This window comes from Ilumatobacter sp. (genome assembly GCF_039969435.1).
Taxonomy (GTDB): Bacteria; Actinomycetota; Acidimicrobiia; order Acidimicrobiales; family Ilumatobacteraceae; genus Ilumatobacter_A.
On record NZ_JBDVNU010000036.1, the window covers coordinates 112,594 to 227,936 of the forward strand.

At 67.5% G+C, this 115,343-nt stretch carries 98 protein-coding genes and 1 tRNA gene (2 of these 99 only partly in view); 62 read left to right on the top strand and 37 right to left on the bottom strand.

What is annotated here, in order from left to right; translation table 11 throughout:
* Positions 1-1,848 carry the 3' portion of a chromosome segregation protein SMC gene (gene smc, locus ABJK40_RS17800; RefSeq protein ID WP_348478849.1) on the top strand. The gene continues 1,638 nt to the left of window position 1, outside the view, so only the last 1,848 of its 3,486 coding nucleotides appear in the window; the start codon falls outside the window, past its left edge; its stop codon occupies positions 1,846-1,848.
* Between the two features lie 96 nt (positions 1,849-1,944).
* Positions 1,945-3,096, top strand: coding sequence for a signal recognition particle-docking protein FtsY (gene ftsY, locus ABJK40_RS17805; protein ID WP_348478848.1), 1,152 nt, complete (start codon positions 1,945-1,947; stop codon positions 3,094-3,096).
* 30 nt (positions 3,097-3,126) lie between these two features.
* Here ftsY and ABJK40_RS17810 read toward each other — a convergent pair whose 3' ends face one another.
* Positions 3,127-3,606, bottom strand: a complete 480-nt coding sequence (locus ABJK40_RS17810) for a pyridoxamine 5'-phosphate oxidase family protein (protein ID WP_348478847.1) — start codon at positions 3,604-3,606, stop codon at positions 3,127-3,129.
* Between the two features lie 117 nt (positions 3,607-3,723).
* On the opposite strand from ABJK40_RS17810, the gene ffh reads away from it, so the two are divergent.
* From ffh to ABJK40_RS17860, 10 genes are all read left to right on the top strand, one after another.
* Positions 3,724-5,178, top strand: a complete 1,455-nt coding sequence (gene ffh, locus ABJK40_RS17815; protein ID WP_348478846.1) for a signal recognition particle protein — start codon at positions 3,724-3,726, stop codon at positions 5,176-5,178.
* A 174-nt stretch (positions 5,179-5,352) separates the two neighbouring features.
* A complete protein-coding gene (locus ABJK40_RS17820; protein WP_348510357.1) occupies positions 5,353-8,607 on the top strand; it encodes a PD-(D/E)XK nuclease family protein in 3,255 nt (1,084 codons plus the stop codon).
* On the top strand, positions 8,604-12,038 hold the full coding sequence (locus tag ABJK40_RS17825) for a UvrD-helicase domain-containing protein (RefSeq protein WP_348480107.1): 3,435 nt from the start codon (positions 8,604-8,606) through the stop codon (positions 12,036-12,038). The genes ABJK40_RS17820 and ABJK40_RS17825 overlap by 4 nt, the downstream gene beginning before the upstream one ends.
* Positions 12,039-12,110: 72 nt before the next feature.
* A complete protein-coding gene (gene rpsP, locus ABJK40_RS17830) occupies positions 12,111-12,386 on the top strand; it encodes a 30S ribosomal protein S16 (protein ID WP_348480108.1) in 276 nt (91 codons plus the stop codon).
* Positions 12,383-12,634 carry a KH domain-containing protein gene (locus ABJK40_RS17835; protein ID WP_348480109.1) on the top strand — a complete coding sequence of 84 codons (252 nt, stop codon included), beginning with the start codon at positions 12,383-12,385 and terminating at the stop codon, positions 12,632-12,634. The genes rpsP and ABJK40_RS17835 overlap by 4 nt, the downstream gene beginning before the upstream one ends.
* A gap of 62 nt (positions 12,635-12,696) precedes the next feature.
* Positions 12,697-13,161, top strand: a complete 465-nt coding sequence (locus ABJK40_RS17840) for a hypothetical protein (RefSeq protein WP_348480110.1) — start codon at positions 12,697-12,699, stop codon at positions 13,159-13,161.
* A gap of 11 nt (positions 13,162-13,172) precedes the next feature.
* Positions 13,173-13,979 carry a tRNA (guanine(37)-N(1))-methyltransferase gene (locus tag ABJK40_RS17845; RefSeq protein ID WP_348480112.1) on the top strand — a complete coding sequence of 269 codons (807 nt, stop codon included), beginning with the start codon at positions 13,173-13,175 and terminating at the stop codon, positions 13,977-13,979.
* A gap of 79 nt (positions 13,980-14,058) precedes the next feature.
* Positions 14,059-14,406, top strand: a complete 348-nt coding sequence (rplS, locus tag ABJK40_RS17850; RefSeq protein ID WP_348480113.1) for a 50S ribosomal protein L19 — start codon at positions 14,059-14,061, stop codon at positions 14,404-14,406.
* Between the two features lie 86 nt (positions 14,407-14,492).
* Complete coding sequence (locus ABJK40_RS17855) at positions 14,493-14,903, top strand: YraN family protein (RefSeq protein WP_348480114.1); 411 nt, start codon at positions 14,493-14,495, stop codon at positions 14,901-14,903.
* Positions 14,904-15,205: 302 nt separating this feature from the next.
* Complete coding sequence (locus tag ABJK40_RS17860; RefSeq protein WP_348480116.1) at positions 15,206-16,051, top strand: hypothetical protein; 846 nt, start codon at positions 15,206-15,208, stop codon at positions 16,049-16,051.
* A gap of 6 nt (positions 16,052-16,057) precedes the next feature.
* On the opposite strand, the gene ABJK40_RS17865 is transcribed toward ABJK40_RS17860, so the two are convergent.
* Entirely contained in the window at positions 16,058-17,047 is a 990-nt protein-coding gene (locus ABJK40_RS17865; protein ID WP_348480117.1) for a hypothetical protein, read from the bottom strand.
* A gap of 41 nt (positions 17,048-17,088) precedes the next feature.
* Here ABJK40_RS17865 and ABJK40_RS17870 point away from each other — a divergent pair, with 41 nt between their 5' ends.
* Complete coding sequence (locus tag ABJK40_RS17870) at positions 17,089-17,715, top strand: GNAT family N-acetyltransferase (protein WP_348480118.1); 627 nt, start codon at positions 17,089-17,091, stop codon at positions 17,713-17,715.
* 34 nt (positions 17,716-17,749) lie between these two features.
* Here ABJK40_RS17870 and rpe read toward each other — a convergent pair whose 3' ends face one another.
* Both rpe and ABJK40_RS17880 read right to left on the bottom strand, forming a co-directional pair.
* Positions 17,750-18,448 (bottom strand): ribulose-phosphate 3-epimerase, encoded by a 699-nt coding sequence (gene rpe, locus ABJK40_RS17875; RefSeq protein WP_348480120.1) that lies wholly within the window; start codon positions 18,446-18,448, stop codon positions 17,750-17,752.
* Between the two features lie 61 nt (positions 18,449-18,509).
* The gene (locus tag ABJK40_RS17880; RefSeq protein WP_348480121.1) at positions 18,510-18,719 is read right to left on the bottom strand and encodes a hypothetical protein; all 210 of its coding nucleotides are present in this window, start codon (positions 18,717-18,719) and stop codon (positions 18,510-18,512) included.
* A gap of 34 nt (positions 18,720-18,753) precedes the next feature.
* Here ABJK40_RS17880 and ABJK40_RS17885 point away from each other — a divergent pair, with 34 nt between their 5' ends.
* The 4 genes from ABJK40_RS17885 to ABJK40_RS17900 all read left to right on the top strand — a co-directional run bounded on the left by ABJK40_RS17885 (position 18,754) and on the right by ABJK40_RS17900 (position 22,571).
* Positions 18,754-20,025 (top strand): TRAM domain-containing protein, encoded by a 1,272-nt coding sequence (locus ABJK40_RS17885; protein WP_348480122.1) that lies wholly within the window; start codon positions 18,754-18,756, stop codon positions 20,023-20,025.
* A 65-nt stretch (positions 20,026-20,090) separates the two neighbouring features.
* The gene (locus tag ABJK40_RS17890; RefSeq protein ID WP_348480123.1) at positions 20,091-20,672 is read left to right on the top strand and encodes a sigma-70 family RNA polymerase sigma factor; all 582 of its coding nucleotides are present in this window, start codon (positions 20,091-20,093) and stop codon (positions 20,670-20,672) included.
* Positions 20,673-20,692: 20 nt separating this feature from the next.
* The gene (locus ABJK40_RS17895) at positions 20,693-21,574 is read left to right on the top strand and encodes an anti-sigma factor (protein ID WP_348480124.1); all 882 of its coding nucleotides are present in this window, start codon (positions 20,693-20,695) and stop codon (positions 21,572-21,574) included.
* 94 nt (positions 21,575-21,668) lie between these two features.
* Positions 21,669-22,571 (top strand): pseudouridine-5'-phosphate glycosidase, encoded by a 903-nt coding sequence (locus ABJK40_RS17900; protein WP_348480125.1) that lies wholly within the window; start codon positions 21,669-21,671, stop codon positions 22,569-22,571.
* 35 nt (positions 22,572-22,606) lie between these two features.
* Here ABJK40_RS17900 and ABJK40_RS17905 read toward each other — a convergent pair whose 3' ends face one another.
* From ABJK40_RS17905 to ABJK40_RS17930, 6 genes are all read right to left on the bottom strand, one after another.
* The gene (locus ABJK40_RS17905; protein ID WP_348480126.1) at positions 22,607-23,224 is read right to left on the bottom strand and encodes an NAD(P)H-dependent oxidoreductase; all 618 of its coding nucleotides are present in this window, start codon (positions 23,222-23,224) and stop codon (positions 22,607-22,609) included.
* On the bottom strand, positions 23,221-23,811 hold the full coding sequence (locus tag ABJK40_RS17910; RefSeq protein ID WP_348480128.1) for an NAD(P)H-dependent oxidoreductase: 591 nt from the start codon (positions 23,809-23,811) through the stop codon (positions 23,221-23,223). Before ABJK40_RS17910 ends, ABJK40_RS17905 begins: the two co-directional genes overlap by 4 nt.
* 9 nt (positions 23,812-23,820) lie before the next feature.
* Positions 23,821-24,660, bottom strand: a complete 840-nt coding sequence (locus ABJK40_RS17915) for a sulfite exporter TauE/SafE family protein (RefSeq protein WP_348480129.1) — start codon at positions 24,658-24,660, stop codon at positions 23,821-23,823.
* 38 nt (positions 24,661-24,698) lie between these two features.
* Positions 24,699-26,480 carry an AAA family ATPase gene (locus ABJK40_RS17920; protein ID WP_348480130.1) on the bottom strand — a complete coding sequence of 594 codons (1,782 nt, stop codon included), beginning with the start codon at positions 26,478-26,480 and terminating at the stop codon, positions 24,699-24,701.
* A 299-nt stretch (positions 26,481-26,779) separates the two neighbouring features.
* The gene (locus tag ABJK40_RS17925; protein WP_348480131.1) at positions 26,780-27,628 is read right to left on the bottom strand and encodes a transposase; all 849 of its coding nucleotides are present in this window, start codon (positions 27,626-27,628) and stop codon (positions 26,780-26,782) included.
* A gap of 123 nt (positions 27,629-27,751) precedes the next feature.
* A complete protein-coding gene (locus ABJK40_RS17930; RefSeq protein WP_348480132.1) occupies positions 27,752-28,591 on the bottom strand; it encodes an SDR family oxidoreductase in 840 nt (279 codons plus the stop codon).
* A 135-nt stretch (positions 28,592-28,726) separates the two neighbouring features.
* Here ABJK40_RS17930 and ABJK40_RS17935 point away from each other — a divergent pair, with 135 nt between their 5' ends.
* From ABJK40_RS17935 to ABJK40_RS17950, 4 genes are all read left to right on the top strand, one after another.
* Positions 28,727-29,878, top strand: coding sequence for a DUF2855 family protein (locus tag ABJK40_RS17935; RefSeq protein WP_348480133.1), 1,152 nt, complete (start codon positions 28,727-28,729; stop codon positions 29,876-29,878).
* The gene (locus tag ABJK40_RS17940) at positions 29,875-31,170 is read left to right on the top strand and encodes a class I SAM-dependent rRNA methyltransferase (RefSeq protein WP_348480134.1); all 1,296 of its coding nucleotides are present in this window, start codon (positions 29,875-29,877) and stop codon (positions 31,168-31,170) included. Before ABJK40_RS17935 ends, ABJK40_RS17940 begins: the two co-directional genes overlap by 4 nt.
* A gap of 104 nt (positions 31,171-31,274) precedes the next feature.
* Entirely contained in the window at positions 31,275-33,434 is a 2,160-nt protein-coding gene (gene uvrB, locus ABJK40_RS17945; protein WP_348480136.1) for an excinuclease ABC subunit UvrB, read from the top strand.
* Between the two features lie 41 nt (positions 33,435-33,475).
* The gene (locus ABJK40_RS17950; RefSeq protein ID WP_348480137.1) at positions 33,476-34,591 is read left to right on the top strand and encodes a Rossmann fold nucleotide-binding protein; all 1,116 of its coding nucleotides are present in this window, start codon (positions 33,476-33,478) and stop codon (positions 34,589-34,591) included.
* 37 nt (positions 34,592-34,628) lie between these two features.
* Here ABJK40_RS17950 and ABJK40_RS17955 read toward each other — a convergent pair whose 3' ends face one another.
* The 4 genes from ABJK40_RS17955 to ABJK40_RS17970 are packed head-to-tail and all read right to left on the bottom strand — an operon-like array spanning position 34,629 to position 38,317.
* On the bottom strand, positions 34,629-35,273 hold the full coding sequence (locus ABJK40_RS17955; protein ID WP_348480138.1) for a response regulator transcription factor: 645 nt from the start codon (positions 35,271-35,273) through the stop codon (positions 34,629-34,631).
* Complete coding sequence (locus ABJK40_RS17960; protein ID WP_348480139.1) at positions 35,270-36,463, bottom strand: ATP-binding protein; 1,194 nt, start codon at positions 36,461-36,463, stop codon at positions 35,270-35,272. Before ABJK40_RS17960 ends, ABJK40_RS17955 begins: the two co-directional genes overlap by 4 nt.
* Positions 36,464-36,467: 4 nt before the next feature.
* Positions 36,468-37,187, bottom strand: coding sequence for an FHA domain-containing protein (locus tag ABJK40_RS17965; RefSeq protein WP_348480140.1), 720 nt, complete (start codon positions 37,185-37,187; stop codon positions 36,468-36,470).
* Positions 37,184-38,317, bottom strand: a complete 1,134-nt coding sequence (locus ABJK40_RS17970) for an FHA domain-containing protein (protein WP_348480141.1) — start codon at positions 38,315-38,317, stop codon at positions 37,184-37,186. Before ABJK40_RS17970 ends, ABJK40_RS17965 begins: the two co-directional genes overlap by 4 nt.
* 100 nt (positions 38,318-38,417) lie before the next feature.
* Between ABJK40_RS17970 and uvrA the strand changes: the two genes are divergently transcribed.
* Positions 38,418-41,366: an excinuclease ABC subunit UvrA gene (uvrA, locus tag ABJK40_RS17975; protein WP_348480142.1), complete on the top strand. Its 2,949-nt coding sequence runs from the start codon at positions 38,418-38,420 to the stop codon at positions 41,364-41,366.
* A gap of 189 nt (positions 41,367-41,555) precedes the next feature.
* Positions 41,556-42,830, top strand: a complete 1,275-nt coding sequence (locus ABJK40_RS17980) for an MFS transporter (RefSeq protein ID WP_348480143.1) — start codon at positions 41,556-41,558, stop codon at positions 42,828-42,830.
* Between the two features lie 111 nt (positions 42,831-42,941).
* Here ABJK40_RS17980 and ABJK40_RS17985 read toward each other — a convergent pair whose 3' ends face one another.
* From ABJK40_RS17985 to ABJK40_RS17995, 3 genes are all read right to left on the bottom strand, one after another.
* Positions 42,942-43,613 (bottom strand): hypothetical protein, encoded by a 672-nt coding sequence (locus ABJK40_RS17985; protein WP_348510358.1) that lies wholly within the window; start codon positions 43,611-43,613, stop codon positions 42,942-42,944.
* Between the two features lie 21 nt (positions 43,614-43,634).
* The gene (locus ABJK40_RS17990; RefSeq protein ID WP_348480145.1) at positions 43,635-43,880 is read right to left on the bottom strand and encodes a type IV toxin-antitoxin system AbiEi family antitoxin domain-containing protein; all 246 of its coding nucleotides are present in this window, start codon (positions 43,878-43,880) and stop codon (positions 43,635-43,637) included.
* A gap of 229 nt (positions 43,881-44,109) precedes the next feature.
* The gene (locus tag ABJK40_RS17995; RefSeq protein ID WP_348510359.1) at positions 44,110-45,210 is read right to left on the bottom strand and encodes a DUF6576 domain-containing protein; all 1,101 of its coding nucleotides are present in this window, start codon (positions 45,208-45,210) and stop codon (positions 44,110-44,112) included.
* Positions 45,211-45,248: 38 nt separating this feature from the next.
* Between ABJK40_RS17995 and uvrC the strand changes: the two genes are divergently transcribed.
* Both uvrC and ABJK40_RS18005 read left to right on the top strand, forming a co-directional pair.
* A complete protein-coding gene (gene uvrC, locus ABJK40_RS18000; protein ID WP_348481890.1) occupies positions 45,249-47,189 on the top strand; it encodes an excinuclease ABC subunit UvrC in 1,941 nt (646 codons plus the stop codon).
* 45 nt (positions 47,190-47,234) lie between these two features.
* Positions 47,235-47,693, top strand: coding sequence for a hypothetical protein (locus tag ABJK40_RS18005; RefSeq protein WP_348481892.1), 459 nt, complete (start codon positions 47,235-47,237; stop codon positions 47,691-47,693).
* Here ABJK40_RS18005 and ABJK40_RS18010 read toward each other — a convergent pair.
* Entirely contained in the window at positions 47,631-48,539 is a 909-nt protein-coding gene (locus ABJK40_RS18010; protein ID WP_348481894.1) for an LLM class flavin-dependent oxidoreductase, read from the bottom strand. The genes ABJK40_RS18005 and ABJK40_RS18010 overlap by 63 nt on opposite strands.
* A 144-nt stretch (positions 48,540-48,683) precedes the next feature.
* On the opposite strand from ABJK40_RS18010, the gene ABJK40_RS18015 reads away from it, so the two are divergent.
* The 11 genes from ABJK40_RS18015 to ABJK40_RS18065 all read left to right on the top strand — a co-directional run bounded on the left by ABJK40_RS18015 (position 48,684) and on the right by ABJK40_RS18065 (position 60,240).
* Positions 48,684-49,409, top strand: coding sequence for a methyltransferase domain-containing protein (locus ABJK40_RS18015; RefSeq protein WP_348481896.1), 726 nt, complete (start codon positions 48,684-48,686; stop codon positions 49,407-49,409).
* 17 nt (positions 49,410-49,426) lie between these two features.
* Positions 49,427-50,272, top strand: coding sequence for an RNase adapter RapZ (gene rapZ / locus ABJK40_RS18020; RefSeq protein WP_348481898.1), 846 nt, complete (start codon positions 49,427-49,429; stop codon positions 50,270-50,272).
* A gap of 200 nt (positions 50,273-50,472) precedes the next feature.
* The gene (gene gap, locus ABJK40_RS18025; RefSeq protein ID WP_348481900.1) at positions 50,473-51,498 is read left to right on the top strand and encodes a type I glyceraldehyde-3-phosphate dehydrogenase; all 1,026 of its coding nucleotides are present in this window, start codon (positions 50,473-50,475) and stop codon (positions 51,496-51,498) included.
* A gap of 55 nt (positions 51,499-51,553) precedes the next feature.
* A complete protein-coding gene (locus ABJK40_RS18030; RefSeq protein WP_348481902.1) occupies positions 51,554-52,672 on the top strand; it encodes a phosphoglycerate kinase in 1,119 nt (372 codons plus the stop codon).
* A 153-nt stretch (positions 52,673-52,825) separates the two neighbouring features.
* Positions 52,826-53,596, top strand: a complete 771-nt coding sequence (tpiA, locus tag ABJK40_RS18035; RefSeq protein WP_348481904.1) for a triose-phosphate isomerase — start codon at positions 52,826-52,828, stop codon at positions 53,594-53,596.
* A 28-nt stretch (positions 53,597-53,624) separates the two neighbouring features.
* Positions 53,625-54,152 carry a hypothetical protein gene (locus tag ABJK40_RS18040; protein WP_348481906.1) on the top strand — a complete coding sequence of 176 codons (528 nt, stop codon included), beginning with the start codon at positions 53,625-53,627 and terminating at the stop codon, positions 54,150-54,152.
* Positions 54,153-54,369: 217 nt separating this feature from the next.
* Positions 54,370-56,157 (top strand): ABC transporter substrate-binding protein, encoded by a 1,788-nt coding sequence (locus ABJK40_RS18045; protein WP_348481908.1) that lies wholly within the window; start codon positions 54,370-54,372, stop codon positions 56,155-56,157.
* Positions 56,158-56,298: 141 nt separating this feature from the next.
* A complete protein-coding gene (locus ABJK40_RS18050) occupies positions 56,299-57,321 on the top strand; it encodes an ABC transporter permease (protein WP_348481910.1) in 1,023 nt (340 codons plus the stop codon).
* On the top strand, positions 57,318-58,214 hold the full coding sequence (locus ABJK40_RS18055; protein WP_348481912.1) for an ABC transporter permease: 897 nt from the start codon (positions 57,318-57,320) through the stop codon (positions 58,212-58,214). The genes ABJK40_RS18050 and ABJK40_RS18055 overlap by 4 nt, the downstream gene beginning before the upstream one ends.
* Positions 58,214-59,269: an ABC transporter ATP-binding protein gene (locus ABJK40_RS18060; protein ID WP_348481913.1), complete on the top strand. Its 1,056-nt coding sequence runs from the start codon at positions 58,214-58,216 to the stop codon at positions 59,267-59,269. The genes ABJK40_RS18055 and ABJK40_RS18060 overlap by 1 nt, the downstream gene beginning before the upstream one ends.
* Complete coding sequence (locus ABJK40_RS18065; protein ID WP_348481915.1) at positions 59,266-60,240, top strand: dipeptide ABC transporter ATP-binding protein; 975 nt, start codon at positions 59,266-59,268, stop codon at positions 60,238-60,240. Before ABJK40_RS18060 ends, ABJK40_RS18065 begins: the two co-directional genes overlap by 4 nt.
* 24 nt (positions 60,241-60,264) lie before the next feature.
* Here ABJK40_RS18065 and ABJK40_RS18070 read toward each other — a convergent pair whose 3' ends face one another.
* On the bottom strand, positions 60,265-62,286 hold the full coding sequence (locus tag ABJK40_RS18070) for a S9 family peptidase (RefSeq protein ID WP_348481917.1): 2,022 nt from the start codon (positions 62,284-62,286) through the stop codon (positions 60,265-60,267).
* Between the two features lie 118 nt (positions 62,287-62,404).
* On the opposite strand from ABJK40_RS18070, the gene secG reads away from it, so the two are divergent.
* From secG to ABJK40_RS18090, 4 genes are all read left to right on the top strand, one after another.
* The gene (gene secG / locus ABJK40_RS18075) at positions 62,405-62,635 is read left to right on the top strand and encodes a preprotein translocase subunit SecG (protein ID WP_348481919.1); all 231 of its coding nucleotides are present in this window, start codon (positions 62,405-62,407) and stop codon (positions 62,633-62,635) included.
* Positions 62,636-62,920: 285 nt separating this feature from the next.
* Complete coding sequence (locus ABJK40_RS18080; protein ID WP_348510360.1) at positions 62,921-65,092, top strand: ABC transporter substrate-binding protein; 2,172 nt, start codon at positions 62,921-62,923, stop codon at positions 65,090-65,092.
* Positions 65,093-65,226: 134 nt separating this feature from the next.
* Positions 65,227-66,759, top strand: a complete 1,533-nt coding sequence (locus tag ABJK40_RS18085; protein ID WP_348478778.1) for an ABC transporter permease subunit — start codon at positions 65,227-65,229, stop codon at positions 66,757-66,759.
* A gap of 7 nt (positions 66,760-66,766) precedes the next feature.
* Positions 66,767-67,873 carry an ABC transporter permease gene (locus tag ABJK40_RS18090; protein ID WP_348478777.1) on the top strand — a complete coding sequence of 369 codons (1,107 nt, stop codon included), beginning with the start codon at positions 66,767-66,769 and terminating at the stop codon, positions 67,871-67,873.
* 17 nt (positions 67,874-67,890) lie between these two features.
* On the opposite strand, the gene ABJK40_RS18095 is transcribed toward ABJK40_RS18090, so the two are convergent.
* Positions 67,891-68,499 carry a PH domain-containing protein gene (locus tag ABJK40_RS18095; RefSeq protein ID WP_348478776.1) on the bottom strand — a complete coding sequence of 203 codons (609 nt, stop codon included), beginning with the start codon at positions 68,497-68,499 and terminating at the stop codon, positions 67,891-67,893.
* Positions 68,500-68,576: 77 nt separating this feature from the next.
* Between ABJK40_RS18095 and ABJK40_RS18100 the strand changes: the two genes are divergently transcribed.
* Positions 68,577-70,337 carry an ABC transporter ATP-binding protein gene (locus tag ABJK40_RS18100; protein WP_348478775.1) on the top strand — a complete coding sequence of 587 codons (1,761 nt, stop codon included), beginning with the start codon at positions 68,577-68,579 and terminating at the stop codon, positions 70,335-70,337.
* Positions 70,338-70,396: 59 nt separating this feature from the next.
* Positions 70,397-70,483 (top strand) — tRNA-Leu (locus ABJK40_RS18105).
* A gap of 300 nt (positions 70,484-70,783) precedes the next feature.
* Here the strand turns inward: ABJK40_RS18105 and ABJK40_RS18110 are convergent.
* Together ABJK40_RS18110 and ABJK40_RS18115 are read right to left on the bottom strand one after the other, a co-directional pair.
* On the bottom strand, positions 70,784-71,524 hold the full coding sequence (locus ABJK40_RS18110; RefSeq protein WP_348478774.1) for a hypothetical protein: 741 nt from the start codon (positions 71,522-71,524) through the stop codon (positions 70,784-70,786).
* The gene (locus ABJK40_RS18115; protein ID WP_348478773.1) at positions 71,521-72,129 is read right to left on the bottom strand and encodes a helix-turn-helix domain-containing protein; all 609 of its coding nucleotides are present in this window, start codon (positions 72,127-72,129) and stop codon (positions 71,521-71,523) included. Before ABJK40_RS18115 ends, ABJK40_RS18110 begins: the two co-directional genes overlap by 4 nt.
* Before the next feature lie 466 nt (positions 72,130-72,595).
* Here ABJK40_RS18115 and ABJK40_RS18120 point away from each other — a divergent pair, with 466 nt between their 5' ends.
* The 3 genes from ABJK40_RS18120 to ABJK40_RS18130 all read left to right on the top strand — a co-directional run bounded on the left by ABJK40_RS18120 (position 72,596) and on the right by ABJK40_RS18130 (position 76,146).
* The gene (locus tag ABJK40_RS18120) at positions 72,596-72,901 is read left to right on the top strand and encodes an antibiotic biosynthesis monooxygenase (protein ID WP_348478771.1); all 306 of its coding nucleotides are present in this window, start codon (positions 72,596-72,598) and stop codon (positions 72,899-72,901) included.
* Between the two features lie 1,102 nt (positions 72,902-74,003).
* Positions 74,004-75,341 (top strand): chloride channel protein, encoded by a 1,338-nt coding sequence (locus tag ABJK40_RS18125; protein ID WP_348478769.1) that lies wholly within the window; start codon positions 74,004-74,006, stop codon positions 75,339-75,341.
* Positions 75,342-75,495: 154 nt separating this feature from the next.
* The gene (locus ABJK40_RS18130) at positions 75,496-76,146 is read left to right on the top strand and encodes a hypothetical protein (protein ID WP_348478768.1); all 651 of its coding nucleotides are present in this window, start codon (positions 75,496-75,498) and stop codon (positions 76,144-76,146) included.
* Between the two features lie 926 nt (positions 76,147-77,072).
* Here ABJK40_RS18130 and ABJK40_RS18135 read toward each other — a convergent pair.
* Complete coding sequence (locus ABJK40_RS18135; protein WP_348478766.1) at positions 77,073-77,498, bottom strand: HIT domain-containing protein; 426 nt, start codon at positions 77,496-77,498, stop codon at positions 77,073-77,075.
* Between the two features lie 145 nt (positions 77,499-77,643).
* Between ABJK40_RS18135 and ABJK40_RS18140 the strand changes: the two genes are divergently transcribed.
* The 3 genes from ABJK40_RS18140 to ABJK40_RS18150 all read left to right on the top strand — a co-directional run bounded on the left by ABJK40_RS18140 (position 77,644) and on the right by ABJK40_RS18150 (position 79,621).
* Positions 77,644-78,123, top strand: coding sequence for a GNAT family N-acetyltransferase (locus tag ABJK40_RS18140; RefSeq protein WP_348478765.1), 480 nt, complete (start codon positions 77,644-77,646; stop codon positions 78,121-78,123).
* A gap of 120 nt (positions 78,124-78,243) precedes the next feature.
* Positions 78,244-78,642, top strand: coding sequence for an SRPBCC family protein (locus ABJK40_RS18145; RefSeq protein WP_348478764.1), 399 nt, complete (start codon positions 78,244-78,246; stop codon positions 78,640-78,642).
* A 625-nt stretch (positions 78,643-79,267) separates the two neighbouring features.
* The gene (locus tag ABJK40_RS18150) at positions 79,268-79,621 is read left to right on the top strand and encodes a hypothetical protein (RefSeq protein WP_348510361.1); all 354 of its coding nucleotides are present in this window, start codon (positions 79,268-79,270) and stop codon (positions 79,619-79,621) included.
* Between the two features lie 134 nt (positions 79,622-79,755).
* Here ABJK40_RS18150 and ABJK40_RS18155 read toward each other — a convergent pair whose 3' ends face one another.
* Entirely contained in the window at positions 79,756-80,628 is an 873-nt protein-coding gene (locus ABJK40_RS18155) for a helix-turn-helix transcriptional regulator (protein WP_348481523.1), read from the bottom strand.
* 102 nt (positions 80,629-80,730) lie between these two features.
* On the opposite strand from ABJK40_RS18155, the gene ABJK40_RS18160 reads away from it, so the two are divergent.
* Positions 80,731-81,297, top strand: coding sequence for a YceI family protein (locus ABJK40_RS18160; RefSeq protein WP_348481525.1), 567 nt, complete (start codon positions 80,731-80,733; stop codon positions 81,295-81,297).
* Positions 81,298-81,358: 61 nt separating this feature from the next.
* On the opposite strand, the gene ABJK40_RS18165 is transcribed toward ABJK40_RS18160, so the two are convergent.
* The 3 genes from ABJK40_RS18165 to ABJK40_RS18175 form a co-directional block, all read right to left on the bottom strand.
* Complete coding sequence (locus ABJK40_RS18165; RefSeq protein ID WP_348481527.1) at positions 81,359-81,757, bottom strand: hypothetical protein; 399 nt, start codon at positions 81,755-81,757, stop codon at positions 81,359-81,361.
* Positions 81,758-81,856: 99 nt separating this feature from the next.
* Positions 81,857-82,261: an MmcQ/YjbR family DNA-binding protein gene (locus ABJK40_RS18170; protein ID WP_348481529.1), complete on the bottom strand. Its 405-nt coding sequence runs from the start codon at positions 82,259-82,261 to the stop codon at positions 81,857-81,859.
* A gap of 123 nt (positions 82,262-82,384) precedes the next feature.
* Entirely contained in the window at positions 82,385-84,250 is a 1,866-nt protein-coding gene (locus ABJK40_RS18175) for an ABC transporter ATP-binding protein (RefSeq protein WP_348481531.1), read from the bottom strand.
* Positions 84,251-84,331: 81 nt separating this feature from the next.
* Between ABJK40_RS18175 and ABJK40_RS18180 the strand changes: the two genes are divergently transcribed.
* Positions 84,332-84,784 carry a MarR family winged helix-turn-helix transcriptional regulator gene (locus ABJK40_RS18180; RefSeq protein WP_348481533.1) on the top strand — a complete coding sequence of 151 codons (453 nt, stop codon included), beginning with the start codon at positions 84,332-84,334 and terminating at the stop codon, positions 84,782-84,784.
* Between the two features lie 75 nt (positions 84,785-84,859).
* On the opposite strand, the gene ABJK40_RS18185 is transcribed toward ABJK40_RS18180, so the two are convergent.
* A complete protein-coding gene (locus ABJK40_RS18185) occupies positions 84,860-85,756 on the bottom strand; it encodes a hypothetical protein (RefSeq protein WP_348481535.1) in 897 nt (298 codons plus the stop codon).
* 106 nt (positions 85,757-85,862) lie between these two features.
* On the opposite strand from ABJK40_RS18185, the gene ABJK40_RS18190 reads away from it, so the two are divergent.
* The 4 genes from ABJK40_RS18190 (at position 85,863) to ABJK40_RS18205 (ending at position 91,187) form a co-directional block, all read left to right on the top strand.
* The gene (locus ABJK40_RS18190) at positions 85,863-86,882 is read left to right on the top strand and encodes a GGDEF domain-containing protein (protein WP_348510362.1); all 1,020 of its coding nucleotides are present in this window, start codon (positions 85,863-85,865) and stop codon (positions 86,880-86,882) included.
* Positions 86,883-86,971: 89 nt separating this feature from the next.
* Positions 86,972-88,273 (top strand): GGDEF domain-containing protein, encoded by a 1,302-nt coding sequence (locus ABJK40_RS18195; protein WP_348510363.1) that lies wholly within the window; start codon positions 86,972-86,974, stop codon positions 88,271-88,273.
* Between the two features lie 72 nt (positions 88,274-88,345).
* Positions 88,346-89,290 carry a nitronate monooxygenase gene (locus ABJK40_RS18200; protein WP_348479340.1) on the top strand — a complete coding sequence of 315 codons (945 nt, stop codon included), beginning with the start codon at positions 88,346-88,348 and terminating at the stop codon, positions 89,288-89,290.
* Between the two features lie 103 nt (positions 89,291-89,393).
* The gene (locus ABJK40_RS18205) at positions 89,394-91,187 is read left to right on the top strand and encodes an NAD(P)/FAD-dependent oxidoreductase (RefSeq protein ID WP_348510364.1); all 1,794 of its coding nucleotides are present in this window, start codon (positions 89,394-89,396) and stop codon (positions 91,185-91,187) included.
* A gap of 75 nt (positions 91,188-91,262) precedes the next feature.
* Here ABJK40_RS18205 and ABJK40_RS18210 read toward each other — a convergent pair whose 3' ends face one another.
* From ABJK40_RS18210 to ABJK40_RS18220, 3 genes are all read right to left on the bottom strand, one after another.
* Positions 91,263-92,348: a putative sulfate exporter family transporter gene (locus tag ABJK40_RS18210; protein ID WP_348510365.1), complete on the bottom strand. Its 1,086-nt coding sequence runs from the start codon at positions 92,346-92,348 to the stop codon at positions 91,263-91,265.
* An 8-nt stretch (positions 92,349-92,356) separates the two neighbouring features.
* On the bottom strand, positions 92,357-93,424 hold the full coding sequence (locus ABJK40_RS18215; RefSeq protein ID WP_348479342.1) for an LLM class flavin-dependent oxidoreductase: 1,068 nt from the start codon (positions 93,422-93,424) through the stop codon (positions 92,357-92,359).
* 68 nt (positions 93,425-93,492) lie between these two features.
* A complete protein-coding gene (locus tag ABJK40_RS18220) occupies positions 93,493-94,650 on the bottom strand; it encodes a Gfo/Idh/MocA family oxidoreductase (RefSeq protein WP_348479339.1) in 1,158 nt (385 codons plus the stop codon).
* 70 nt (positions 94,651-94,720) lie between these two features.
* Here ABJK40_RS18220 and ABJK40_RS18225 point away from each other — a divergent pair, with 70 nt between their 5' ends.
* Both ABJK40_RS18225 and ABJK40_RS18230 read left to right on the top strand, forming a co-directional pair.
* On the top strand, positions 94,721-95,629 hold the full coding sequence (locus ABJK40_RS18225) for a LysR family transcriptional regulator (protein WP_348479338.1): 909 nt from the start codon (positions 94,721-94,723) through the stop codon (positions 95,627-95,629).
* Positions 95,630-95,690: 61 nt separating this feature from the next.
* A complete protein-coding gene (locus tag ABJK40_RS18230; protein ID WP_348479337.1) occupies positions 95,691-96,431 on the top strand; it encodes an acyl-ACP thioesterase domain-containing protein in 741 nt (246 codons plus the stop codon).
* 6 nt (positions 96,432-96,437) lie between these two features.
* Here ABJK40_RS18230 and selD read toward each other — a convergent pair whose 3' ends face one another.
* A complete protein-coding gene (selD, locus tag ABJK40_RS18235) occupies positions 96,438-97,484 on the bottom strand; it encodes a selenide, water dikinase SelD (protein ID WP_348479336.1) in 1,047 nt (348 codons plus the stop codon).
* Between the two features lie 177 nt (positions 97,485-97,661).
* On the opposite strand from selD, the gene ABJK40_RS18240 reads away from it, so the two are divergent.
* Entirely contained in the window at positions 97,662-101,372 is a 3,711-nt protein-coding gene (locus tag ABJK40_RS18240) for a multifunctional oxoglutarate decarboxylase/oxoglutarate dehydrogenase thiamine pyrophosphate-binding subunit/dihydrolipoyllysine-residue succinyltransferase subunit (RefSeq protein WP_348479335.1), read from the top strand.
* Positions 101,373-101,455: 83 nt separating this feature from the next.
* Here the strand turns inward: ABJK40_RS18240 and ABJK40_RS18245 are convergent, their stop codons facing one another.
* The gene (locus ABJK40_RS18245; RefSeq protein ID WP_348479334.1) at positions 101,456-102,097 is read right to left on the bottom strand and encodes an HAD-IA family hydrolase; all 642 of its coding nucleotides are present in this window, start codon (positions 102,095-102,097) and stop codon (positions 101,456-101,458) included.
* A gap of 168 nt (positions 102,098-102,265) precedes the next feature.
* On the opposite strand from ABJK40_RS18245, the gene ABJK40_RS18250 reads away from it, so the two are divergent.
* Genes ABJK40_RS18250 through ABJK40_RS18260 form a run of 3 tightly spaced genes read left to right on the top strand, consistent with a single transcriptional unit; the run spans position 102,266 to position 105,202 of the window.
* Positions 102,266-103,783 (top strand): histone H1-like repetitive region-containing protein, encoded by a 1,518-nt coding sequence (locus ABJK40_RS18250; RefSeq protein ID WP_348510366.1) that lies wholly within the window; start codon positions 102,266-102,268, stop codon positions 103,781-103,783.
* A complete protein-coding gene (locus ABJK40_RS18255) occupies positions 103,783-104,559 on the top strand; it encodes an exodeoxyribonuclease III (RefSeq protein ID WP_348479332.1) in 777 nt (258 codons plus the stop codon). The genes ABJK40_RS18250 and ABJK40_RS18255 overlap by 1 nt, the downstream gene beginning before the upstream one ends.
* A 37-nt stretch (positions 104,560-104,596) precedes the next feature.
* Positions 104,597-105,202, top strand: a complete 606-nt coding sequence (locus tag ABJK40_RS18260; protein ID WP_348479331.1) for a 1-acyl-sn-glycerol-3-phosphate acyltransferase — start codon at positions 104,597-104,599, stop codon at positions 105,200-105,202.
* A gap of 36 nt (positions 105,203-105,238) precedes the next feature.
* Here the strand turns inward: ABJK40_RS18260 and ABJK40_RS18265 are convergent, their stop codons facing one another.
* From ABJK40_RS18265 to ABJK40_RS18280, 4 genes are all read right to left on the bottom strand, one after another.
* The gene (locus tag ABJK40_RS18265; protein ID WP_348479330.1) at positions 105,239-107,785 is read right to left on the bottom strand and encodes a hypothetical protein; all 2,547 of its coding nucleotides are present in this window, start codon (positions 107,783-107,785) and stop codon (positions 105,239-105,241) included.
* An 81-nt stretch (positions 107,786-107,866) separates the two neighbouring features.
* The gene (locus tag ABJK40_RS18270) at positions 107,867-108,964 is read right to left on the bottom strand and encodes a TauD/TfdA family dioxygenase (RefSeq protein ID WP_348479329.1); all 1,098 of its coding nucleotides are present in this window, start codon (positions 108,962-108,964) and stop codon (positions 107,867-107,869) included.
* 100 nt (positions 108,965-109,064) lie between these two features.
* A complete protein-coding gene (ppc, locus tag ABJK40_RS18275) occupies positions 109,065-111,920 on the bottom strand; it encodes a phosphoenolpyruvate carboxylase (protein WP_348479328.1) in 2,856 nt (951 codons plus the stop codon).
* Positions 111,921-112,031: 111 nt separating this feature from the next.
* The gene (locus tag ABJK40_RS18280; RefSeq protein WP_348479327.1) at positions 112,032-112,529 is read right to left on the bottom strand and encodes a hypothetical protein; all 498 of its coding nucleotides are present in this window, start codon (positions 112,527-112,529) and stop codon (positions 112,032-112,034) included.
* A gap of 201 nt (positions 112,530-112,730) precedes the next feature.
* Between ABJK40_RS18280 and ABJK40_RS18285 the strand changes: the two genes are divergently transcribed.
* Positions 112,731-114,131 (top strand): glycogen synthase, encoded by a 1,401-nt coding sequence (locus ABJK40_RS18285; protein WP_348479326.1) that lies wholly within the window; start codon positions 112,731-112,733, stop codon positions 114,129-114,131.
* Between the two features lie 81 nt (positions 114,132-114,212).
* Positions 114,213-115,343: the 5' portion of a glucose-1-phosphate adenylyltransferase gene (gene glgC, locus ABJK40_RS18290; protein ID WP_348479325.1), read on the top strand. Its footprint extends 93 nt past the window's final position; 1,131 of the gene's 1,224 nt are visible here — the first part of the coding sequence; it begins with the start codon at positions 114,213-114,215; its stop codon lies off the right edge, out of view.

Sequence of the window (115,343 nt, forward strand, 5' to 3'; positions counted from 1 at the left end):
GGCCGCTCGGCGCTCGACGCGCTGCGCAGCTCCGACACCAGCGGCGCGGTGATCGCTCTGGGCTCGCAGTTCTCCGACCGGCACGCTCCATCCGTCGGCGACCGCGTCCGACCCCACGCGCGCTCGGCGAACGCCGACGTCAGCGCCCTGCTCGACGGGCTGCTCGGGGCCGCAGTCCGGATCGACGACCTCGAAGGGGCGCTCGACGCCGCCATCGCCCACCCCGACGCCGTCGTCGTGACCGAATCGGGCGACCGGTTCGGACTCAGCGGATGGCGCATCGGTGCCGCCGGTTCCGGAGCCACCGCTGCAGCACTCGAGGATGCGACGTCGCAGGCGGAATCGGCCGGACGACGGCTGGCAACGGCCACGGACGCCCTGGCGGCGGCCGAGGCGACGGAGAAACAGGCGCGGAGCGCGGAGAACGAGATCAGCCGTCGCCTCGATGCGAACGACAACAAGCTGACGGCCGGGTCGGAGGGTCTCGCTCGGTCCCAGAGCGAACGCCGCGAGATCCAGAGCGAACTCGAGACCCTCGAGCGGACCGTCGCCGAGGGTGAGGAGAACAGCGCTCGCGAGCAGCAGCGGGTGTCCGAACTCGAAGCGCTGCTCCCTGCGCTCGAGTCCGACGAACGGGCCGAGGCCGACGCCGCTCGTGCACGCGGCGAGATGCGCGCCGAGTTCGAGAAGCGGGCGGCGCAGCTCGCATCGAAGCGAAAGGACCTCGAGGTCCGCAACGCAGGCCTGATCGAGCACCGTCAGATCCTCGAACGACGCATCGCCGAGACCGAACGTCGCCTCGAAGCCGACAAGGAGGCGCGCGCTGCCGCCGAGGACCGACGCGTCGTGATCGAGCGGGCGATGCGGGCGATCGACCGTCTCGCGTCGATCGTGAGTGAGCACCAGGTGGTCGTCGAAGCGCACCACGCCGACCTCGTCGACACCCGTCGCAAGCAGAGCGACGAGGTCCGTGGCCTCACGACCGAACTCGACGCACTCCGCAAGGACCGCGCCGGCAGGGAACAGACCCTCGACGTCACGCGTGAGCGTGCCCGCAAGGCCGAGATCGAAGAGGCCGAGGCCAAGCTGCGCTTGGAGACGTCGATCGAGACGCTGCGACGCGACCTCGACATCGAACCCGCGGTTGCCGAGGCCGCCACGATGCCCGCGATCCCCGACGGTGCGTCCCCGGCCGGACGGGTCCGCGAACTGGAGCGTGAGCTGCGGTTGCTCGGGCCGATCAACCCGCTGGCCCTCGAGGAGTTCAACGAACTGCAGACCCGCCACTCGTTCCTCGAGGAGCAGTTGGAGGACGTCCGTTCCACACGGCGTGAGCTGTCCCGGGTGATCGCAGCGGTCGACGCCGAGATCCAGAACGTGTTCGCCTCGGCATTCGCCGACGTGGCCACGAACTTCACCGAACTGTTCGGCCTGCTCTTCCCGGGCGGCAAGGGTGCACTGAAGCTGACGCACCCCGACGACCTGTTGAACACCGGCATCGAGGTCGAGGCCAAACCGTCGGGGAAGAACGTCAAGAAGCTGTCGTTGCTGTCGGGCGGCGAACGCTCGCTCACCGCGCTGGCCTACCTGTTCGCCGTGTTCCGCTCGCGTCCGTCGCCGTTCTACGTGATGGACGAGGTCGAGGCCGCACTCGACGACGTCAACCTGCACCGCTTCCTCGGGCTGATCCAGGAGTTCCGCAAGGACGCACAGCTGATCGTCGTGTCGCACCAGAAGCGCACCATGGAAGCGGGCGACTGTCTGCTCGGCGTGTCGATGCAACCCGGCGGCTCGTCCAAGGTCGTCACCGAGCGAACCGACACCTCCAAGCTCCCGCTCGACGCCTGATCATCGGCAGGCGTCGTGCGAGATCGGCACGGGCGCCGGGGATCGATCGATTCGGTTCTGGTTGGTGTTCGCCCTCGCCGGTAGCGTTCGGCGGTCATGGGTGTCGTCGAAATCGGTCTGCTCGTCCTGCTCGCTCTCGTCTTCGTGTTCGGCGTCGGCGTGGTCGTCGCGAATCGTCGGAGGGGAACGGCTCTGCCACCGTCGGCGACGCCGACCGAGCGGGTGCCCCGACCGGCCACCACGAAGAGTGGCACGATCCTCGAGGAACGGGAGTCCACCGACGACGCCGTCACCGCTCCGACGACCGTCGAACCCGCACCCGTCGACGTCGAACCCGCACCGGGCACGCTGCGCGACCGACTCGCCAAGGCGCGTTCGACGTTCGCCGGAGCGATCTCCGGCGTCCTCGGCCGCAGCGGCATCACCGACGAGAGCTTCGAGGACCTGGAGGAAGCGCTGCTGCGCGCCGATGTGGGTGTGGGAATCACCGACGAACTGCTCGACGGGCTCCGCGCCCGGGTCAAGGCCAAGGAGATCACCGAACCGGCAGCGCTGCTCGACGCCCTCCAGGAGGAGATGGCGAGCCGCTTACGAGGCAGTGACCGCAGCCTCACCTTCGAGAAGCGTGGTGACAACGAACCGAACGTCTGGATGTTCGTCGGCGTCAACGGCGTGGGCAAGACCACCACGATCGGCAAACTCGCCAACCAGCAGACCATCGCGGGTCGCAGCGTGCTGCTCGCTGCGGGCGACACCTTCCGTGCCGCAGCGGCCGAACAACTCGGCACGTGGGCCGAGCGATCGGGCGCAGAGTTCGTCCGGGGTGCCGAGGGCGGCGACCCGAGCTCGGTGATCTTCGACGGCGTCGAGCGTGCGGCGGCCAAGAACCTGCAGCTGGTCATGGCCGACACGGCGGGGCGTCTGCACAACAAGTCGAACCTGATGGAGGAGTTGAAGAAGGTGCGCCGCGTCGCGGAGAAGGGCGCAGGTCAGGTGACCGAAACGCTCCTCGTGATCGACGCCACCACGGGTCAGAACGGCCTGATCCAGGCCCGCGAGTTCAACGAGGTCACCGACGTCACGGGCGTGGTGCTGACCAAGCTCGACGGCTCGGCCAAGGGCGGCATCGTGTTCGCGATCGAGACCGACCTGGGGATCCCCGTGAAGTTGGTCGGCATCGGCGAGACCATCGGCGACCTGATCCCGTTCGATCCCGACGACTTCGTCAACGCCCTCTTCGAACGCTGACGATCGGACCGCAGTCCGTCGCAGGGAGAGTCAGACGGACACGTCGCCGTGTTCGCCCGAGTCCTCGCCGTCGCCGAGCTTGGCCTTCACGAGCGAGATCAGCGATCCGATCCGACCCGACGGTGAATCCCAGTACTCACCTCGTTCGGGGGCGATGTCCATCACGGCGATCCCGACGGATTCTCGGCCGTCGTCGAAGTACGCCCCGGCGAAGGGATTCCACAGTTCGTCGATCTCGGCGGGGTCGGTGGTCGTGGTGAACGTGCCCGTCAACGAGGCGAAATCGTTCGAGCGGGTGTCACACAGCGTCACGTGCGTCCAGTCGCCGTCCGTCAACTGCCGGGCCCAGTCGGCGGTCGTGTCGATCAGGATGCGGATGGTCGACCCGCTGACATCGGCCACGGTCAACGGCCGTGAATCGACCTCTCCGTCTGCGCTCCTCGTGGCGACCATGAGGGTCGTGCCTCCCTTCATCAGCTCGGGGAGCGGGCGGGACGGATCGGTTGTCATCCAGCACGGGTTCCCGGGTGACACCACGCGCAAACGAACCGATCCGGTGACGGTGGGCTCGATCGTGACGAGGTGATCCCGGAGCGTCAACCGGAGGGCCGGTAGCCTCGGAGCCGTATGTTCGACAATCTCTCCGGCCGGCTCGAAGGCATCGTCAAGAAGATCAAGGGCAAGGGTCGCCTCACCGAGTCCGACGTCGACGAGGTGATGAAGGAGATCCGCTCGGCGCTGCTCGAAGCCGACGTCGAGGTCACCGTCGTCCGCTCGCTGTGCAACCGCATCCGCGAACACGCGATCGGTGCCACCCGGTCCCAGGCGCTCGACCCCGGCCAACAGGTGGTCAAGGCCGTCAACGACGAGCTGACCCGTGCGCTCGGCGGCGAGACGCTCAAGATCCAGTTCGCCGCGAAGCCACCCACCGTCATCCTCATGGCCGGCCTGCAGGGATCCGGCAAGACCACCAACTCGGCCAAGCTCGCTGCATGGTTCAAGGCGCAGGGTCGCCAGCCGCTCCTGGTCGGCGCCGACCTCCAGCGCCCTGCCGCCGTCGAGCAGTTGCGCACCCTCGGCGCCCAGATCGACGTGCCCGTGTACTCCGATCCGGAGGACCCGATCCTCACTGCGCACCAGGGTCTCCAGGAGGCCAAGCGGCTCGGGCGTGACGTGTTGATCGTCGACACCGCCGGTCGACTGTCGATCGACTCCGAGATGATGGAGCAGGTCCGCCTGATCTCGGGAGCCGTCGACCCCGACTACACGTTTCTCGTGATCGATGCCATGACCGGTCAGGACGCCGTCCAGACCGCGCAGGCGTTCCACGAGACGCTGAAGATCGACGGCGTGATCATGTCGAAGATGGACGGCGACGCACGCGGCGGCGCAGCGCTGTCGGTGAAGGAGGTGATCGGGCGACCGATCGCGTTCGCGTCGACGGGCGAGAAGATCAACGAGTTCGAGCAGTTCCACCCCGATCGCATGGCGAGCCGCATCCTGGGCATGGGCGACATGCTCACGCTGATCGAAACGGCCGAGCGGGCCTTCGAGCAGCACGAGGCCGAGCAGGCCGCACAGAAGATGATGGACGGCCAGTTCACGCTGGACGACTTCCTCGAACAGATGCAGCAGATCAAGAAGATGGGCTCGCTCGGGTCCCTGATGTCGATGATGCCGGGCATCCCGAAGGAACTCAAGAACGCCAACATCGACGACGACGACCTCAAGCCGATCGAGGCGATCATCCGGTCGATGACCATGGAGGAGCGCACGTTCCCGAAGGTCATCAACGGTCAGCGTCGGGCCCGGATCGCCGCGGGCTCGGGGACGCAGGTGGGCGACGTGAACCGTCTCGTCAAGCAGTTCGACGAGATGCAGAAGATGATGAAGAAGATGGGCGTCCTCGGTGGAGCGATGGGCGGCGGCAAGAAGAAGAAGGGGAAGAAGGGCAAGGGCGGCAACGGGCCGAAGCGGCCCAAGGGCCTTCCGCCCGGGTTCGACTTCGCCGATGGTGGGATGGAGATCCCCGGCCTTCCGGGGACGCCGGGCATGCCGGGCCTCCCCGGCCTGTCCCGCTGACCGCGGCCGCGATCCGTCGGCTTCGCGTGTCTGACGCCTGGGTCTCGGCGTCCAGGTCTTCGGGTGGCTCGGCGTTCTGGTGGTCGGGTCTCGGTGTCTGGTGGCCCGGTGTTCCGGGTGCTGACCCCCGAGGTCGATCGAAGTGTGTGACACCCCTTCTGTAGGGTCGCCACGGTGATCGATTCGACTCAGTACGTGCCGTACGGGCGTCCCGCGACGACGGCGTTGGTGCAGATCATCGGCCAGGTCCAGAGCGATGATCCGCTGGCGCCGGTCACCGTCATCGTGCCGAGCAACTTCGTGGGGCTGTCGGTGCGCCGCATCGTCGGCTCCGGCGCGATGACCGTCGGCGATCGGGCCGGTCTCGCCAACGTCGGCTTCGTCACCCCGTTCCAGCTGGCCGAACACGTTGCAGCCGATCTGCTCCTCGACACGCGACCGATCACCAACCCGGTCCTCGGAGCGGCGGTGCGCCGAGCCCTTGCCGTCGCCCCGGGCCAGTACGCCCCGGTGGCGCACCACGAGGCGACCGAGCAGGCGCTGGCCGGGCTGTTCTCCGATCTGGCGAACGTCGACGAGGCGGCCATCGAGTCGATGCTCGACTCGGGATCCGAACACGCCGTGCGGGCGGTCGACTTCTACCGTTCCATTGCGTCTCGCCTCACCGGGTTCCACACGGAGCGCGAGCTCGCAGTCGCAGCCGCGGGGCGCAGCGACCTCGCCGAGCGTCTCGTTCCGTTCGGTCACGTGATCTGGCATCTGCCCACGCCCAGCACGGTCGCCGTGGCCGATTTCGTCGGGAGGGTGCTCGTCGAGGCCCGATCGAGTTCGGTGCTCGTCGGCGTCTGCGGGATCGAGGCTGCCGACTCGGCGGTCGTGCGCACGTGCGGCGATGCGGGCGTCGCCGCACCACCGCGACGCGAGGTCGCATCGGAGCCCCCGACCGGCGACCGGATCATCTCGACCACCGACGCCGCCGACGAGGTGCGTGCCACCTGCTCGCGGATCCTCGAACTGCTCGCTGCGGGCACACCGCCCGACCGGATCGGGATCTTCTTCCCGACGCCGGATCCGTACGTGCGCATCATCGAGCAACAGTTCGACGCCGCCGGCATCGCGATCAACGGGCCCGATCCGCGTCGCCTCGCCGATTCGGTGGCGGGCCGTGTGCTCCTCGGCGCCCTCGATCTGCCCGAGGAACGCTGGCGTCGCGACCGTGTGATCGCACTGGTCAGCGCCGGACCGCTGATGTCGAACGACGAACGGGTCCGACCGACGGCGTGGGACGAACTGAGCCGTGACGCAGGTGTGGTCGCCGACCTCGGCGACTGGAGGACGAAGCTCGATCGTCACCTCCAGGCCACGAAGAAGCAACTCGACGAGCTCGGTCCGGATGCAGCGGTCGGCGACGATGCCGTCGGTGAGTCCGCCTCGTCGTGGAGGCATCGCCGACTCACCGATCGTGTCCACGACGTCACACGACTCCGCCGTTTCGTCGACCAGACCGCTTCGGCGATCGGTGAGGTCACCTCCGCGCGGAGCTGGTCCGATCGATGCGCAGCGGCGACGACGCTGCTCAGGTCCCTGCTGGGCGCCGAGCACCGGCACGCGGTGTGGCCCGAGTCGGAGCAGGACGCGTTCGGCCGGGTCGAGGCGGCGCTCTCGCGCCTCGCGACCCTCGACGACATCGAGCCGTCCCCGTCGACGGCGGTGTTCGTGCGCGCATTGCGGTCGGAGCTCGAGGTCGCCCGTGGGCGCCGGGGCAGGTTCGGTCACGGGGTGATGTACGGCCCGCTCGCCTCCGCCGTCGGACACGACCTCGACGCGGTCTTCGTTCTCGGCGCCGCCGAAGGCGTCCTGCCCGTGCCCCGCCGTGACGACGCGATCCTGCCCGAACAGATGCGGCTCGACTCGCTCGATCAGCTGGAATCGAAGTCGGCTCGGCTCCACCATCAGCACCGGGCGTTCCTGGCGGCGCTGGCGTCGGCACCGCTCGGTCGACGCACGATCACCTTTCCCCGCGGCTCGCTGCGGTCCAGTCGGCACTCGCTTCCGTCGCGCTGGCTCCTCGATTCGGTCTCGGCCCTCGCGGGTCGCACCGTCCACTCGACCGACTTCGCAACGGTCGCCGCCGGTCTCGACCCCGAGGTGTTCCAGACCGTCGCGTCGTATGGCACAGGAATCATCACGAGCGACACGAGCACGTCGATCGAGGAACGCGACATCGTCGATGTCGCTCGCACGTCCACGGCTCCGGTCGCAGGCGCCGCCGCCCACCCGGCCGTCCACCCGATCGGACGTCTCGCAGGGCGGGGCATCCAGATGCAACTGGCCCGTCGCAGTTCGTCGTTCACGGAGTTCGATGGAAATCTGGCGCAGGTCGACGCCGCGTCGATCCATTCGGCGTCGGGTGATCGGCCGGTGTCTCCGTCGAGACTCGAGACCTGGTCGTCGTGCGGCCTGCGGTACTTCTTCCGCTACGTCCTCGACGTGACGGATCGTGACGACCCGGAACGTACCGACGAGTTGTCCGCGCTCGACCGCGGGTCGCTGGTGCATGCGGTCCTCGAACGCTTCGTCGCCGACTCGATCGACACGGGTCCGCCCGACCCGTCGGTCCCGTGGAGCGACGAGGACCGGGCCCGCCTCCACTCGACCGCCGTCGCACTCGCCGACGACTACGAAGCGCGAGGCATCACTGGTCGTCCGATCAACTGGCGGGTACAGCGCGACGACCTGCACGACGTTCTCGACCGGTTCCTCGACGCCGACGACGAGTTCCGTCGGTCGCACCTGGCAACGCCGGCGTACGTCGAGCTCGACCTGGGTGTCCGCTCGGGTGAACCCGTCGAGTTCCTCCTGCCCGACGGGCGCCGGGTGGCGATGCGTGGTCTCGTGGATCGGGTCGACACGACCGCCGACGGCCGGGTGATCGTGAGCGACTACAAGACGGGGAAGGGCTCGAAGTTCGCAGGCATCGACGACGACCCCTTCGTCGGGGGACGAACGCTGCAGTTGGCGATGTACTCCGAGGGCGCGATGCGCGCCACGGGGCGAACGTCGGCAGCTGCCGACTACTGGCTCGTGGAGACGAGAGGTCAGGAGCGACTCGGATACTCGTGGAACGATGCGCTGCATACACGGTTCGTCGAACTGCTCGGGGCGATCACCGAGGGCATCGACCACGGCGTGTTCGTGGCGTCGCCGGGCGAGTGGAACACCTTCCGCCAGACGCACGAGGAGTGCACCTACTGCGACTACGACGACGTGTGCGTGCGTGATCGCGGTGACCAGGCCGCTGCGAAGTCTGCGGCGCCCGAGGTCCGGGTCCGCCTCGTGCTCGAACCCGGAACCGAAGCGAGCGAGGAACGTGGCAGCGCTCCCGGCGACCCGCTCGTCGCAGCACGATCGAACGGTGGGCGAACGTGAGCCGGGCGGCTCAGCCGGTCGACCAGGAGGTCCGGACGCTCATCTCGGAGTCCGGACTGGACGACACCCTGTTCGTCGAGGCGGGCGCCGGCACGGGCAAGACCACCCAACTCGTCGACAGGATCGTCAACACCGTGCTCACCTGTGATGTCGCACTCGCCGACATCGCCGCGATCACCTTCACCGAAGCGGCCGCCAGCGAACTCCAGTCGCGGATTCGTGTCGCGTTCGAGCGACGACTCGAAGAACCCGACACGACGCCCCAGGAACGTGAACGATGTCGCCAGGCGGTCGGCGACGCCGACATGGCGGCGATCTCGACCGTGCACGGGTTCGCGGGCCGGATCCTCACCGAGTTCTCGGTGTCGGCAGGGCTCCCGCCGCGGGTCTCGGTGCTCGACGAGGTGTCGTCGCAGTTGGCCAACGAGCGGCGGTGGGAGCGCTTCGTCGACCGACTGCACGACGATCCGGCACGTGAGGAACTGCTGTACCGAGCGGCGTTGATGGAGATCCCGCTCCAACCGCGGTGGAACGGGCAGTCGTCGTTCAAGGACGTGGCTGCGAACTTCGGACAGAACTGGGATCGGCTCGACGGGCTCGACGCCGACTCGATGCCCGACCTCGCGCCGATCGACTTCGGCGACTACGACGCAGCCGTCGAGGCACTCGCGGCGTCGATCGGGTCCTGTACCGACCCGTCCGACAAGCTGTCGATCCACCTCACCGACACCTGCCTGCCGGACATGCGCTCGATCGCGTCGATCGTCGACCCGCACCAGAAGCTGCGCACCATCGGCCAACGCCTCCAGGCCGCGAACCAGCGCAAGATCTGGGGCCGATCCAACTTCGGCAGCAAGAAGTCGTGGTCGTGCGACCCCGGTGAGATCAAGGACCTGATCGAAGCCGTGAGCGCCGCCGCGGCCGACACCTTCGACCTCGCCGGTGAAGCCGTGGTCGGACAGTTGATGCGACTCACCGCCACCGAAGTGCTCGAGGCTGCCGACGAACGGCGTCGGAACGGCGGCCTCGAGTTCCACGACCTGCTCGTGCTGGCGCGACAGGCGCTGCGGCACAGCCCGACGGTTCGACGAGCGCTGCACGACCGGTACCGGCACATCCTCCTCGACGAGTTCCAGGACACCGATCCGATCCAGATCGAGGTCGCGTCGTTGATCGCAGCCGACCCGGCGGAGTCGCAGCCCCGACGATGGCAGGATCATCCGGTTCCGAACGGTCGACTGTTCTTCGTCGGCGACCCGAAGCAGTCCATCTACCGCTTCCGGCGCGCGGACATCAGGCTGTTCCTCGCCGCACGTGACGCGTTCGGCCACGCTGCCGGCCCCGTGGTCCTCCGTACGAACTTCCGAACCGTGCGTCCGATCATCGACTGGATCAACGCCGTCTTCACCGAGGTGATGCCCGAGGAGGTACCCGAGGCGCAGCCGAAGTACGAACCGCTCGAAGCGTGGCGCGAGGCCGACTCCGGAACCGACCACCGTCCTGTCGTGTTCGGGGGCGCACATCCCGATCCGAAGGTGAAGGCGGGCGCCCTGCGCGACGCAGAGGCGTCCGACGTCGGCGACATCGTGGCCGACATCGCCGGCCACCCCGAGAACTGGCCGGTGCTCGACGACGACACGAAGCAGTGGCGGCCGGCCAGGCTCAGCGACGTCACGATCCTGGTCCCCACCCGTACGTCGCTGCCGTACCTCCGTGACGCTCTCGAGCGCCGCGACCTGCCGTATCGGCTGGCCACCGGAACGCTCGTCTACGACACCCAGGAGGTTCGCGACGTCCTGGCCGCGCTGCGCGCCGTCGACGACCCGAACGACACGCTGAGCCTGGTGGCCGCGTTGCGGTCGCCGCTCTACGGATGTTCCGACGTGGATCTGTTCACGTACCACTCGGCGAACCGCCGGTGGGACCTCCGGTCGCAGACGCCGGACGGCCTCGACGACGACCACCCGGTCGTCGTGGCGCTCGACCATCTGCGAAGTCTGTGGAGTCGACGATGGTGGACGAGCCCCGCCACGATGATGGACCGGCTGCTCCGGGAACGGCGAGCCTTCCTCCTCGCGTTCGGTGATCCCCGGCCGACCGAGGTGTGGCGTCGGCTTCGCTTCCTCCTCGACCAGGCGCGCTCGTTCGAGGAGTCGAACGGTGGCGATCTGCGGGCATTCCTCGAATGGGCGTCGATGCAGAGCGCCGATGGCGCTCGAGTCCACGAGCCGATGCTCCCGGAGACCGACGACGAGGCGTTGCAGATCCTCACCGTGCACGGATCGAAGGGCCTCGAGTTCCCGATCACCATCCTGTCGGGCATGACCACGCAGGCCGGCGGCAACCGGGGTGGGGTGAGCGTGCTCTGGGGCGACTCGGGTCCACCCGAGATCAAGTTGCGCGGCGGCGTGGCCACGTCGGCGCACCAGCCTCGCGCCGACCTGGAAGAGGAGATGGGCCGCCACGAGAAGCTCCGGTTGCTGTACGTGGCGGCCACCCGTGCTCGCGACCACCTCGTCGTCTCCGGCCATCACAAGGCGTCCCCGAGGGACCCCGACGCGACGTTCGCCACGCGTCTCGCCACCTTCGCCGACGCACGTCCCGATCTCTGTCGCGACCTGCGGGTCGACGCTCCCGGCGCCGGTCTCGGTCCGGAGGTGACTCGCGTCGGACGCGCTGCCGACGACCTCACCGACGAGGAGGCGATGATCCTCGATCGACGCGCAGCGTGGCTCGAGGAGCGTCGCGCGCTCCTCGACAGGTACTCCTCGCCGACGGCACTGTCCGCCACTGCGATCGCCGCAACCGTCGATGCCGACATCGTCGACGTCGACGACGACAGCACGGGTTCGATCGACCGTCATGACGCCGGTCCGTCGTCACCCATCGTGCGCCGCAAGGGTCGTGCGGGGTCGTCGATCGGGCGCGCCGTCCATGCGACCCTGGAGTACGTCGACTTCGCCGACACGTCGAACGTGCGCGAGTTGGTCGGGCGCCAGTGCGATCTCGAAGCGATCCCCGAACACGTCGCCACGGTCGAGAGCCTGGTGCGCTCGGCTCTCGCCTCCGACGCCGTCCGGCTCGCAGCGGGTCACCAGGCCCATCGCGAGCTCTACGTGGGCGCTCCACTCGGCGACGTGATGGTCGAGGGCTACGTCGACCTGCTCGTCAGGACGGCCGACGGCCTGGTCGTCGTCGACTACAAGACCGACACGGTGTCCACCCCGGCCCAGATCGACGCGAAGGTCGCCACATATGAACTCCAGGCCGCCACCTATGCCGTCGCGCTCGAGATCACCACGGGTCTGGACGTGGTGGACTGTCGATTCGTCTTCTGCCAGGCGGGCGATGCCATCGAGCGGTCGGTCCCCGACCTGGCGGCGGCCAAGCAGCGGGTGCGTGACGCGGTGATGCGTGCCGTCGACCTGTGAGCAGGAGGGGAACGCAACCGCTGGCGCTAACCTTCCCACGTTCTCAAATCGATCCAGGAGTGACGATCAACGATGGCAGTCAAGCTGCGCCTCACCCGAGTGGGCAAGACCAAACAACCTCAGTACCGCATCGTGGCGGCCGACGCACGTTCGCCTCGCGACGGTCGTTTCATCGAGATCCTCGGGCAGTACAACCCGCGCGAGGAGCCCTCGCTGATCAACGTCGACAACGACAAGATCGTGAAGTGGCTGTCCGAAGGGGCACAGCCGACCGAGCGGGTCGCCAAGATCATCAAGATCTCCGGCGCACAGGAGCAGTTCGAAGCTGCCAAGGCCGCGTCCAAGTGAGCGACGTCGCACCCACGGCCGTTGCGGTCCTGGAGCACATCGTCAAGTCGATCGTCGACGATCCCGACCAGGTCACGGTCGAAGTCGACGAGTCCGGCCAGCGCACGGCGCTGAACGTGCGTGTCGGTGAGGGCGATCTCGGTCGCGTGATCGGACGTCGCGGGCGCACCGCTGCGAGCATCCGCACCGTCACGCGTGCTGCGGCCAGCAAAGACGATGTCGAGATCGACATCGAATTCCTCGACTGAGGCCGCCCATTTCTTCGCAGGCCGCTGCTTCGAGAGGCCCGAAGCCGCCACCCGACGGGTGGTTGTCCGTCGGTCACCTGCGCCGGCCGCACGGTCTGCAGGGTGACATCTTCGTCCAGTTGACCACCGACCGACGCGAGCGAGTGGTGGCCGGTGCGCAGTTCCACGCGCGGGACCGTCTGATCACGGTCACGTCGAGTCGCGTGCTCGGCAACGGTCGGATCATCGCTCGTTTCGACGTGTTCGACGACCGCACGCAGGCTGAACGCTGGACCAACGTCGAGTTGTTCGCCGAACCGATCGACGACCCCGATGCGCTGTGGGTCCACGAGATGATCGGCAAGCAGGTCGTCGACCAGCACGGCGTCGCACGCGGGACCTGCGTCGTGATCCTCGCGAATCCGGCGGCCGAGATCCTCGAACTCGAATCCGGGGCGCTCGTCCCGACGAACTTCGTCACGTCGATCGACGGTGACAGCATCCTCGTCGAGGTCCCGGACGGACTGTTCGAACTGATCGAGGACTGAGACGGGGCGACGTGCGCATCGACGTCTTCTCCATCTTCCCGTCGCTCGTCGACGGATTCTGCTCCGAGAGCCTGCTCGGCAAGGCACGGTCGAACGGCCTGCTCGACCTGCGGTGCCACGACATCCGGGAGCACACGACCGACGTGCACCGCACGGTCGACGACGCACCGTTCGGTGGGGGCGCCGGCATGGTGATGAAGCCGGGCCCGATCTTCGAGGCGGTGGAGGCTGCGGATCCTCCACGTCCGCTGATCCTGTTGAGCCCGGGCGGGCGTCGCTTCGACCAGCGCGCCGCCGAGCGGCTCGCGGCGCTGGCAGACCCACCCGGTGTCGACGATGGGAGCACAGGGCCCCGTCCGGGTGGTTCCGACGACGTCGTGCGTCAGGGCGGCTTCAGCTTGCTGTGCGGCCGCTACGAGGGCGTCGACCATCGGGTGGTGCGCCACCTGGTCGACGAGGAGATCAGTGTGGGCGACGTCGTGCTCAGCGGGGGAGAGGTCGCCGCGTGCCTGGTCATCGAAGCCGTGACCCGCCTGCGAGACGGAGCGATGGGCAACGCGGTGAGTCCGATCACCGAGAGTTTCGGCTCGACCGGGTTGCTCGAGGAACCGCAGTACACGCGTCCGGCCGACTTCCGCGAGTGGTCGATCCCCGACGTCCTGCTCAGCGGAGACCATGGCCGGATCGAGCGCTACCGCATGGCTCAGCGCCTCCACCGAACGGTCCGGGAACGTCCCGATCTGATCGAGGCGCGCGGTGGTGTGACGGCCGAAGAGGCCCGGCTGTTGGAAGAGTTCCCCGCGGACCCGTATCATTGACCGGCCTCTCCCGAGAGGGAGTGCCACGCCAGCGACCCGACGGTTGCGGGCCCATTTCGATCCCCAGCAGGTAGCCGCCATGCAATCCACCGACTTCATCGACAACGATTCGCTCCGCGACGACATCCCCGACTTCCAGGCCGGCGACGAACTCAAGGTCCACGTGCGCGTCATCGAGGGCGGCAAGGAGCGCATCCAGGTCTTCCAGGGTGACGTCATCGGACGCCAGGGTGGGGGCCTGCAGGAGACCTACACGGTCCGCAAGCTCAGCTACGGCGTCGGAGTCGAGCGTACGTTCCCCTTGCACGCACCCACCGTGCAGAAGATCGAACTCGTCAAGCGCGGCGACGTGCGCCGGGCCAAGCTCTACTACCTGCGCGATCGCAAGGGCAAGGCTGCCAAGATCCGCGAGAAGCGCGACTTCTGATCATCCGCTGATCGGATCGGTGCGCTCAGCCGCACCCTCTCGGCCCGCCACGGGCCCTCGTCATCACCTCACGACGAAGGGTCATCATGCGCGCCACTCCCCAGCAATCACCCGAACCGGCTTCCGGCGTCTCGCCGCGAGAAGGACCGGGCGTCGACCGGTCGAACATCGCCCGTGGCAGATGGGGTGAGAATCTCGCGGCGGCGTACTATCGGCGACTCGGGTACACCGTGCTCGACCGCAACTGGCGATCCGCGACCGGCGAACTCGACCTGATCGTCGAGCTCGACGGCGTCGTCGTGTTCAGCGAGGTCAAGGCCCGACGCACCGATCGCCACGGGCCCGCAGCGGCGGCGGTCGGGCCGACGAAGCAGCGCCGCATCCGATTGCTTGCGCTCGAGTGGTTGGAGCACAACCGTCCGACCCGCACCGGCATCCGCTTCGACGTGGTGGCGATCACCGGGACCGAGGTGGTGTTGATCGAATCGGCGTTCTGACCGACGACGATGCGTCGGGTCGGGCGCTCCGTCGTCGCCCGGACGTCCGTCAGCCGAGGAACGCCCAGGCCACCAGAGCCACTGCGACCAGCACCCCGGCCACCACGAAGACGTAGTCGCTCGGCTTGGCACGGAACTTGCGGTACGGATTGAAGCCCACCCGCGCAGTATCGCAGTGCCCCGACGCCGCCACACGGTTCCACCGACGGTCCGACGAGCCGGATCACGTGTGACCGGCGCCGTTCGCCGGTCGGCGAGGCATGCCCGCAGCTGTGTCGCCGGGTTCGTTAGCCTCGGGTGCGATGAATCGTGCTCGATGGTCGACGTGGTGGAGGGGTGTCCTCGTGGCGACGGCCGTCGTCGTGATCCCCTCTGCGCCGGCGTTCGCCACACCGGGCGTCCCCGATCCGCCCCCTCCCGTCGTGCCCGACCCGCCCGACCCGAGCGTCCCTGCGCCCGAACCCGAGGTGGTCAGCGACCCGGGGTCACTGATCCAGGCACCCGCCGGATGCCGAGTTCCGGCGCCCGCCGACGTGGCGTTCGTCGGTACCGTGCTCGCCAAGGACGAGTTCGTCCAGAAGGGCACCGTCCGGTACCGGATCGACCAGTTGCGGGCTGGAGATGCATCCCCGTTCTCCGTGGACGGCGTGATCGACGTCCGCTACGGACCCGACTCGCAGTACCTCGACGTCGACTCGCAGTACCTCGTGTCGGCGGCGGTCGACCCTCGCATCGCAGTCCTGGGGTCCAAGGTGTCGCCCGAGACGTTGTTGTTCGGTGGTGACGCGGTGGTCGGCCTCGACGACACGGAGATCGATTGCCCCGTCATCGACGATCCGGTCATGACGCTGAACCTCGACGGAACGCCGATCGATTCGGGGCTGTTCACCCCGCTGTTCGAGGACCGCAAGCTCCTCCTCGCCACGATCGGCGTCCCGGCCGCGATCGTCGCACTCGCGCTCGTCGGGCTCGTGCTGCTGCGTCGGGCGATGGACGTCGGCTTCCGCGGGATCTTCACCCTCGCACGCGCCGCCGTGACGCCGAGCCGCGACCACCGTGCGGCACGGGTCCGGCACCATCGGTCCGAGATGGACGCCGGTGACGAGGACGTCGACGACCTCACCGACGACGAACTCGTCGATGCCTGAGTCCGGTCACAGGGCGACGATCGTGCAACCGAGATCAGCGAGCGCGGAGGCGGCCCGGTCGTCGGGTGCCAGGACGACGACCGAACCGCCCGACCCCGTGTAGTTGACCGATGCGCCGTTGCCCCGGGCCACGTGGACCATCTCCACGTGCCGGGGGTCGAGGCGGTACACCTCGGCGCGCTGATCGAAGGTGGCGTCCATCGCGGCGCCGAGTGCCTCTGCGTCGTGGCGGGCGATCGCATCCGCTGCCGATCGAGCTGCATCGGCCGCAGCCGTCATCGCCCGGTCGAAGCTCGCGGCGGTGACGTCGACCCCCTCGTGCACGGATCCGCTGTCTCCGGCGGTGCCGTCCCGACACGCGATGAACAGGCCGTCGGGGATCGGGCCGAGCCGACGGTACGACCCGACGTCGAGGCCGTGTTCGGTGTGCGTGTGTTCCACCCCGAACTCCATCGCGACGGTCCCGCCGAGTGTCTGGACGACCCGGTCCTGCAGCCCGGCGGAGATGCCGAGCAGGTCTCGTTCGGCGACGAGCGCCAAGGATGCGACCAGCTCGGGCCGGTGGAGCAGTTCTCGAGCCCACGGATCGTCACGGTGAGCGGCGATCATCGTCCGGATGGTCGCGATCACGATGGCGCTCGAACCGGCCAGTCCCAGCGAACGGGGGATCGTGGTCGAGAACCGGAACTCGTGGGGTGACACGTCTGCACCGACGTACCGGTGCAGTGCAGTCAGTGCTGCGTGCGCCAGTGGAGCCGCTCGATCGTCGTGGTGCGGTTCCATGCTGCGCCGCTCGATCCAGTCGGAGACTTCGCCGACGGATCCGAACCGCTCGGAAAATCCCTCGAAGTCGAAGGCCGGGCCTGCCGTGGCCGACACCGTGGCGGCGAGCGAGGGGACCACGGTCGCCACGACGGCGCCGCCGTGGGCGTCGGACGGGTTCCCGGCGAGAGCAGCTCGGGCCGAGACCGAGGCGGAGACGGAGGCGGACGGCATCGGTGTGGAATCCTGGCATCCCGTCGCCCTACGTTGCACACATGCAGGTCCGTCGAGCCACCCGATCCGATCTCACCCAACTGTGTGTCACGGCCGTGCGGGCATTCGGGGAGGATCCGGTGATGCGGTGGTTGTACCCCGACGACGACGACTACTTCCGCCCGAGCGGCGAGGTCATGCGCGGCGCGATGGTGGGGTGGATCGAACATCGTGAGGTCTGGTGCACCGACGACTGCGCTGCGCTCGCCGTGTGGATCCAGCCGGGTCGACCCGAGATGCCCGACGACGGCCGGGCGGCCGATCCGCCACCCCCGGCCGACCTGCTCGACCGCTTCGGGATCATCGGACCGCTGATGGCCGAGCACTCACCGCACGAGGACCACTGGTACCTGCAGTTGCTGGCCACCCATCCGGACTGGCAGCGCCAGGGGATGGGCGCAGCGTTGATGGCGCAGAAGTTCGCAGAGGCCGACGCCGAGGGAGTCGTGTGCCACCTCGAGACCGAGACGCTCGTCAACGTGGCCTACTACCGACGCCACGGCTTCGAGGTGCACGCCGAGTTCGACATCCCCACCGGTCGACACCAGCACCGGTTCTCGTCGTTCGGTGGCGACCCGGCCACCGAGATCGGCCCGCACATGTGGGGCATGTCGCGTCCGCCCCGCTGAGGTCGGTGTCGGGGTCAGGCGCGCCGGCGCAAGGTCAGGCGCGAGCGGCTTCGGCCCGGGCCCGGAGGTCGCTCACGGCGTGTTCCAGGCCCTCCGGGTCGCGGTAGAGGGCGCTGCCGGCGATCAGCACGTTGGCCCCGGCTGCAGCTGCGCCGGCGATCGTGTCGGGGCCGATACCGCCGTCGACCTCGATGTGGACGTCGTCGGCACGACCGACGGCCTCGAGCATCGCCTGGACCTCACGGATCTTCGGTTCCATGGTGGGGATGTACGCCTGGCCGCCGAAACCCGGGTTGACGGTCATCACCAGCACCATGTCGACGAGGTCGAGGACGTGCTGCACGGCCGAGGCCGGCGTGGCCGGGCTGAGGGCGACGGCTGCGGTCGCGCCCAGATCGTTGATGTTGCCGCACGTGCGGTGGAGGTGGGTACAGGCCTCGGCATGGACGATCAGGCGGGAGCATCCCGCTTCGATGTAGTCCTTGGCCATCACATCGGGCGTGTAGACCATCAGGTGGGCCTCGAACGGCACCGAACAGTGCCGGCGTGCCGACCGGATGACGTCGGGTCCGAACGTGAGGTTGGGGACGAACTGTCCGTCCATGACGTCCCACTGGATCAGGTCCACTCCGGCCGCTTCGAGCGCCGCGACCTCCTCACCGAGCTTGGAGAAGTCGGCGGGCAACACCGACGGCACGATCATGACGGGGCGCTTGCTCGCGGGGTCGCTCATCGCCGAGCACGCTAACCGCGGGCGCACCCTGCGACGAAGGTCCAACGTGTCGGCCGGACGGTCAGTGCGGGTCGGCGTCGGACGACGGGGTGTTCCAGTCGTCGTCGGCGTCGTCCCAACGGTCGTTGCGCGACTCGACCTTCGCCCGCCAGTTCTCGGCTTCGGCCCGCGAGTCGTAGGGCCCCAGCGTGTCGTCACCCTTGCCGCGCTCCGACGCCGGCACCGCCCGTTGCGCGGTGAGGTCCCAGTACCACTGTTCCGACTCGGTCATGGTCAGAGTCTGGCACGATCCGTACGCTGCAGGGATGTCCCTGATCGAACCGTTGACCGTTCGCGCCGAACGGATGGTGGCCGGCGGCGACGCCATGGCCCGACTCGAAGACGGACGCGTGGCGTTCGTGACGGGTGCTCTGCCCGGTGAAGAGGTCGAGGTGGAAGTCCGCAACGATCGCAAGGACTTCGTGAAGGCCACCGTCACCGAGGTGCTCGAACCGTCGCCGGATCGGGTCGTGCCCACGTGCCCGCATCGCCGTGAAGGATGCGGCGGCTGTGGCTGGATGCACTTCGACACCGATGCGCAGATCGCCGCCAAGGTCGGCATCGTGTCCGAGTCGTTGCGTCGCGTCGGTCGCTTCGACGCCGACGAGGTCGAGCGCGTCGTCGCCGTCGGCGGCGCGGTCGATCCGTACGGGTACCGGACGACGATCCGACTCGTCGGGATGCCCGGCGGGGGCGTGGGCTTTCGCGAGGAACGCAGCGACGAGGTCGTGCCGATCGACCACTGCCAGGTCGCCCACGAGAACCTGTCGCAGGTGTTGCGCAGCGTGTCGGTGGCGCCGGGGGTCGAACTGACCCTGCGGACGTCGGCCGCCACGAACGGTGTGACGGCCCGATGGACACGCCCGGAGGACCGCAAGCGTCGCAACGAGAAGCGTCGTTCGAACGCACCCGCCGGCGAATCGGTGAGCGGACTGCCGGCCGACGTGCACATCGGCGATCGTGCCTTCCTCGTGGAACAGGTCGACGGCGTGAACCTCCAGGTGTCGGCACCGTCGTTCTTCCAGGCCGGCCCGGCGGGGGCCGAGTTGCTGGTCGACGCCGTTCGACGTGCGGCGCCCGAACTCGCCGACGCCGACCACGCCGTCGATGCGTACGGCGGTGTCGGGTTGTTCGCTGCGACGGTGATGCGGTCGGCGCGCCGGGTCACGCTGATCGAGTCAGCGAGGTCGTCGTGCTTCGACGCGAAGGAGAACCTGAAGCACCGCGCCGGACAGGGGGACAAGAGCGTCGAGATCGTCCGGTCCGACATGGGCGACTGGAAGCCCGGGGACGACATCGACCCGATCGACGTCGTCGTGGCCGACCCTGCACGGCCGGGGCTCGCGAAGCCCGGCGTGGCAGCCGTGATGCGGATGGATGCCCCCGTGGTCGTCCTCGTCAGCTGCGACCCGGTGTCGTTGGCCCGTGACGCCCGACTGCTCGTGGACGAGGGGTACCGGATGGAGTCGGTCGAGGTGTTCGACCTGTTCCCACAGACCCCGCACGTCGAGTGCGTGACGCGCTTCGTGCGGAACTGACCGCCGTGGAGACGGTTCGCGACCAGGAGTCATCCGACCCCCCGGGCCGTTCCGTAGAAGAGCTGATGCATCGTGAACTGGAGAGCGCTTCGGACTTCGCGCTGATCGTGTCGATCGGTCGGTTCAGTCAGGACGCCCTGGCCGAGGCGTACCGTCGTCACGCAGGAGCGGTGTTCGGTCTGGCGAAGCGTCTCCTCACCGACCATGCGCGCGCCGAGGAGATCGTGCAGGAGGTGTTCGTCCGCCTCTGGAACGAGCCGGACCGCTTCGACCCCGAACGCGGCACGCTGCGCAGTTTCCTGCTCGCGAACGCCCACGGACGTGCCGTCGACGTGATCCGCTCCGATGCGTCGCGCCGACGGCGTGAGGAACGCGAGGCGTCTCAGACCGCAGCGGCCGGCTACGACGTCGCTCGCGAAGTGTGGGACCTCGCCCTGGCGAGCCACGTGCGAGAGGCGATGCACGTGCTCCACGAGGGTGAGCGTGCAGCGATCGAACTCGCCTACTTCGGCGGGTTGACCTACCGGGAGGTCGCAGACCGCCTGGACGAGGCGGAGGGAACGGTGAAGAGTCGGATCCGGTCCGGGTTGAAGAAGCTGCGAAACGAACTGATCAGCAACGGCGTCTCGATGGGATCGGGCGCCTGATGAACGAGAATGGGAAGTCCATGGGTGACCAAGGCGAGACGGGCGACACCTACGAACTGGACGAACTGCTCGGCGTGTATGCGCTCGACGCGGTCGATGCCGAGGAACGCCGCAGGGTGGCGGACTACCTGAGCGTCAACCCGAAGGCCGCAGCCGAGGTGCGGGACCATCGCGAGGTCGCCACGATGCTGGCCTTCACCGGCATGGACGCGCCCGCCGAGCTGTGGTCGAGGATCGCCGCCGAGATCGACGCCGAGGCTCCCGCACCCGGCCCGGAACTCGCGAAGGTCTTCGCTCTCGAGGCACCGCAGATGCCGACACCGGATCGGCTCGCGCCCGAGCGGCTCGCGCCGGACTCGGCGACCTGGGCGGGTCCGGATCGTGCACCCGTCGACGGATCGTCCGCGTCGCGCACGCCGGGCGTCCGGTCGGGACCCGACCGACGGCGTCGCTCGTCGAGCGTGTGGATCCTCGGTGCCGCCGCGGCCGTCGTCCTCGCCGTCGCCGGGGCGGTCGTCGTGATCGGATCGCGTGGCCCGGCCGCGCAGGATCCGATCACCGAGGCCTACGTCGCGGCACTCGCGGCCCCGGGGTCGGTGCAGGCAGAGTTGGTCGCCGACGGCTCTCCGATGCGCGCCGTCGGCGTGATCGACGCGTCGGGCCACGGGTACGTCGACGCAGCTGCGTTGCCCCGCCTGTCCGCCGACCAGACCTACCAACTGTGGGGCGTGCTCTCGGCGAGCGGCGACGTCGTGTCGCTCGGCATCCTCGGGGGCGATCCCGGGATGGAGAGCTTCACGGTGCACACCGATCTGTCGGCCCTGGCGATCACGATCGAGCAGTCACCCGGCGTGATCACCGACGGCAACGCCGACGGTGCATTCGTCGGCGCCATCACCTGATCCGGCCGTTCCACGTCGGCACCCGGGCCCCCGAGCGGGTTCGATCTCGTCGGATCCGGTCCGGCATCCACCGGCTTGCTCGTACGATCGCCCCGTGATCGACGTGACGTGTTCGCCCGAAGTGAGTGAAGCGCTGCGGGAGCGTCGCCCGGTCGTGGCGATGGAGTCGACGATCTACTCCAACCTCGGTCTTCCCGCTCCCGCCAACAGTGAAGCGCTCGACCGTTGTGTCGCTGCCGTACGAGCGCACGGTGCGGTCCCGGCGGTGACGGCGGTGCTCGACGGCGTGGTTCGAGTCGGGCTCGAGGAGTCCGAGCATCCGCGCATCCTGGGTGCCGCCCGCAAGGCTGCCGAGCGCGACGTGCCCGTCGCCGTCGCCCAGGGTTGGGAGTTCGGGGCCACGACCGTGTCGGCGTCGGTCGCGATCGCAGCAGCAGCGGGCGTCGCCGTCTTCGCCACGGGCGGACTCGGTGGCGTCCACCGCGGCGCAGAGCGCACCGGTGATGTGTCGGCCGACCTCGATGCGCTCGCCCACCATCGAGTCGTCACCGTGTCGGCCGGCGCCAAGGCGTTCCTCGATCTGCCCCGCACGCTCGAATACCTCGAGACCGTCGGCGTCCCCGTCCTCGGCTGGCAGCACGACTGGTTCCCGGCGTTCTACACGCGCTCGTCGGGGTTGCCGGTGGCGCACCGGGTCGAGTCCGCCGCCGAGGTGGCAGCGATCTTCTCGAACCTGACGCGAGCTGCGTCGGGGCTGCTCGTCACCGTGCCGATCCCCGAGGACGACGAGCTCGACGCCGAGCACCTCGGAGCGGTCCTCGACCGTGCGCTCGCCGAGTGCGACGACGCAGCGATCACCGGTGCTGCGATCACCCCGTTCGTGCTGGGCCGGATCAGCGAAGCGACCGCAGGTGGCAGCATCCCTGCGAACCTCGCGCTGGCTGAGAACAACGCCGGCGTCGCCGCACAGATCGCCGTCGCCCTGTCCGCCACCTGAGTCGGTCCTTCTGGTTCAGAACCAGGAGGACCGACTCAGGTGGTCAGGCGGGCGATCTTCGACGGGAGCGCCGCGAGGAACGCGTCCTGGCGGGACACGTCGTGGGCGTCGATGCCGTAGTAGGCGAGCCAGCTGGTGCGTGTGAGCGGGTGGCACATGGTGCGCAGGCTGCGGAACAGCACACGCTTGCCGCCTTCGCCCTGGAGCGCATTGATCCGCTTCGGTGATCCGTGCGACGTGACCGCGATGATCCGACGAACGTTGCGCAGCGCTGGTCTCAGCCGATCGGCACCCTCGGGGAGTTCCCAGGCGACACCTGATGCCCAGACCCGGTCGACCCACCCCTTCAGCATCGCGGGCTGACCCGACCACCACGTCGGATAGACGAGGAGGAGTGTGTCGCACCACTGGAGGTCGTCGGCATGCTCGCGGAGTTCGTCGGGAACACCGGGCTGCACGTGTGTGCGGTGTTCGTCGGCGGACAGTTCGGGAACGAACTCCTCGGTGTACAGGTCGTGGAATCGGACCTCCGCACCCGACTCGGCGAGCCCCGCCTGCACCCGGGTGAGCGCAGCGGGGATGAACCCGTCGGCGAGCGGATGGCAGTGGATCAGGAGCACCCGACGGCGTCGGGCGGAACGACGGCGGCTCACAGCTCGCTCATCTCCCGCTCGACTCGCGCAGCGAACTCGGTACGGGCCTCGTGGCTCGCGCTGTCGATCGCGTAGAAGCCGAGCCACCGTCGCTCCACGCGCCACCCGCACGACAAGCGCAGCGCTCGCATCAGCGTACGGCGGCCGTTGTCGTTGACCGCCCGCACGTACCATTTCGGCGACCCGTAGGTCGAGATGCCGACGAGGTGACGGACGTCGGTCAGATTCGGTCTGACCTTGCCGGTTCGTTCGTCGAACCGGAATCCGACGCCGGGCACCATCACCCGCTCCAGCCACCCCTTCAGCACCGCCGGCAGCGCACTCCACCAGGTCGGATACACGAACACGAGGGCCTCGACGGAGCGGACCAGGTCGATCTGGGTGCGGACCTGTGGGTCGAGCACGGGCTCGTCACCGTGGTAGGCGGCTCGCTCCTCGCGTGACATCGCTGCACGGAAGCCGATGGCGTACAGATCGACCACCTCGACCTCGTGGCCCGCCGACGCGAGTCCGCTCGCAGCGCGCCGGGCGAGTTCGTGCGAGAAGCTGTCGGGATTCGGGTGGGCGAGGACGACGGCGACACGCACGGCGATGCCTCAGACGACCGGCGGCACGTCGCCGACCGGTTCGAGATCGGGGGAACGAAGCGTCCGGATCTGCATGATCGCGACGATCACGAGCAGGATCGCGAACAGGACGTTCGAGACGACGTCGCTGATCGACCGGGCGATGAGTCCGCCGAGGACGGCGCACGGGATCCCGGTCGCCCCGATCGCCACGGCCGCTCGCAGGTCGGCGTTGCGATTCGTGCGATTGCGGATCGTGCCGACGAGCGAGGACGGCACGATCACCGCGACCGAGGTGCCCTTCGCCACCACTGGCGGGACACCGAACAGAACGACCATCGCCGGGATCATCACCACGCCGCCACCGATCCCGACCAGACCCGAGAGCGTGCCGGTGACGAATCCGATCGCGACGAGAGCGAACGCACCGACGACCGAGAGGGTCTCGCGACCCATCGCGTCCTCGGCGACGAGGAGTCTGATCGCCGTGAGCAGGATGACGGCGACGAAGATCATGGTGAGCGGCCGCTTCGGGACGATCTGCAGCAGATGCGTTCCGGCCAACGCTCCGAAGATCGCGCCCGCCGCGAGACACCCGGCGACCGGCCAGTCGACGTGGCCGCCGAACCAGTACGTGACGAGGCTCGCCGATGCCACCGGGAGCGTGGCCGCGAGCGACGTGCCGTGCGCCAACTTCTGCTCCATGGCGAGCATCGCGATCAACGCGGGGACGATCACCACCCCTCCGCCGATCCCCAGCAGTCCGCTCAGCAGACCCGTCAGGACACCGATCACGAGGCCCTGCCACGGGAAAGAGGTCCATGTGATGGCCGACCGACGATCCATCGGTTGCGTCCTCGTGCCGTTCACGCGGTCACCTTATGGGTGACCGCGGAACGACACGCGATTCAGGCGTCGACCTTGATCCGCACCGGCCCACGTCGTTCCGACACATCGGCGTGCTCGGCGACGATCGCGACGATCTGGTCACCCGCGACCTCGTCGTGGGCACACAGCAGATCGGCGATCTCGTGCAGGGCGGTCCGGTACTTCAGGACGAGCAGGTCGGCGCGTGCGGCACCTTCGACCATGTATGCCTCGGCAGCCTCGCGACTCGCTTCGTCACCGAACACCTTCGCGACGAGGTTTCCCGCGCCGGGCACCATCGCCGCTTCGAGGCTGAGGAGCCCCGGACCGTTGCCGAGTTGGCCCACGAGTTGGCATGCGAGGTTGGTCGCCATGGCGAGGTCGGAGCTGATGCCGCTGCTCGCCTCGCCGTACTCGAGTTGTTCGGCGGCGCGACCGGCGAGAGCGACGCAGATGAGGTCCTTCGCATCGGTCGGCGTGCGCAGGAAGCGCTCCTCGCTGTCGCCGTGCGCCACGAGCCCGAGTGCGGAGGAACGACGCAGGATCGACGCGACCTTGACGTCGCGCCGGGTCAGAACCGCCGTGAGAGCATGGCCGGCCTCGTGGAGCGCGATCCTCCGCCGCTCGTCGGGGTGGTAGCCCATCTCGTGGGCCACTCCGACCTCGGTGACGAGTTGTGCCGACAGGACGTCGGACCGGTCCATCTCGGTCCGGCCATTGCGGAGTGCGATGATCAACGCCTCGTCGAGGAGCTTCTCGATCCGCACCGGCGTGTACCCGGCGCTGAGGTCGGCGATCAGTTCCCCGGTCACCTCGACGGTGTGGGTCTTGCGATCGAGGTAGTAGTTCGCGATGGCGAGCCGATCGGCGCGCGGTGGGAGGTTGAAGCCGATGGTCCGGTCGAAACGGCCGGGGCGCAGCAGCGCCTTGTCGAGGTCGGCGGCACGGTTGGTGGCCGCGACGATCAGGATGTTCGCGAACGGAGACCTCGGGTGCTTGAGACGACGGTGTGGCGGCAGGTGCTTGTTGATCCAGTCCACGCCCTTGGCCTTGATCTTGTCCCGAGGTGCGGGGAGGGCGAAGCTCTGCATCTGCACGAGCAACTCGTTGACGATGCCGGCGGAACCCTCGCTCATCGACGTCCCGTTGCCCATTCCCGAACGTGCCTGTCCGATGGCGTCGAACTCCTCGATGTACCCGATGGCACCGCCTTCCTCGCGGGCGGCCTTGCGCAGTTGCTTGAAGAAGGTGCGGATCTTCTTGTTCGTCGCGCCGTAGTACATCGACTGGAACTCGGAGGCGGAGACGAAGTGGAACGGCACCCCGGCCTCGGCGGCCATCGCCTTCGCGAGGTGCGTCTTGCCGGTGCCGGGAGGACCTTCGAACAGGACGCCGCGACGGGCCTTGCCGCCCATCACGCGTTCGAAGGTGTCCGACGCGAGGAACAGGTTCATCGAGTCGATCGCTTCGCGCTTGGTCTGATCGGCGCCGACGACGTCGTCGAGTCGGACGTCGGAGTCCTCGGCCCGGAGCACCGTGTGCGGCGACCGGCCGTGACTCAGCATCGGGATCAGGATGGCGCAGCCGAGCACGGTGATCAGGCCGACGGCGATGATGATCTCGGGGTTGCCCTTGAGCCACCCGGGGATGCCGGGTCGGACCGGATCGTCCATGGCGACTCGGTAGGCGAAGTAGACGAAGATCGGGGCGAGCACGTAGAGCTTGCGACGGAGTCGGCGCTGGCGGACCTTCTCGCGATTCGCATTGGCGTCGATGTCGTCTCCCGACAGCATGACGCCGGTACTGAGCTTCGTGATGTCCATGAGGACTCTCCTTCGAGGTCGTGTTCGAGGTGCTCGTCGCCCCCACGGCGACACCACCGAAGGTAGTGCGACAACACCCAGCGTGAGGGGTGCGGGTGAGTCAAGGCTTGGTCAAGAAACCGACCGGGACGCCGAGGCGGCGACTCGACGTCGGACGGTCACGACCCTGCGTGACGGGGTTGACGAAGCCTCGCGTCCAGCTTGAGAACGCCGCGTACCGACCGCATCCGAACGGTGTCCACACCGGATGACAGACGGCAACCACCGACCGCGCGCACTCGGACGTCACATGGGGGCTGTCAAACGGTGTCAGACACCATTTGACAGACGGCGAGCACCGACCGGGTGCGTTGGACGAGTGCGGCCACGACGGGGTCGAGATCGTGATGGATGCGAGCTCGTTCGAGGTACTGCAGACGGCTGGGTCGTGGAAGGTGGGCGATCGTGGAGATCTCGTCCAGGGTGAGTCCGGCGGCGGTGGCCACGAGCGTGTGTGCGGTACGGGCTTGCGCCGTCGACGCCACCTCGGGACCCGGGCGTCGAGCCAGGTCGACCGCTGCAGCGACCTCGACATCGGATGCGACGACGACGTCGGGGCATCCCGAGTCGATCTCGCGAGCCGACTCCACGAATCGTTCGAGTCGACGCCGGTCGGATCCGAAGCGGGCGAGCACGTGGTCGGCCCGCAGCCACGGCTGGTCGTGCCGTTCACCGAGTGATGTCGCGAGTCCGGACCACGGATACTCGGCGAGACGCCGTTGCCAACCGAGGTCGACCGGATTCGCATTGATGTAGCGGAAAAACCACGTCAAGTGGGCCTCGGCACGGATCAGCACGGAGTGGAATCGGCCGCGGAAGATCGCTCCGTCGACGCCTCGGCGGGAGTTCACGCCGAGCGTGAACGCCGCACCGAGCCACTTCATCGCAGCGGAGACGTCACCATCCCGCGAGCGCACGAGCAGGTGGTAGTGGTTGCCCATCAGGCAGTAGGCATGGACCTCGACGCCGAATCGGGCGTCGAGTTCGGCGAGCAGATCGACGAACACCGCTCGCTCGTCGTCGTCTCGGAACACGATCCGACGGCCGGCGCCGCGGTTCATCACGTGGTGCCAGCATCCTGGAGCGTCGAGTCGCAGAGGTCGTCCCATCACCTGATCATGACGACGGGGTACTCCACAGTTCTGCGACGCCACACGGTGGCGGACACCGGATGGTTCGGACGAAACCTGTCAAACGGTGTCTGACACCGGATGACAGACGCCGGTTGGTTGTCAGCCGAGGCGGATGGTGGAGATGCCGCCGTCGACGGGGACGATGGCGCCGGTGGTGAACGCTCCGGCGCGGCTCGCGAGGAAGATCACGGTGCCGGCGATGTCGGCGGCGCTGCCGATGCGCCCTCGAGGCACGTTGCCCTCCACCATGTGGCGGCTGTCCTCGTCGGCGAGCATGTACGCCATCATCTTCGACTCGAAGGGGCCTGGTGCGATGGAGTTGACGGTGAGGTTGCGACGCACCAGGTGCCCTGCGAGATGCCGCGCGAGCATCTGGATCCCCGCCTTGGACGCCGAGTAGCTGTAGTTGTCGCCCGCGGGAACTCGGATGCCGTCGATCGATCCGATCATGATGACTCGGCCCGGATCCTCGGGGGTGGCGTTGCGTTCGAGCTCCGGCAACAGCTCCTGGGTGAGCATGAACGGGGCCTTGACGTTGATGTCCATCACCTTGTCGAAGCCCGCTTCAGGGAACTCGCCGAGTGGCGCTCCCCACGCCGCCCCGGCGTTGTTGACGAGGATGTCGACCGAATCGGTGTGCTCGCGCAGCGTCGACACGAACGACGCCAACCCCGCTTCGTCGGCCAGGTCGGCGGGGATCGACCTGCAGGTGGCCGAGTCGGACATCGCATCGAGTTCGGCCGCGGCTGCGTCGCAGTCAGCGGCCTTGCGTGCGGTGATGAACACGTTCACACCGTTGGTGACGAGGCCGGCGGCGATCATGTAGCCGATGCCACGCGAGCCACCCGTGACCACGGCCGTCTTGCCGACGAGCCCGAACAGGCTGGCGAGGTCGAGGTCGTTGGACCCGGCGGATCGGTAGTTGGTGTCACTGCTCATGGTGCGTGTGTACCCCGCCGGACCCGACCGTTCCGAATCGGCTCGGTCGGTGACCGACCGCGCCCGACCGGCTCCTGCTCTCGAGCGGACGTGGTGCTGCGACGGGATCGGCCACGGGTGAGGCATGCTGGAGAGATGAGTGACGAGAACACGACCACCCTGGAGGTGCATCGCACCGACATCGGCCGGACTCGGCTGGTCGAGGAGGGCGGCGACGTCGGTGAAGGCCAGGTGCGTCTGAGCATCGACCGGTTCGCCGTCACGGCCAACAACATCACGTACGCCGTGTTCGGCGAGATGCTCGGCTACTGGGACTTCTTCCCGACCGCCGATGCCGAGGGTGGTGCGGACTGGGGCCGCGTGCCCGCGATGGGTTGGGCAACGGTCGTGGAGAGCCGCAGCGAGGAGATCCCCCTCGGTGGCCGCTACTACGGCTGGTATCCGATGGCATCGCACGCGGTGTTCACGCCGATGGCGACCAACGACGGATTCCGCGACGACGGCGCGCACCGCGCGGCGCACGCACCCGTCTACCGCGCCTACGTCTCCGCCGGGTCCGATCCGATGTACCCGTCGCCGACCGAGGGTGTCGACGGTTCGCTCGACGATGCAGAGGATCGTCACGTGCTCTTGCGTGGCCTCGGGCTGACGGGATTCCTCGCCGAGGAGTTCTTCGCCGACGGTGGCGGATCAGGCGAGTCGTACTTCGCCACGAACCGCGTCGTGGTGTTGTCGGCGTCGTCCAAGACCGCACTGGGCTTCGCCGACCGGGCGGCGCGGCGTGACGGCATCGAGGTCGTCGGCGTCACGTCGGCGGCCAACCGGGACATGGTCGTGGCCACCGGTCTGTACGACGTCGTGGTCGGCTACGACGAGATCGACACGCTGGCGACCGACGGAGGAGCGGTGTCGATCGACATGGCGGGCAACCCGACTGCGCTCGCTGCCGTGCACCACCACTTCGGTGACGGACTGGCGTACTCGATGACGGTCGGCCGGAGTCACCACGACGCCGAGGCATCGCCCGACGGGGAGATGACGGGACCGACGCCGCAGATGTTCTTCGCTCCCAGTGAGGTGGGCCGGAGGATCGAACAGTGGGGGCGCAATGAATACGGTCGCCGGTGCGCCGACGCGATCGCCGGGTTCGTCACCGGCAGCCATGCATGGCTCGAGGTCGAGCACCGGTCGGGTCCCGACGGTGCCAAACAGGCGTGGGCCGACGTCCACGCCGGGTCGGTCGCTCCGAGTATCGGGCTCGTCGCACGAATCGGAGGTGCCCGATGAACGCCGACACGCGCCTGCTCGACGCCCTTCCGACGCCGCCCGAACGACGTCTGGCCGTACGCGTCACCCCGGATGCGCTGCGTCGCATCCGTGCGCGACACCCGTGGGTGTACGACCGCTCGATCGAATCGGTCAATCACGACGACGGCGCACCCGGCGACGTCGGCATCGTGTTCGACAAGAACCGCAAGTTCGCCGCCATCGGCCTGTGGGACCCGAACTCACCCATTCGACTCCGGATGCTGCACGTCGGCGACCCGGTCACGATCGATGCAGCATGGTTCGGCGCGCGGATCGCCGAGTCGGTGGCTCGACGTCAGGTGATCTTCGACCGTCACGTCGGCAGTGGCCGAGCGGTGCACGGGCCCGGTTACCGCGCCGTCAACGGAGAGAACGACGGGCTCCCCGGCCTTGTGGTCGACGTGTACGACCACGTCGCCGTCGTCAAGCTCTACAGCGAAGTCTGGTTCCCGCATCTCCGTGGGGTCGTCGACGGCGTGTCGGCTGCCTCGAAGGCCGACACGGTGGTCCTGCGTCTCGCGCGCAACCTCGCCGAGCGCGCGACGTTCGGGCTCGACGACGGTGACGTGATCGTCGGTGAGTTGCTCGACGGGCCGGTTCTGTTCAGCGAGGGAGACCTGACCTTCGAGGCCGATGTGCAGCACGGACAGAAGACCGGGCACTTCCTCGACCAGCGGGCCAACCGGATGCACGTCGGGCGCCTCGCGGGCGGCAAGCGAGTGCTCGACGTGTTCGCCTCGACGGGCGGCTTCACCGTCCACGCAGCCGCCGGCGGTGCGGTGTCGGTCCACGCCGTCGATGCATCCGGGCCGACCCTCGAGGTGCTGCAGCGCAACCTCGACCACAACGCCGACGTCCCTGCGATCCGCGAGTGCAAGATCACCACCAATGTCACCGACGCCTTCGACGCGCTCGGCCAGTTGAGTCGGGCGGGGCGCAAGTTCGATCTCGTGGTCGTCGACCCGCCGTCCTTCGCCCAGACCGCTGCGACCGTCGGCCGAGCGCGCGCCGCCTACGCCAAGCTCACCAAGCTCGCGATCGGTCTCGTCGAGGACGGCGGGATCCTGATGCAGGCGTCGTGTTCGAGTCGGGTGACGACCACCGACTTCTACGACACCGTCACCGAAGCCGCCGAGGAGCACGGAGCGACGTTCACGGAGTTGCGTCGCACCGGCCACGACGTCGACCACCCCGTCACGTTCGACGAGGGCGAGTATCTCAAGGCCGGCTACTGGCGGGTCGAACCCGGGTACCGCGGTCGGCGATCCTGAGCCGACCCCGCCGACGGGTTCGACGTCGGCGACCGGCGGGTGGTGACCTCGCAGCAGGTGACTCCGGCGTTCGAACGCCTGTTCTGTCGGGGTAGAATCCCGGGATGACCGACGTCGCTGATCCCGCTGTCGAACCGTCCGACAAGCCGTCGAGACAGGCCGTCACGAAGCCCGCCTCCGTCGCACAGGACCTGTCCCTGCTGCAGGGCGACATCCAGGCGTCGAACTACGGGGTCGGTGAGGACCGCCGGTTCGAGGTCGTGTCGGACTGGCAACCCGCCGGAGCCCAACCGGCAGCGATCGAAGCACTGTCGAAGGGTGTCGACGAGGGCCAGCGATTCCAGACGCTGCTCGGCATCACCGGCTCGGGCAAGTCCGCGACCATCGCGTGGACCATCGAGAGGACCCAGCGGCCGACGCTGATCCTCGCCCCGAACAAGTCGCTGGCGGCACAGTTGGCGCAGGAGATGAGGGAGTTCTTCCCGAACAACCGCGTCGAGTACTTCGTCTCCTACTACGACTACTACCAACCCGAGGCGTACATCCCGTCGAGTGACACGTTCATCGAGAAGGACTCCTCGGTCAACGACGAGATCGACCGCCTCCGTCACTCCGCCACGGCGGCGCTCCTGACCAGGCGTGACACCATCGTGGTGGCCTCGGTGTCGTGCATCTACGGCATGGGGAACCCGGAGGAGTACCGGGGCCATCTGCTCGACCTCAACGTCGGCGTCGACTACGACATGCGCTCGATCCTGCGTCGCCTCGTCGACATGCAGTACGACCGCAACGACATGACCCTCGGCCGTGGCAACTTCCGGGTCCGTGGCGACACGATCGAGGTGCACCCGGCGTACGAGGAGAACGTGCTGCGCATCGAGATGTTCGGTGACACGATCGAACGGATCACCACGATCGACACCGTCACCGGCGAGAACCTCCGCACCCTCGAACGCGCCTACGTCTTCCCCGCCACCCACTACGCCACGTCCGCCGAACGGCTGCAGACGGCGATGGCCAAGATCGAGCAGGAGTTGCAGGTCCGGCTCAAGGAGTTCGAGGAGCAGGACAAACTGCTCGAGGCCCAGCGCCTGCGGATGCGCACGTCGTACGACCTGGAGATGATGGGCGAGGTCGGCTACTGCAACGGCATCGAGAACTACTCGATGCACATGGACGGACGCGAGTACGGCGAACCTCCGTTCACCCTGCTCGACTACTTCCCCGACGACTATCTGCTCGTGATCGACGAGAGCCACGTGGCCGTGCCGCAGTTGCACGGCCAGTACGCAGGTGACCGCAGCCGCAAGGACATGCTGGTCGAGCACGGCTTCCGTCTGCCGTCGGCCCGCGACAACCGCCCGCTCACCTTCGAGGAGGTGCTGGGTCGGGTGAACCAGGGCATCTTCGTGTCGGCCACCCCGTCGGAGTACGAGACCCGGGTGTCGACCAACCTCGTCGAGCAGGTGATCCGCCCGACCGGCCTGGTCGATCCCGAGGTGATCGTCAAGCCGACCAAGGGCCAGATCGACGACCTCATGGAGCTGGTCAACGGACGCATCGCGATGGGGGACCGGGCGCTCGTCACGACCCTCACCAAGAAGATGGCCGAGGACCTGACCGACTATCTGCTGGAGCAGGGCCTCCGGGTTCGGTACCTGCACTCGAACATCGACACGATCCAACGCATCGAGATCCTCCGTGCGCTGCGCCTCGGTGAGTTCGACGTGCTCGTCGGCATCAACCTGCTGCGAGAGGGCCTCGACCTGCCCGAGGTGTCGCTGGTCTGCATCCTCGACGCCGACAAGGAGGGGTTCCTCCGCTCCGAGACGTCGCTGATCCAGATGATCGGGCGCGCCGCGCGCAACGTCGACGGTCAGGTCGTGATGTACGCCGACAAGATCACGCCGTCCATGACCGCCGCGATCGAGACCACCCAGGAGCGCCGCAAGTTGCAGGTGGCGTACAACGAGGAGCACGGCATCAACCCCGAGACGATCCGCAAGGCGGTGGGGGACATCCTGTCGATGCTGCGTGGCACCGACGATCGTGCGCCGGTGCCGGGCAAGGACCGTCGTCGCCAGCGCGAACGCGACAAGGTGCAGAACGAACTCAAGAACCTGCCCCAGCAGGAACTCACCCGCCTCATCCAGACCCTGGAGGAGGAGATGCACGCCGCCTCGGCCGACCTGAAGTTCGAGTACGCGGCCAAGCTGCGTGACGAGATCAACGACCTGCGTCGCCAGGTCGTCGACGCCGGCTGACGGCGCCGGGCCGACAGGGGCTGCGCCTACGCTGCTCGGCCATGGTCGAGATCCACACCCTGGCCGAGTTCGACGGCCATGTCGATCGAGTGCGGTCGCTGGACGCGACGGTGGTCCAGGGCGTCGACCTGTCCGACCGCACCCACGAGATCCTCCGCCTCTCGTGTGTGGGCGGGACCTTCCTCGGTTGCCGACTCGTCGGCGAAGCGCTGGAACACGTCGTCGGCGGCGGTGCCGTCGTGTTCCCTCGGCTGCCCGACGTCCCGTTCGACCCGTATCGGCCGCACCTGTACCGGCAGGGCGAGCTCCTGGACGGATGGGTGCCCGGCGACTCGGCATCGTTCGACGACGACGCCCTGGACTCGCGCATCTACGCGTGGTCGGCGCGTCACCCGAAGGGCCGACCGGCGCCCGTGCTCGACGCCCTCGCCCAGCGTCTCCACGATCACGCGATCGACGATGCGCTGGGTGCCCATCTGGACGGCCACTCCGATGTGGTCGCCGTGATGGGCGGGCACGCAATCACCCGACGCGACCCGGCGTTCCGTCTCGTCGCCGATCTCGGTCGGGCGATGACCCGCGAGGGGTGGCTCGTGGCGACAGGCGGTGGGCCCGGAGCGATGGAGGCCGCGAATCTGGGGGCGTGTCTCGCTCCGTACCCCGATGCGGCACTCGACGATGCGCTGCGCCTCCTCCGTGACGAGACCGACTACCGCAACACCGACCCGTATCTACGCGCGGGGGCGTCGGTGCTCGATCGCTTCCCCGACGGAGCCGAGAGTCTGGCCGTGCCGACCTGGTTCTACGGACACGAACCGACCAATCAGTTCGCCACACACGTGGCGAAGTACTTCGCGAACTCGATCCGCGAGGACGGGCTCCTCGCGATCGCGACCCGTGGCGTCGTCTTCTCATCCGGGTCGGCCGGGACCACGCAGGAGGTGTTCCAGGACGCCACGCAGAACCACTACGGCGTGTTCGGCACCGTCAGCCCGATGGTGTTCCTCGATCGGACATTCTGGAACGACACGCTGCCCGCCGAACCGCTGTTGCGCACCCTCGCAGGTGAGCGGCCGTACGCGGCGATGATCGGCTCGGCCGACACCGCCGAGGAGGCGATGGCGTTCCTGCGCGCACACCCGCCCGTCGAGATCTGAACGACGGGTCCGTCGACGGCGTCCGACACCGGAGGGTTCAGTCGAGGCCGTGCTCGACGGCGTAGCGCACGAGGTCGCTGCGTCGACTGAGGTGCAGCTTGCCGAGGATGTTGCGTACGTGATTCTCGGCCGTCTTCGGCGAGATGGTCAGCTCGGCCCCGAGTTCCTTGTACGTGTGGCCCCGTGCGACGAGTTGGAGCACTTGGCGTTCGCGTTCGGTGAGCGGGTTCGTGTCGGCCGACCTGGACATCCGTCGGAACTCGCCGAGGACCAGCGCGGCGAGCGACGGGGAGAACACCGGCTCGCCCGCAGCCGCGGCGATCAGCGACGTGCGCACGTCGGCGATCGGCGAGTTCTTCAGCAGGTAGCCGGCCGCACCTGCGGCCACGGCGTCGAGCAGGTCGCGTTCGGCTTCGCTCACGGTGAGGATGACGATCGGGCAGACCGTGGCGCACGCCTGCACGACGGCGAGGCCACCGCCACGGGGCATGTGGAGGTCGCTCACGACGAGGTCGGGCAGACGAGCGTTGATGACGTCGATCGCGCCGTCGGCGTCGTCGGCCTCACCCACGACCTCGAAGCGGTCACCGAGTTCGTTGCGCATTCCCGACCGGACGATCTCGTGGTCGTCGGCCAACACGGTCCGGATGGGTGGCAGGGGGGTGCCGGTCGACGCGTTCACCGGCTCCACACTCTCACCTCGGCGCCGGCACCCGGCGCACTCACGATCTCGGTGCGTCCTCCGACGGCGCGGACGCGTCCGACGATCGAGCCGTCGAGACCCTGGCCACGGTGGACCGTCACCGGGTCGAAACCGGCACCGTCGTCGCGCACACTCGCGAAGATCTCCCCGTCGTCGTCGGTTTCCACGTACACGACGATCGACCCGGCTGAGGCGTGCTTGATCGCGTTGGTCACCGCTTCGCCCACGGCCCCGGCCACGGCCTCCTGTCCGGCACGACCGACGCTGCAACCGACGTCGACCACGTTGACCGTGACCGACACGTCGTGGTGTCGACTCGCTCGCTCGACGGCGTGCCTCACCCGACCTTCGAGGTCGTCGGCGGGCAGCGCCGAGGCGCCGAACAGAAAACGGCGCAGGTCGCGGTCGGCGTGTCGAGCGGCGAGCGCGAGTTCGGGGTCGTCGGCTCCGGTCCGTCGCTCCACGAGCGCGAGGGTCTGCAGCACGGTGTCGTGCAGAACGAGCGCCACGTCGTCGCGTGCCCGCTGGTCGGCGATCTGCCGTTCGACCCGTCGCAGCAACCGTGCGAACCATCCGAACAGGGCGCCGGCGGTGGCGAAGAAGATCGAACTGGCGACGATCGAGAACACGTGGCGGAGCGACCACGGCCCGAATGCGTTCAGTTCCGCAGCCCACAGTTCGGCGAGCCCGATCAGCGCACCGAGCGCGGCTGCGATCCACGGCCCGAACGCGATTCCGGCGGTCGCCAGCGCGATCAGCGGATACTGCGTGGCCAGGCTCTGTGACGTCTGGAAGACGTGCCCCGGGTCGAACACCCACCCGTCGACGGCGCTGAGAGCGAAGGCGAGGCCGACCTCGACGGCCGCGAAGGGTCTGGACATCACACGCGACGGGGCGTTGCGCACGGCCACGGTCGCGACGATGCACATGATCAGGACGGCGAGCACGCACGACCACGCGACCACGGGCTGGCGCAGTGCGGTGCCGGGTCCACTCGGGTCGTTCGCGAGCGGGTCGTCGACGTCGCGATTCCCGGCCACCACGACCACCCCGAGCATCCACAACCACGTCAACCACCGCGCTGCGGCGAGTGCACGCACGAGGGTGACGCCGGTGGGGAAGACGCGCGCTGCGTCGGGCGTCGGCCCGGCCGCGTCGACCGACGTCATCGGATCATGTGGCGGTCGCCGCCTCGATGTCGGCTTGCGTGACGATGCCCGCTTCCAGCACGTGCTCGGCGAGCCGCGTGCGACGGTCCTTGGCCAACCGGTCGCTGGACCCGTGCAGGCCGGACACGCCGGCCTTCGCGTACTTCGCACACAGACCGTCCAGCTTGCGGTTGAACTTGGTCACGGTCCAGTCGAGCGATGACGCGATGAGCCGGTTGGTCGGCATCGCTCCATCGTTCACGAGCGGACGGGCGAGCGCGACGAGCAGGGCGAACTGGTCGTCGCTCAACGGGATGTGCGAGGTGGTGGCGGTTCGTTCGTCGGGGTTGCCGGTCGGTTCGGGGAGCGACACGTCGGCATCGTCGTCGTCGGCAACGGCCGGTCCGATCACGTCAAGCGCGAGTTCGTACGACGTCCCCCCGGCGTCGAAGCGCAGAGTGGCCGAGTCGTACGCGATCGGTGACGACGTGCCGGGGGCGATGCGCGCCGACGAGGTGCTCGTGTCGTCGTTGAGGGCGAGACCGATCGAGGAGCCGACGTTGTCGATCCACCAGAGGCCGTTGGCGTGGCGGAACTCCGCGAGCACCCGGTGGAGGAACTTGTTGTCGTCGATGACGATGTCGGCCGATCGGCCGATCGTGAGGGTCTGGTCGTGGGTGGCCGAGTACTCCTCACCGCAGAACTCCACGCGGAGTTCGTGGCGGGAATCGGGATCGGTGTTCATGTGTTCTCGTCTCGTTCGGGAGGTCGTGCCGTGGGCGCCAGGGCGGGGGGCACCCGGAGTTCTGCGGGGTCGGCGATCCTCAGTGTGGTCGGTCCACCGAGATGGATGGTGTCACCGATGGACACGGGGTGCGGCTGCCACGGCGTCAGCGCGACCGGGGCGTCGTCGTCGAGGGACACGACCGCCGTGCGGCCACGTGCGTCGCAGTCGGTCACGGTGATGCGACGTTGGTCGACCCGCACGACGACGTGCGTCCGCGACACGGTGACGGCGGCGTCGATCCGGACGAGGCGTGGTGACCCCACGACGCGTGCCGCCGCCGCATCCGGGGATCGTCCGACGACGATGGTGCGATTGATCGGGATGACGGAACCGTCGGGAAGGGCGAGCCCGGCGACCGCCGTCGAGGCTCTCGGGCCCGATCTCGAGGCCGTGGAATCGAGTGGGTCGCCGCACAGTCGGCACACGACGTTGGTGTTGGGATTCGCGTGCCCACGCGGGCAGCGGATGTCGCCGGGACGACGGAACGTCCGATCCGTGTCGTCGTCGGGGTAGGTGATCGGGCCGAACGGCGTCAGGGTCACGTCGAGGTCGGCGACTCCGTGGAACTGGGGCGCGTCGGCGGTCGTGTCGAACGACGGCGTTGCGATCGGCGTGCTCGACTCCGCGGCGCGTCCGGCCATCACGAGGACGAAGCCTCCGCCGGGACCATCACCGTCGCGAAGGTCTCCCGGGGCGTCCGGACCGCCCGCGTCGATGTCGGAGAGGATGGCGTGACGGCGATCGGCACGGACGCGCACCGAGGTGCGACCGGCGGGAATCGTCGTGAGGGTGAACCGCGGCGTGTCGCGGTCGAGTGACAGTTCCTCCGTCAGTTCGAACGTCGAGTCGACGTCCACGACGCCGTCGGCCGAAGTCCAGTCCAGGATGCAGCGTTGCAGCGGCGTGGCGCGCACGGCGTCGCTCGGACCCTCCGCGAGGAAACGCGCGGCGAGCGTCGCCACCTCGTGGCGAGCCGATGCGTGCTGTTCGGGCGGGACGAAGATCAAGGAGTCGTCGCGGCGTGCGATCCAGCCGAGACCGGGCGTCACCGCGAGGCGCACACGTCGGGCCTGGTCGAGTCCGTCCATCGGGACATGTTGCCAAATCCGAACGGCACTTCGAGCCACGACGTGACTCGCGGCGGGAGTTGTGAGAACACACGTTCGGGAGCGGTATCGTGAGGTGCTCATGGCCTCACGCACGACCGCCACCGCCACGCCCGTCTCCACGGTCGCCACGCCCCCGAAGAAGCCCGTCGCGAAGCGCAACGCCGTTCGCAAGGTGAACGGGCACGATTCGTCCAGGATCATCGTTCGCGGTGCTCGCGAACACAACCTGAAGAACGTCGACGTGGAGATGCCGCGCGACAAGCTCGTGGTGTTCACCGGGCTGTCCGGTTCGGGCAAGTCGAGCCTTGCGTTCGACACCATCTACGCCGAGGGCCAGCGCCGCTACGTGGAGTCCCTGAGCGCCTACGCACGCCAGTTCCTCGGACAGATGGACAAGCCCGACGTCGACGTGATCGAGGGTCTGTCGCCGGCCATCTCGATCGACCAGAAGTCGGCGTCGCGCAACCCCCGGTCCACGGTCGGCACGATCACCGAGGTCTACGACTACCTCCGACTCCTCTACGCCCGCATCGGCGTGCAGCACTGCCCGAACGACGGCACGCCGCTCCAGCGTCAGACCCCGCAGCAGATCGTCGATCGAATCCTCGAGATGGAGGAAGGGCTGCGCTTCCAGGTGCTCGCACCCGTCGTGCGCGGTCGCAAGGGTGAGTACGACACGCTGCTCCAGGATCTGTCGGCCCAGGGGTACGTGCGGGCGGTGGTCGACGGCGAGATGGTCGACATCGACGAGTTCCTCGACCGCGACGAACGCCTCGCCAAGTACGAGAACCACAAGATCGCAGTCGTCGTCGACCGTCTCGTGCTCAAGGAGGGCATCGAACGCCGCCTCACCGACTCGCTCGAAGGGGCCCTCAAGCTCGCCGACGGTGTCGCCGAGATCGAGATCGTCAACAAGGACGCCGACAACGAGTCGATCACGTTCAGCCAGCACCTGTCGTGTCCGGTCTGCGACTCCAGCTACGACGAGCCGGCGCCTCGCAACTTCTCCTTCAACTCGCCGTACGGCGCGTGCGCGACGTGCGACGGGCTCGGCACCACGTTCGAGGTCGACCCCGAACTGATCATCCCGGACGGCGAGCTGTCCCTGGGTGAGGGAGCGATCGCGCCGTGGCGCAGCGCGAACACGCAGTACTTCACGCGGATGCTCGAGTCGGTCGCCAACGTCAACGACATCGACCTCGCCACGCCGTGGGAGGACCTCACCGCCAGGCAGCAGAAGGTCGTGCTGCACGGCGTCAAGGGCAAGATGACCGTCAAGTACAAGAACCGGTACGGACGCCAGCGTTCGTACGCGACGGAGTACGAAGGCGTCATCCCGTGGCTCAAGCGGCGCCACGAGGGCTCCGATTCGGAGTGGGCGCGCGAGCAGTACGAGGGATACATGCGCCTGGTCGCCTGCTCGGCATGCAACGGCTACCGGCTCAAGCCGGCCACGCTCGCCGTCACGGTCGACGGCAAGCACATCGCCGAGGTGTGCGACATGTCGATCGCCGACGCCGCCGAGTTCCTCGGCGCGCTGCAACTCTCCGAGCGTGACCGGATCATCGCGGCGCAGGTCACCAAGGAGATCAACGCCCGCCTCGGGTTCCTGCTGGCGGTCGGCCTCGACTACCTCACCATGTCGCGCTCCGCCGGAACCCTCGCCGGGGGTGAGGCGCAGCGAATCCGCCTCGCCTCGCAGATCGGCTCCGGTCTCGTCGGCACGCTGTACGTCCTCGACGAACCGTCGATCGGGTTGCACCAGCGTGACAACGCACGCCTGATCGAGACTCTCACGGCGCTGCGCGATCTCGGCAACTCGGTGATCGTCGTCGAACACGACGAGGACACGATCCGTACCTGCGACTGGATCATCGACATCGGTCCCGGCGCCGGCGAGCACGGTGGCGAAGTCGTCTACGCCGGGCCGGTGAAGGGCATCGAGAAGGTCAAGAACTCGGTCACGGGGCAGTACCTGTCGGGCAAGAAGTCGATCCCGCTCCCAGCCCAGCGTCGTCCGCAGAGTCTCGACAAGTTGCAGATCGTCGGTGCCCGCGAGCACAACCTGCAGGACATCACGGTCGACATCCCGCTCGGCAACTTCGTGTGCATCACGGGCGTGTCGGGCTCGGGCAAGTCGAGCCTGATCCGGGACATCCTGCTGCCGGTCCTGATGCAGAAGATCTACAAGTCGAAGACCGCCGCAGGGAAGCACAAGCGGATCCTCGGCACCGAGCACCTCGACAAGGTGATCGACATGGACCAGTCGCCGATCGGTCGCACGCCCAGGTCCAACCCCGCCACCTACACGGGGGTGTTCGACAAGATCCGCAAGCTCTTCGCGTCCACCAACGAGGCCAAGATCCGCGGCTATCTCCCCGGCCGCTTCTCGTTCAACGTGAAGGGCGGTCGGTGCGAGGCGTGCGCCGGCGACGGCACGATCAAGATCGAGATGCACTTCCTCCCCGACGTGTACGTGCCGTGTGAGGTCTGCAAGGGCGACCGTTTCAACCGTGACACGCTCGACATCGAGTTCAAGGGCAAGAACATCGCGCAGATCCTCGACATGCCCGTGTCGGAGGCGGTCGACTTCTTCGCCAACCAACCCGGCATCTCGCGATACATGGAGACGCTGATGGACGTGGGTCTGGGCTACGTGCGCCTCGGGCAATCGGCGCCGACCCTGTCGGGCGGCGAGGCCCAGCGGGTCAAGTTGGCGACCGAGTTGGCCAAGCGGTCGACGGGCAAGACGATCTACCTGCTCGACGAGCCGACGACCGGCCTGCACTTCGACGACGTCCGTCGCCTGCTCACCGTGCTGCAGCGTCTGGTCGACAAGGGCAACACCGTGCTGGTCATCGAACACAGTCTCGATGTGATCAAGACCGCCGACTGGATCATCGACCTCGGCCCGAACGGCGGAAACGGCGGCGGACAGATCGTGGCCGAAGGCCCGCCCGAACACGTCGCCACGGTGAAGGAATCGTTCACCGGCCACTACCTCCAACCGCTCCTCGCCCGCGGCTGACCCGACTCGGCGTCCCCACCCAACGGTCCGCGTGAGCAAGACCCCGTCCCAGGACGGGGTGATCCTCACGCCGGGGTGCAGTCCGGTGGGGTCGGTGACGGGCGGCTGAGTCGGCGTGAGCGTGACCCCGTCCCAGGGCGGGGTGATCCTCACGCTGGGCGGCGGTGCCGAGGTGACAGACTCAGCGGGGTGACGATCGAGCAGGCCGAGGTGGAGAGCACCGCGGACCGACGGGAGTTGCAGCGCCGGACACTGAACTCGCTGAGGCTCGTCACCGTTCCGGGCCAGGCAGCGGTCGCCGGCATGGTCGCTGTCGTGACGCTGTTGGCGAGCGACCTGCTCGGGTCGGACCGCCTCGCCGGTCTCGGAAGCGCGTCGTTCACGGTCGGTGCAGCGTTGACGTCGATTCCACTCGCTGCGTTCATGCGGCGGCGTGGGCGTCGACTCGGCCTCGCCCGGGCTCTTGCGATCGGCGCGGTCGGATCGGCGATCGCCGCATTCGGGGGAGAAGTCCGTCTGTTCCCGATCTTCGTGATCGGCATGGTCCTCTTCGGAGCGGGCCAGGCGGCCACGCTGCAGGGCCGCTACGTCGCCGCCGATCTCGCCGAACCGTCGAAGGCAGGAACGGCGATCGCCGCGATCGTGTGGGTCGGAACCCTCGGAGCCGTGTTCGGCCCGTTGATGACGCCGATCGAGAAGACGATGGCGGAATCGGTCGGACTGGACGAATTGGTCGGACCGTTCGTCGTCGCGTCGATGCTGTTCGGGGTGGCTTCGATGATCGTGATGGTCCGTCTCCGGCCCGACCCGTTGGCGGTTCTCGGCACGCTCGACCCCGACGCCGAGCGGATCCGCCCGCTGCGACAGGTCCGTCTGTCGGCCGGGGTCATCGCCGCATCGGCTCCGGCACGTCTGGGACTCGCTGCCATGGCGATCTCGCAGGCGGCGATGGTGGGCGTGATGACGATGACCCCACCGCACATGAAGGACCACGACCATGCCGACCTGTCGGCCGTCGTGATCGCTGTCCACATCGTCGGGATGTACGGGTTGGCCCCGGTGATCGGCCGCCAGGTGGATCGGGTCGGAGCGAACCGAGCGATCCGGGTCGGCGCCGTCGTGCTGGGGCTGGGCACGGTGTCGACCGTCGCGGCCGGATACGTCCCCGCCTTGATGTTCGTCGGCCTGTTCCTCCTCGGACTCGGCTGGAACGTCGGCCTGATCGCCGGGTCCACGCTGCTCACCGAGGCGGTACCGGTCGACGCTCGCGTGGAGGTCCAGGGGACCGCCGACCTGACCATGAGCCTCTGCGGAGCGACCGCGGCGTTCGGTTCGGGGTTCGTGAAGGAGTCGTTCGGATTCCACCTCCTCGCGAACGTCGCCGCTGGCCTCGCCGCCGCTCTGCTCGTCCTCGCCTGGTTCACCTCCACCCGTCCCGTCCGGCCGACCCCGAGCTCGACGTGAGGATCGCCCCGCCCCAGCGCGAGGCGATCCTCACGTCGAGAAGGTCGATCACGTCGTCGGGCACCTCGGGACGAGGAACTGACGGACGCCCGGTCCCGCCGCGGATGTTCCTCACGTCCTGGTGAACTCGGCTCGACGTCGCCGGTACCGCTCGACCACCTGCGTGACCGACACGACGAGATCGTTCTCGTAGTCGCCCCGTCCGATGCGGTCGACGAGCCAGTCGACCCGCCGGGCGGCCTCGTCCCGACGGAGGTCGGACGCGATGCCGAGCGTCTCGTCGTGGCTGGGGAAGACGTCGACCTCCAGCGCCCATCGGATCTCGGGAACGGCGAGATCGAATCGTGCCGGGCCGTAGCCGGGGAGATCGATAGCGAACTGGCGGACGAGTCCGACGACCGATCGCGCGTCGAGCATCTGTCCGACCACCACCTCGGGATCGGACTCCGCCGCCGGTCCGGCGATTCGCCGATCCACGGCCTCGAGGTATCTGCGGACCCAACGCCGGCGTGGAAGCCAGGGGGCCGCCATCGCTCGAAGATCGTCGTCCGACTTCCCGGTCATCTGCAGCACCTGTTCGATGACGGAGAGCAGCGGGTCGGGTCGCAGGTGCCTGGCGAGGTCGAGCGACGTGCGTTCCATCGTCGTGACGCGGAGTCCGTCGTCTCGTCGTTCGATGTCGCTCTCGCCGAAGGCGCGGGTGTGGAAGGTGACGACGTGACGACCCACGGCCGGGTTGGCTCCGGGGGGAGCGAGGAGGTGGGTCCGCTTGTCGCCACCCACCTTGCGGAGCCCGTGGACTCGTCAGGCCGTGGGGCCGGCGATCACGACCGCCGGACGAGCGAGGCAGATCGCCGCCAACCGACCGTTGTCGCCAAGTGCGACACTCGGGGAGGAGTACGCGCCCCTCACGACGCTGACGAGGCAGTTCCGATCGACGAGGTATTCGATCTGCCGGCGGGTGAGGCCGGTGTCGATCAACTGCTCGATCGACGCGACGCCGTGTTGTGCGGCGAACCGGGCGTGAGCCTCGGCGGGAAGGTACGTCATCGTGTGCTCCTGTCTCACGTGAGATGCAGGAGGGAGTCGGTGACGTCGATTCTACGGCGAAGCTGGCGGTGCGAGCCCCGATGGGCTCGGCGTGAGCGAGGCCCCGTGCTGGGGCGGGGTGATCCTCACGTCGGGGTGTCCGACGGGTTCGGCGTGAGCGAGGCCCCGTGCTGGGGCGGGGTGATCCTCACGTCGGGGTGGGGGTCGGGCGTGGGCCGCCGGGTCCGGATCAGCGGTTGCGGAGGCGTTTGCTGAGTTCGTTGAGGCGTTGCTTCTCGGCGGTCGACATGGAGTCCATGCCGACGGCGCTGATCTTGTCGAGCAGATCGTCCATCTCGGCCTGATCCTCCGGGGTCGGCCCGCTCGGAGGAACGGCTCGCGGGGCCGAGGTCTCGGGGTCACGCCGCCACGGCCCTTCGACGACTCGCTGGCCGGCACCGCCACGCTTCGGACGGCTCGGCGGTGTCGGCTTGGAGCGCTTGCGTCGACGTATGCCGCCCGAACCGCTTCCGGACCCGATCGGGACGTGTGGGATCGGCCAGGCCGTGGCGAATCCGAGGGAACGGCCGACGGACAGCGCCGTCGCGACCGTCAGGAGGATGAAGAGGATCCCACCGGTCGCCCGGTTGCCGCCGAGTTGGAGGAGTTGGAGGAGCGTGAACACGGCGGCCACCGCCCACAGCGGGATGACGTCGAACCAACGCACGTTCGGATACGTCGCTGCGTAGACCCAGATCCCGGCGAGGAAGATCGGACTCAGGCCGAACTCGCCGATGTCGAGTCCCGGGTCGAGCGCTCCGAGCCCGGTGATGACGACTGCGGGGACGACGGCGATCGCCAGGACCCACCCCAGGAACTTGGTCCGGCCGAACAGGCCTTCGATCTGCTGACCGAACGACCAGAAGAACGCGATGCTGATCAGTTGGAAGAAGCCGGGTTGCTCGGCGATCGGCCAGGTGACGAGGCGCCAGATCTCGCCCGTGCGGACCTCGCTGGAGATGAGAGCGAACAACGGCCAGATGTCGTTCGGGCTGGCCGCCCAGAGGAACATGGTGAAGATCGCGAGGGCCGTCATGATGTCGACGGTGGTGATGTCGAAACGGCTGACTCGGAACCAGCCGTCGTTGGGACGGCGGCTGAACAGGGCGGCGAAGTACTGCGACATCAGTGTCGTACGGTACCTGCCCGACGCCGACGCCAGCAGGTCACTGCGCCAGTCGTGAGTCGGTACGTCGCACGCCACGCGCAGGTGCGTCGCCTGCGCGTAGCCCGGACCCGGTTGGCACGTCGCCCTGATCCCGTTGGCACGTCGCCCCGATCCCGTTGGCACGTCGCCCTGATCCCGTTGGCACGTAGCCTGGGACAGCGATGGTCACGCGTCCTCCAGCTGGAACGATTCCCGATGCACCCGGGTCGTACCAGTTCAAGGATCGTCACGGCCGGGTGATCTACGTCGGCAAGGCGTCGAGCCTGCGCCAGCGCCTGTCGAACTACTTCCAGAGCCCGCGCAACCTGCACCCGCGCACGGCTCAGATGGTGCAGACCGCCGAGTCCGTCGAGTGGACGATCGTCGACAACGAGGTCGAGGCGTTGATGCTCGAGTACTCGTTGATCAAGGAACACGACCCGCGCTTCAACGTCCGGCTCCGGGACGACAAGAGCTATCCGTTTCTCGCCGTCACGCGCGAGGACATCTGGCCGCGGGCGATGGTGATGCGTGGCACGAAGAAGAAGGGCACCCGCTACTTCGGCCCCTACGCCCATGCGTACGCGATCCGTGACACGCTCGACCTGTTGCTGCGGAGCTTCCCGATCCGCACGTGCAGCGAGAACAAGTTCAACGAGCACGAGCGCATCGGGCGACCGTGTCTGCTGTTCCACATCGAGAAGTGCTCGGGCCCGTGCGTGGGCGAGATCGAGGAGATGGAGTACCGCCAACTCGTCACCGAACTGTGTGACTTCCTCGACGGCGACACCGACGAGATCGTCAACCGACTCGATGCCGACATGCGCAACGCCGCCGGCGACCTCGACTTCGAGAAGGCGGCGCGCCTGAGGGACCGGCTCGACGCCGTGCGCAAGGCCATCTCCAAGCAACAGATGGTTGCGGACAAGAACGAGGACGTCGACGTGATCGGCATCGCCGAGGACGAACTCGAAGCGTCGGTCCAGGTGTTCTACGTCCGCAAGGGCCGGGTGATGGGGCGCAAGGGCTTCATCCTCGACAAGGTCGAGGAACTCACGCCGGGTCTGCTGATCGATCGCATCCTCGAAGCGATGTACGGCGAGGAACCCGTCGTCGGCGTCCCCAAGCAGGTGCTGGTGCCGTACGAGGCCGACGACGTCGAGACCTACGAGCAGTGGCTGGAGCTGATCCGCGGCTCGAAGGTGCAGGTCCGGGTCCCGCAGCGCGGTCCGAAGAGGTCGTTGCTGGACATGGTGACCCGCAACGCCCAGGAGGAGTTCACCCGCCACCGGATGAAGCGTGCCAGCGACCAGAACACCCGGAGCCGGGCGCTCATCGAACTGCAGAAGCACCTGAACCTGCCCGAGGCGCCGCTGCGGATCGAGTGCTACGACATGGCGCACCTCCAGGGAACGGACTACGTGGGATCGATGGTCGTGCTCGAGGACGGTCTGCCTGCGAAGCGCGAGTACCGACGATTCAAGGTGAACAGCGTCGGCGGTGACGAGGTCGGCGCGGGCAGTGACGACTACGCGGCGATGGCCGAGGTGGTCCGTCGACGACTGACCGCGTACCTGATCGAGCGGGACAAGCCGGTCGACGAACGCACGGGGCCCCCGAATGAACTCACGAACGACGGCAAGATCGACGGTTCCAGCACGAAGGAACGCAAACCCGGCAAGTTCGCGTATCCGCCGCAGCTCCTCTTGGTGGACGGTGGCAAGGGGCAGGTCAGTGCCGCTCAGGCCGTGGTCGTCGAACTGGGGCTGGCCGACGAGATCCCGGTGGCCGGGCTCGCCAAACGTTTCGAGGAGATCTACGTGCCGGGTCGATCGGCACCGGTCGAGATCCCCCGCGGCTCCGAAGCGCTGTTCATGCTGCAACGGATCCGAGACGAGGCCCACCGCTTCGCCAACACGTTCCACCGTGAGCGTCGCAGCAAGGGGATGACCGTCAGCGCACTCGACGACATCGCCGGCCTCGGGGAAGTGCGCAAGAAGAAGCTGACCAAGGCGATGGGGGGAGTGAACGCCGTGAAGAAGGCGAGTCTCGACGAACTCAAGGCGCTCAGTTTCCTCCCCGACGCGGTTGCGGAGACGATCCACGCGAAGTTCCACGGCTGACGTCGGCCCGTTCTCCGATCGGTCGTCGGTCCTACGATCTCCTCGATGCGACCGACGACCCTCGCCGAGATCGAAGCTGCGATCCGTGCCGCGTGTGGCACCGACACCTGTTCACCCGACGACCTCGACGCCTGGTCCCTCGACAACCCGACCCGCGGGCACTGCGCCGTCGCTGCGCTCGTCGTTCACGACCTGTTCGGCGGCGACCTCCTGGGCGCGGAGGTCCATCGAGGCGGTGTCCACATCGGTCACCACTGGTGGAACCGGGTCCACGGGATCGACATCGACCTCACGCTCGAGCAGTTCGACCACGACGAGATCGTGCTCGACCCGACCGTGCACGAGCGGCCCGCCGGCGGGGGACCTCGCTACGAGGACCAGTACCAGGTCTTCCGGCGACGTGTCGAGGGGTTGCTCCACTCCGGTCCGGGATCGACCGGGTCAGAGCTGGGAAGCGATGTCGGCCTGGAAGCGTCGGTAGGCGTCGATCCGGGCCTGGTGTGACGCACCGAGCGTGAAGTCGGGGACGATCACCTCGTCGAATCCCTGGTCTGCGTACCGGCCGAGTTGCTCGAGGATGTGGTCGTCGGACCCGGCGATCGTGCGATCACCCATCGGACCTCCTCGGGCCGTGTCGATGGTCGCGTCGTCGTCGCTCATCACGATCAGTGCCTGCACGGAGGTGTGCATCGAGGCGGGGTCGGTTCCGACCTCGTCGCAGGCGGCGAGGAACTTGGTGCGCACCGTGCCGGCGAGGTCGGGTGCGCCCCAGGTGTTCCACTGCTGGGCATGGCGTGCGGTGATCTTCAACATGCGCGGGCTTCCCGTGCCGACGACGATCGGGAGCACGTCCTGGTGCGGCTTGGGATCGCACGGTGCATCGGTGACGTCGTAGAACTCGCCGTGGAAGGTCGTGCGGTCGTCGTCGAGGAGCGACCGGACGATCTGGATCGATTCCTCGAACCGGCCGACCCGCGTGCCGGCGGCCTCGAGGTCGATGCCGTAGGCGGCGTGTTCGTTGATCTGCCACCCGGCACCGAGGCCGAGCGTGAAGCGACCGCCCGACACGCGATCGATCGTGGCCGCCCGGTTGGCGAGCAGCGCGGGATGGTGCACCGACGTCGGCGCCACGAGCGGACCGAGGCGGATCCTCGACGTGACGGCGGCGACAGCGGGCAGGACCGACCACGCCTCGTGGACGTCGCCCGGCACGAACGTCTCGTCCCCGGTGTTGGGCATGTAGTGGTCGGCGTACCAGAGGCAGTACCAGCCGTCGTCGTCTGCCGTCCTCGCGAGGTCGAGCACCTCGGAGGGAGGTCGCGATGGATTCGGCCACACGGAGAACTTCATCCGGCAGACGGTAGCGACGTGTCGCTGGAGAGACCGTGACGACGGCGACCGGTGGGCGAGGGATTCGCTCGTGCAACCGAGACTCGGCGACTCACCGGGTGGAAGAGTCTCCGACGGTCCGGGAGCGGACGTACGCTCGCACCGGTGACGGACGCACTGTGGGAGACGCACGCCGACTGGTGGATCGACGGGTTCACCGACGGGGCCGATCCCGAGTACGTCGAGCAGATCATGCCCCTCGTCGCGGCCGAGTTGGCCGGTGCCGGACGGGTGCTCGACGTGGGGTGTGGCGACGGGCAGATCTCGCGCCTCGCCGCCTCCCAGGGGTCGACGGTGATCGGGATCGATCCGACGTGGAACTGCGTGCGCGTCGCTCACGAGCGCGGCGGGGGAGCGGTGTTCGCCCGGTCGGGAGCTGCCGCGCTCCCGTTCGCCGACGCGTCGTTCGACACGGTGGTGGCCTGCCTCGTGTTCGAGCACATTGACGAGGTCGACGAGGCGATCGCCGAGGTCGGCCGTGTCCTGCGTCCGGGCGGGCGGTTCTGCTTCTTCCTCAACCACCCGATCCTGCAGGCTCCCGGGAGCGTGTGGGTCGACGACCACATGGTCGACCCGCCGGAGCAGTACTGGCGACTCGGCCCCTACCTCGACGAGACCGAGACCATCGAGGAGGTCGAACTCGGCGTGTGGATCCGTTTCGTCCATCGCCCGATGTCGCGCTACGTCAACGCGCTCGCAGCGAATGGCCTCGCGGTCGAGCAGATGGTCGAGCCGGCACCGCCACCTGGCTTCCTCGCGCAGGCGCCGGGGTACGCGGCGAGCGCTGCGTTTCCGCGGCTGATGTACATGCGACTCGTCAAATCGCCCTGACGACTACCATGGCCGACATGGCCGAGATCGTCCTCATCACCGGCCTGTCCGGCGCCGGACGATCCGGCACCGCCGACGTGCTCGAGGACCTCGGCTGGTACGTCGTCGACAACCTCCCCACGACGTTGATCAGCACGATCGTCGACCTCGCCGCCAAACCCGGGAGCGACATCCCGCGACTCGCACTGGTCGGTGGTCGCCAGCACGGTTCGTTGCTCGAGAAGATCGGTGAGATCCGAGCGAGCGGGCACCGGGTACGCGTCCTGTTCCTCGACGCATCCACACCCGAACTCGTCCGTCGCTACAACGCGACGCGTCGGCGCCACCCGCTCGCCGACCAGGTCGAAGGCCTGGTGGAGTCGATCGAACTCGAACGAGAGAGGCTCGATCCCGCGCGCGCCGCCGCCGACCTGGTGATCGACACCACCGATCTGAACGTGCACCAGCTGAAGGACCGCATCGTCGACGCGTTCTCGGCGTCGACCGAGTCGCGCCTGCAGGTGTCGGTCGAGAGCTTCGGCTTCAAACACGGGCTGCCGCTCGACGCCGACATGGTGCTCGACGTCCGGTTCATGCCGAACCCGCACTGGGTTCCCGAACTCCGACCGCTCACCGGTCACGACCCCAAGGTCCGTGACCACGTGCTCGAAACGGCTGCGGGCTCGGACTTCGTCGACCGGCTCGACGGCTTGTTGGCCTCGCTGCTTCCCCAGTACGAGAAGGAAGGCCGCGCCTACCTGACCGTGGCGATCGGGTGCACCGGCGGCCGACACCGTTCCGTGGCCACCGCCGAGGAGATCGCCAAGCGTCTGCGCTCGCGCGGTGTGGCGGTCCGCGTGGCCCATCGAGACGTCGCTCGCTGATCTCCTCGCCGCCGAGCAACCGTCGGCTTCCCGCCGGCGAGCGCGGACGCTACAGTCGGCGCGGTCCGCCCCTGCCCCGGCACGGTGTCAGACACCGCAACACCTCCGCAACACCCCCGCCCATCCGCTGGGCAGGGTCCCGACTCCTTGGGGCCATCGACAACACCCAGCGCATCGACCACACCCAGAAGGAATCCCACATGACAGTTCGCGTCGGCATCAACGGCTTCGGCCGCATCGGTCGGAACTTCTTCCGCGCTGCCAAGGCCCAAGGGGCCGACATCGACTTCGTGGCGGTGAACGACCTCGGGTCGCTCGACCAGATGGCGCACCTGCTGCAGTACGACTCCGTGCTCGGCCGCTTTCCCGAGACCGTCAAGGTGGTCAAGGGCGGCATCCAGGTGGGAGGCGACATGCTCCAGGTGCTCAGCGAGCGCAACCCGGCCGACCTGCCGTGGGGCGAGCTCGACGTCGACGTGGTGATCGAGTCGACCGGGTTCTTCAACTCGCGTGACGGTGCCGGTGCGCACCTCGACGCCGGCGCGCCGCTCGTCATCGTCTCGGCCCCGTGCTCCGAAGCCGACGCCACGTTCGTGTTTGGCGTGAACCACAAGGACTTCAAGCTCGCCGAGCACAAGGTGATCTCGAACGCCAGCTGCACCACGAACTGCATCGTGCCGATGGTCAAGGTGCTCGACGACGCGTTCGGTGTGGTCGAAGGCCTGATGACCACGATCCACGCCTACACCGGTGACCAGTCGCTCGTCGACGGCCCGCACAGCGACCTACGACGCGCCCGCGCCGCCGCCATCAACATCATCCCCACGTCCACCGGCGCCGCTCGTGCGACCGCGCTGGTGATGGAGTCGATGAAGGGCAAGCTCGACGGCGGTGCACTGCGAGTGCCGGTGCCGACCGGATCGCTCACCGACTTCACGGCCAACCTGAAGACCGCGGCCACGGTCGAGCAGATCAACGCCGCCTTCGCGAAGGCGGCCAAGACCGGGCCGCTCAAGGGCGTGTTGAGCTACACCGAGGCGCCGATCGTGTCGAGTGACATCGTGACCGATCCGTCGAGCTGCACGTTCGACGCCGGCATGACGATGGTGCAGGGCAAGATGGCCAAGATCAACGGCTGGTACGACAACGAGTGGGGTTACTCGAACCGCCTCGTCGACATGACCGTGTTCGCCGGCTCGAAGGTCGCCAAGAAGGCCAAGCGCTGACCGAAGGCCGTTCGGGGCGATCGGTGTCCGACACCGATCGCCCCTGGTTCGCACCATGAGTGACATCCCCACCCTCGAAGACCTCGAACGTGAACTCGGCGACCTGTCGGGCACGCGCATCCTGGTCCGCACCGACTTCAACGTCCCGTTGGGAGACGACGGCCAGATCGTCGACGACTTCCGGATCCGAGCCGCGCTTCCCACCATCGAGTGGCTGACGGAACGCGGAGCGACCGTGGTGACGGCGAGCCACCTCGGCCGACCGAAGGGTGAACCCGACCCGAAGTACTCGATGGACGCGGTGCGCGAACGATTGGGCGAGCTGGTGCCGGGCGTCGAACTGTTGGAGAACCTCCGCTTCGATCCCGGCGAGACGGGCAATTCGCCCGAGTTCGTCGCGACGCTGATCGAGGGCATCGACGGCTACGTGAACGACGCATTCGGTGCCTCGCACCGAGCCCACGCGTCGATCGTCGGGCCGCCCCAGCACGTCCCGTCGGCGATGGGACGCCTCCTCGAGAAGGAGGTCGATGTCCTCCTCGGTCTGCGGAACAAGCCGAAGCGTCCGTTCGTGGCCGTCCTCGGCGGCGCCAAGGTGTCCGACAAACTCGGGGTGATCGACGCCCTGCTCGACGTGGTCGACGAGATCATCATCGGTGGCGCGATGTGCTTCACCTTCTTCCTGGCCCAGGGCAAGCCGGTCGGATCGTCCCTCCACGAACCGGACCAGGTCGACGTGTGCACGGCGCTGCTCGCCAAGGCGACCGAGCTCGGCAAGACCATCCACCTCCCCGTCGACATCACGGGCACCGACGCCGACGGGAACTTCGCTCAGTTCGGATCGCGCCTGGCCGAGGGGTCGATCGGCTACGACATCGGCCCCGGAAGCGCCGCGGCGTTCACCGACGTGATCATGGAGGCCCGCATGGTCTTCTGGAACGGGCCGATGGGCATGTTCGAGGACGAGCGGTTCGAGTCGGGGACGCGCACGATCGCCCAGGCGATGGCCGACACCAAGGCGTTCACCGTCGTCGGCGGTGGCGACTCGGCGGCTGCACTCGCGCAGTTCGGTCTCGACGACGAGGTCGACCACGTCTCCACCGGAGGCGGGGCCAGCCTCGAGCTCCTCGAGAACGGCGACCTCCCCGGCCTCCGAGCCCTCCGCAAGGACTGACATCCATTCGGGTCTCGTTCGTTCGGTGTCCGACACCGATCGGTGAGCGAGGCGACGGGTTCACAGCTCCGCTGTCTGTCGATCGGTGTCGGACACCGAACGAACGAACCGAACGAAACCGACTCCGGACGAAACCAACCAGAAGGACAACACATGGCACGCACTCCGCTCATCTCCGGGAACTGGAAGATGAACCTCAACCACTTCGAGGCGATCCAGACCGTGCAGAAGCTGCACTATCTCGTTCCGAAGGACGTGTTCGACGGAGTCGAGGTGTCGATCCACCCGCCGTTCACCGACATCCGCTCCATCCAGACGCTGATCGAGAGCGAGGACCTCGACTTCGAACTGGGTGCTCAGCACTGCCACTTCGAGGACACCGGAGCGTTCACCGGTGAGGTGTCGCCGGCGTTCCTCGCGAAGCTCAACACGAAGTACGTCATCTGCGGGCACAGCGAGCGTCGTGAGATCTTCGGCGAGACCGACGAGACGGTGAACAAGAAGGTGCTCGCCATCCTCAAGTACGACATGACCCCGATCCTCTGCTGCGGCGAGACGCTCGAGGAACGCAACGCCGGACGGATGGAGGACAAGGTGCTCGGCCAGATCGAGGGAGGCCTCGCCGGCGTGTCCGCCGAACTGATCGCGTCGATGGTCATCGCCTACGAACCGATCTGGGCGATCGGCACCGGCGTGACCGCGACCGCCGACGATGCTCAGGCGGCCTGTGCCGCGGTTCGTGGCAAGGTCCGCGAGATGACCGACGACGCGACGGCCGACTCGGTGCGGATCCAGTACGGAGGGTCGGTCAAGGGCGGCAACGCACCCGAACTGATGGGTCAACCCGACATCGACGGCGCGCTCGTCGGTGGTGCGAGCCTCGACCCCGACGAGTTCGCCCGAGTCATCCAGTTCCAGCGCTGACGCGGTCGAGACGGACCGGGCTGCCGCGATGATCGACCCCCTCATGCCTGAGGAGTCGGGTTCCGATGCGATCACGTTGCGGTCCGCTCCGGTCGGCCTGGCCATCACGATCGTCGGACTGATCGGATTCGTCGTCCTGGCCACGGCGGCCCTCGCGCTGAACGGACTCAACGTGGTGACGGGCGTGATCGCGGCGGCTGCGGTCCTCTGCTCGGTCGTCATCCTGGTCGATCTCCCTCTCGCCGTGGCCTTCGACGACCTGGGGATCCATCGTTCGACCCCGCTGCGCCGACACGTCATCGCATGGGCCGATGTCGATCGACTCGTGCGCATGCGACGAGGCGGAATCCGACGCCCCGGCTCGGACAGGTTCCGTGGAATGGTCGCCGTGCGCGGTCGCAAGCGCACCGTTCTCGTCGACCGGACCGAGTCCCGCGACGAGTTCCTCCGCCTGCAGGCACTGCTGCGGCGAGTGCTCGACGACGACCGCTTCTCCTCCCTGCAGCCACCGTTCGATCCCGGTGCCGACGGGCCCGAGGCGGGCCTGTCCGGCTGACTCGTGGCGGCACATCGGTCGCACCCGAGGCCAGTTCACGAAGCCGAAACGGACGATGGCTGTCAAATTCGTTACGAGACTGGTACGTTCGCAAATGTCTGAAGCGAAGGGGAGCGTTTCGGGCCTCGTCAGAGGGTGCGGTCGAACGCCGGTCAAGCCGGGCGGTTCCCGCACCACCACCCACTCCTATCCGTAGTCCAACTCAGGAGAACAACACGTGAACACGAAACGACGGAGCATCAAGCTGCTCTCGGTCGTCGCCGTCTCGTCCATCGCCATCGCCGCATGCGGCAGTGACGATGACGGTGGCACCGACACCGACACCGACACCGGGACCGAAGTCACCGACACGGCGGGCGAGGACACTGCGCCCGCCACCGACGGCGAAGACGCGGCACCCGCCACCGACGGCGAGGACGCAGCGCCCGCCACCGACGGCGAAGACACCGAACCTGTCGAAGGAGCTGCCGGCGGCGACTTCATCGATCTCGGTACCTTCGCAGGCGGACCGCCCGAGCACATCGACCCGGCGCTGAACTCGACGCTCGACGCCTACCAGGTGATCAACGCGCTGTACGACGGCCTCACCGAGGTCGACTCGAGCGACCCCGACAGCAATGTGATCGTCCCGCTCCTCGCAGAGACGGTGGAAGCGAACGAGGACGCCAGCGTGTGGACCTTCACGATCAAGGAAGGTGCCCAGTTCAGCGACGGCGAGGAGATCAACGCCTCGACCTTCCAGAACTCCTGGGAGCGCGCTGCCGACCTCGCCGGTGACTACAGCTACCTGCTGACCTTCATCGAGGGTGGCGCCGAGCGCCTCGCCGGTGAGGCCGACACGCTGACCGGCGTCGTCGCCGACGACGCGACCCGCACGCTGACCGTCACGCTCTCGGCTCCGTACTCCAACTTCGACGCCGTCGCCGGCTTCCAGTTGCTGTTCCCGGTGCCGGCCGCCGCCATCGAGGCCGGCGCGGAGTGGGAGAACGGCGTGATGATCGGCAACGGTCCGTACGTCATGGAGTCCGCACGCACCGACGAGGAGATCCAGCTCAGCCGGAACGAGAACTGGCAGGGCGACTTCAACGGCGAAACGTGGCCCGACCGTCTCGACACGATCACGTTCGTGTCCGGCTCCGACGTCGACACGGCCTACACCGCGTTCGAAGCGGGCGAAGGCGACAACGCCAACATCCCGCCGGGACGCGTCACCGACGCCGAAGCCAACTACGGCACCACCACCGGGCAGAACGTGCTCGGTTCGTACCACTTCGTGATCAACGATCGTGACCCCCGGATCGGCGGCGAGGAGAACCTCAAGCTCCGTCAGGCGATCTCGGCAGCGATCGACCGCGAGGACATCAACGAGTCGGTGTACAACGGCAGCCGCACGACGTCGACGGGCATCGTCCCGCCCGGCATCCCCGGCTGGGTCGAAGGCATCTGTGAGTTCTGCGCCTACGACCCCGACCAGGCGCAGACCCTGTTCGACGAGTGGGTCGCCGAAGGCGGCGTGCAGAGCGAGCCGATCCCGATCCAGTTCAACGCCGACAGCGGTCACGAGCCGGTCGTCGCGATCATGGTCGACAACCTCGCAGCCATCGGCATCGAAGCCGTCGCCACGCCGCTCCCGGCCGAGACGTACTTCTCCGAGCTCGCAGGTGGTGCGTGCACGATCTGTCGTGCAGGTTGGTTCGCCGACTACCCGACGTACGACAACTTCATGTTCGACCTGTTCCACAGCTCGGCGCTCGACGGCAACAACTACGGGTTCACGAACGAAGAGTTCGACGCACTTGTGGACGAGGGCAAGCAGACCACCGATGCCGACGCACAGGCCGCACTGTTCCAGGACGCCGAGCGCGTCCTGCTGAACGATGCGACCATGGCGATCCCGATCAACTGGTACAAGGGCGACTACGCCTACGACCAGGAGCGGGTCACCAACTTCCCGGTGACGAGCTTCGGCCTGATCAACTGGGAGCAGGTCACCCTCGCCTCCTGAGGCGATCGATGAACTGACACCGAAGACCGGACCGCCGGACCTGCCCCGTTTCGACGGGGCGGGTCCGGCGGTCGACGTCCTTCACCGTGGCGTCTGGACTCGCCCCGTGAACCCGCCGCTCGACCCTGGAACGCAACGCCCATGACCGCCTACATCATCCGCCGCGTGCTGATCATCATCCCGACGATCTTCTGTGCGATCTCGTTCCTCTTCTTCATCTTCTACGTGCTTCCCGGCGACCCCGCGACGCTGATCGCCGGAGGCGCCGACCGGAACCCCAACCCGATCCAGATCCAGCAGATCAACGATCGGTACGGCTTGGACGACCCGATCCTCACCCAGTTCGCCAACTACTGGAAGGCAGTGCTGCAGTTCGATCTCGGCACGTCCTTCCAGCGAAATCAGAGTGTCAACGACATCTTGAAGGACCGGGCTCCGAACAGCATCCGTCTCGGCGTGTGGGCATTCACGATCGAAGTGATCGTCGGCATCTCGATCGGTCTGTTCTCCGCCATCCGCCGGTACTCCCTGGCCGACAAGCTCACCACGATCTTCACCGCAGTCGCGTCGGCCATCCCGGTCTTCGTGTCCGGCTACATCCTGCAGTACTTCTTCGCCGTCGTCCCCGAGAAGTACGGCTGGCCCGAGTGGATGCAACTGCGCACCTCGGGCATCTCGGCACCGCGTACCGACGAGTCCTGGTTCCTGTTCTTCATCCCGTCCGGACCTGCACAGTGGCGCTACCTCGTCCTGCCGGCGATCGCTCTCGCCGGAGTGTCCACGGCGCTCGCCGCACGCATGATGCGCGGGTCCATGCTCGAGGTCCTCGGCGCCGACTACATGCGCACCGCCAAGGCCAAGGGCCTCAACGAACGCCAGGTGATCAGCCGACACGGCCTGCGCAACGCGATGCTCCCGGTCGTCACGTTGCTCGGCCTCGACCTGGGCACCGTGGTCGGTGCGGCCGTCCTGACCGAGACGGTGTTCAACTGGCCCGGTCTGGGCTCCGCCATCGCAGAGGCGGTGGGGGATCGCGACCTGCCCGTGGTGCTCGGACTCACGCTCGCCGTGGTGGTCGTGTACGCCGTCGTGAACCTCGCGGTCGACGTCTCCTACGCGTGGTTCGATCCGAGAGTCCGTCTCGGAGGAGGGGAGGACGCATGAGCAACCTCGACACCGAAGTGGTCGTGAACTCGCCCGAATCCACCGTTGCCACGTCGCTGTGGGCCGACGCGTGGAAGCAGTTCAAGCGCAACAAGCTCGCTCTGGTGGGTCTCGGTTTCATCGTCTTCGTCCTCCTGACCGCCGTGTTCGCCGATCTGATCGCTCCGTACTCGATCACCGACCGTGACGTCGGCCGGTCGCGTGAAGGTCCTTCGGGCGACCACTGGTTCGGTACCGACATCATCGGACGCGACCTGTTCAGCCGAGTGGTGTACGGCGCCCGGGTCTCGATGAAGATCGGGCTCGCGGCCACGAGCATCGCTCTCGTGGTCGGAGTGATCTTCGGCGCGCTCGCCGGGTACATCGGGAAATTCGTCGAGTCGGCGATCATGCGGTTCATCGACGTGTTCCTCGCGATCCCGTACATCATCCTGGCCATCGCCATCGCCACCGTGTTCGGCAAGAGCGAGAACTCCGTCATCATCGTGCTGGGCTTCACCGGGTGGTTGGGCGTGGCGCGCATCGTGCGAGCGTCGTTCCTGCAACTCAAGAAGCAGGAGTTCGTGGAGGCGGCGCAAGCGCTCGGATTCGGACGGGTCAGGATCATGTTCCGCCACATCCTGCCCAACGCGCTGCAGCCGATCATCGTGTACGGAACGATCGCCATCGGCTCCACCATCCTGTCCGAGGCGGCGTTGTCCTTCCTCGGGGTCGGCCCGCAGGATCCGACGCCGGCGTGGGGGCTGATGGTCTCCCAGGGCCGGAGCGACCTGGCCAACGCCCCGCACCTGCTGTTCTTCCCCGGCCTCGCCATCGCGCTCACCGTGACGGCATTCGTGTTCGTCGGCGACGGCCTGCGAGACGCCCTCGACCCGAAGCTGAAGGATCGTTGATGACCGACCAGGTATCACCGGGCGCCCCCGTCGCGCCCAAGTTGGCCAGCCGACACGGTTCCGGGAGCGGCGAGGTGCTCCTGTCGGTGAGGAACCTCGAAGCCGTCTTCGAGACGGGCGACGGGATCGTCCACGCGGTCGACGGAATCACCTTCGACGTCCACCGTGGAGAGATCTTCGCGATCGTGGGCGAGTCCGGTTCGGGCAAGTCGGTGTCGGCGATGACGGTGATGGGGCTTCTCCCAACGATCAAGGTGCGGTCCGGCGAGATCCTGTGGAAGGGGGAGAACCTCCTGGACTTCGACGAGAACCGGATGCGTCGGATCCGCGGCGGCGAGATCGCGATGATCTTCCAGGACCCGTTGACGGCGCTCAACCCGGTCCACACGGTGGGTCGACAGGTCGCCGAGATGGCGCGCATCCACGACGGGCTCTCCAAGAAGGACGCGATGAAGCGGGCGATCGAGACGCTCGACCTCGTCGGCATCCCGGAGCCGGCCAAACGGGCCGCCATGCATCCTCACGAGTTCTCGGGCGGCATGCGTCAGCGGGCGATGATCGCGATGGCGATCATGTGCAAACCCGACCTGTTGATCGCCGACGAGCCGACCACCGCACTCGACGTCACCGTGCAGGCCCAGGTGCTCGAGGTGCTCGTCGACATCAAGGACGAGATCGATTCGGGCATCGTGTTGATCACCCACGACCTCGGCGTCGTCGCCGGTCTCGCCGATCAGATGATGGTGATGTACGCCGGCAACCAGGTCGAGTTCGGCACCGTCGACGAGATCTTCTACGAAACAGCGCATCCCTACACCGAAGGTCTGCTGAACAGCATCCCCGATCTGGTCGGAGATCACAGCAAGCCCTTGATCCCGATCAAGGGTTCGCCTCCCTCGCTGATCAACCGTCCGTCGGGATGCGCGTTCCATCCCCGCTGTTCCTACGCACGCGTCCCGGGCGTGTGCAGCGAGCAGGAACCGAAGTTGCGCGACGAAGGACAAGGACACATGTCGGCCTGCCACTTCACGAGCGTCGATTGGAAGCCGCAATGAGCACCGAAGTCCTGCGAGCGAACGACCTGGTCAAGCACTTCCCGATCAAGGGGGGTGTCTTCGGCCGCACGGTTGCGGAGGTGTCGGCCGTGGCAGGGGTCAACCTGCACGTCGACGAGGGCGAGACGCTCGGTCTCGTCGGCGAGTCCGGCTGCGGCAAGTCCACGACCGGTCGTCTGCTGCTGCACCTCCTCAAGCCCACGTCCGGCACGGTCGACTTCGAGGGCACCGATCTCGATGCGGCGAGCAAGTCCGAGATGCTCGAGATCCGTCAGCGCCTGCAGATCGTGTTCCAGGACCCGTACGCGTCGCTCAACCCTCGCCGCACCGTCGGCGAGACCCTGAGCGAGCCGCTCAAGCTCCACCTGGGGTTGGGGAAGGCCGAGATCAAGACGCGTATCCGCGATCTGTTGCAGACCGTCGGTCTCTCGCCGGAGCACACGAATCGCTACCCGCACGAGTTCTCCGGAGGCCAACGTCAACGTGTCGGCATCGCCCGAGCACTGGTGCTCGACCCCCGTGTGATCATCCTCGACGAGCCGGTGTCGGCGCTCGACGTGTCGATCCAGGCGGGTGTGGTGAACCTGCTCAAGAAGCTGCAGGACGAGATGGGCATCGCCTACGTGTTCATCGCTCACGACCTCTCGGTGGTCCGCCACATCTCCGACCGGGTGGCCGTGATGTACCTCGGGCGGATCGTGGAGGAAGGCGACCGTGAGGCGATCTACGACAAGCCGTCGCACCCGTACACCCAGGCGCTGATCTCGGCCGTTCCCGTCGCCGACCCCCGGCGCGAGCGCACGCGCCAGCGGATCGTGCTCGAAGGCGACGTGGCGAGTCCGGTCGACCCGCCCTCGGGGTGCCGGTTCCGCACGCGTTGCTGGAAGGCCACCGAGCTGTGCGCCGACGAGACGCCGGAGTTGATCGACCGCGGTCGCGGCCACCCCGTCGCCTGCCACTTCCCCGACTGACCCGTTCTCGGGTCGCGGACGGTGTCAGTCGTCGGGTGACGACGGATCGTCGGCCGTGCGAGCAGCGAGTTTGTCGGTGAACCAGTCGAGGATGATCTCGGCGCGCTGGACCCGGTGGACGGGCGATCCGGAACGAGACAGTTCGTGGTTCTCGCCGGGGAACCGGTAGAAGTCGACCTCCTTGCCGAGCAGGCGCAGGCCCATCCACAGTTCCTCGGCCTGGCCGATGGGGCAGCGCCAGTCCTCCTCGGAGTGGATCAGCAGCATCGGCGTGTCGATGTCGCGGATCCTCTCGATCGGGCTCGACGCCCGATACACCTCGGGATCGTCGATGTAGAGCGGACCGTGTTCGGTGCGGAATGCGGTGCCGATGTCGCTGTTCCACTCCTCGGACACGAGGTTGTTGACCGACCGCTCCGAGCAGATGGCACGGAACCGCTCCCCGTGGTGTGCGGCCAGCCAGGTGGCCATGAAGCCACCGTACGAACCGCCGAGCATCCCGACGCGATCACGGTCACAGAAGGGGTATCGATCGAGGGCTGCGTCGATCGTGGCGAGCACGTCGTCGACGTCGACGCCGCCCCATCCCGAACCGGGAGCCACCGGGTGCTTCGGGCCCAGGATGGCCCGTCCCCAGCCGAGGTGACGACCACTCGAACCGCGGGGGTTGCCGAGCACGACGACGAATCCGGCCGCCGCCTGCATCTGGGCTTCGTCGAAGAAGTACTCGCCGTACTGCGTGTACGGCCCACCGTGGACGTCGAGGAGGACGGGATAACTCCGGGACTCGTCGAAGTCGGCCGGACGCATGATCCAGCAGTCGATCTCGTCACTGCCGTCGGTGGTCGGTACCGAGAACTTCTCCCAACCGAGCAGTGTCGACGACAGCGCATTCCCGACGAACGTGCGTCGATCTTCGTCGATGAACAGTTCGGCGGTCAGGTCGGCAGCGGAGTGGATCGTGGCGACGGTGCCGGCCGATGCGTCGAAGTCCATGACCGAGATCGCTCCGGTGGTGAGCCGTTGCGGCGCCGCCGACGCGTCGATCGTGACCCGGAAGAGATGGGTTTCACCGCGATCTTCGGCCGTCGCAAGAACGGACTCGTCGTTCTCCCACACCGGAGCCCGCCCGCCCACCGTGCAGATGAAGGTGCGATCGAGCGCCTCGGACGCCCAGGTGATGTCCGGTTCGACGGTTCCGTCCTCGTCGAACGGCACGGAGCCGACGGCGTGGTTGTGGACCATCGTCTCGGTGTCGCCGCGTCCGACGAACGCCACGCGCGATCCGTCGGGGGACACCGACGGCATCGAGTAGGTGCCGTCGTGTGCGGTGAGGCAGCGAATCCCATCGGGTCGCTCGTCGGCGTCGAGGGGCACGACGTAGATGTCCTCGGCGAGATCGCGATCCCACGTGTCGTGACGTGCCGCCGACGTGACGACCGCGGACGAGTCGGGCGTCCACGAGACACTGCTGTGCTGGAACGCTCCCGGCGTCAGGTTGCGCGGCTTGCCGGTGCCGTCGGCCGCGACGACGTGGACGTGCTTCGGGCGGTCGAACACCCAGTTCTCCCCGTTCAGACGGGAGAAGAACCTCTCGATCTTGCGCGGTGACTGCCACGACGAGTCCGGCGTCGAATAGCGCTCGTTGCGGGTGCGACTGGTGAAGCCCAACCACGTGCCGTCCGGCGACCATGCGAGGTCGCCGAGCCCGTCGGGCATGGTGGCCAGTGTGCGGACCTCGCCGGGGCCGACGACCGGGAGGATCCGCAGGGTCGTCTCGTGGTCGTCGTCACCGGTGGAGGCGAAGGCGACGAAGCGTCCGTCGGGCGACCAGGTCGGCGAGTGGTCCTTGGGTCCGGCGGTGACCGGCGCGTCGTCGATCCACACGCATCTCAGGGTCGTGTTGGTCTCCAGGTCGATGGTCGACACGACGAACGCGGTGTGCGAACCGTCGGGAGACAGGGCAGGGGAGCCGACCGTGCTCCGTCGGTCCAGGAGACGCTGTGCGATCTCGGTGTGCTGCTGGGCGACGGCGGCTGCTGGCATCGGTCGAAGATACCCGTGGCGTGCGGTCCGACACTTTCGCCTCGACACCGGGCCTCGATACGGGGCCTCGACACTTCGCGACGTCGGTGGCGGTATCGTTAGTCGGGTGCGTGACGTGATGCTCTATGTGACCCTCGTGCTCAATGTGGGCTCCCTGTTCGGCGTGATCGGTGGCATCCTGCTGCACAGCGGGCGCGGCGGCGGGCTGTCCGACATGTTCGGCGGCGGCGGTGGCGCAGCGCTCGGATCGACGGCTGCCGAGCGGAACCTGAACCGCATCACGTTCGTCCTGGCGCTCGTGTGGATCTTCACGCTCGTGGCGTTCTCGTTCTTCCTCGAACGCACCTGACGTCCGTCGGCGCCCGGCGCCGAAGTCGGCTCGTCTCGGACGAAGCCGTCCCGATCCCGGAGTGCGAGACGATGCCGCGCCGAGTTCCCACCGGTAGGAACGCGACACGCGTTCGTCATGGTGACGACATGCGTTGTCCTGTGAACGTCGTCCCGAGTTTGCTACGGTCCCGACCCAACGTTTCAGCCTGATCGGTGAGGTGCTGCGCACTCGATTCGTCGAGAGCCGTGGCGGGCGCTCCCACGTGCACCTCGTCGGTCGACAACAATCCAGGAGGATTCCCACGTGAACACCACCCGCCGGAGCCGGACGCTCCTCGCAGCCCTCGCTGCGTCATCGCTGGTCGTCGCGGCCTGTGCCAGCGACGACAGCGCAACCGTCGACGAACCGGACACGTCCGACGCCGTCGACACGACCGACGCAGAGCCCGACACGTCGGATGCGCCAGATTCGACCGACGCCCCGGACTCGACCGACGCACCCGACGGCACCGATGTGCCCGACACGAGCGAGCCCGACGGCCCCGCCACGACCGACGGTGGCGAGGCTCCCGCGGGCAACGACGGCGAAGTCGGCGGCAGCGCCTGCGGCACGCCGCACGGCCCGTACGAGGAGAAGGACGCCCCGTCCGGTGAAGTGCGCGTTGCCTGGAACCAGGCTGCGTACTCCTTCAACTCCGCCACGAACCGCGGCAACGCCACGGCGAACAACAACCCGCTCTACATCATGAACGCCGGCGGGTTCTCGTACTACGACGCCGACCTGAACTACATCAACAACGACCAGTTCGGCACCTGCACGATCGACTCGCTCGATCCGTTGACCATCACCTACACGATCAACGAAGGGGTCACCTGGAACGACGGCGTCCAGGTCGACGCCGCCGACATGCTCCTCACGTGGGCCGCACAGGGTGGCAGCTACAACGACGCCGAGACGGTCGTCACCGACACCGGTGTCACCGCTCAGGCCGACGCCGACGGTGCCGCCGTCGTCGTGGGACCCGACGGTGACCTCACCTCGGCCGACGAGGGCTACGACGCCGCGTTCGACCCCGAAGAGGGCACGCTGCTCGACGGCTTCACGTACAAGGAGTCCACGGGCGTCTCGTTCGACTCGTCGAGCGAATCGCTCGAACTGGTCACCGAGTTCCCGACCATCTCCGATGACGGGCTCTCCATCACCGCCACGTGGGACAGCTTCTACGTCGACTACGCCAGCGCCGGCCTCTTCCCGGGCGTCCCTGCACATGTCGTCGCTCAGAACGCACTCGGCATCGAGGACCCCGCCGAGGCCAAGACCGCGTTGATCGAAGCGCTCGAGACGAACACCGAGGACGTCAAGGCGATCTCGGAGTCGTGGAACCGTGACTTCGACGCCACGTCGCTGCCGGACAACCCGTCGGTGTACGCGAGCTTCGGTCCGTACAACCTGACCGACTTCAGCGAGGACGGCACGATGGTGTTCGAGGCTCGCGAGGACTACACGTGGGGCCCCCAGCCCGGCGTTCAGACCCTCGTGTACTCGATCATCGGCGACCCGACCGCCGCCGTGCAGGCCATGGCCAACGAAGAGGTCGACGTCATCCAGCCGCAGGTCACCGCGGACATCCTCACGCAGCTCGAAGGCATCGCCGATCGCGGTGTCGAGGTGCGTCAGGGTGACGGCGCCACCTACGAGCACATCGACCTCGCCGTCGCCAACGGCGGCCCGTTCGACCCCGCCACCTACGGCGGCGACGAGGAGACAGCGCGCATCGTGCGTCAGGCCTTCCTGCTGTCGGTGCCCCGTCAGGAGATCGTCGACCGTCTGATCCTGCCGCTCAACGAGAACGCCGTGGTGCGCAACTCGCTGACCCAGGTGCCCGGCTCGCCGGCGTACGACGACATCGTCGCATCGAACGGTTCGGACTTCTACGCCGAGGCGGATCCGGAAGCTGCAGCGCAGCTGCTGGCCGACGCCGGAGTGGAGACGCCCATCGACGTGCGCAACATGTTCGCCGACGACAACCCCCGCCGTGCCTCCGAGTACGAGCTGATCCGTGACTCCGTGGCACAGGCCGGCTTCAATCTCATCGACGGGCGCGACATCAACTGGGGCTCGAACCTGGCGAACCCGTCGCTGTACGACGCCGTTCACTTCGGTTGGCAGACCACGGCCATCGCCGTCGCCGACACCGGTCCGAACTTCGTGACCGACGGCCAGAACAACTTCTACGGCTACAGCAACGAAACGGTCGACGCTCTCTACGACGAGCTCAACGCGACCACCGACCCGGCCCGTCAGGACGAGATCCTGGCCGAGGTCGAGGCCGTGCTGTTCGAAGATGCGTTCGGCCTGCCCATCTTCCAGTTCCCGGAAGTCACGGCATACAACAGCACCTACGTCGACGGAGTGAGCAGCATCGCCATCGCTCCGACGGTGTTCTTCAACGTGTGGGACTGGACCGCAGTCTGACCGAGTGACGTGATCGGTGGGGCGCCGGGCACTTCGCCCGGCGCCCCACCGAACTGTTCTGAACTCCCGGCCGCCCAGCGGCATGTGGCGCGTGCGACCGTGTGGTCCGCGCCACAACACTCGTTTGGAGACCCATGTTCGTCTACATCTGCCGGCGCATCGTCGCCGGCGCCTTCGTGATGGTCGGCGCCTCGTTCATCCTCTACCTGATGATGACCAGAGCGGGCGATCCGCTCGCCTTCACCCTCACGATCTCGAATCCGACCCAGCGCGCTGCCGTGATCGGCACGGTCACCGAGACCCTGAGCCTCGACGTGCCGCCGGTCGAGCGCTACCTGCAGTGGTTGGGCCGCCTGGTCTTCGAACAGGACTTCGGTCTGGTGTCGACCACGCAGCAACCCGTGTCCGACGAACTGGCTCGTCGGATCCCACTGACGCTCAAGCTCGTCAGTGCCGCCACCGTGCTGTCGATCGTGTTCGGCGTCCTCACCGGAATGCTCTCGGCACTGCGCCAGTACTCCGGGTTCGACTACCTCGTCACCTTCGTCACCTTCCTCTTCTTCTCGCTTCCGGTCTTCTGGGTCGCCGTGATCCTCAAGGCCTGGGGCGGTATCAACCTCAACGACTGGCTCCGCGACGGCGCGCACTTCTCGGTGTCGTTCATCATCGCGACGGCGATCCTCGCCGCAGTGGTCGGAGCGTCGTTCGCAGGCGGCACCAGGCGTCGCAAGGCCACGATCGGCGCGATCAGCGCCGTGGTCTCTGCGCTCCTGCTCTCGTGGATGTCGTCGAACCAGTGGTTGCTCGATCCCGGCTTCGGACCGATCGCGTATGGCGTCATCAGCCTGGGCATCGCCGCCGGTGTCGTGGCGGTGATGTCGGGATGGCGCAACGCACGGGCCCGCAACGCAGCGCTCATCACGGCCGCCATCGGAATCATCTCGTACGTCCCGATGCAGTCGGTGTTCGACGATGCGATCAACATCTGGATGCTGCTGGGCTGGCTCGCCGTCGCGATCGGCATCGCCACGGCCGTCGGCTACGCCGTGGGTGGCTACGACAGGGGGCAGTCGGCTCGCACCGCCTCGCTCGTCGCCGTTCTCATGGGTGTGCTGATGTTCGTCGACCGCATGATGCAGTCGTGGGCGAGTTACTCGGCCTCGTCGGTGATCCGCAACCGACCCATCAAGACGATCGGTGACAAGGAGGACCGCCTCGAGGGGTCGTTCTGGCTGATCGCCAACGACACCTTCAGTCACCTGTTCCTCCCGACGATGGCGCTGATGCTCATCTCCGTTGCGTCGTACACGCGCTTCTCACGCGGCAGCATGCTCGAGGTTCTCGACCAGGACTACATCCGCACCGCCCAGGCGAAGGGACTCACCCAGCGCACGGTCGTGGTGCGACACGCGCTGCGCAACGCACTCATCCCGCTGGCCACGATCGTCGCATTCGACATCAGTGGCATCATCGGCGGTGCCGTCATCACCGAATCGGTGTTCCAGTGGGACGGAATGGGTCGACTGTTCATCGACGGTCTTCGTGAGATCGATCCGAACCGGGTGATGGCGTTCTTCGTCGTCACCGGCACCTTCGCCGTCGTGTTCAACCTGCTGGCCGACATCGGCTACGCATTCCTGGATCCACGGATCCGAGTCGGAGAGTGATCCGGTCGTGACCGACAACCCTCAACCACCTGACGACCTCGCAATGGGGACCTCGCTCGACGACGCACTCAACGCGGAGATGACCGAGACCGCCGGGCTCAGCCAGGCGCAGATCGTCCGCAAACGGTTCCTTCGACACAAGGGGGCGATGTTCTCGCTCTTCGTTCTCGTCCTCATCGTGCTGCTCGCGACGACGAGCGTGGGCTGGGGGCCGATCCCCGGCTGGTGGAAGTACAGCTACGACGATCTGGTTCCGCGAACGGGTGACGACGGCGGGCCGACGATGTCGCTGCGTCCCACCTGGCTCGGCGGGTCGGGCTTCGGCCTCGGTGAACACCCGCTGGGCGTCGACAACGAACTCGGCAAGGACATGTTCGCCCTGAACATGCGCGGCGTCCAGACGAGTCTGACGATCATCGTGGTCCTGGGTCTGCTGTCGACATCGATCGGTGTCGTCGTGGGGGCACTGTCTGGGTACTACGGCAAGTGGGTCGACTCGGTGTTGATGCGCTTCACCGACGTGGTCATCGTGCTGCCCCTCCTCGTCATCACGGCGGTCGCCGGCTACGCACTCGGGTTGAGCGGGAAGTGGTCGGTCGCCGTGGCGCTCGGCATCTTCACGTGGACCGGATTGGCGCGGCTGGTGCGGGCGGAGTTCCTGGCGTTGCGCGAGCGCGAATTCGTCGACGCCGCCCGCGTGGCGAACGCGTCGAATCTGCGGATCATCTTCAAGCACATCCTCCCGAACACGGTCGGCACGATCGTCGTGAGCACGACACTGCTCATGGGTGCCGGGCTGCTGACCGAGGCAGCGCTCGGCTTCCTCGGCTTCGGTGTGCGATCACCCGAGGTGTCGCTCGGGACGCTCGTCAACCAGTACCAGGGTGCCTACGAGACGCGTCCGTGGCTGTTCATCTGGCCCGGCGCGTTCATCGTGGCGATCGTGTTGTGCCTGCAATTCATCGGCGACGGCCTGCGCGACGCCTTCGACCCACGCCAGAAGAGGATCCCGAACCGCAAGGATCTCGATCGGAGCGGACCCGATCCGGTGGACGAGGCGATGGCGACGACCGCGGCGGCGAACGTCGCTCGGCAGCCGGGTGACGGAGCATGATGTCGATCCGACCGGATTCAACCAACCGCCAGAGTCGCCATCGAGAGTGCGGCGAACACGAAGATGCACGCCGCGATGTGCCAGTGCCACGTGGTGGGTGCTCGATCGAACTCGAGTTGCGGGTCGTCGAGGAACCCGTCGTCACGGAGGCGTTCCCACCGGCGTCGCACGATGGTCGCGGCTTCTCCGGACGCGGAGCCGGCGATGTCGCCCATCCTCGATGTCCCGACCACGCCGTCGGTGTCTCGAGCGCTCGTGCGGCGCGCACGCAACGAACTGCGCAGTGCCGTCCCGGCACCGGGCGCGGGCGCAGCCCAGGCGCTGAAGCGTCCGTACGCGGTGTGCAACGTCAGAGCGAACCGCGTGTCGACGTCGTGAACCGCCGGCCACGGAATGTCGATGGTGCGGGTCACGTTGACGAGTCGAACCCCCGCGTCGGACACGACCACACTCGGGCGCCAGAAGAACGCCCAGCAGGTGGCGACGACCAGCACCAGCCACGGCAGGGTCACGACCACCGCGCCGAGATCCGCAGTGATCGCCACGACCACGATGCTCACCACGGCGATCACGGTGACGAACACCGTGAGACCTCGACCGAAACCGGGACGGAACTCCTCACGCACTCGACCATCTTGCCAAAGCAGCGTCGTCACGTGGGGTTGCGTGGGTCGATTGCCGTTCACCCACGAAAGGCCGACTCATGACCGACGCCGAGATGCCCGAACCGGAACTCGTACGCGGGGTGACGAACACGGCCGAGATCCGAGGCCTCGGCGTCGAGTTCTGGGTCGATGGATCGTGGTTCCCGGCCGTCGTCGACGCCTCGTTCGACGTGAAGGCCGGCAAGACCGTCGCGATCGTGGGGGAGTCCGGATCCGGAAAGTCGACGATCGCCCTGTCGATGATGGGACTGCTGCCGCAGAACGCCCACGTCCAGGGGTCGATCCGGGTCGGTGAAACCGAGATCGTCGGGCTCGACAAGCGTGCGCTCCGCGCACTTCGCGGCCGCAGTGTGTCGATGATCTTCCAGGAACCGATGACCGCGTTGAACCCGGTGTACACCATCGGGTTCCAGATCTCCGAGATGTTGCGGAGCCATCAGTCGATGTCGCCACGTCGCGCCCGTGACCGCGCCATCGAGTTGCTCGAACTCGTCGAGATCGCCGATCCGAAGCGCCGGATCGAGAGCTACCCGCACGAGCTGTCGGGTGGTCAGCGTCAGCGGGCGATGATCGCCCAGGCGCTGGCATGCGACCCGTACCTGATCGTTGCCGACGAGCCGACGACGGCGCTCGACGTCACGGTTCAGGCCGAGATCCTGAAGCTGTTGAGAGACCTCCGCGACCGGATCGACGCCGGGATCGTGCTGATCACGCACGACATGGGCGTGGTGGCCGACCTCGCCGACGACGTCATCGTGATGCAGCGCGGTCGGATCGTCGAGACCGGGTCGACGCAGCAGGTGTACGAGCGTCCGGTCGACCCGTACACGAAGTCCCTGCTGGCCGCGGTGCCGCACCTCGGAGCCGCATCCGCTCCCTCGAGTGCAACGAACGGGTCGGAGGAGTCGCCGGCCACGTCCTCGACGGTGTCGGAGGCCGATGTCGTCGAGACCGCGTCGACCGGCGGCGAGATCGTCGTCGAGCTGACCAAGGTCGCGATCGAGTATCCGAAACGGGGGCGGACGCCTGCTTTCCGCGCCATCGACGGCGTGTCGCTGTCGATCCGCCAGGGCGAGGTCCTGGGCCTGGTGGGAGAGTCCGGCTCGGGCAAGACCACGATCGGTCGGGCGCTGGTGGGGCTGCTGCCGTTCGTCGAGGGTGAGGCGGACGTGCTCGGTCACGACATGGTCGGGATCAGTCGTCGTGATCTCGGTCTGCTCCGCAGCGATGTGAGCTTCGTGTTCCAGGACCCGGGATCGTCGCTCAACCCGCGCCTGCCGATCGGTGAGTCCATCGGCGAGCCGCTGAAGTTGGCCAAGGTCGCCAAGGGTGACGCACTCGATCGGCGCGTCGAGGAACTGCTCGATCAGGTGGAACTGTCCCGTCATCTCCGAAATCGGTATCCGCACGAGCTCAGCGGTGGCCAACGCCAGCGAGTGGGCCTGGCACGAGCGTTGGCGCTGGGGCCCAAGTTGCTGATCGCCGACGAGCCGACGTCCGCCCTCGACGTGTCCGTCCAGGCTCGGGTGCTGGAACTTTTCCAGGAGCTGCAGCGGGAGATCGGCTTCGCCTGCCTGTTCATCTCGCACGACCTCGCCGTCGTCGAGATCCTCGCCGAGCGGATCGTGGTGCTCAGCAAGGGTGTCGTCGTCGAGGACGGGCCGCGTGACCAGATCCTCCACCGACCCCGAGAGCTGTACACGCAGCGGCTGATCGCAGCGGTTCCGGTGCCCGATCCGCAGGAGCAACGTCGTCGGCGCGAGCTGCGCGATGCCTTGATCGTTCCGGAGGACGTCTGAGTCCATCGGTTGCGGTGGGACCGGCCGAGAGGGCGGCTATCATTTGTTGCCCACACCACGTCGAAGTGGCGGAATTGGCAGACGCGCTAGCTTGAGGGGCTAGTGCCCTTTAGGGCGTGGGGGTTCAAGTCCCCCCTTCGACACCACGCTGACCAGGGCTCCGGCCCTGGTCAGCGTCTTTTTCGGCTCGGTTGGAATCTCCGAGATCGGACGCTTGTCCGCGATTTGTCAGCACGGCGAATTTTTCGGCCCCGGTATGCGGGGCCGCGTCGTAGGGCGGCCGGTCAGTTCATGGATCTTCCTGCGGCGTCCAGGTTGTCGATCGTTCGGATGGCCAGAGCGGGCTACGATCTCGCACGAGGAGCGCCGCTCGGCCCTCAGAGCCGAGCATTGGCGGTTGTCACGTTCCGACTGTGTCGCCGTCCGGGCCCTGTGCCCCGATCGTGCTAGCCGAGAAGGATTGCGAGCACCGTTTCGAGGTCACTCCGGTCGGCGCCGTCGGACCAGCACGGGTGAGCATCATCGAGGAACGCTCGGCGTGCGGCGGCCAGCCGCTTCCGATCCTTCTTCGTGGTCATCTTCGCCCACTGGTCCAACTTCGGATCCTGTGCTGCGCACATCAAGAGAGTGGCGAGGTCGCGCTCGTGCTTCTGCTTGTCGAACCGTGAAGCGGAGGCGACCTCTGTTGCTGCAGCGGACTTCGCGACGATCGCGCCGAGCAGGTTCGGGGTGCGGACCTCGAACTGCTCGTTTGGGAGTTCCACGATGACGGGCCCCGCACGCTTGACCGCCTGCGTGGCGCCAGGCGCTTGGACGACCCGCCCTTTCCCGGTCTCGACCGGCCCGGCTCCGAGTCCGTCGGGTGCGAGCAGGTCGATCTTGGCGTCGCCTTTGGTGAATCGGACGATTCCCTCCGGCGACTGCTCCGAGCCGAACCCGTCGGCGACAAGCGCATCGGCGACGTCTCGCATGGCGTTGCGTGTGAACGTACGGACGTCGACCACGATGTCTCCGTCGTCGGTCGCCCGTGGCACTTCGACGCCCCAGATGGTCGCGTGAATGGCGACCATCTGCCCGCCGACGACCGCCCATGTCCGGATGTTCGTGGAGGCGACCAGTCGGGCAATCGCCGTCCACGTGGCGGAGGCGGCGGGATGCAGTTGACTGAAGTCGACGGTGCTCGTCATCGGATGACCCGGAGCGCCTCGGCGGCGGCGCGTGTGTCGGCGGCATCGAGGAGATCGAGCACCGCAACGATCGGGGGCATGAACTGGTCGTCGCCGTCGATGAGATCGTCGACGACGCGCACAACGACGTTCGGGTCGTCCGCATTCGGGTCGGCGCGATAGTCGGAGTGGAACGAATCGGCGTCCCCTGCGCAGATGTAGACGTCTCGTTGATCTGGGCGTCCGATGCCGGCGCCGTGATGGATGGCGGCGTGGGCGCCGCCGTGGCGGACACGCGGATCGTCGACGATGCGGGCGCCGAGGGCTGGAAGAATGCGGACCCGTCCGTTGCGGCTTCGTCGCCGCGCGAGGCGTGCGAGGTCGATGGCCTGATCGATGTCGGCTGGCGGTTCGGCCTCGAGCACCCGCTGCCACGCGGCTCGCTCCGAGAGCGGTCGACCTCGTCGAGGCCTCAAGATGCGGTAGCGGTGGAGCGAGTCGGGGTCGATGGCCCAGCTCCGCCCGAAGCGCTTTGCATCCAGTTCGCCAGCGTCGATGAGTCGGCCCACCTGCACGTGGGAGACGCCGAGCGCGTCGGCAGCCTGGTCGACACTGAGTTGGGCCATACGCACACGGTAGACCTAATACGTTAGATATGCAACGTATTATGGAGAGAGACGCGAAACGGCGCGACGAGCAAGGTGTCGCTTGTCAGCAATTTGTCCGCAAAATGTCTGCGAACGGGACGAAAACAGCGGGAATCAGACGCGATCGGATGAAACGACCAGTCGTCGAAAACAACCTCTGAGCAGGATAAACGCCACCAGACGAGACTCGACGTGATCTCCTCATACCGGAGTTCAAGTCCCCCCTTCGACACCACACTGACCAGGGCTTCGGCCCTGGTCAGCGTCATTTTCGGGTGGGGTCGCATTCCTGAACGGATGCGCCCCATCGGATGCCGGTCAGGACGAGGTCGACGTGGTTGTTCGTGCTGCAATCGTCGAGGGATCCCACCGACTGCTGCCGTGGCTTGCCGACGTAGGAGGCGATGTCGGACCCGTCGAGGTTCGCGCCGGGTAGACCTTCTCCATGACCGCTCACGCCGTGTTCATCACCCACCGAACCAAAGCGGGCCAGCGATCCAGCGCTGAAGCAGTGTGGAACCGGATCATGAAGCCGGCGATCACCGCCAACCCGAATCACCTCGTGTACGTCTACACGCTTCCCGTCGACGAGCCGGACGTGATCCGGGCATTTCAGCTGTACCGGACTGCCGACGACGCAGCAGCATTCCTGCGGACACCCGAGTACCTCGAGTACGCAGACGCCGTGGACGAGCATCTCGATGGGCCGCCACACGTCTCCTCGGCTCCAGTGGCGTGGGTCAAGCCATGATCGGCGGAGACGATCGACGAACACCCTGAACACAGGACTTCCCGTCGAGCGACATCGGGCAGTGGAGCCGCACGCCGACGAGCCGATCTGATCGGTCGACGGGTCTCTGCGGCGCGTGTTCGGGAGCGTCATGACGGATCGGGGGACCGTTTGCGTCGGCGGGGTTGCCAACGCAGCGGTCGCAGCATCGACGTGACGCACACGGTTCACCTTCGTTCAGGATCCTGTGAGCGGGTCGCAGAAGGCGCGGGTCGGTTGACCGAGATGACGCCGGTCGCGACACCCGATTCGTCCCGAATCAGGCTCTCCGACGTGCGGACCATCACCGTCACGCCGTCGCGGGTGAGCTGCTGGGTGTCTCTGACCGAGTGCCCGGTGAGTTCGAGTTCGCTCTGCGTCTCGAGTCGGTCAGAGCGGTCGTGAGGACGGACGACATCATCGAGGCCATGACCGAGCACGTCTCGCTCGGCCCACCCATAGAGACGTTGGGCTGCCTGGTTCCAACTGAGCACCCGCAGGTCGGTGTCGGTGACGATCACCGCGTCGGAGACCTCGTCGCGCTTCGCCGCTCAACTCGCAGCACGAAGCGACCCGACTCTTCGGATCAGGAGCGTCGAGATCGCCGACGAATTCCACGCAACGGTTCCGGGGGTCGTACTGAGCCGAGCACTCCGCACCTTCCACTCGACCACCAAGGACGACGGAGAAGTCTGTTGACGGCGCCGAACATCGCCGAGCGCCGGACCGCTCGCGGAGGTGAGGATCTGATCGGCTGTCGCGTGTCGGTGTCGTCACCGATGTGCGGAGCTCACGTTCGTCGTCGCACAAGACGTGCGAGGTCGATGGCCTCTTCGATGTCGGCCGGTGGTTCGGCCTCGAGCACCCGCTGCCACGCGGCTCGTTCCGATGTGCTGATCGCTTGGCACCGGCCTGTCGATCGTTGCTGTCTCTAGCCTCGGGGTGGTGTGTGAGACGACGCGAGCTGTGCTGCCGGTTGCAGGTGGCGGCGGTTGTGTCGGCGGCGTCGGACCGACCCAGCGACGGGAGACGAGCACGTCGAAGAACCAGGTGAGCCCGGTGACGCCGGCAGAGGTGTGAAGTGGTGACCTGGCGCCGCTGGTTGAGCGCTGATCAGCCGAACGTGCCGGAGACGAGCGGGTTCCACGCCGCCCCGCCGCGTCCACGTTGGCTGACGGTCGTCATGTTCTTCGTGGTGGTGTCGGTGTCGGTCTCAGTGGCCCATCTCTTTCGAGACACCGCAGAGATCGCGGTCGAATGGTGGTCGAGCGAGCCAGACGTCGTGGCCGCCGCTGCGGCAGTGAAGTGGTTGGTGCTGTTCGGGGTCGTGTCGGTGTCGGTGTTCGTGGCTGCGTGTCTCGGGCGCAGGGTCGAGACGCGTCGGGCTTTGCAGACCGGTATCGAAGCAGTGGCAGCGTCGGCGCGAGGTGAACCGCGCCGCATTTCGTTCCGGGCGTCGGGGACACGAGCCGTCGGAACATGGGTGGCGTCCACTGGATTGTCCTCGATCGGTCGGGAGTCGGCGATCATCGAGATCGGCGGCGCGTTCGGGACATTGGCGGGGCGTCGATCCGGCGGGCGCGGTGACGCCTTGGCGACAGCGGGAATCGCAGCCGCGTTCGCCGCCGCGTACTTCGCGCCGCTCGCTGCGATCCTCTATCTCGAGGAGCATCTCCGGGTGCTGCACTCGCGGCGGGCGCTGTGGTTCGCGATGTCGGGTGCTGTCGTCGGGCACATCGTGTCGTGGCGAGTCATGGGTGGGCGCGCGGTCTTCCCCGCGCCAGTCGGATCGCGTTGGCGAACGCTCCTGCTGTCGATCCTGGTACTCGTTCCCGTCGTGGTCGGAGCGCGCCTGTTCCGTGTCGTGCGCGTGCGGGTCAGGGTCGTGAAGCTCGCCGAACGGATCCGAGTGCCATGGTGGTCGGCGGTCGCCGTGTTCTCGCTGGCCGCCGGGGCCGCTGTCGCCACGTTCCCGTTCGCCGCAGGCAACGGGATGGAGGCGCTTCGCAACGCCTCGGTCGGAGCGACGCTGACGATCGCCGTGGCGCTCAGCATCGGCAAGTTGATCGGCACCGCCGCGTCGCTCGGGGCCGGCGCGCCAGGTGGTGCGCTGACGCCGAGCATGAGCATCGCGAGCGGCACGGGGCTGCTCTGTCTGCTCGCCCTGGAACACCTCGGCGTCGAGATCCACGGCGGAGTCACCTGGGGGGTGATGGTCGCTGCGATGGCCGTCGGCGTCACGGTCGGTTTGCGTTCGCCCCTGATGGCGATCGTGCTCGTTCCCGAACTGGTCGGCGACTACACGATGCTTCCGGTGATCGCCGTCGTGGTCGCGGCGGCAGTGCTGGTCGACAGAGGTGTCGATCGGGCGACCAAGCGCACGGCACGGGTACCCGACGTCATCTACGACGAAGATGCCTGACAGTGCGGATTCGTGCGGACCGAAGCCGACGACACCAGCACCCTGGCCCCCGTCCGGTCGGGCCCCTGCCTCCTCGGGCGGTGACGTCCTCTCAGGTGGCGCGGGGTGAGTTGGCGGAGGAAGGTCGGGAACGGGCGAGTTCACTCCCTTCCGCATGACTCATCCGTTGCTCGATGTCCTGCTCGAGGCAGCGCGCGGTACCTTCCCGGCCGTCGACGGAGCCGTCACGTTCCTCCCCGGCCTACCGGATGGGAATCGCGCCATCGTTGCGATGACGGGCCACGCATTCATCGCCGCTGATCTCGACGCCGGTGACTTCAACGGAATCGAGCTCGACGGATTCGGTGCCGCGCTGTCACCTGCGGCGGTCGTGCGGGTGGCGGGCGACGGAGAGATCGGCGTCCACGACGTCACCCTCGTCGCGCCGGGAACCGGACGAGGAATCACATCGCCGATCACCTCGGCGTGGGACGACCACCCGCGGGTGCTCCACGCACGCCGGCTCCGTACGAACGTCGTCGTCCATGGTGACGACCGTGGGATCGTGACGCTGAGCGAGGGACTCGCTGGTCGCACCGAGATGAGCATCGAACTCGCCGACACCGTCGGATCGACGGGTCTCGGTCGGCGCCTGATCCTGGATGCCGTCGGGGGCGTGCCCGAGGACGGTCATCTGTTCGCCGCGGTGTCGCCCGGCAACGCACGCAGTCTGCGCTCGTTCCTGGCCGCCGGCTTCGTTCCGATCGGCAGTGAGGTCATCATCGACCGGGTCGCGCCAGCCGTCGACGAATCGGTTCAGATCTGAGCCGTGACACGAGGGCGTGATGACGACGCATGCCCGTCCACCGGGTGCCGCATCGGGTGACCCGGACGCGTCCGAGGCGTGTGAGCGATGGGTGCCTGTCGACGACGCGTCAGGTGCGTCGGACCATCAATCCGACCCGGCGGCGAACCAGCCGTTGATGTCGACGATGATGTCGGTGGGGGAGTCGGCGTAGAAGCACACGGTCCCGGTTGTCGACACTGGTGCGATGACGGCGTTCGCGACGGTTCTGCCGGCGTCGTCGTCTCGCGGATCGATCGAATACGGGTCATGTCCGGCTCCTGAATATCGAGTTGAGATTCAGTCCGGCGGCCCTTCTCACCAGCAATGGTGGATTGGGCCCGTTGACCATTCGCCTGCGTGTGCAGTGTTGACCGTTCAGAGATCGAGACCGTTCCTGGCTCGACCCGGCTGGCGTCGCCCAGGTACCCACGTCATCGGCACGCGTGCAAGGAACTTGAGCACGAGTCCGAAGATTCTTCGTCGTCTGTGTGAATCACGTCGTCCCACATCCGGCTCGTCGGCGCCAGGAAGTGCGCCCGCTCCGGCGGTGGTCGTGAGTGCTTCAGCCTTTCAGCACAGCGCGGAACTGCTCGTGGAACCGGGCTCGCTCCGGACCGACTTCATCGTGCCAATCGGCTCCGAACTCTGTGCGGTCGGGGTCGTGAAGGTGGCGGGCGGCGTCGATCGTGGCCTGTTCGACCCGTACTCGTAACGGCCTCTCCCACCGACACGAGCACGTCGCCATCGTCCAGCTCACTCCTGGCTCGTCGTAACCGGCGACCTGGACTCTGTGGCCTTCGGCGACCATTCGCGCAGAGTAACAGTGCGACGAGGCGAGAAACGGTTGGCCTCGCGATGCGCGGAAGGTGCCGTCGACCGCCCGCCCCCGACGAGCCGGCGTCGGGTCACGCCAGGCGAGTTCCGATCCGGACGATCTCGTCCAGATCGCCGGGCGCAGGATCCCATGGCAGACGTGTGGATCGGTCCCTGGCGGGTTGGTTCTTGAACCGGGGGATGACGTGGACGTGGAAGTGGAACTCGGTCTGCCAGGCGTCGGCGCCGCTGCAGTTGAGCAAGTTGACACCGTCGGCGCCCAGCCGGTCCTTGGCACGCCGGGCGATCTCCTGGGACAGCAGTGCGCACGCGACGAGATCGTCGGGGGCGACGTCGAGAAGATCTGACGCGTGTTCTCGAGGCACCACGAGTGCATGGCCCTCGGTCACCGGGTTGATGTCCATGAATGCGATCGCACGGTCGGTCTCGGCGATCGTTGTCGACGGGATCCGACCGGCGACGATGCCGCAGAAGGTGCATCCGGGCTCGACCTGCATGAAATGGACTGTATTCGCATTCGACGAAGCCGTCGTCGACGTTCCCGACCGCCGACCGGGTGTCCCCGTCGGCCGGTTCGGACACGTCGCGCACACTCGGGCCCGCACCCGGAATTCGGTGGTCGACACGACTACCGTCGGATCGGTGAGGATCCGATCTGCGGAAGAGGACGAACTCGCTCAACTCTCCGACCTGGCCCTCCGGTCGAAGGCCGTTCACGGCTACAGCGAAGAGTTCCTCGAGGCGTGCAGGGAGGAGCTGACCATCACTCCCCACCGGCTCGCGAACGAGACCATCCTGGTGGCTGAGCAGTCTGGGAGACGACTCGGGTTCGTCGCCGTCGCGGTGCACCATGATCGCGCGGAGCTGATGGATCTGTTCGTCGAGCCCGATCGGCGTGGAAGCGGTGTGGCCTCGCGCTTGTTCGAGACGGCATCCGAGACGGCTCGCGCCGCCGGCGCGACCCGCCTGGAGATCGACTCCGATCCCCATGCCGAGGACTGGTACCGCAAGCGAGGCGCCGAACGGATCGGGGAGACGCCATCGGGTTCGATACCAGGCAGGGTACTTCCCCGACTCGCACTCCGCCTGTCGGCCCGACCAATGAGCCGGGGAACGCCGTGACGCGACGGGGACCGTCGAACCACGGACCGGTGGAGGCGGCCGCGTCCCGATTCCGGCCCGAGGCGCGACGTCGGGCCCTTGGACTGGGCCGTGACGTCTCGACATCGGCACACTGGGAGCATGTTGCACGACAGCGTCCACGTGTCGACGTCGATCGACCGTCCCCCTCACGAGGTGTACGCCTTCGTCGCGGATCCTGCGAACCTGTCGGTGTGGGCGGCTGGTCTCGCGGACAGTCCGCTCACGCAGGTCGACGGCAAATGGACGGCCGACTCCCCGCTCGGTCGTGTGGTCGTGGCGTTCGTCGCTCTCAACGACCTGGGCGTCGCTGATCACGACGTGACGTTGCCGTCCGGCGACACGGTCACGAATCCGATGCGGATCTTCGCGAATGGCGATGGATGCGACGTGGTGTTCAGTGTGCGACGCCTCGCCGGGATGACCCGAGAAGAGTTCGACGCAGACGTCGACGCAGTCTCTCGAGATCTCGCCACGTTGCGCTCCGTCATGGAGGCATGAGGACGTCGCCCCCCCCCCCCCCGGAACAGCGGATCAACCGGCGCTGGCCATCGACGGCGAACTCGAGCTTCGCCCGTTCGAGGTCGGCGACGTCGAGACGGTGGTGACAACGTTCTCGACGCCCGACAGCCAGTTCTTCCCCTTCCGTCATCTCGACCACGACGAGGCGATCGAGTGGATCCAGCAGTGTGCCGACTCCTGGCGATCGGAGAAGGCCGCGACCTGGGCGATCGTCGAGCGACCCTCCGAGCGGGTGCTCGGTCGGGTGACGATTCGCCTGTCACTGGCCGAGGGTCACGGTGAGGTGTCCTACTGGGTGCTCACACCTGGCTTCCGACATGCACGGGGACGTCACGGTCCGATCGCTGTCGTCCACTCCGGGCCCGGGGGTGCCGGACTCGGACGTCGACGGATGTGCTCGCGCGCACGTGCGACTTCGTCGGATCGCGGCTGGGCTGTCGGAGACGGACATGCCCCCGCTCCTCGGCCGGCTGCCGGAACGAGCCGACCATCGCGACGTCATGGCCTGGCTGCTCGGCCGTGGGCCGGCTCCAGAGCTCGACCCGTGGGGATGAAGAGCGATCTTCGCCGCCGCTCGTCGATCGAGGGGAGCCATGATGGCGTGATGGTTGGTGCTGACCTCCCCGGTGGCGTGTACGCGGAAGTCGACGGCCGCCTGCACACGGCCAGTCACCTGCGGGGGCATCCGAGCGTCACGCTCACGGACGAAGGTGACCGCCTCATCGATCGGGCCGCCGCCGACCGGCTGTTTCGTCGCACGGTTTCCGGCCGATGGCGAGGTGAACCGGTGACCGTCTGGGCCGCTCGAACCCCGGGCGTCGTTCGGGTGCAATTCGATGGCGACGATCCACGCCGCGCTCGCGCCGCCGGCATGCGCGGCGATCGAACGACGTGGGAACTCGACGTCCCGCCGGGTGAGGTCACGGTCACCAGCATCGACGAGGTCGAGCTCGAGTAGGCGGGGCCGGCTGCACACACCGCGGTGGGTCATGACTCCCGCCGTCGAGCGGCCTGCTCATCGGCGAGCCGCCGACGACGACCACTGGACCCACCCCGCTGAACCCTTGGCAACGGATGCGAAGCGACCCTGGCTCACATGTCGCCGACGACACGCAGGTGAGCGGGACTCGCCGCCCGTTCGGCGCCGAGGACACGCTCGAGCACTGCCTCGCTGGCGGCATCGGCCGGGATCCATGTCACGAGCTGTTGATCATGTCCGTTCAGGTCCATGACCTCGACGATCAGCCGGATCTCGTCGAGCCTCGGAAGCTGGAGGCGCAGTGCGGAGGACCGAGGTCGCGAGACTCGGTGGGCGGCCCACCGCTCCGCGAACTCGGGTGCCTCCATCAGTTCGTCGAGGAGCGCCACGAGGACCGGCTCGGCCTCGAGTCGGCCGTGCGCGATCCTGAGACCGGCGACCGTGTCATCGGCGATCGCAGCCCAATCCGGGAACACCGTGCGAGCGCCGGGATGGAGGAAGTGGTGGCGAATCAGGTTGTGCGGCTGCTCGACACCGTGGAAGCCCATCAACGTCGTCCACGCCTGGTTGGCTGTCACGACGTCACCGAGCGGGCCGGAGACGAACGCAGGAAGCGGCTCGAGCTGATCCACCAGCCGCTTCACCGAGGCGGTCACCGTCAGATCGAGCACCGGCGCAGCGGGGCAGAACTGCTCGAGGTGCGGCGAGGCGCCGAGGGAGGCCAGGCCCAACATGTAACGGGTCTCGTCCCCGTCGAGCTGGAGCGCAGTGGCCAGTGCGCCGACGATCTCGGTGGACGGGTTCGTGTCCCTGCCTTGCTCGAGTCGTACGAGGTAGTCGATGCTCACCCCGGCCAGCGTGGCCAACTCCTCGCGCCGGAGACCCGGGGTGCGTCGCCGACCGTTGTCCTTCAGCCCGACTTCGGCAGGCGTCAGCCCCTCACGTCGGGACCGCAGGAACTCGGCGAGAGGAGGTGGATGAGTCACGGCCAACAGTCTGGCAGCTGCGGCGCGGCTCCATCCTGGCCCCCTCGGTACCAGGATGGAGCCGGTCTTCCTGGTTGGCTCGGCGACGGTCATCGTGACCACATGACCACACACACCACCACACTTCCGCTCGTCGCCGGCCGCTGGGCCGTCGACCCCGCCCACTCGGCGGTCAACTTCACGATCCGACATCTCGGTGTGTCGAAGGTGCGCGGGCGCTTCACGAGCTTCGACGTCGACGTCCACGTCGGCGACACCGTCGAGACGACCTCGGTTGCCGCAACGATCCAGCTGGCATCCATCGACACCGGCAACGCAGATCGCGATGCACATGTCCTCGCCTCGGACATGGTCGACGTGAACCTCCGACCCACGCTCGCCTTCCGATCCACGATGGTGACGGCGAACGGTGACGACTGGCGTGTCGACGGTGAACTCACCGTCGGCGAGGTGACCATGCCGGTGACGTTGGCGGTGCTGTTCGGCGGAGTCGAGGAGTTTCCCGGGGGCCCGCGTCACGCAGGCTTCGAGGCCACCACTCAGATCCGTCGCCAGGACTTCGGACTCATGCCATCCATTCCCGCTGCAGCGCTCGGCGACGTGATCAAGATCGAACTCGACATCCAACTGCTCGAACCCGACGCCACATCGGACGTCGCTGCCGAGTGACATCAACCCGGAGTTGTCCGCGGACACTCCAGACCGCTCTGCATCGGTCGCCATTCCGCGGTCAGGGAGCGCTCCCTCTACCGCCACCTGACGCCGGATCCGGTTCGTTCGAGAGTGGGGCTCGCTCTCGACGGAGGGACCAGGTGCCTGCGTCGAGTTCGTCCTTCGTGACGGTCAAGGTCGGGACGCCGGGCATCGAGGAGTAGCCCAGCGCCAACGTCACGCAGAGCTCGTTCGCCTCCTGGACGCACACCACGTCGTCCGAACCGGCGGAGTTCCGCAGGGTCCACCGCTCGGCGAGCGATGCGAGCCCCTCGGCCAACACGTGGTCGACGGCGTCGTCTCGAGTCGAGTGATGTCCGAGCACGGCCCCGAACACCACGAGTGCCGACCACGAGCCGTCGCGGAACTCGACGTAGCCGCACAATTCGCCATCGTCGGCGCGCCTGATCTCCTCCACGCCGCAAGCATGCCCGGCCGGTGCCTCCACCTGCCATCGGGTTTCCTCGCCGGGGACGAGGTGACGGGTCGGTGTGTCGTTCGATTCGGTCCGCCGGTGTCAGGGCGTCTCGTCCAGAGGGCGATCGACGAGCGCCACCAACATCTTCGGCGCCATGATGCAGAAGCTCTCGGTCACGAGCTCGGCGACCTCGCTCCAGTCGGCGTCCTCGAGCACGATGCCCATCGCATCGCGTCCCCAGCCGAGATCGAGGTAGGGATGACCGCTGCGGCGCAGCACCTCGAGTTCCTCGCCCTCGGAACGGAACGAGACCACGGCGACCGAGGCGTCACCGTCGAACTCGATGCCCAGCACGTGTGCGAACGTCCGCTTTCGGACCATCCACCGGGTCCCCACCCACGCACGTTGCTCGTGGGTCTCGGGGAGTGCCAGGCACATCGCACGAAGGCGGTCCGTCGCATCGTCGGGAACGTCGTCGGTGTAGCGACGCTGACGGCCGGCCATGACCGAACAGTACGTCCGCACTCGTTCCCGTGCCCACCGGTCCATCTTCGAGTCTGCGGCATCCGGCTCGGTTCCTCGCGCCCGGCACTGCGGTGCCCCTCGTCGAACCGAACCCAGCTGATCTCAGGCGGCATCGGCCACGTCGTGATCGGCGAACTGGGTGCGGGCGAGTCGCGCGTACAGCCCGTCGCGTTCGAGCAACTCGGTGTGCGTCCCGCGTTCGACGACCCGTCCGCCGTCGATGACGGCGATCGTGTCGGCGGCTCGCACGGTGGCGAGACGGTGGGCGATCACGATCGAGGTCCTGCCGTGGAGTGCGGTGGTCAAGGCCTGTTGGACGAGTGCCTCGGACCCGGCGTCGAGGTGGGCGGTGGCCTCGTCGAGGATGACGACGGACGGGTCCTTCAGCAGGAGTCGGGCGATCGCGATTCGTTGCTTCTCGCCACCCGACATCCGATGGCCGCGGTCGCCGACGACCGTGTCGAGCCCGTCGGGCAGTGCACGTACCACGCCCCACACCTGTGCGGCGCGCAGTGCGTCGACGATCTCCTCGTCGGTTGCCTCGGGGCGTCCGTAGCGCAGGTTCGCCCTCAAAGTGTCGTGGAAGAGATGCGAGTCCTGGGTGACCACGCCGATCCGATCGCGCACCGACGACGACGTGGCCGTCCGCAGGTCGACGCCGCCGATCCGCACGGTGCCGGTGGTCGGGTCGTACAGGCGCGACACCAGGCCGCTGATCGTCGTCTTGCCCGCTCCGGAGGGTCCGACGAGCGCCAGCGTGTGGCCGGGCTCGACGTGCAGGTCGATGCCGTGGAGGATGGGTTCCGGCACGGTCTCGTCGAGTCGTCCGACCCCCTCGAGCGAGGCGAGCGAGACCTCGGCGGCGGTGGGATACCGGAAGGTCACGTCCGTCAGCTCGACGGCGAGTGGCCCGGACAGCAGGTCGGTGGCGTCTTCGGCGTCGACGATCGCAGGCCGCAGGTCGAGGACTTCGAGCACACGCTCGAAGCTGACCAGCGTGGTCATCACGTCGACCTGGACGTTGGACAGCGACGTGAGCGGACCGTAGAGGCGATTGAGGTACGCCGTCAGGGCGACGACCGTGCCGATCCCGAGCGAGCCGGAGATCGCCATGACCCCGCCGAGCCCGTAGACGAGTGCGGTCGCCAGCGAGGCGAGCAGGCCGAGCGCCGTCATCAGGACGCGTTGGTACATCGCCGTCGTGACGCCGATGTCACGAACGCGGCCGGCACGACGATCGAACGAGGACGATTCGCGACGGGGATCGCCGAACAGCTTCACCAGCAGCGCCCCCGACACGTTGAAGCGCTCGGTCATCATCTGGCCCATCTCGCCGTTGAGCCGGTACTTCTCGCGGGTGAGATCCGCGAGGCGGCGTCCGATCCACTTGGCCGGGAGGACGAAGAGCGGGAGCAGGATCAGTGAGAGCAGCGTGATCTGCCACGACAGGACGAACATCGCGGTGAGGGTCGCGGCCACGGTCACGACGTTGCCGACCACGTTGCTGAGCATCGAGGTGAAGGCCTGCTGAGCACCCTGCACGTCGGTGTTGAGTCGCGAGACCAGTGCGCCGGTCTGTGCGCGGGTGAAGAAGCCGATCGGCATCCGTTGCACGTGGTCGAAGACCTGGGTCCGCAGGTCGTGGATCAGCCCTTCGCCGATGCGAGCAGAGAACCACCGCTGGGCGAGACCCAGTGTGGCGGAGACGAACGCGAGCGCGGCGAGTGCCACGGCGAGACCGATGACGAGACCCGTGCGGCCATCGGCGATACCGGTGTCGATGATCTCGCGGTACACGAGTGGAACGGCGGCGCCGGCTGCGGCGTCGAGGACGATGAGGAACAGGAACATCGCGATCGCCCACCGGTACGGCCGGGCGAAGGTGAGGATCCTCGGGATGGTGCCCGGAGCGAGACGATGGTCGGTGACCGACCGATCCTGGGAGAACGAGCGTGTGGGTCGAGGCATCGGGCCGACTTTCCGGTGTCGGCGTCGCCGACGAGACCTGAGAGATGGTGAGTGGAATCTATGATGAGCTAAACTCACTACATGACCCGAGGTATTCCCCGTGTGGCAGGCGACACGCCCGACGAACTGGCCCCGCAAGTGGCCGACCTGTTGCACTCGGTCACGCACCGTCTCCGACGCGAAGCACGTGCCACGCAGGGCGCACACCGTGCGACCTGGACCCAGATGCGTGCCCTGCGTGCGCTCGAACGACTTCGGCCGCCGGTCCGGATGAGCGCACTGGCCGAGGAGTTGCACATCGCGCGACGCTCGGCGACCTCGCTCGTCGACGACCTCGAGTCCAGTGGCTTCGTCCGCCGCGTTCGTGACCCCGATGACCGCCGCGCCGTGACCGTCGAGTCGACCGCAGCGGGTCGTCGGGTGATGATCGAGGCCGGTGAGCGGCGTCGGCGCGCCACGGTGGGCATGCTCGGAACGCTGTCGGAGGCCGAACTGCGAACGCTTCGGGACATCCTGGGCCGTCTCGTCGAGTGAGTCGATCCGGGCCGACCGCCGACCGCGAGCGCCGTGCAACGCAGGACGGGACGTCGGCCGCCGTCGGCTGACTCGTCAGTGACGACGCGGTGGTCGGCGCGGCGAGTTGCTCGGGCCGACGGTCCGGGTGAACCCGTCGAGTGCGATCCCGGCGAAGGCGAGCGCCAGACCGATCAGCGCACCGCCCCCGACGAGCAACAGCATCGACGGGACGGCATCGGACCAGACGGCTTCGATCATCTCGCCGAACAACGTGTCGGAGACCAGGCCGATCAGCCACCCGACGGCCAGCAGCGTGACCAGCCACGCCCCGGCGACGATCGCGGCCTTGATCCCGATGCCACGCAACGCACGCCCGGATCGTGGGTGGACCAACACGGCGAGGAGCGCGGCCAGCAGTGTCACGACGAGCGCGACCAGGCGCGTCGTCTCCGCCGCCGAGCGGAGACCGAGACGAGGAAGATCGTCCGGAACGACCGTGGGCAGGCCGGCGTCGACAGCGATGGCAGTGGGGTCCAGACTCTGCGAGTCACCGACCCCGAGAGCGGCCACGTCGACACCGTTCGCCGCTGCGGTGTCGAGGATCGACGAGACGATCGCCGTGCCCACGGCCGTGTCGGCGTCGACGACCTCCACGGGAGGGTCGCTGTCGACGATCTGTGCATGAGCGTCGAGCAACGAGCGCTCGACGACGTCTCTCACGCTCGGGTCGTCGCTCGCGACGGTGGCGGCCTGCCGTGCCAGACCCTCGCCCGCCACCGGAGCGATCGCACGTACGACGGTCTGTTCGACCAGATCGCCGGTGAATCGCGACTCGGAGATCTGTGACGCCGCTCGCTCGGCGCGTCCGGCGTCGAGGATCGACATCAGGGCCAACTGGGCGGGGACGAGCGCGGCGAACGCGATGCTGAACACGGCGGCGGCGAGTCCGGCGAGGGCCATTCGTCCCCCCGACTCCCGACGACCGCCCACGCAACGAGTCTGACCGATCGATCGGGTCGCAGCGGGTCACGACGGCGTTCCGACTCGGCTCGGCGCGAGCTCAAGTCGGCCACATCGCTGCCGAATGACCTGAGGCATGGATCACTCTCCACCTCTGATCGCGGGGCGACTGACCCGCCGGGGAGTTTCGGGGCTGGTCCTCGTCGTGCTCTTCGTGACCCCGTTCCAGTCGATGATGATGGACTCGCGTCTCCTGTACGGCCTGCTCGCCGTGCGTGCACTGCTGCTCCTGGTGCTCCTCGCCGCGGTGCACAGAGACCGCGTGGCGCCCATCACGGGAGGTCGCCTGTTCCTCCTGATCGGGCTGTCCGACATGGTGGCCTCCGCGTTCGTGTTCGACTCGGAACCGAACGGCGTCCTCGTCGAAGCGGTCGCCCACGGCACGATCTTCTCGATCGTCACGCTCCTGATCGCCCCGAGTCGGACGAGGCGGAAGTGGTCACTGGTCGTGATCGGGATCATCTTCGGTGCGGCCGCGACCCGACTCGTTCCGGGCGACGAACTCCTGCTCGTCCAGCTCATGGCGATTCTCGTCGTCCACACCACCGCCGTCCTGGCCCTCGACGTCCACGCCAACCGCGCCGAGGTGGCCGGAGCGATGGCGACCGTCGACCCGTTGACCGGGCTGGTCAATCGGCGCCCGGCCATCGAACGGATGACGGAAGAACTCACCGCCGTCGCAGACCTGTCCGTTCCGTCGAGCGTGGTGATGCTCGACATCGACCACTTCAAGCGCGTCAACGACACGCTCGGCCACGAAGCCGGTGACGACGCCCTGCGTCACGCCTCCGGAGCGATGTCGGCCCTGGTGCGCGGTCGCGACACGCTCTGTCGTTGGGGCGGCGAGGAATTCCTCGTCCTGTTGCCCGGGGCGACGAGCGAGACAGCTGCGCAGGTGGCCGAACGGATGCGTGCCGAGATCGAACGCCTGGGTGTGACGGCGTCGTTCGGAGTGGCGCAGGCCGTCGAACGCGACACCGTGACCGAGTGGGTGCACCGGGCCGACGACGCGATGTACCGCGCCAAGCGCAACGGACGCAACCAGGTGGTCGTGAACGACCGGTCGGCGTCGGCATCTCGCTCCACGAAGTCCTGACGCGGACGGTTGATCGCGTCGCACCGTCAAGTCGAGCCGCGACTCGACCGATGAAGAGACCGATGCCGGCGCCGACACCATTCGATTCGATGCGAGCGCTCCTGCTCGTCGTGCTCCGTGACGGCACGATCTCCGAGGTCCACGGCGGATTCGGCGGGTTCCTCGGGCTCGACGTGCCCGCTCTCGCGGGTTCCAACGTGTTCGAGCACATTCCGGTGACGGACGGCGACGCCTTGGCGATGTACTTCCTCGACGCGGTCGGTGAGTCGGAGGAGACGATCGCTCTCCCGATGCCGTTTCGGATCTCGGTCGTCGGCGTCGACGGGTTCACGCATCCCGTCGATGTCGTGCCGAGCGGAACGGTGGACGGCGACGACTGGTCGTGGACCGTCCTGCTGATGCCCGTCGCCCTCAACGGGTCGATCACCCGGTCGCTCGACCTCGAGATGGCAGGCGCGCCACGGGAACTCGTGCAGCGGATGCTGTGCGAGGAACTCCGCGTCGACAACGCCAACTACACCAGTCGCTGGCTGCTGATCGACGTGCACGATCCGGCCGAACCGGAGGTGATCTGCGCACGCGCCGAGGACCAGGTCGTGGCCGACGCCGTCCGCAGCGCGGTGCACTCAGGAGGCTGGCTTCCGTGGGACGGCGTCGGACGCGGTGAGACCGCACCACTCGAGGTATCCGGCTTCCCATCGACCCTCCGGTCGATGATGGAGGAGCGCGGTTGGCAGCGTTCGATCGTCGCGCCGGTGCACGTCCGAGATCGCCAGGTCGCCGCCTTCGTGCTGCTCGGTCGGGTCCCGACGAGCTACGACCCCATGCACGTCAAGCTCAACGTCGCCGCTCGGATCCAGGCGCTGGTGCGCGCCACGGTGCTCCTGCTGGAGCGGTGGAGCGACCAGGACGCGCTGAGGTTGGCCGCCACCACCGACGAGCTCACCGGACTCGACAACCGACGTCAACTCCTCGCCTGGCTGGAGACCGAGAGGCGCTGCGGCTCTCTTCTGTACGTCGACGTCGACGACTTCAAGTCGGTCAACGATCGCTTCGGACACGTCGTCGGTGACACCGTCCTGGTCGAGATCGCGCGACGCCTGCAGTCCCTGTGCCGGACCGAGGACCGCATCGGGCGAATCGGTGGCGACGAGTTCGTCGTGGTGCTCCCCGGCGCCGACGACCGACTTGCCGGTGAGATCGCCGCACGCATCATCGACCGGATCGGCGAGCCGCTCGACGTCGCCGGTCAGGTCCACCGGATCTCGGTCACCATCGGTCACGCGCCGCTCGACGCCGGCGACCCCCTCGATGCAGCCGATCACGCGATGCTGCAGGCCAAGCGCATGGGCCGTGGATGCCACCTGCTTGCTTCGTCGGCCCGTCACTGAACCCCTCGGACCGGCGCAGGCGCCGCTCGCCACGATTCGGATCGAACGGGCCGGGACGGCGATGATCGTGCGATGAACAGCACCTTTCCGAACCGCGTCACGGAGATGTTGGGCGTCGAGTATCCGATCGTCCAGGCACCGATGGGTTGGATCGCCCGCTCCCAACTCGCCTCCGCCGTTTCCAATGCGGGCGGCATGGGCATCATCGAGACGTCGTCGGGCGAACTCGACGCGGTGCGGGCCGAGATCGAGAAGATGGCCGACCTGACCGACAAGCCGTTCGGAGTGAACATCGCCCAGGCCTTCGTGCGCGATCCGGACATCGTCCAGTTCGTCGTCGACCAGGGCGTGCAGTTCGTCACGACCTCCGCCGGCAACCCCACGAAGTACACGGCCCAACTCAAGGCTGCCGGGCTCACGGTCTTCCACGTCGTACCGACGCTGCACGGCGCCCTCAAGGCTGTCGAGGCCGGTGTCGACGGACTCGTCGTGGAGGGTGGTGAAGGTGGCGGCTTCAAGAATCCGCGCGATGTCGCACTGATGGTGCTGCTCCCGCTGATCGCCTCGAAGGTCGACGTGCCGATCATCGCCGCCGGAGGAATGGTCGACGGCGCCTCGATGGCCGCCGCGCTCGCGCTCGGAGCGGAGGGCATCCAGATGGGGACCCGGATGGTGTCGGCAGCGGAGTCGCCCGTCCACCAGAACTGGAAGCAGTCGATCGTCGACGCCGCCGAGACCGACACGGTGTTCCTCAACCGACACACCTCGCCTGCGCTGCGCGCACTCAGGACCGAGCGCTCCGAGGCACTCGAACTCGACACCGAGACCAATGCGATGACGGCGCTGGTCGGTTCGACGCTCGACCTGTACTTCGGCGGCGACATGAACGCCAGCCTTGCCCTGACCGGTCAGGTCGCCGGTCGGATCGAGAGCGTCGAACCCGTCGCCGACATCATCCGACGCTGCGCCGCGGAATGTCGCGAACTCCTCGCGGATCTGGCGCAGCGCTACGCCTGACCAGGCGTGCAACCACGTGGTGTCAGACACCGCTCGGTATCCATTCGGTGTCTGACACCGTGTGGTTCGGTCCGGTATCGGCGGAGCGGGCAGACTGCTCGACGTGACGCTGACCGACGACGATCGCCGACAACTCCACGAGCGCTATGCCAGCGAGCGGGACAAGCGGATCCGCGCCGACGGCAACGAGCAGTACATCGAGGTCACCGGGCTGTACTCCGACTACGCGGACGATCCGTACGTCGCGGTGGAACCCCGCGAGTCGCTGCACGACGAGGTCGAGTTCGCGTTCGTCGGTGGTGGTTTCGCCGGGCTGCTGACCGGAGCGAAGCTCAAGCAGGCCGGCGTCGACGACGTGAGGATCATCGAGAAGGGCGGCGACTTCGGCGGCACCTGGTACTGGAATCGGTATCCGGGGGCACAGTGCGACACCGCTGCCTTCATCTACCTCCCACTGCTGGAGGAGACCGGGCACATGCCGTCGGAGAAGTACACGCATGCTCCCGAGATCGCCGAGCACTGCCGACGGATCGGCCGGCACTTCGATCTGTACGACAACGCACTCTTCTCGACCGAGGTGACCGGATTGGAGTGGGACGACGATGCGTCGCGCTGGATCATCCGGACCAACCGAGGTGACGAGATGCGTGCTCGCCACGTGGCCATCGGTACCGGCCCTCTGCATCGGCCCAAGCTCCCGGGCATCCCCGGGATCGACACGTTCGCCGGACACAGCTTCCACACCAGCCGCTGGGACTACGACTACACCGGCGGCGACCCGTCCGGGGCACCGTTGACGGGGCTGGCCGACAAGCGAGTCGGCATCATCGGGACGGGTGCGACGGCGGTGCAGTGCGTGCCGCATCTCGCCCGCTCGGCCGGCGAGCTGTTCGTCTTCCAGCGCACGCCCTCGTCGATCGACGCCCGCAACAACCACGACATCGACCCGGAGTGGTTCGCCACCCTCGAGCCGGGATGGCAGAAGCGGTGGATGGAGAACTTCACCATCCTGCAGACGGGCGGATTCGCCGACGAGGATCTCGTGATGGACGGCTGGACCGACATCTCGCAGCGGATCCGCGATCGCCTCCTGTCCGCACCGGAACCGGACCTCAGCCCCGAAGGTTTCCTGAAGGCATACCACGACAGCGACGACGAGAAGATGGAGGAGATCCGACGTCGTGTCGAGGCGATCGTCGCCGACCCCGACACCGTCGACGCCCTCAAGCCCTGGTACCGACAGTTGTGCAAACGGCCGTGCTTCCACGACGACTACCTGCAGGCGTTCAACGAGGCCGGCACCACGCTCGTCCACACCGACGGCCAGGGCGTCGAGCGGATCACCGAGCGCGGCGTGGTCGTCGACGGGGTCGAGTACGAACTGGACTGCCTGATCTACGCCTCGGGCTTCGAGGTCGGCACCGAGTTCACCCGGCGGTGGGGCTTCGACGTGACCGGACGTGACGGGGTGCTGCTGTCGGATCACTGGGTCGACGGGATGACCAGTCTGCACGGGATCCACACGCGCGGCTTCCCGAACATGTACATCGTGAGTCCGTCACAGGGCGCGAACCTGATCTCGAACGTCCCGCACAACCTCACCGAAGCCGGCGCCACCATCGCGACCGTGGTCGCCCACGCCCGATCGGTCGCGGCGACCGAGGTCGAGGTGACCGAGGACGCCGAACGGCAGTGGGTGGAACTGCTCGAAGCGGGTGGGCGGACCTTCGGTGGCGACCCGACGTGCACGCCCGGCTACTACAACAACGAGGGGCACGGAATCGCCGACAGCGCCCGGCGCAACAGCCTGGGCTACCCGGAGGGTCCCGTGGCCTACTTCGACCACATCGAGCGGTGGCGGAGTTCCGGCGAGTTCGCCGGTCTCGAGTTCCGCTGACGTTGCCTTCTCGTACGGGTCGGCGTCGCTGAGCGACGTAGACCCGTACGAGAAGCCGGGTTTCGGAGGCGTGGGTCAGAGGGCGATCTCGGTGCCGAGGTAGGCGGCACCCGCCACCAGGACCCACGCGACGAGCCCGAGCACCAGTGGGCGGGCGCCGAGCCGACGCATGTCGCCGAACCGCACTCCCATCCCGAGTCCCACGAGTGCGATCGTGAGGACGATCTTCTCCAGTCCAGCGAAGGTGTCCAGCACCCCGTCGCCGAGCACCCCGGTCGAACGCACGACGATCGCCACGAGGAAGCCGACCACGAACAGTGGGACGAGCGGCGGGGTGGCACCGCCCGTCGCGGTCGTGTCGGGTACAGCCGTCGGGTCGGCCGCACCGTCTGCCTCGTTGCGTGCGGCGCCGGTCGCGGCCCGGCGACGTGTGATGGCGATCGTGGCCACGAGCGGGGCGAGCAGAACGACGCGGGTGAGCTTGACCACCGTTGCGGCAGCGACTGCACCGTCACCCTCCGTCGACGCAGTGGCGACCACCTGGCCGACGTCGTGCACCGCCCCACCGACCCAGGCGCCGAACATCTCACCCCCGAGGCCGAGCGGTCCTGCCAACAGCGGGAGCACGAAGATCGACAACGTGCCACACAGGGTGACGAGCGTGATCGCGTACGCCGTCTCCTCCTCGTCGGCGTCGATCACTCCATCCATCGCAGCGATCGCCGACGCGCCGCAGATCGAGTAGCCGGTGGCGACGAGCAGTCCGAGATCGTCCGGGATGCCCAGGCGTCGTGCGACCCATCGTGTCCCGACGAAGGTGACCGTGACGACGCACGCGACCACGAGCAGCCCACTGGCGCCGAGCCCTGCGAGGTCGCCCAGTGACAGCCGGAACCCGAGCAGCACGATGCCGAAGCGGAGCACCGAACGCGATGCGAAGCGCACGCCGGGAAGGAGCGCCGGAGGCAGGGCGGCGACGTTGACGACCAGAGCGCCGAGCACGACGCCGACGACGAGCGGGGAGAGGAAGTCGGCGAGCGATGCGATCCATGTCGACGCGAGCGCGACCAGCGCGAGGGCGACGAGGCCGGGCGTGACCGCGCGCGCCTGGTCGACGACGCCGTCGGCGGCGTCTGGGGCAGCTGTGTCCCTCGACGCCACGAGCGAATTCACGCGACGTTCACGGCGTCGGGGGTGAACTCGAGTCGTCCGTGATCGATGTGCGGGAGCACGTGGCGAGCGAACAGGTCGCATTCGGCGGCGTGAGGGTACCCCGAGAGGATGAACGACTCGATGCCCGCATCGGTCAGCTCGTGGATCTTGGCGAGCACCTGGTCGGGGTCGCCGACGATCGCGGTACCGGCACCGGAGCGAGCGCGCCCGACACCGGTCCAGAGGTGGCGCTCGGCGTAGCCCTCGTCGTCGGCACCTTCGCGCAGCTCGGCCTGCCGTGCCACGCCCGCCGACTTCGAGTCGAGCGACTTCGATCGGATGGCCTCGCCGGTTTCGGCGTCCAGCTTGGAGAGCAGACGGGTCGCTGCCGCGCGCGCTTCGGCCTCGGTCTCGCGCACGACCACGTGCGACCGCCAGCCGTACCGGAGACTGCGGCCCTTGGCGGCGGCGCGTGCGTCCATGTCCGCCTTGACCTCGAGCATCTTGTCGGTCGTGTCGGGCCACATCAGGAACACGTCGGCACCGGCCGCGGCGCACTCGCGGGCGGCGGGGGAGAGGCCACCGAAGTAGAACAGCGGGCTCGAGCCGCTGACCGTGCGGATCCGGGGCGGCTCGACCTCGAGGTCGACGAAGTCACCGTGGAAGTCGACGGCCCGACCGTCGAGCAGTTCGCGCAGGGCGTACATGATCTCGGTGGAGCGGCGGTAGCGGGGTTCGCTGTCGAGCGTCTCGCCCGGAATGTCACTCGAGATGATGTTGATCGTCAGTCGACCGTTCATCATCTGATCGAGCGTCGCGATCTGACGCGCGAGCTGAGGCACCACCAGTTCGCCGCAGCGGACGGCGAGGAGCATCCGCATCGAGGTCTGGGGAGCGAGCGCTGCGGCGAACGCGGCATTGTCGATGCCGAGTGCGTAGCCGGACGGCAGGAGCACGTTGTCGAAGCCGTAGCGATCGGCGGTGAGCACGATGTTGCGGCAGTGCTCGTAGGAGCTGGCGAGTTGCGGGTCGGGCTGCCCGAGGAACTCGTAGTCGTCGTCACACAGTGCCGAGAACCAGGACATCTCCACGACCGGCCGTCCCGGGGCGCTCCTGTCCGTCGTGGTGTCGCTCGTGGTCGTCGTGTCGTCGCTCATGCGTTGCTCTCCTCGGTCGTGGGTGCGGTGGTGGACGTGGTGTCGAAGTACTCGGCGGGCAGCAGTTCGCTCAGCTCCACCGGCCGTCCGAGTTCGATGCTGAGGTGTGCCGCCCGTCCGGCAGCGACGGACCAGAGTCCGTCGATCAGCGTGACGCGGGGTGGGCGACCTCCCCGGATCGCCTCGATGAAGTCCAGGTGCTCGAGGTAGCTCGAACCGTGGTGCAGACCCTCGTGCGCCACACGATCGTCGTGGACGACGTGGCTGTCGACGCCACCGATCCAGTGGTCGCCGCGCACCCCGACTCGAATCACGTTCTCCGGGATGAGCGCCTCGACCTTGCCGCGGTCACCCACCACGGAGATCTCCTCCTGGTTGTGGGTGGCCTCGGCGAACATGCAGAGGTCGAGGAGGGCCCGGGCACCGCTCGGGTAGTCGACGATGACGAAGGCGTTGTCGAGGATGTCGGGGACACCCTCGTCGTACTCCTCGTCGAGGTGGTTGACGTCCTGGGCGCCCGAGGCCATGACGCGCACGGGGCGTTCCTGCAGGATCAGGTTCATCAGGTCGAAGAAGTGGCACGTCTTCTCGACCAGCGTGCCGCCCGTGTTCTGCGAGAAGCGGTTCCAGTGGTCGACCTTGACCAGGAACGGGAAGCGGTGCTCGCGCATCGCGACCATCCTCGGTGTCCCGACCACGCCCTCGTGGACGAGGCGCACCAGCTCGGCGGCAGGTGGCATGTAGCGGTACTCGAGGCCGACCCAGGTGATCGCGTCGGCCGGGCGCCGTTCGGAGAGTTCGATGATCCGCAGGCAGTCCTCGACGGTGGTGCACAGCGGCTTCTCCACGAGGACGTGGAGGTCGGTCGCCAGCACGTCGCCGAGCACGTCGACGTGGGTGAGGTTCGGCGTGACGATGACGATCGCGTCGCACAGCCCACTGGCGAGGAGGTCTCGATGGTCGGTGAACACGGCGACGTCGTGGCCCGCAGCGGCGTGGCCGGTGGCGATCGAATCCGTGTTGGTGTCGGCGATCGCCGTGATGATCGCTCCGTCGATGGCTCGGATGTTCTCGATGTGCTCGATCCCCATCATCCCCGTCCCGATCACGCCGTAGCGGACCGGATCGGGTGTCGCTGTTCCTCCTGCCGTCATGTCGTCAGCTTCGCGCCGCCCGCTGCCGGCGGGAACCCGCTCTCTCGCTGGAAGGTCATAGGATCTGCCGATGGCCTCAATCGTGATCGTCGATGGTCTGGATCTGGCGTCCGTTCGGGTGTTCCTGTCCGTCGTCGAGTTGGGCAGCGTCTCCAAGGCAGCCCGACGCAGCGGAATGGCACAGCCGTCGGCGACGGCGCGACTGCAGAAACTCGAACGCCAGCTCGGTGTGGCGCTGCTCGACAGGGGCCCGAGCGGTTCCACGGTGACACCTGCGGGCGTACGCGTGGCAGCGGCGTGTGCCGCGCTGCTCGAGGCGGCGGAGTCGTTGGTCGACCGGGCCGACTCACTGCGTGACGAACAGCGTCACCTCCCGCTCGCCGGGACCCGTCATGCGATCGAGCACTTCCTCCCGCGCTGGGTGGCGGCCACGTCGCTCGACGAGGTCCGTCTCCACGTGACCGACACCGACACCCTGCAGGTCACGCAGGCAGTGCGCTCCGGAGACGCCGAACTCGGACTCGCCGACGGACCGTACGCACCGATCGGGTTGCGATCCGAGATCCTCGCCACCGAGCAGTTGGTTGTCGTCGTCGGCTCCTCGCACCGGTGGGCAGATCAGAGCCGCAGCGTGACCGTGCACGAACTGAATGCGGAGACGCTCGTGTTGCCCCGACGGGGATCGGGCACGCGCGACGTCGTTGAGGCGGCGTTGGCCGGACACGAATCGGGGGTCGTGGGCGAGCACGTCGAGGTCGACTCGCTCGCCTGCGCCAGGATCGCTGCAATCAACGGGGAGGGCGTCGCGTTCGTGCCCCGATGCCGGGTGCGACAGGATCTCGAGCGGGGGCTGCTGTCGGAGGTGTCGGTGAGAGGTCTCACGTTGACCCAGCCGGTGCGAGTCGTGTGGCGTGGCACCCGGCCGTCGTCCGTGGCGGCGAGACGACTGCTCGACGCCATGCGCTCCGCGCCGGCGTGACGGTCGAGGGGGTCGCCGACGTCACGGCTCCGACGCCGCCGCGTCGTGACATGATCGGCGGGTGTCGACCGCCGCGCCCGCAATCGAACTGCTCCCTCACCCGGCGGGCGGTCGCACGTTCACGATGACGACGAAGGTGCGCCTCGGCGACGTCGACGGGAACGGACGGTTGCGCCTCGACGGGACGGCACGGTTCCTGCAGGACGCGGCGACCGACGATGCGTCGGACGCCGGACTGGACCGCCGCTTCGGTTGGCTCGTCCGCAGGACCAAGGTCGTCACGGCTCGACCGGCGTCGCTCGGCGAGGTCGTCGAGGTCACGACCTGGTGCACGGGCATCGGGCGGGCGTGGGCAGAACGACGATCGCAGATCGTGGGGGATCGTGGCGCCCTCGTCGACGCCGTCGCGCTGTGGGTGCAGGTCGACGTCGCCACCGGGCGACCCGCTCGCGTCGCCGAGGACTTCTCCGCGGCCTATGCCGAGGCGGCTGCCGGCCGCTCGGTGTCGGCGCGGTTGTCGATCGACCCGCCGACGTCGTCCGACCGGTCGCCGCTGTGGTCGCCTCGCCGCACCGACATCGATCCGTTCGGACACGTCAACAACGCTGCCACCTGGTCCTTCGTGGAGGAGTACGTGGACCTCGGCGAGCGTCGGGGCACGGCCGAGCTCGAATACCTCGCGCCGATCCGTCACGGCGAGGCCCACGGCGTCCTGATCCGGCGAGACGAGTTCGTCACCGCAGCGCTGGTCGCCGAGAGCGGTGGAGTCGTGGCTGCGGCGAGATGGAGCCCGGCGTCGTGACGGCGCTCAGCGCAGCGTGATGCCGGCGTTGCCCTTCGCATCGGCGACGCGCCCGACGGCCGCCGCCGTGTGGCCGGTCTCAGCCAGTTCGGCCAGGACGTCCTCGGTCCGATCCGGATCGACTCCGAAGATCAGGCCGCCCGAGGTCTGAGCGTCGGCGAACAGGAGACGATCCACGTCGTCGCGGTCGCCGGCATCGAGGAGGTCGGCACCCCATTCCAGGTTGCGTCGGCTCCCGCCGGGCATGATCCCTCCGCGTGCGTGCTCGCGGGAACCGGGGAGGAAAGGGACGGCCGCGAAGTCGACGTGGCAGCGGACGGACGACTCGAACGACATCCGACCGAGATGGCCGAGCAACCCGAATCCGGTCACGTCGGTGCAGCCGGTCGCTCCCGCTGCGACGGCGACCCGGGAGGCGATGTCGTTCAGCCGGGTCATCGAGTCGATCGCTGCGACCGCTTCGGCGTCGGATGCGACGTCGGCCTTGATCGCTGTCGTGAGGACGCCGACACCGAGGGGCTTGGTGAGCACGAGATCCTGGCCGGGACGCAGCCCGGCATTCGTGAGGATCCGGTCGGGATGGACCTCTCCGGTGACCGCCATGCCGTACTTCGGTTCCGGATCGTCGATGGTGTGGCCTCCTGCGATGACGAATCCGGCCGCCGTGGCGATGTCCTGCCCACCTGCGAGCAGTTCGCCGAGCAACTCGATCGGCAACTCGTCCTTGTTCCAGCCCACGAGGTTCAGTGCGAACAGCGGGCGCCCGCCCATGGCATAGATGTCGGACACGCTGTTCGCCGCCGCGACGCGACCCCAGGTGCGGGCATCGTCGACGACGGGGGTGATGAAGTCGGCCGTGGAGACCAGCGCTCGGTCCGCGTCGATCTGCCACACGGCGGCGTCGTCGCCGGTGTCGGGCCCCACGAGCAGTTCGGGAGGATGTTCGGATGTCAGATGTCGCACCACGTGCGCCAGCTCGCCGGGGGCGAGCTTGCAGCCTCAACCAGCTCCGTGACTGAACTGGGTGAGACGGATGCGGTCTCGCTCACTCATGGCGGCGACCCTATCCGTGCTCCCGAGGCCGACCGAGCCTCCAACTCACCGGATCTGCCAGGCGTGTCGCGGTGTGTCGGAACGTGTTGCGGTCGGGGCGACCGATGCGTGCGGAAATCGTCGTCGGACCACCGTGACACTGCTGGCCGAGGGTGCTCCTTCGGTACTCTGTTCGACGTGGCATCGACAGAAACTCACACCACCGGGGGAGCCGGCGCCGATTTCGGTGCGAACTCCTGGCTCGTCGAAGAGATGTACGAGAAGTTCGTACGCGACCCGGGATCCGTGGGTGAGCAGTGGCAGGAGTTCTTCGCCGACTACAAGACCTCGGCGCCGTCGATCGCCGCAGCCGCAGCCGCATCGCCGGCCGTCCGCGCCGTCGAGGCCGCCCACCGACCGTCGTCGTCGAACGACACGGCCGAGTTGCTGCGTCCCGACGCAGCCACCGCCGGCGCAGCATCGGCGTCGGCACCCGAGCCCCCCGCAGCGACACCGGCCGCCGCCACCGTGCCCGACGAGCCCGTCGAGGAGCCCGGCAAGCCGATTCGCGGTGCCGGTGCGGCGATCGTGCGGAACATGGAGGCCAGCCTCGAGGTCCCCACGGCGACCAGTTTCCGTAACGTCCCCGCCAAGCTGCTCGAGGTCAACCGCAAGGTGATCAACGGCTTCCGTTCCCGCTCGGGGCAGGGCAAGATCAGCTTCACCCACCTCATCGGTTGGGCCGTGGTGCGGGCGATCGCCGACGCCGTCCCGAACATGAAGAACGGCTATCTCGAGGGAGAGGACGGCAAGCCGCGCCTCGTCGAGCACGACCACGTGAACATGGCGCTGGCCGTCGACGTGGAGAAGAAGGACGGCAGTCGCACGCTGCTCACCCCGATCATCCGCGACGCCGACACACTCGACTTCGCCGGGTTCCTCGCCTCGTACGACGAACTGATCCGCAAGGTCAAGAGCAACAAGCTGACCGTCGAGGACTTCATGGGCGCCAACGTGTCGCTCACCAACCCCGGCACGATCGGCACCGTTCAGTCGGTCCCGCGTCTGATGCCCGGGCAGGGCCTCATCGTGGGCGTCGGCTCGATCGACTTCCCGGCCGAGTTCGAGGGAGCGGATCGTGCTTCGCTGGCCGACATGGGCCTGTCGAAGACCGTCACGATCACCTCCACCTACGACCACCGCATCATCCAGGGCGCCGAATCGGGCCTGTTCCTGAAGCACGTCAAGGAGTTGCTGCTCGGCGAGCACGAGTTCTACGACGACATCTTCCACAGCCTCGACCTGCCGTACGAGGCCGTCAAGTGGCGCCCCGACATCAACCCGCGTGACCGCGAAGAGGCCATGATGCGCAAGCAGATGGCCGTGGCCAAGCTGATCCGCGTGCACCGGGTGCGCGGCCACCGCATCGCCGACCTCGATCCGCTGCGATGGATCGAACCGCACACGCCCGTCGAACTCGATCCGGCCACCTACGGCCTCACGATCTGGGACCTCGACCGCGAGTTCCTCACCGACGGTGTGGGCGGCTCCGACAAGATGAAGCTCGGCGACCTGCTTGGCGTTCTGCGCGACGCCTACTGCCGCACGATCGGCGTCGAGTACATGCACATCCAGAGCACCGACGAACAACGCTGGGTGCAGGAGCGCGTCGAGACCAAGCGGGTCGAGTTCGGGATCGACGACAAGCGGCGGATCCTCGAGCGGGTCAACGCCGCCGAGTCGTTCGAGAAGTTCCTCGCGACGAAGTACGTCGGAACGAAGCGTTTCGGCATCGAAGGCGCCGAGTCTGCCATTCCGATCCTCGACGTGATCCTCAACAACGCCGCCGACGCAGGGCTGGACTCCGCCATTCTCGGAATGGCCCACCGCGGTCGCCTCAACGTGCTGTCCAACATCATGGGCAAGAGCTACGAAGCGATCTTCAGTGAGTTCGAAGGTCACCTCGACCCCACGTCGGTCCAGGGTTCGGGCGACGTCAAGTACCACCTCGGCACCAAGGGCAAGTACGTCAGCCGGTCCGGTGCGGACATCGCCATCGAGCTCGCCGCCAACCCGAGCCACCTCGAAACGGTCGACCCGATCGTCATGGGAATCGTGCGCGCCAAGCAGGACCAGATCGACCCGCCCGGCTCGTTCCCCGTCCTCCCGCTCCTGATCCACGGCGACGCCGCGTTCGCCGGCCAGGGTGTGGTGGCCGAGTGTCTCGCCATGAGCGACACCGGCGGATACCGCATCGGCGGCACCATCCATCTGATCATCAACAACCAGATCGGGTTCACCACCGCTCCTGGCAACGCTCGTTCGTCGCCGTACTGCTCCGACGTGGCCAAGACCATCCAGGCCCCGATCTTCCACGTGAACGGTGACGACCCCGAGGCCTGTGTGCGCGTGGCGCAGCTCGCGTGGGACTACCGCCAGGCGTTCAACAAGGACGTCGTGATCGACATGGTGTGCTATCGCCGTCACGGTCACAACGAAGGTGACGACCCCAGCTACACGCAGCCGCTGATGTACAAGGCGATCGCCGAGAAGCGCAGTGTCCGCAAGCTCTACGTCGAGTCACTCGTCAAGCGCGGCGACATCACGATCGAGGAAGCGGAGCACGCTCTGACCGACTTCCACGACAAGCTGCAGGTCGCGCTCGACGAAACCCGCAGCCAGGCCCCCGTCGTGGGCAAGGCGCCGCGTCCGCCCGCACCGGTGGGCGTGCTCCCGCACATCCCGACCGGCGTCGACCGAGCGGTGCTGGAATCGGTGTTCGCGCAGCTCACCGACTACCCGGAGGGTTTCACCATCCACCCGAAGCTCGCGAAGCAGTTCGAGACGCGCCAGAAGATGTTCGAATCCGGCGAGATCGACTGGGCGCTCGGCGAGGCCCTCGCGATCGGATCACTCGTGATGGAGGGCCGCTCCGTCCGCATCGCCGGCGAGGACGTGCGTCGCGGCACGTTCAGCCACCGTCACGCCGCCCTCATCGACTACGAGAACGGCGACGCCTTCGTGCCACTCGACAGCCTCGACGGCGCCGAGGCGCGGTTCTGGGTGTTCGACTCGCTGCTCTCGGAGTACGCCGCTCTCGGATTCGAGTACGGCTACAGCCACGCCAACCGCGACGCGCTCGTCGTGTGGGAGGCACAGTTCGGTGACTTCATCAACGGTGCCCAGATCATCATCGACCAGTACATCGTGGCCGCCGAGGACAAGTGGGGCCAGCAGAACGGCGTCGTGCTGCTGCTGCCGCACGGTTACGAAGGCCAGGGCCCCGAGCACAGCTCCGCTCGCATCGAGCGGTTCCTCACGCTCGCGGCCGAGGACAACATGCAGGTCGTCAACACGACCACGGCGTCGAACTTCTTCCACCTCCTGCGTCGTCAGGTGCACCAGGAACGTCAGACCCCGCTGATCGTGTTCTCACCGAAGCAGGGGCTGCGGATGAAGCAGACCCGCTCGCCGATCGAGGAGCTCACGACCGGTTCGTTCCAGGAGGTGCTCGACGATCCCGGCGACATCGACCCGCAGTCGATCACCCGCATCGTCTTCTGCTCCGGCAAGGTCGCCTGGGACGCCATCGCAGCGCGAGACGAGCGCGACGAGCCCGTGGCCGTCGTTCGGATCGAGCAGCTCTATCCGCTCCCCACCGACCAGATGCTCGACATCTTGAAGAAGTACCCGAACGCCAAGGAACTCCGTTGGCTGCAGGAGGAGCCGGCGAACATGGGCGCCTGGAACTTCATCGAGCACCACGTCTGGCGGATCAAGGAGGAGGGATACGACCTGCGCCACGTAGCTCGCGTCGAATCGGGCAGCCCTGCCACGGGTTCGAAGATCATCCACGACCAGGAACTCGCACAGCTCATGGACGAGCTGTTCGCTCCGACCGAGGACTGAGGCGGAGGCCGGCTCGCCGGCCACGACGTGTTCACGTCTGAGCGAGTTCGGGTCCGGCCGAGTTCGCGTCGGCGCGAGCGACGTCAGCGAAGCGGAATGCCGAGAACCTGCCCGAGATCGTCGATCGCCTGTTCCGCGCCGCCGACCTTGATGGTGGTCATCCCCATCGCCTTGGCCGGCTTGAGGTTGATGCCGAGGTCGTCGAGGAACACGCACTCCGTGGGCTGGACACCCACGAGTTCGCAGGCGATCTCGTAGAAGCGTGGTTCGGGCTTGCGCACGCCGACCTTGCTGGACTCCACCACGTGGTCGAACCTGTCCATCACCGCGGCGACATCGGGGCGCTTGTGTGCGGCGGTGTCGTCGGAGACGACGTTGTTCGTGAGACACGCGGTCGCGTAGCCGGCTGCGATCACCCGGTCGAGGGCCGTGACCATCTCCGACCTCACATCACCCGACAGCAGTGCCAGGACGTCGTTGCCGGGCACGCGATGACCGAGCGCATCGGACTCGCCGGCAAACAGGTCGTCGAACTCGGCCGGTGTGATGTCGTTCCGTTCGAGCCTCGCCCATGCGTTGTCGTCGGGGTTCGAGGTGTTGACCGAACGGATGAAGTCGTTCGGCAGCGAGTTGGCCTGCTCGTAGCGGTTGAACGCCTCGAACGGACTCGACAGGATCACCCCGCCGAAGTCCCACAGCACGGCTCGGATCCCGGTGTCGCTCATCGTGTCGAGCTTACGATTCGGAGTCCACCGGCGGAGCATCTGTGTGTCGCGCGTCGTCACCGCTTACCATCGAGGGGAGCGACCGGCCCGTGCACGTGCAGGACCGGTCCCGGAGACCCGAGCGTTCTGCTGGGTCCCGCAACCAGTACAAGGAAGTGAACACTCGAGATGAGTAACCGCAAGGGGCCAGCCCACGTCGTGGTCGACGGCTCCAACATCGCCACCGAAGGCCGCTCGATGCCGAGCCTGGCGCAGTTGAGTGAAGCCGTGTCGAGCTTCATGGACGAGTACCCCGACACCGCCATCACCGTCGTGGTCGATGCGACGTTCGGCCACAGGATCGACAAGAAGGAGGTGCCCGAGTTCGAAGCGGGCATCTCGAACAACGAACTGGTGGCCCCGCCGGCCGGGGCGGTCGGCCGGGGCGACGCATTCGTGCTCGGGATCGCCCACAAGGTGGGTGCGTCGATCCTGTCCAACGACTCGTTCCAGGAGTTCCACGGCGAGTACACCTGGTTGTTCGACGAAGGCCGCCTGATCGGTGGCAAGCCCGTCCCTCACATCGGCTGGGTGTGGGTCGATCGGGTACCGGTGCGCGGACCCATCAGTCGCAAGGCCACCCGGGGCAGTAGCGGGGGTGGCAACTCCGGTCGCCGCGGCTCCGGGCGCGGCCGTCGCAGCAATCAGGACGACGAGTCCATGGTGCGCACGGGGAGCAAGGAGGCGTCGGCGCCGATGCCGAAGCCGAAGACCCCGCCGCCCGGACGATCCACGGCGTCGCCCGCCGCCGAGAGCACGCCGGCGGAGACGAAGACGCAGACCGCGCCGCCCAAGAAGGCGCCACGCGGCGGCGACCCCGTCAACGATCTGATGCCGTTCCTCGACTTCGTCGAACAGCACCCGATCGGAACGAGCGTCAACGGCACCGTCGACGCCTACTCGTCACACGGCGCGTACATCACCATTGCCGACACCGGAGTGCGCGGATACATCCCACTGCGGCTGATGGCCGACCCGATGCCGCGCAGCGCCAAGAGCATCATGAAGCAGGGTGAATCGGTCACCGTCGTCGTGGTGAGCTTCGCGCCCGCTCGACGAAGCATCGACTGTGCGATCCCCGACATGGCCGACGAAGCGATCGCCGCAGCTGCCGCCGAGCAGGACGACGCCGACACGGCAGGTGACTCGACGACCGAGAAGCCCGTGTCGAAGCGGTCGACGCGCAAGAAGTCGGCGACTCGGAAGGACGTGGGCGACACGCCCCAGCGCTCGTCGACCGGAGCGAAGAGGGGCCCGAACGAGACGGCGGTGTCGAAGAAGGCCTCGTCGAAGAAGGCGGTCGCGAAGAAGGCGGTGGCCAAGAAGGCGGTGGCCAAGAAAGCGGTCGCCAAGAAGGCGGTGGCCAAGAAAGCGGCTGCGAAGAAGGTGGTCGCGAAGCAGGCGGTCGCGAAGCAGGCCGTGGCGAAGAAAGCGGCTGCGAAGAAGGTCGTCGCGACCGACAGCGCGGCGACCGAGACGCCCGCTGGGAAGGCGGTGCCCAAGAAGGCGGTGGCGGTGAAGGCCGCGACGAAGAAGACGGCCGCGGCGAAGAAGGCCGTGGCGAAGAAGACGGCGGTGGCGAAGAAGGTCGTGGCGAAGAAGGCGCCGGCCAGGAAGTCGGCGGCGAAGAAGGCGACGGGCAACTGATGCGGGTCGTCACCTGGAACATCAACTCGCTCCGCGCCCGCCAGGAGCGCGTCGAGGCGTGGCTCGAGGAGGTCCAGCCCGACGTGCTGCTCCTGCAGGAGACCAAGCTCGCCGACGACGCGTTCCCGACGCTGGCATTCGAAGCGCTCGGGTACTCGTGTGCCCACCACGGTCAAGGTCAGTGGAACGGTGTGGCGATCCTGTCGAAGGTGGGCCTCGACGACGTGGCGTGCAACTTCGCGGGAGACGGCGACCCCGACCCGGACGCGCGTATCATCACTGCGACGTGCGGTGGCGTCCGGGTGAGCAGCGTGTACGTCCCGAACGGCCGGTCCCTCGACGACGACCACTACACCTACAAGCTGTGGTGGCTGGGTCGCCTTCTCGAGCACCTCGAGGCCGACACGTCACCAGACCAGGCCGTGATCGTGGGTGGAGACTTCAACATCGCACCCGACGACCGCGACGTGCATGACCCGAAGGCGCTCGTGGGCGCGACTCACGTCAGTCAGCCCGAACGAGACCGACTCGCCGAACTCGAAGCGTGGGGACTCACCGATGTGTTCCGCCGGTTCCACGACGGTGACCGGATGTATTCGTGGTGGGACTACCGAGGTGGCGACTTCCACCAGGGACGTGGAATGCGGATCGACCTGCTGATGTGCTCGCCGTCGGTCGCCGAGCGGGCGGCCTGGGTCGTCGTGGACCGCAACGCTCGCAAGGGAAAGCAACCGAGCGATCACGCCCCGGTGATCGTGGATCTGGTCGACGCGTGATTCCGGTGGCGACGGAACCCGCTGGTACGTTCGTCGCGTGAGTGGCAACGTGATCGAACGGAAGGCGACCGGCTCCCGGGTGGCGAGGGCGCTGCTGCGGCTGATGGGCGGGTGGAAGATCGAGACGACGGACATGCCGCCGGCTCGCAGCGTGGTGTTGGCGGTCCCGCACACGACGAACATGGACGGTGTCCTCCTCGTGCTGCTCACCCGGTCGGTCGGGCTCGACTCGAACTGGATGGTCAAGGACGTGTGGCTGAAGCCGCCGATCGGTTGGCTGCTGCGACGGGTCGGTGCGATCCCGGTGAATCGTCGCAAGGCGACCGGGATGGTGGGCCAGATGGTCGAACGGTTCGATCGCGACGAACCGTTCCAACTGCTCGTGCCTCCGGAGGGAACCCGCAGTCTGACCGAGGTCTGGAAATCGGGCTTCTACCGGATCGCCGTCGACGCAGGCGTGCCCGTCACTCCCAGCTACCTCGACTACCGACGGCGCCGAGGTGGATTCCTCGCTCCGATCGCGATGACGGGCGACGTGCACACCGACATGGCCGCGATTCGTGCCGCATACCCGGAGGCGAAGCAGATGGCCAAGCACCCCGACAAGTTCGGCCCGATCGCGCTGAGCGCCGAGTCCGACTGAAGCCCTCGCGAGCTGTCGGGCGCGGTCCGGTGCCTCTCAGACGGGGACGGGGTCGAGTCGGCTGACGTCGTCGGACGTCGCATGCTCTCCCTCGTCGGCGCCGGGAGAGCCGTCGACGGCGACTCGACCGGCGTTGCGGAGCGCGGCCAGCGCGACGAGATAGAGCACCAGGCCGATCAGCACCGTCCGGTCGAAGCCGAACGACATCGATGCCACGGTGGTCAGCGACGACCCGATCACGGAGAAGAAGCCGTTGACGGCCCAGCACCATGCGACGAACCGACCGCGCTGGTTCTCGTCGCTCTCGGCGGTGAGATGCGATGCCCGGTCGATGCCCGCCGGGAGGAACACGCCAAGGGCCATTCCGACCGGGAAGAGCATCAACACGACGAGTGCGATGCGGAGCGGCTCGCTCCACGCCAGCGCGATGTCGGTGATCGGATCACTGACGGCGAGGTAGAGCAACGTCACCAGGAACAGGACGCCCACCGCCGCAGGAAGCCCGACGGAGGGATTGGCACCGATGCGGCCGGAGAAGCGTGCGCCGAGGGCGGTGGCCAACAGCAGCGTGAAGAGCGACACCGACAGCGACAGCGTCGGGTAGCCGAGCAGCAGCGAGAACCGTTGGATCATCGAGATCTCGATGAACATGAAGCCCAGCCCGATCGACGCGAAGTAGGCGAACATCCGGCCTCGGCCCGCGACGGCCTCGCCGAGTTCGGCGCCGGAGCGACGGCGTCGCGTCAGCAGGAACGGCATCCACAGGAACAGCGCCGCCACGAAGACGGCAACCGAGATCAGGACGAGGAGCAGGCGCTCACCGATGGCGATCTCGGTGTCCTCGTACGAGCGACTCCAGTCGCCCACGACGTCCTCGAACCCACTGAAGTGCCAGAAGAACGGCCGGTTGTCGTCGATCGAGGAGATGTCGTAGTCGTACGCGTCCACGATCTCGTCGACCTGGGCGGGCGAGCCGGTGATGATGTCCGTGGTGATGCCGGCGCCCGGCAGTGACCCGTCGGGGAGGTGCAGGGTCTCGGTGGTCGGGATCCGCGTGACCGATTCGACGATCCGGTCCGATGCGTCGTCTTCGGGAGGATTCTTGAACAGCAGCATGGTCGACGCACGGTCGAGGTCGCTGTCGCCTCGGTTGACGAGCAGAGCGGTCTGTGAGGCGAAGTCGACCTGGCGGCCGTCGAGTGCGTCGCGCGCCGTCACGAGGTAGCGGGCGGTGCGGGTGGGTCGCGAGTCGAAGGCGAAGTCACCGAACTGGGTGACGACCATGCCGTCGGGAGTGAGGTGGTCGTACGCCTCGGCGATCATCTCCTCGGTGTACAGGTAGCTCTCCGACAGGACGAAGGCGCCCGACGTGGCCGCGTTGGAGGCGGCGTAGGAGTCGGGTGCCACGAACCAGACCATGTCGTACTGATTGTCGGTGCGGGCGAGGAACGTGCGCCCGTCGCCCTGGATGTAGTCGACGTCGTCACGGTTGGCGATGTTGCCCGAGAAGTCGGCGAACTCGTTCTCGAGTAGATCGACCGTGACCGGGTTGAGTTCGACGGCGTCGACGTGTCCGACGCCGTAGGTGAGAGCAGCCTGGATCTCGTTTCCGCCGGCTGCACCGATGATGAGGATCCGGTCGGGCTCGCGGCCCAGGGCGGCGAAGGGGATCTGGCGCGTGTCGTCGTCGAAGCGGGCCGACGTCTCCCGGGTGCCGTCCCACTTCCAGATCGAGGAGCCCCACAGGCCGTCGTGGTGCAGCACGAACAACTCGCCCTCGTCGGAGGGCACCTGAACGGCGTCGACGCGGAACACCGCCCCCCAGTCGCCCGCAGCCACTGCGTCGCCGTCCTTGAGGGTCTTGGTGTCGTCGGCCCGGACGTCGAAGGTGCCGGCAGCCACGGTGGCCACGAGAGCGACCAGGGCGACTCCGATGTGGCGACTGGTCCAGGCCGATCGGGTCCGGACCGTGATCGCGAGTCCGAGCGCGACGAGCACGGCGTTCGCCGTCAGGATCATCGCCGGTGGGCCGATCGTCAGTTGGAGAGGCACGGCGGTGAGGCAACCGAGCGCCGCACCGAAGAGGTCCCAGAAGTAGAGGCGTCGGACCTCGCGGGCCTCGGCGACGATCAACTTCGCGAGGATCAGCCCGACGCCGAAGAACACGGCGGTCAGGGAGATGGAGATCACCAGCAGACGGGCGAGTTGTTCGAGGGCGTCGCCCTTGCTGCCGATCCAGATCTGGTTCGTGTCCGTGCCGATGCGGGCCACCACGACGTAGGCGATGGCGCCGCACAGACCCGCGACGGGTGCTGCCCTGCGGACCAGTTGCAGCGTGTCCATGCTGCGCAGACGGGAGGACAACGCGATCGCGGAACTGGCGGCGCCGAGGCCGAGCAGTGCCAGACCGATCACGAAGTAGGTGTAGTAGTAGAAGATCTTGAACGAGATGACGCGGGTGTAGGCGATCTCCAGGCTGAGCCCGACGAAACCGACGACGAACGCCGACGCGAGCCGCAGGTTCAGGTGTCGTGAAATCGCACCCGGGCGCGCCACATCAGCAGATTCAGTCGAGTCAGCCATCGGTGCGAGACTCTACTCGCCGACGATGTCACGGACGGGTGTGCGGGCGGCCCGACGCACCCGGCACGCCGAGGCGATCGCTCACCAGCGGTTCGCGACCACGCCCACCCGGTCGTACTGGTCGCCGAGGACGACACCGAGCTTGCGCTGCTCGCCGTCGGCGAGCGTGATGCCGGGACGTCCGTGAGCCCAGCGGTAGTTGCAGATCACGCCGACGTCCCCCGCTCGCCAGTCGAGCGGCATCCCGAAGTCGTCGTAGAGATCGATCCACTGCTGGATCTCGTCGGCGGAGAACTCGCTGTCGTCGCCGAAGGTCATGTGCAGCGGGCGCTGATCGTGGGGCAGGTGTTGGACGAGCGGCCACGTGTCGAACCACATCCCGTGGTCGGCGAGGCTGCTGTACAGGAGGTTGCGGTCGAGGCCGGGGAAGTACTCGAACGCCGCGCAGTAGTAGCGGGTCTCGAGCAACCGGTCCGGCCCCCAACTCACGGCGAGTCGCTGCTCACGGGCCTTGGATGCGGCTTCGTCGGGATCGTCGGTCTGGAACGACTGTTGCCAGTGGTTGTAGACGCCGAACTCGGTCCTTCCGAGGAAGGCGTCGCGGTCGGTCAGGTTCCGGTGGTAGCAGACGCCCAGTTCCTTCAACTTGCGGCCGAAGTCGGTGGACAGGAGTCGGTCGGTGGCCGCCACCGAGTCGGACACGAAGGTGGCGCTGCGGCTCGCGCCTCTCGTGGCCGAGGGGTCGCCCGACGCCGGCGGCAGGACGTCCTTGGCGAGGAAGCCGATCACGCGGGTGCTCCGCCCCACGTAGGCCATCTCGTGGTGGTAGTGCAGCCAGGCGCTGAGCGGCGCGCCGATCTCGTACACGTTCGCCTCGATGTTGCCCCGCGGGTTCGCTCCGCCCTCGTACGACATCTCGGCGTCGATCACGAGTTTCGCGACCGATCGCATGTCGGCGAGTTCGCCGAGCCCGGTGTTGGTGACGTGGACGAGGCCGACACGGTCGAACGTGGCACGCATCGCCACGCCCAGATCCGAATCGTGCGACAGGTCGCCGAGGTCGAAGTGGCCGGCGTCGAGCGTGAACGCATCGACGGCGATCGGACGCGTCCCGTTCCACCACCGTGGTTCGACGACGTGGTCGAGCGGTGCGAGGTCGGAGTATTCGACGATGGCCACGTGCAACCGTCCGATCACGGAGTCCGGCGATCGAGCACATTCCCGATCGATGTGATCGGACAACGTACCGGGTGGGGACCTCACGAATCCGGCCGTGAGGTCAGCCCGAGTTGCGGATCCCGGTGGCGATCGCGTTGATCGTCAACTGGATCCCGCGTTGCACGAGTTCGCTCTCCGGGTCGGCACCGGGATCGGAACCATCGCGTTCGGCGCGGTATCGACGCAACAGATCCACCTGCATCACGTGGAGTGGGTCGAGGTAGGGGTACCGGTTGCGCAGGCTGCGAGCGAGCAACGGGTTGTCGCTGAGCGGATCAGGTGACCCCGTGATCCGCTCGTGCCACCGGCGGGTGAGCGTGTGCTCGTGCTCGATCCGGGCGAAGATCTCCGAGCGTGCCGTCTCGTCGGTCACCAGTGCGTCGGCGTAGCGCCGGCCGATCTCGATGTCGGCCTTGGCGAGCACCATGCCCATGTTGTCGATGATCGTTCGGAAGAACGGCCAGTCGCCGTACATCTCCCGGAGCAGATCGCCCGCAGCCTCACCTCCCTCGTCGTGCGTGCCGGCGAACGACTCGAACGCGGACCCGGCTCCGAACCACGCGGGGATCATCAGGCGGCACTGGGTCCACCCGAACACCCACGGGATCGCTCGGAGGTCTTCGATCGCCTCGGACTTCTTGCGCGAGGCGGGTCGGCTCCCGACGTTGAGCGTTGCGATCTCGTTCGTGGGGGTGATCTCCCGGAAGAAGGTGACGAAACGGTCGTCGCCGTACACCAACGACCGGTACGAGTCGAACGCCGTGCCGGCGAGCGTCGCCATGATCTCGCGGTGCCGGTCGCTGCCGGCGTCGTCGCCGTCGACGGCCGTGCAGGACGCGCGGATCGTTGCAGCGACCAACGTCTCGAGGTTGCGGCGCGCCAGGGCGGGTCGCGCGTACTTCGCAGCGACCATCTCTCCCTGCTCGGTGACCCGGATCGCCCGATCGACCGACCCGGGCGGCTGAGCGAGGACGGCCTGGTATGCCGGCCCGCCGCCACGACCCACCGTGCCTCCGCGGCCGTGGAACAGCCGCAGACGGACGCCTGCATCGGCGGCCACGTCGACCAGCGCGGCCTGAGCCGCGAAGAGGTTCCACTGCGACGACAGGTAGCCGCCGTCCTTGTTCGAGTCGGAGTATCCGATCATCACCTCCTGGACGTCGCTGCGCGAGGCGATCAGTTCGCCGTAGACCGGATGTGCAAGCAGTGCGGCGAGGGTGTCGGCAGACCCGGCGAGGTCTCCGATGGTCTCGAAGAGCGGAACGATGTCGAGGTCGCAACGGGCGGGGGACCGGGAGGTGGCGGTGCGTAGCAGCCCGACCTCCTTGAGCAGCACGGCCACCTCAAGCACGTCGCTCACCGCGTTCGCCATGGAGATCACGTAGTGCGGCACGGCGCGCCGACCGAGTTGGCGGACAGCCGTGGCAGCTGCGTGGAGCACGTCGAGTTCGCCCACGGTCGTGTCGGTGTACTCCGCGGTCGGATGCCGCAGGAGACGTGGGGAGGAGAGTTCGTCGGTGAGCACCGCCACACGCGCCGCCTCGTCGAGATCGAGGTATCGGGTCGTGACCCCTGCACCGGCCAGCAGGTCGCTGACCACCAGTTCGTGCACCGCGGAGTTCTGGCGCATGTCGAGTCCGCAGAGGTGGGCGCCGAAGACGGCGAGTGCCCGGCGCACGGGCTCGACCGACACCTCGGCGAGGTCGGACGCACCGTGCGACCGCAACGAGGTGGCGACCACGTCGAGCTCGGCGACGAGCTCGTCGAGTGACGTGTAGGCGGGCAACTCGATCCGCGGGACCGGACCACCGATCTCGTCGACCTCGCGACCCAGGACGACCTCGGCGAATGCGTACAACCGTGCGTACATGCCGCGCAGCGCTCGGCGGTACGGCTCGTCGGCCCGGAATGGCGAGTCGTCTCCCGACGCATCGGCGAGGGCCAGCAGTTCCGCCGTCGGCGTGATCAGGCGGACCGACATCGACAACTCGATCGACAGTCGCCGCAGCTCGTCGAGGTGATGCCCGAGCGCCACCTGGGCCTGCCGACCGATCGCGAGTCGCATCACGTCGGCGGTGACGAACGGGTTCCCGTCGCGGTCACCGCCGATCCACGAACCCATGCTGATCGAGCGTGACGTGTCGATGGTGTCGGCGCCGAACCGGTCGAGGGCGAACCGCTCGAGATCGGCGGCGAGCCGAGGGATGGTCTCGAAGAGGCTGACGTCGTAGTACCGCAGCGCCTCGTTGATCTCGTCGCTGACCCGGAGCTTGGACAGGCGCAGGATCGCCGTCTGCCACAGCGTGAGGATCTTCGCGTCGAGTTCGCGGACGACCTCGTCACGCCGACGATCGCGCCCACCGAGGCGATCGTGGCGATCGAGCAACTCGGACACGTCGCCGAGCACGTCGAGGATCGTCTTGCGACGGACCTCGGTCGGGTGGGCGGTGATGACGGGACTGACCATCAGGTCGGCGAGGACGCTGCGGATTCGTTCGGCGGGGACACCGCCGGCCTCGAGGCGGTCGAACGTCGCCTCCAGGCTGCCCGGCTGGGCCACACTGCCGACGCTCAGGTGGTGTCGTCGACGGCGCTCGACGTGCAGGTCCTCTGCGGTGTTGGCGAGCAGCGAGAGCCAGTCGAACGCCCGGATGACGTGGATCACCTGGTCGACCGGTTGCGACCCGAGCACGGCCTCCAGGTCGTTCACGGAACTCGAGCCGTTGCGTCGACCATCGACAGCGATCCGCCGGACCGACTCGACGAGTTCGAAGGTCGCGTCCCCGGCCTGATCCCGTACGACGTCACCGAGCAGACGGCCGAGGAGGCGGATGTCGTCGCCGAGTGCTTCGTACCCCGAGGTCGCAGTCAGCTCGTCCCCGACGAGGGGCTGGTCGTGTTCGGCGGTCGTCGTCACGTCAGCCAGTCAACACCATCCGTCGCTGCGCCCGCATGAACATCGTGTGGCGACGCCGTGCCGCGCACCCCGTCGCGGCGGGGAGGGCGGCCCCGTCTCGACACGGCCGGGTCAGCGCGGCAGCGTCAACTCGAAGGTGGTGCCGCCGTAGCCGAACTCGAGGTCACGACCCTCGATGGTCACGACCGTGACGTCGGTCGGGATCTCGATGCCCGATTGCGACCGGGTGAAGGGCTGCTCGGCTGCGTGGTCGTGGGTGAGGATCCGTTCGCCGTAGACGGTGCCGTCGGGGCCGACGACGCGCCAGGCGTCGGCGTATCGCTCGGGCGTGTCGTACGGCGACGACAGGGTTGCCGACACCGTCCACGTATCGCCGGTGGCCTCCGCGGTGGCGTCGACGACGTCGGGGAACATCTGCTCGCCGTCGGTCGCCGGATCGTCGTCCACGCTCGACGATTCGGCGTCGCCGACCACCCCCGTCACGTCCGTTCCATCGGCTTGCTCGACGGGGTCGGCCGGAATCGGATCCGATGGATCGTCGGAACCGCTGCAGCCGACCAGCGCCAGACCGGCGACCAGCAGGACGCTCGCGGAACTGCGATGCTTCACGATCCGCACGGTATCGGAGCGCCGAGTTCGCAACCGGTCGGGTGGGCTCGGCGGGGGTCGAAGCCGGTCCGATCGAGGTGCGACCGGCTCGACGGATGCCGGGGTGGCGTTCGTCGCCGTCCCCACACGGTCCGAGCGCCGCTGCTCGACTCCGAGCGTCGGGAGCGACGGTCGGCCGGCCCGTTGAGCCATGATGGTCCGATGCGCGTGCTCTTCGCCACGGCCGAGTTGTCACCGATCGCCACGGTCGGCGGGCTCGCCGCGGCCGCCGCAGGTCTGGGGAGCGAGTTGCGCCGGGAGGGAGTCGACGTCGATCTGGTCCTGCCCGACTACGGCGGGATCGCGCTCGTCGACGAGACGAGTTTCGAACTCGACGTACCCGAGTGGGTGGGTGCAGCCGTCGTGCGACGTGGGCGGCACCCCGGCGTCGGTGCGTTGACGCTCGTCTCGGTCCCGGGCATGGCCCGTGCGCATCCCTATCTGCGTCCCGACGGCGAGGGGTGGCCCGACAACAGCGAACGCTTCTTCCGATTCGGTCGCGCTGTCGCCGCGCTCGCGGAGCGCGACGGACCCGACGTCCTGCACCTCAACGACTGGCACACCGGTGTCGCCCTTGCGGCGCTGGATGACCCGCCGCCCACGGTCGTGTCGATCCACAACCTGGCGTACCAGGGCATCGCCGACGGGAGTTGGCTCGACGTGCTCGGACCCAGGAGCAGCCACTTCGAATGGTGGGGAGGCACCAACCCGCTCAGTGGAGCGCTCGCCCTGGCCGACCGGATCGTCGCCGTGTCACCGCACTACGCCGCCGAGATCCAGACACCCGAGGGCGGGTTCGGCCTCGATGACGCCCTGCGCCAACGCAGCGAATCCCTGGTCGGCATCCTGAACGGGATCGACACCGACGTGTGGAACCCGGCCACCGACCCCCATCTGCCGGTGAACTTCTCGGCCAAGGACACGGACGGGAAGCAGCAGTGTCGATCTGCGCTTCTCGACCGGTTCGGCTTCGTCGACGACGACGTCCCGCTCGCAACCGTCGTGACGCGACTCACCGAGCAGAAGGGCATCGACCTCCTCGTGCCGTTGATCCCCCTGCTCGAACAGATCCCGATGCGCCTCGCCGTGCTCGGTTCCGGGGATGCCGTCCTCGCTGCCCGTCTGCACGAACTGGCTGCCGACCATCCGCATCACTTCGGTTTCGTGGATGGCTACGACGAATCGCTCTCGCACCTGATGTTCGCCGGCGCCGACGTGTTCCTCATGCCGAGTCGCTTCGAGCCGTGCGGACTGACGCAGATGCAGGCGATGCGGTACGGAGCGATGCCCGTGGTGACGGCGGTCGGTGGGCTCGTCGACACGGTCCCCGATGCCGACCGTGAATCCAAGGGCCTGGGTTTCGTGGCGGACGAGGTCACGTCCGAGCACCTGCTGGCAGCGATGTTCCGCGCCGGACGGGCGGTGTCGAAGAAGCGGGTCCGCACCACCCTGCGCAAGCGGATGATGGGCGTCGACTGGTCCTGGACCGAACCCGCAGGCCACTACGCCCGCATGTACCGGGTCCTGATCGACGACGCAGGGTCCAGCCGATCCGACCGCTGACCGGGACGGTCAGGCGATGGTTGTTCGGCCGTGCCCGGTCGGGCGATCGCCGCAAGGAGCAGTGCGGTACGGTGGAACTCGATGGCTCTTGACCCGAACGTGCTCGTGATCGTCCTCGCAGGAGGCGAAGGGAAGCGACTGCAACCGCTGACCACCGACCGTGCCAAGCCGGCGGTGCCGTTCGCGGGCACCTACCGGATGATCGACTTCGCACTCTCCAACTTCGCCAACGCCGGCTACCGCAAGATCGTCGTGCTCACGCAGTACAAGAGCCACAGCCTCGACCGCCACATCACCCAGACCTGGCGCTTCTCGGCGATGCTCGATGACTACGTCACGCCGGTCCCGGCCCAGATGCGGCGCGGCCCCTACTGGTTCCAGGGTTCGGCCGACGCGATCTACCAGAACCTCAACCTGATCCACGACGAGAAGCCCGACATCGTGTGCGTGTTCGGCGCCGACCACATCTACCGGATGGACCCGCGCCAGATGGTCGAGGAGCACATCGCCAACGGATCGGGAGTCACGGTCGCCGCCATCCCGGTGCCGAAGCACGAGGCCACCGACTTCGGGGTGATCGAATCCGACGAGAACGGCAAGATCGTCGATTTCCACGAGAAGTCGCCGAACCCGCCCACCATGCCCGGCGACGACACGCGGTGTCTCGCCAGCATGGGGAACTACGTGTTCAACACCCAGACCCTGATCGACATCGTCACGCCCGACGAGAACCAGTACACCGACCTCGGCGGTGACGTCATCCCGGCGCTCACCGCGTCCGGCGACGCCCGGGTGTACGACTTCTCGAAGAACGTGATCCCCGGCCAGGACGACCGTGAGCAGGGCTACTGGCGCGACGTCGGGACCCTCGACGCGTTCTTCCACGCGAACATGGACCTGATCTCTCCGGTTCCGATCTTCAACCTCTACAACGACAAGTGGCCGGTGTTCACCAGTCGCAAGGCGTTGCCGCCCGCCAAGGTGTCACGCGGTCGCGGCGGCGAGCCACCGTACGTCGACGACAGCCTGCTGTGTCAGGGCTCGATCCTCAGTGGGGGCCATGTCGAGCGCTCGATCATCGGCCCGGGATGCTTCATCGACCACGACGCCCACGTGACCGACTCGATCCTGTTCCCCGGGGTGCGTGTCGAAGCCGGGGCACGTGTGCACCGGTGCATCATCGACAAGAACGTCGTCGTGCCCGAATGGACC

Excerpts from the sequence above, each read along its gene's own strand:
- ftsY (WP_348478848.1), top strand. The coding sequence starts at position 1,945 with ATGGGTGTCGTCGAAATCGGTCTGCTCGTCCTGCTCGCTCTCGTCTTC.
- ABJK40_RS17810 (WP_348478847.1), bottom strand. The coding sequence starts at position 3,606 with ATGACAACCGATCCGTCCCGCCCGCTCCCCGAGCTGATGAAGGGAGGC.
- ffh (WP_348478846.1), top strand. The coding sequence starts at position 3,724 with ATGTTCGACAATCTCTCCGGCCGGCTCGAAGGCATCGTCAAGAAGATC.
- rpsP (WP_348480108.1), top strand. The coding sequence starts at position 12,111 with ATGGCAGTCAAGCTGCGCCTCACCCGAGTGGGCAAGACCAAACAACCT.
- rplS (WP_348480113.1), top strand. The coding sequence starts at position 14,059 with ATGCAATCCACCGACTTCATCGACAACGATTCGCTCCGCGACGACATC.
- ABJK40_RS17855 (WP_348480114.1), top strand. The coding sequence starts at position 14,493 with ATGCGCGCCACTCCCCAGCAATCACCCGAACCGGCTTCCGGCGTCTCG.
- ABJK40_RS17860 (WP_348480116.1), top strand. The coding sequence starts at position 15,206 with ATGAATCGTGCTCGATGGTCGACGTGGTGGAGGGGTGTCCTCGTGGCG.
- ABJK40_RS17865 (WP_348480117.1), bottom strand. The coding sequence starts at position 17,047 with ATGCCGTCCGCCTCCGTCTCCGCCTCGGTCTCGGCCCGAGCTGCTCTC.
- ABJK40_RS17870 (WP_348480118.1), top strand. The coding sequence starts at position 17,089 with ATGCAGGTCCGTCGAGCCACCCGATCCGATCTCACCCAACTGTGTGTC.
- rpe (WP_348480120.1), bottom strand. The coding sequence starts at position 18,448 with ATGAGCGACCCCGCGAGCAAGCGCCCCGTCATGATCGTGCCGTCGGTG.
- ABJK40_RS17880 (WP_348480121.1), bottom strand. The coding sequence starts at position 18,719 with ATGACCGAGTCGGAACAGTGGTACTGGGACCTCACCGCGCAACGGGCG.
- ABJK40_RS17885 (WP_348480122.1), top strand. The coding sequence starts at position 18,754 with ATGTCCCTGATCGAACCGTTGACCGTTCGCGCCGAACGGATGGTGGCC.
- ABJK40_RS17890 (WP_348480123.1), top strand. The coding sequence starts at position 20,091 with ATGCATCGTGAACTGGAGAGCGCTTCGGACTTCGCGCTGATCGTGTCG.
- ABJK40_RS17895 (WP_348480124.1), top strand. The coding sequence starts at position 20,693 with ATGGGTGACCAAGGCGAGACGGGCGACACCTACGAACTGGACGAACTG.
- ABJK40_RS17920 (WP_348480130.1), bottom strand. The coding sequence starts at position 26,480 with ATGGACATCACGAAGCTCAGTACCGGCGTCATGCTGTCGGGAGACGAC.
- ABJK40_RS17925 (WP_348480131.1), bottom strand. The coding sequence starts at position 27,628 with ATGGGACGACCTCTGCGACTCGACGCTCCAGGATGCTGGCACCACGTG.
- ABJK40_RS17930 (WP_348480132.1), bottom strand. The coding sequence starts at position 28,591 with ATGAGCAGTGACACCAACTACCGATCCGCCGGGTCCAACGACCTCGAC.
- ABJK40_RS17935 (WP_348480133.1), top strand. The coding sequence starts at position 28,727 with ATGAGTGACGAGAACACGACCACCCTGGAGGTGCATCGCACCGACATC.
- ABJK40_RS17940 (WP_348480134.1), top strand. The coding sequence starts at position 29,875 with ATGAACGCCGACACGCGCCTGCTCGACGCCCTTCCGACGCCGCCCGAA.
- uvrB (WP_348480136.1), top strand. The coding sequence starts at position 31,275 with ATGACCGACGTCGCTGATCCCGCTGTCGAACCGTCCGACAAGCCGTCG.
- ABJK40_RS17950 (WP_348480137.1), top strand. The coding sequence starts at position 33,476 with ATGGTCGAGATCCACACCCTGGCCGAGTTCGACGGCCATGTCGATCGA.
- ABJK40_RS17960 (WP_348480139.1), bottom strand. The coding sequence starts at position 36,463 with ATGACGTCGGTCGACGCGGCCGGGCCGACGCCCGACGCAGCGCGCGTC.
- ABJK40_RS17965 (WP_348480140.1), bottom strand. The coding sequence starts at position 37,187 with ATGAACACCGATCCCGATTCCCGCCACGAACTCCGCGTGGAGTTCTGC.
- ABJK40_RS17970 (WP_348480141.1), bottom strand. The coding sequence starts at position 38,317 with ATGGACGGACTCGACCAGGCCCGACGTGTGCGCCTCGCGGTGACGCCC.
- uvrA (WP_348480142.1), top strand. The coding sequence starts at position 38,418 with ATGGCCTCACGCACGACCGCCACCGCCACGCCCGTCTCCACGGTCGCC.
- ABJK40_RS17990 (WP_348480145.1), bottom strand. The coding sequence starts at position 43,880 with ATGACGTACCTTCCCGCCGAGGCTCACGCCCGGTTCGCCGCACAACAC.
- uvrC (WP_348481890.1), top strand. The coding sequence starts at position 45,249 with ATGGTCACGCGTCCTCCAGCTGGAACGATTCCCGATGCACCCGGGTCG.
- ABJK40_RS18005 (WP_348481892.1), top strand. The coding sequence starts at position 47,235 with ATGCGACCGACGACCCTCGCCGAGATCGAAGCTGCGATCCGTGCCGCG.
- ABJK40_RS18010 (WP_348481894.1), bottom strand. The coding sequence starts at position 48,539 with ATGAAGTTCTCCGTGTGGCCGAATCCATCGCGACCTCCCTCCGAGGTG.
- rapZ (WP_348481898.1), top strand. The coding sequence starts at position 49,427 with ATGGCCGAGATCGTCCTCATCACCGGCCTGTCCGGCGCCGGACGATCC.
- gap (WP_348481900.1), top strand. The coding sequence starts at position 50,473 with ATGACAGTTCGCGTCGGCATCAACGGCTTCGGCCGCATCGGTCGGAAC.
- ABJK40_RS18030 (WP_348481902.1), top strand. The coding sequence starts at position 51,554 with ATGAGTGACATCCCCACCCTCGAAGACCTCGAACGTGAACTCGGCGAC.
- tpiA (WP_348481904.1), top strand. The coding sequence starts at position 52,826 with ATGGCACGCACTCCGCTCATCTCCGGGAACTGGAAGATGAACCTCAAC.
- ABJK40_RS18040 (WP_348481906.1), top strand. The coding sequence starts at position 53,625 with ATGATCGACCCCCTCATGCCTGAGGAGTCGGGTTCCGATGCGATCACG.
- ABJK40_RS18050 (WP_348481910.1), top strand. The coding sequence starts at position 56,299 with ATGACCGCCTACATCATCCGCCGCGTGCTGATCATCATCCCGACGATC.
- ABJK40_RS18055 (WP_348481912.1), top strand. The coding sequence starts at position 57,318 with ATGAGCAACCTCGACACCGAAGTGGTCGTGAACTCGCCCGAATCCACC.
- ABJK40_RS18060 (WP_348481913.1), top strand. The coding sequence starts at position 58,214 with ATGACCGACCAGGTATCACCGGGCGCCCCCGTCGCGCCCAAGTTGGCC.
- ABJK40_RS18065 (WP_348481915.1), top strand. The coding sequence starts at position 59,266 with ATGAGCACCGAAGTCCTGCGAGCGAACGACCTGGTCAAGCACTTCCCG.
- ABJK40_RS18070 (WP_348481917.1), bottom strand. The coding sequence starts at position 62,286 with ATGCCAGCAGCCGCCGTCGCCCAGCAGCACACCGAGATCGCACAGCGT.
- secG (WP_348481919.1), top strand. The coding sequence starts at position 62,405 with ATGCTCTATGTGACCCTCGTGCTCAATGTGGGCTCCCTGTTCGGCGTG.
- ABJK40_RS18085 (WP_348478778.1), top strand. The coding sequence starts at position 65,227 with ATGTTCGTCTACATCTGCCGGCGCATCGTCGCCGGCGCCTTCGTGATG.
- ABJK40_RS18100 (WP_348478775.1), top strand. The coding sequence starts at position 68,577 with ATGACCGACGCCGAGATGCCCGAACCGGAACTCGTACGCGGGGTGACG.
- ABJK40_RS18110 (WP_348478774.1), bottom strand. The coding sequence starts at position 71,524 with ATGACGAGCACCGTCGACTTCAGTCAACTGCATCCCGCCGCCTCCGCC.
- ABJK40_RS18115 (WP_348478773.1), bottom strand. The coding sequence starts at position 72,129 with ATGGCCCAACTCAGTGTCGACCAGGCTGCCGACGCGCTCGGCGTCTCC.
- ABJK40_RS18120 (WP_348478771.1), top strand. The coding sequence starts at position 72,596 with ATGACCGCTCACGCCGTGTTCATCACCCACCGAACCAAAGCGGGCCAG.
- ABJK40_RS18130 (WP_348478768.1), top strand. The coding sequence starts at position 75,496 with ATGACTCATCCGTTGCTCGATGTCCTGCTCGAGGCAGCGCGCGGTACC.
- ABJK40_RS18135 (WP_348478766.1), bottom strand. The coding sequence starts at position 77,498 with ATGCAGGTCGAGCCCGGATGCACCTTCTGCGGCATCGTCGCCGGTCGG.
- ABJK40_RS18145 (WP_348478764.1), top strand. The coding sequence starts at position 78,244 with ATGTTGCACGACAGCGTCCACGTGTCGACGTCGATCGACCGTCCCCCT.
- ABJK40_RS18150 (WP_348510361.1), top strand. The coding sequence starts at position 79,268 with ATGGTTGGTGCTGACCTCCCCGGTGGCGTGTACGCGGAAGTCGACGGC.
- ABJK40_RS18160 (WP_348481525.1), top strand. The coding sequence starts at position 80,731 with ATGACCACACACACCACCACACTTCCGCTCGTCGCCGGCCGCTGGGCC.
- ABJK40_RS18170 (WP_348481529.1), bottom strand. The coding sequence starts at position 82,261 with ATGGCCGGCCGTCAGCGTCGCTACACCGACGACGTTCCCGACGATGCG.
- ABJK40_RS18175 (WP_348481531.1), bottom strand. The coding sequence starts at position 84,250 with ATGCCTCGACCCACACGCTCGTTCTCCCAGGATCGGTCGGTCACCGAC.
- ABJK40_RS18180 (WP_348481533.1), top strand. The coding sequence starts at position 84,332 with ATGACCCGAGGTATTCCCCGTGTGGCAGGCGACACGCCCGACGAACTG.
- ABJK40_RS18190 (WP_348510362.1), top strand. The coding sequence starts at position 85,863 with ATGGATCACTCTCCACCTCTGATCGCGGGGCGACTGACCCGCCGGGGA.
- ABJK40_RS18195 (WP_348510363.1), top strand. The coding sequence starts at position 86,972 with ATGCGAGCGCTCCTGCTCGTCGTGCTCCGTGACGGCACGATCTCCGAG.
- ABJK40_RS18200 (WP_348479340.1), top strand. The coding sequence starts at position 88,346 with ATGAACAGCACCTTTCCGAACCGCGTCACGGAGATGTTGGGCGTCGAG.
- ABJK40_RS18215 (WP_348479342.1), bottom strand. The coding sequence starts at position 93,424 with ATGTCCTGGTTCTCGGCACTGTGTGACGACGACTACGAGTTCCTCGGG.
- ABJK40_RS18220 (WP_348479339.1), bottom strand. The coding sequence starts at position 94,650 with ATGACGGCAGGAGGAACAGCGACACCCGATCCGGTCCGCTACGGCGTG.
- ABJK40_RS18225 (WP_348479338.1), top strand. The coding sequence starts at position 94,721 with ATGGCCTCAATCGTGATCGTCGATGGTCTGGATCTGGCGTCCGTTCGG.
- ABJK40_RS18245 (WP_348479334.1), bottom strand. The coding sequence starts at position 102,097 with ATGAGCGACACCGGGATCCGAGCCGTGCTGTGGGACTTCGGCGGGGTG.
- ABJK40_RS18250 (WP_348510366.1), top strand. The coding sequence starts at position 102,266 with ATGAGTAACCGCAAGGGGCCAGCCCACGTCGTGGTCGACGGCTCCAAC.
- ABJK40_RS18255 (WP_348479332.1), top strand. The coding sequence starts at position 103,783 with ATGCGGGTCGTCACCTGGAACATCAACTCGCTCCGCGCCCGCCAGGAG.
- ABJK40_RS18265 (WP_348479330.1), bottom strand. The coding sequence starts at position 107,785 with ATGGCTGACTCGACTGAATCTGCTGATGTGGCGCGCCCGGGTGCGATT.
- ABJK40_RS18285 (WP_348479326.1), top strand. The coding sequence starts at position 112,731 with ATGCGCGTGCTCTTCGCCACGGCCGAGTTGTCACCGATCGCCACGGTC.